Annotated in this window: 93 protein-coding genes and 3 pseudogenes (2 of these 96 only partly in view); 22 read left to right on the top strand and 74 right to left on the bottom strand. The window is 46.6% G+C overall.

Annotated features, from left to right (window positions below; translation table 11 throughout):
* The 3 genes from L6442_RS19355 to L6442_RS19365 form a co-directional block, all read left to right on the top strand.
* Positions 1-180, top strand: partial view of a MarR family winged helix-turn-helix transcriptional regulator gene (locus L6442_RS19355; protein WP_212976696.1) — the end only. The gene continues 243 nt to the left of window position 1, outside the view; the window shows 180 of its 423 coding nt (coding positions 244-423); its start codon lies off the left edge, out of view; its stop codon occupies positions 178-180.
* A gap of 87 nt (positions 181-267) precedes the next feature.
* A complete protein-coding gene (locus L6442_RS19360) occupies positions 268-1,083 on the top strand; it encodes an alpha/beta fold hydrolase (protein WP_212976697.1) in 816 nt (271 codons plus the stop codon).
* A gap of 183 nt (positions 1,084-1,266) precedes the next feature.
* Positions 1,267-1,782 carry an acyl-CoA thioesterase gene (locus L6442_RS19365; RefSeq protein WP_212976698.1) on the top strand — a complete coding sequence of 172 codons (516 nt, stop codon included), beginning with the start codon at positions 1,267-1,269 and terminating at the stop codon, positions 1,780-1,782.
* A gap of 365 nt (positions 1,783-2,147) precedes the next feature.
* Here L6442_RS19365 and L6442_RS19370 read toward each other — a convergent pair whose 3' ends face one another.
* The 11 genes from L6442_RS19370 to L6442_RS19420 all read right to left on the bottom strand — a co-directional run bounded on the left by L6442_RS19370 (position 2,148) and on the right by L6442_RS19420 (position 15,394).
* On the bottom strand, positions 2,148-4,538 hold the full coding sequence (locus L6442_RS19370; RefSeq protein ID WP_237099991.1) for a helix-turn-helix domain-containing protein: 2,391 nt from the start codon (positions 4,536-4,538) through the stop codon (positions 2,148-2,150).
* Between the two features lie 92 nt (positions 4,539-4,630).
* On the bottom strand, positions 4,631-5,509 hold the full coding sequence (locus L6442_RS19375; RefSeq protein ID WP_212976699.1) for a carbohydrate ABC transporter permease: 879 nt from the start codon (positions 5,507-5,509) through the stop codon (positions 4,631-4,633).
* 13 nt (positions 5,510-5,522) lie between these two features.
* Positions 5,523-6,440: an ABC transporter permease gene (locus L6442_RS19380; protein WP_373871781.1), complete on the bottom strand. Its 918-nt coding sequence runs from the start codon at positions 6,438-6,440 to the stop codon at positions 5,523-5,525.
* A 146-nt stretch (positions 6,441-6,586) separates the two neighbouring features.
* Positions 6,587-8,212 (bottom strand): extracellular solute-binding protein, encoded by a 1,626-nt coding sequence (locus L6442_RS19385; RefSeq protein WP_212976700.1) that lies wholly within the window; start codon positions 8,210-8,212, stop codon positions 6,587-6,589.
* A 249-nt stretch (positions 8,213-8,461) separates the two neighbouring features.
* Entirely contained in the window at positions 8,462-10,243 is a 1,782-nt protein-coding gene (locus L6442_RS19390; RefSeq protein WP_212976701.1) for an alpha-L-fucosidase, read from the bottom strand.
* A gap of 15 nt (positions 10,244-10,258) precedes the next feature.
* Positions 10,259-11,446, bottom strand: a complete 1,188-nt coding sequence (locus L6442_RS19395) for a glycoside hydrolase family 88 protein (protein WP_212976702.1) — start codon at positions 11,444-11,446, stop codon at positions 10,259-10,261.
* A 241-nt stretch (positions 11,447-11,687) separates the two neighbouring features.
* Positions 11,688-12,488 carry a sulfite exporter TauE/SafE family protein gene (locus L6442_RS19400; protein ID WP_212976703.1) on the bottom strand — a complete coding sequence of 267 codons (801 nt, stop codon included), beginning with the start codon at positions 12,486-12,488 and terminating at the stop codon, positions 11,688-11,690.
* Between the two features lie 347 nt (positions 12,489-12,835).
* The gene (locus L6442_RS19405; protein WP_373871782.1) at positions 12,836-13,957 is read right to left on the bottom strand and encodes an MBL fold metallo-hydrolase; all 1,122 of its coding nucleotides are present in this window, start codon (positions 13,955-13,957) and stop codon (positions 12,836-12,838) included.
* Between the two features lie 57 nt (positions 13,958-14,014).
* Positions 14,015-14,410 carry a DsrE/DsrF/DrsH-like family protein gene (locus L6442_RS19410; protein WP_194231271.1) on the bottom strand — a complete coding sequence of 132 codons (396 nt, stop codon included), beginning with the start codon at positions 14,408-14,410 and terminating at the stop codon, positions 14,015-14,017.
* Between the two features lie 12 nt (positions 14,411-14,422).
* On the bottom strand, positions 14,423-14,992 hold the full coding sequence (locus L6442_RS19415) for a sulfurtransferase TusA family protein (protein WP_212976705.1): 570 nt from the start codon (positions 14,990-14,992) through the stop codon (positions 14,423-14,425).
* A gap of 78 nt (positions 14,993-15,070) precedes the next feature.
* Entirely contained in the window at positions 15,071-15,394 is a 324-nt protein-coding gene (locus tag L6442_RS19420) for a rhodanese-like domain-containing protein (RefSeq protein WP_212976706.1), read from the bottom strand.
* Between the two features lie 650 nt (positions 15,395-16,044).
* Here L6442_RS19420 and L6442_RS19425 point away from each other — a divergent pair.
* Entirely contained in the window at positions 16,045-16,881 is an 837-nt protein-coding gene (locus tag L6442_RS19425; RefSeq protein ID WP_212976707.1) for a sulfurtransferase, read from the top strand.
* Positions 16,882-17,333: 452 nt separating this feature from the next.
* Positions 17,334-18,905 (top strand): hypothetical protein, encoded by a 1,572-nt coding sequence (locus L6442_RS19430; protein ID WP_212976708.1) that lies wholly within the window; start codon positions 17,334-17,336, stop codon positions 18,903-18,905.
* A gap of 213 nt (positions 18,906-19,118) precedes the next feature.
* Here the strand turns inward: L6442_RS19430 and L6442_RS19435 are convergent, their stop codons facing one another.
* The 18 genes from L6442_RS19435 to L6442_RS19520 form a co-directional block, all read right to left on the bottom strand.
* A complete protein-coding gene (locus L6442_RS19435) occupies positions 19,119-19,424 on the bottom strand; it encodes a transposase (protein WP_212976709.1) in 306 nt (101 codons plus the stop codon).
* Positions 19,425-21,003: 1,579 nt separating this feature from the next.
* On the bottom strand, positions 21,004-23,148 hold the full coding sequence (locus L6442_RS19440; RefSeq protein WP_212976710.1) for an AAA family ATPase: 2,145 nt from the start codon (positions 23,146-23,148) through the stop codon (positions 21,004-21,006).
* Between the two features lie 409 nt (positions 23,149-23,557).
* A complete protein-coding gene (locus tag L6442_RS19445) occupies positions 23,558-24,337 on the bottom strand; it encodes a reverse transcriptase domain-containing protein (RefSeq protein WP_212976711.1) in 780 nt (259 codons plus the stop codon).
* Positions 24,338-24,398: 61 nt separating this feature from the next.
* Positions 24,399-24,656 carry a hypothetical protein gene (locus tag L6442_RS19450; RefSeq protein WP_212976712.1) on the bottom strand — a complete coding sequence of 86 codons (258 nt, stop codon included), beginning with the start codon at positions 24,654-24,656 and terminating at the stop codon, positions 24,399-24,401.
* A gap of 954 nt (positions 24,657-25,610) precedes the next feature.
* Complete coding sequence (locus tag L6442_RS19455; protein WP_237099992.1) at positions 25,611-26,888, bottom strand: MFS transporter; 1,278 nt, start codon at positions 26,886-26,888, stop codon at positions 25,611-25,613.
* Complete coding sequence (locus tag L6442_RS19460; RefSeq protein WP_212976714.1) at positions 26,878-27,564, bottom strand: TetR/AcrR family transcriptional regulator; 687 nt, start codon at positions 27,562-27,564, stop codon at positions 26,878-26,880. Before L6442_RS19460 ends, L6442_RS19455 begins: the two co-directional genes overlap by 11 nt.
* 472 nt (positions 27,565-28,036) lie before the next feature.
* Positions 28,037-28,420: a hypothetical protein gene (locus tag L6442_RS19465; RefSeq protein ID WP_212976715.1), complete on the bottom strand. Its 384-nt coding sequence runs from the start codon at positions 28,418-28,420 to the stop codon at positions 28,037-28,039.
* A gap of 276 nt (positions 28,421-28,696) precedes the next feature.
* On the bottom strand, positions 28,697-30,199 hold the full coding sequence (locus L6442_RS19470) for an alpha/beta hydrolase family protein (RefSeq protein ID WP_212976716.1): 1,503 nt from the start codon (positions 30,197-30,199) through the stop codon (positions 28,697-28,699).
* A gap of 595 nt (positions 30,200-30,794) precedes the next feature.
* Complete coding sequence (locus L6442_RS19475) at positions 30,795-32,216, bottom strand: sensor histidine kinase (protein WP_212976717.1); 1,422 nt, start codon at positions 32,214-32,216, stop codon at positions 30,795-30,797.
* Positions 32,213-32,890 carry a response regulator transcription factor gene (locus L6442_RS19480; RefSeq protein ID WP_212976718.1) on the bottom strand — a complete coding sequence of 226 codons (678 nt, stop codon included), beginning with the start codon at positions 32,888-32,890 and terminating at the stop codon, positions 32,213-32,215. The genes L6442_RS19475 and L6442_RS19480 overlap by 4 nt, the downstream gene beginning before the upstream one ends.
* Positions 32,891-33,680: 790 nt before the next feature.
* A complete protein-coding gene (locus tag L6442_RS19485) occupies positions 33,681-34,130 on the bottom strand; it encodes a GtrA family protein (RefSeq protein ID WP_212976719.1) in 450 nt (149 codons plus the stop codon).
* Positions 34,131-34,151: 21 nt separating this feature from the next.
* Entirely contained in the window at positions 34,152-35,009 is an 858-nt protein-coding gene (locus L6442_RS19490) for a diguanylate cyclase domain-containing protein (protein WP_237099994.1), read from the bottom strand.
* Positions 35,006-37,087 carry a cellulose biosynthesis cyclic di-GMP-binding regulatory protein BcsB gene (locus L6442_RS19495; protein WP_212976720.1) on the bottom strand — a complete coding sequence of 694 codons (2,082 nt, stop codon included), beginning with the start codon at positions 37,085-37,087 and terminating at the stop codon, positions 35,006-35,008. Before L6442_RS19495 ends, L6442_RS19490 begins: the two co-directional genes overlap by 4 nt.
* A gap of 16 nt (positions 37,088-37,103) precedes the next feature.
* On the bottom strand, positions 37,104-38,354 hold the full coding sequence (locus L6442_RS19500) for a glycosyltransferase family 2 protein (protein WP_212976721.1): 1,251 nt from the start codon (positions 38,352-38,354) through the stop codon (positions 37,104-37,106).
* 10 nt (positions 38,355-38,364) lie between these two features.
* Positions 38,365-39,912, bottom strand: a complete 1,548-nt coding sequence (locus L6442_RS19505; protein ID WP_212976722.1) for a hypothetical protein — start codon at positions 39,910-39,912, stop codon at positions 38,365-38,367.
* Positions 39,913-39,936: 24 nt separating this feature from the next.
* Complete coding sequence (gene wsfD, locus L6442_RS19510; RefSeq protein WP_237099995.1) at positions 39,937-41,448, bottom strand: glycan biosynthesis hexose transferase WsfD; 1,512 nt, start codon at positions 41,446-41,448, stop codon at positions 39,937-39,939.
* A 38-nt stretch (positions 41,449-41,486) separates the two neighbouring features.
* Entirely contained in the window at positions 41,487-42,644 is a 1,158-nt protein-coding gene (locus L6442_RS19515) for a hypothetical protein (protein WP_237099996.1), read from the bottom strand.
* A 37-nt stretch (positions 42,645-42,681) separates the two neighbouring features.
* A complete protein-coding gene (locus L6442_RS19520) occupies positions 42,682-43,686 on the bottom strand; it encodes a glycosyltransferase (RefSeq protein ID WP_212976723.1) in 1,005 nt (334 codons plus the stop codon).
* A 378-nt stretch (positions 43,687-44,064) separates the two neighbouring features.
* Here L6442_RS19520 and L6442_RS19525 point away from each other — a divergent pair.
* Positions 44,065-44,733 (top strand): annotated as a pseudogene (locus L6442_RS19525) (alpha/beta fold hydrolase); the annotation flags it as partial.
* Between the two features lie 23 nt (positions 44,734-44,756).
* Complete coding sequence (locus L6442_RS19530) at positions 44,757-45,326, top strand: GNAT family N-acetyltransferase (RefSeq protein WP_212976724.1); 570 nt, start codon at positions 44,757-44,759, stop codon at positions 45,324-45,326.
* A gap of 132 nt (positions 45,327-45,458) precedes the next feature.
* On the opposite strand, the pseudogene L6442_RS33150 reads toward L6442_RS19530, so the two are convergent.
* The 3 genes and pseudogenes from L6442_RS33150 to L6442_RS19550 form a co-directional block, all read right to left on the bottom strand.
* A pseudogene (locus L6442_RS33150) lies at positions 45,459-46,156 on the bottom strand (zinc-binding dehydrogenase).
* A 1,349-nt stretch (positions 46,157-47,505) separates the two neighbouring features.
* Complete coding sequence (locus L6442_RS19545) at positions 47,506-52,494, bottom strand: DUF4132 domain-containing protein (RefSeq protein ID WP_212976727.1); 4,989 nt, start codon at positions 52,492-52,494, stop codon at positions 47,506-47,508.
* Positions 52,495-52,510: 16 nt separating this feature from the next.
* Positions 52,511-52,999: a hypothetical protein gene (locus L6442_RS19550; RefSeq protein WP_237099998.1), complete on the bottom strand. Its 489-nt coding sequence runs from the start codon at positions 52,997-52,999 to the stop codon at positions 52,511-52,513.
* 507 nt (positions 53,000-53,506) lie between these two features.
* On the opposite strand from L6442_RS19550, the gene L6442_RS19555 reads away from it, so the two are divergent.
* Positions 53,507-53,740 carry a hypothetical protein gene (locus tag L6442_RS19555; RefSeq protein WP_212976728.1) on the top strand — a complete coding sequence of 78 codons (234 nt, stop codon included), beginning with the start codon at positions 53,507-53,509 and terminating at the stop codon, positions 53,738-53,740.
* A 73-nt stretch (positions 53,741-53,813) separates the two neighbouring features.
* Here L6442_RS19555 and L6442_RS19560 read toward each other — a convergent pair whose 3' ends face one another.
* Entirely contained in the window at positions 53,814-54,287 is a 474-nt protein-coding gene (locus L6442_RS19560) for a hypothetical protein (RefSeq protein WP_212976729.1), read from the bottom strand.
* Positions 54,288-54,384: 97 nt separating this feature from the next.
* Between L6442_RS19560 and L6442_RS19565 the strand changes: the two genes are divergently transcribed.
* Positions 54,385-55,068, top strand: coding sequence for a hypothetical protein (locus tag L6442_RS19565; protein WP_212976730.1), 684 nt, complete (start codon positions 54,385-54,387; stop codon positions 55,066-55,068).
* 202 nt (positions 55,069-55,270) lie between these two features.
* Complete coding sequence (locus L6442_RS19570) at positions 55,271-56,002, top strand: MORN repeat-containing protein (RefSeq protein WP_212976731.1); 732 nt, start codon at positions 55,271-55,273, stop codon at positions 56,000-56,002.
* Positions 56,003-56,314: 312 nt separating this feature from the next.
* On the opposite strand, the gene L6442_RS19575 is transcribed toward L6442_RS19570, so the two are convergent.
* The 14 genes and pseudogenes from L6442_RS19575 to L6442_RS19640 form a co-directional block, all read right to left on the bottom strand.
* On the bottom strand, positions 56,315-56,761 hold the full coding sequence (locus L6442_RS19575) for a hypothetical protein (RefSeq protein WP_237099999.1): 447 nt from the start codon (positions 56,759-56,761) through the stop codon (positions 56,315-56,317).
* 132 nt (positions 56,762-56,893) lie between these two features.
* The gene (locus tag L6442_RS19580; RefSeq protein WP_212976733.1) at positions 56,894-57,754 is read right to left on the bottom strand and encodes a hypothetical protein; all 861 of its coding nucleotides are present in this window, start codon (positions 57,752-57,754) and stop codon (positions 56,894-56,896) included.
* 25 nt (positions 57,755-57,779) lie between these two features.
* Positions 57,780-58,170 (bottom strand): annotated as a pseudogene (locus L6442_RS19585) (hypothetical protein).
* A 99-nt stretch (positions 58,171-58,269) separates the two neighbouring features.
* Positions 58,270-59,568 carry a YwqG family protein gene (locus L6442_RS19590; RefSeq protein ID WP_212976734.1) on the bottom strand — a complete coding sequence of 433 codons (1,299 nt, stop codon included), beginning with the start codon at positions 59,566-59,568 and terminating at the stop codon, positions 58,270-58,272.
* 610 nt (positions 59,569-60,178) lie between these two features.
* A complete protein-coding gene (locus L6442_RS19595) occupies positions 60,179-60,835 on the bottom strand; it encodes a DUF2625 family protein (protein WP_212976735.1) in 657 nt (218 codons plus the stop codon).
* Between the two features lie 335 nt (positions 60,836-61,170).
* Entirely contained in the window at positions 61,171-62,844 is a 1,674-nt protein-coding gene (locus L6442_RS19600; RefSeq protein WP_212976736.1) for a DUF6138 family protein, read from the bottom strand.
* A gap of 19 nt (positions 62,845-62,863) precedes the next feature.
* Positions 62,864-63,925 (bottom strand): suppressor of fused domain protein, encoded by a 1,062-nt coding sequence (locus L6442_RS19605; protein ID WP_212976737.1) that lies wholly within the window; start codon positions 63,923-63,925, stop codon positions 62,864-62,866.
* Positions 63,926-63,994: 69 nt separating this feature from the next.
* On the bottom strand, positions 63,995-64,795 hold the full coding sequence (locus tag L6442_RS19610) for a hypothetical protein (protein WP_212976738.1): 801 nt from the start codon (positions 64,793-64,795) through the stop codon (positions 63,995-63,997).
* A gap of 307 nt (positions 64,796-65,102) precedes the next feature.
* Entirely contained in the window at positions 65,103-65,747 is a 645-nt protein-coding gene (locus L6442_RS19615; protein WP_212976739.1) for an RNA ligase family protein, read from the bottom strand.
* A gap of 39 nt (positions 65,748-65,786) precedes the next feature.
* Positions 65,787-66,746 (bottom strand): AAA family ATPase, encoded by a 960-nt coding sequence (locus L6442_RS19620; protein ID WP_212976740.1) that lies wholly within the window; start codon positions 66,744-66,746, stop codon positions 65,787-65,789.
* 164 nt (positions 66,747-66,910) lie between these two features.
* Complete coding sequence (locus L6442_RS19625) at positions 66,911-67,204, bottom strand: hypothetical protein (RefSeq protein WP_212976741.1); 294 nt, start codon at positions 67,202-67,204, stop codon at positions 66,911-66,913.
* 238 nt (positions 67,205-67,442) lie between these two features.
* Positions 67,443-68,267 carry a phosphoenolpyruvate hydrolase family protein gene (locus tag L6442_RS19630; RefSeq protein WP_212976742.1) on the bottom strand — a complete coding sequence of 275 codons (825 nt, stop codon included), beginning with the start codon at positions 68,265-68,267 and terminating at the stop codon, positions 67,443-67,445.
* A 53-nt stretch (positions 68,268-68,320) separates the two neighbouring features.
* The gene (locus tag L6442_RS19635; RefSeq protein ID WP_212976743.1) at positions 68,321-69,526 is read right to left on the bottom strand and encodes a Tm-1-like ATP-binding domain-containing protein; all 1,206 of its coding nucleotides are present in this window, start codon (positions 69,524-69,526) and stop codon (positions 68,321-68,323) included.
* Positions 69,527-69,665: 139 nt separating this feature from the next.
* Entirely contained in the window at positions 69,666-70,865 is a 1,200-nt protein-coding gene (locus L6442_RS19640; protein ID WP_212976744.1) for a phosphoenolpyruvate hydrolase family protein, read from the bottom strand.
* Between the two features lie 206 nt (positions 70,866-71,071).
* Between L6442_RS19640 and L6442_RS19645 the strand changes: the two genes are divergently transcribed.
* Positions 71,072-72,151 (top strand): hypothetical protein, encoded by a 1,080-nt coding sequence (locus tag L6442_RS19645; protein ID WP_212976745.1) that lies wholly within the window; start codon positions 71,072-71,074, stop codon positions 72,149-72,151.
* 173 nt (positions 72,152-72,324) lie between these two features.
* On the opposite strand, the gene dapA is transcribed toward L6442_RS19645, so the two are convergent.
* Positions 72,325-73,218 carry a 4-hydroxy-tetrahydrodipicolinate synthase gene (gene dapA / locus L6442_RS19650; protein ID WP_212976746.1) on the bottom strand — a complete coding sequence of 298 codons (894 nt, stop codon included), beginning with the start codon at positions 73,216-73,218 and terminating at the stop codon, positions 72,325-72,327.
* A 111-nt stretch (positions 73,219-73,329) separates the two neighbouring features.
* On the opposite strand from dapA, the gene L6442_RS19655 reads away from it, so the two are divergent.
* Positions 73,330-74,214: a LysR family transcriptional regulator gene (locus L6442_RS19655; RefSeq protein ID WP_212976747.1), complete on the top strand. Its 885-nt coding sequence runs from the start codon at positions 73,330-73,332 to the stop codon at positions 74,212-74,214.
* 130 nt (positions 74,215-74,344) lie between these two features.
* Here the strand turns inward: L6442_RS19655 and L6442_RS19660 are convergent, their stop codons facing one another.
* The 3 genes from L6442_RS19660 to tnpA all read right to left on the bottom strand — a co-directional run bounded on the left by L6442_RS19660 (position 74,345) and on the right by tnpA (position 76,243).
* Positions 74,345-74,557 (bottom strand): hypothetical protein, encoded by a 213-nt coding sequence (locus tag L6442_RS19660; protein ID WP_212976748.1) that lies wholly within the window; start codon positions 74,555-74,557, stop codon positions 74,345-74,347.
* Positions 74,558-74,761: 204 nt separating this feature from the next.
* Positions 74,762-75,838 carry an RNA-guided endonuclease InsQ/TnpB family protein gene (locus tag L6442_RS19665; RefSeq protein ID WP_212976749.1) on the bottom strand — a complete coding sequence of 359 codons (1,077 nt, stop codon included), beginning with the start codon at positions 75,836-75,838 and terminating at the stop codon, positions 74,762-74,764.
* A gap of 6 nt (positions 75,839-75,844) precedes the next feature.
* A complete protein-coding gene (gene tnpA / locus L6442_RS19670; RefSeq protein ID WP_212976872.1) occupies positions 75,845-76,243 on the bottom strand; it encodes an IS200/IS605 family transposase in 399 nt (132 codons plus the stop codon).
* A gap of 219 nt (positions 76,244-76,462) precedes the next feature.
* On the opposite strand from tnpA, the gene L6442_RS33155 reads away from it, so the two are divergent.
* Positions 76,463-76,540, top strand: a complete 78-nt coding sequence (locus L6442_RS33155) for a VOC family protein (RefSeq protein WP_373871783.1) — start codon at positions 76,463-76,465, stop codon at positions 76,538-76,540.
* Positions 76,541-76,629: 89 nt separating this feature from the next.
* On the opposite strand, the gene L6442_RS19675 is transcribed toward L6442_RS33155, so the two are convergent.
* Both L6442_RS19675 and L6442_RS19680 read right to left on the bottom strand, forming a co-directional pair.
* On the bottom strand, positions 76,630-77,415 hold the full coding sequence (locus L6442_RS19675) for a hypothetical protein (protein WP_237100000.1): 786 nt from the start codon (positions 77,413-77,415) through the stop codon (positions 76,630-76,632).
* 208 nt (positions 77,416-77,623) lie between these two features.
* Positions 77,624-78,970: an amino acid permease gene (locus L6442_RS19680; protein WP_212976751.1), complete on the bottom strand. Its 1,347-nt coding sequence runs from the start codon at positions 78,968-78,970 to the stop codon at positions 77,624-77,626.
* 217 nt (positions 78,971-79,187) lie between these two features.
* On the opposite strand from L6442_RS19680, the gene L6442_RS19685 reads away from it, so the two are divergent.
* Positions 79,188-80,300, top strand: coding sequence for a VanZ family protein (locus L6442_RS19685; RefSeq protein WP_212976752.1), 1,113 nt, complete (start codon positions 79,188-79,190; stop codon positions 80,298-80,300).
* Between the two features lie 210 nt (positions 80,301-80,510).
* Here L6442_RS19685 and L6442_RS19690 read toward each other — a convergent pair whose 3' ends face one another.
* The 10 genes from L6442_RS19690 to fba all read right to left on the bottom strand — a co-directional run bounded on the left by L6442_RS19690 (position 80,511) and on the right by fba (position 92,562).
* Entirely contained in the window at positions 80,511-81,530 is a 1,020-nt protein-coding gene (locus L6442_RS19690; protein WP_212976753.1) for a Gfo/Idh/MocA family oxidoreductase, read from the bottom strand.
* Positions 81,531-81,562: 32 nt separating this feature from the next.
* Positions 81,563-82,981: a sugar porter family MFS transporter gene (locus tag L6442_RS19695; protein ID WP_212976754.1), complete on the bottom strand. Its 1,419-nt coding sequence runs from the start codon at positions 82,979-82,981 to the stop codon at positions 81,563-81,565.
* Positions 82,982-83,142: 161 nt separating this feature from the next.
* Positions 83,143-84,141 (bottom strand): inositol 2-dehydrogenase, encoded by a 999-nt coding sequence (gene iolG, locus L6442_RS19700; RefSeq protein ID WP_237100001.1) that lies wholly within the window; start codon positions 84,139-84,141, stop codon positions 83,143-83,145.
* Between the two features lie 95 nt (positions 84,142-84,236).
* Positions 84,237-86,153, bottom strand: coding sequence for a 3D-(3,5/4)-trihydroxycyclohexane-1,2-dione acylhydrolase (decyclizing) (gene iolD, locus L6442_RS19705; protein ID WP_212976755.1), 1,917 nt, complete (start codon positions 86,151-86,153; stop codon positions 84,237-84,239).
* Between the two features lie 272 nt (positions 86,154-86,425).
* Positions 86,426-87,310, bottom strand: a complete 885-nt coding sequence (gene iolE / locus L6442_RS19710) for a myo-inosose-2 dehydratase (RefSeq protein ID WP_212976756.1) — start codon at positions 87,308-87,310, stop codon at positions 86,426-86,428.
* Positions 87,311-87,346: 36 nt separating this feature from the next.
* On the bottom strand, positions 87,347-88,321 hold the full coding sequence (gene iolC / locus L6442_RS19715) for a 5-dehydro-2-deoxygluconokinase (protein ID WP_212976757.1): 975 nt from the start codon (positions 88,319-88,321) through the stop codon (positions 87,347-87,349).
* A 15-nt stretch (positions 88,322-88,336) separates the two neighbouring features.
* Positions 88,337-89,158, bottom strand: coding sequence for a 5-deoxy-glucuronate isomerase (gene iolB / locus L6442_RS19720; RefSeq protein WP_212976758.1), 822 nt, complete (start codon positions 89,156-89,158; stop codon positions 88,337-88,339).
* Positions 89,159-89,519: 361 nt separating this feature from the next.
* On the bottom strand, positions 89,520-90,974 hold the full coding sequence (locus tag L6442_RS19725; RefSeq protein WP_212976759.1) for a CoA-acylating methylmalonate-semialdehyde dehydrogenase: 1,455 nt from the start codon (positions 90,972-90,974) through the stop codon (positions 89,520-89,522).
* A gap of 303 nt (positions 90,975-91,277) precedes the next feature.
* A complete protein-coding gene (locus L6442_RS19730; RefSeq protein WP_212976760.1) occupies positions 91,278-91,667 on the bottom strand; it encodes a tautomerase family protein in 390 nt (129 codons plus the stop codon).
* A 25-nt stretch (positions 91,668-91,692) separates the two neighbouring features.
* Positions 91,693-92,562 carry a class II fructose-1,6-bisphosphate aldolase gene (fba, locus tag L6442_RS19735; RefSeq protein WP_212976761.1) on the bottom strand — a complete coding sequence of 290 codons (870 nt, stop codon included), beginning with the start codon at positions 92,560-92,562 and terminating at the stop codon, positions 91,693-91,695.
* A 351-nt stretch (positions 92,563-92,913) separates the two neighbouring features.
* Between fba and L6442_RS19740 the strand changes: the two genes are divergently transcribed.
* The gene (locus L6442_RS19740; RefSeq protein ID WP_212976762.1) at positions 92,914-93,669 is read left to right on the top strand and encodes a DeoR/GlpR family DNA-binding transcription regulator; all 756 of its coding nucleotides are present in this window, start codon (positions 92,914-92,916) and stop codon (positions 93,667-93,669) included.
* A gap of 124 nt (positions 93,670-93,793) precedes the next feature.
* On the opposite strand, the gene L6442_RS19745 is transcribed toward L6442_RS19740, so the two are convergent.
* The 3 genes from L6442_RS19745 to L6442_RS19755 form a co-directional block, all read right to left on the bottom strand.
* Positions 93,794-93,937, bottom strand: a complete 144-nt coding sequence (locus L6442_RS19745; RefSeq protein ID WP_272880270.1) for an ABC transporter permease — start codon at positions 93,935-93,937, stop codon at positions 93,794-93,796.
* A 430-nt stretch (positions 93,938-94,367) separates the two neighbouring features.
* Positions 94,368-94,793 carry a hypothetical protein gene (locus L6442_RS19750; protein WP_212976763.1) on the bottom strand — a complete coding sequence of 142 codons (426 nt, stop codon included), beginning with the start codon at positions 94,791-94,793 and terminating at the stop codon, positions 94,368-94,370.
* 308 nt (positions 94,794-95,101) lie between these two features.
* Positions 95,102-96,535, bottom strand: a complete 1,434-nt coding sequence (locus tag L6442_RS19755; RefSeq protein WP_212976764.1) for a serine hydrolase domain-containing protein — start codon at positions 96,533-96,535, stop codon at positions 95,102-95,104.
* A gap of 295 nt (positions 96,536-96,830) precedes the next feature.
* Between L6442_RS19755 and L6442_RS19760 the strand changes: the two genes are divergently transcribed.
* On the top strand, positions 96,831-98,072 hold the full coding sequence (locus tag L6442_RS19760) for an aminopeptidase (RefSeq protein ID WP_212976765.1): 1,242 nt from the start codon (positions 96,831-96,833) through the stop codon (positions 98,070-98,072).
* A gap of 188 nt (positions 98,073-98,260) precedes the next feature.
* Here the strand turns inward: L6442_RS19760 and L6442_RS19765 are convergent, their stop codons facing one another.
* The gene (locus tag L6442_RS19765; protein WP_212976766.1) at positions 98,261-99,046 is read right to left on the bottom strand and encodes an exodeoxyribonuclease III; all 786 of its coding nucleotides are present in this window, start codon (positions 99,044-99,046) and stop codon (positions 98,261-98,263) included.
* A 267-nt stretch (positions 99,047-99,313) separates the two neighbouring features.
* Between L6442_RS19765 and L6442_RS19770 the strand changes: the two genes are divergently transcribed.
* Positions 99,314-100,471: an MFS transporter gene (locus L6442_RS19770; protein WP_212976767.1), complete on the top strand. Its 1,158-nt coding sequence runs from the start codon at positions 99,314-99,316 to the stop codon at positions 100,469-100,471.
* 170 nt (positions 100,472-100,641) lie between these two features.
* Here L6442_RS19770 and L6442_RS19775 read toward each other — a convergent pair whose 3' ends face one another.
* Positions 100,642-101,604 (bottom strand): phosphotransferase family protein, encoded by a 963-nt coding sequence (locus L6442_RS19775; RefSeq protein WP_212976768.1) that lies wholly within the window; start codon positions 101,602-101,604, stop codon positions 100,642-100,644.
* Between the two features lie 414 nt (positions 101,605-102,018).
* The gene (locus L6442_RS19780; protein ID WP_194231210.1) at positions 102,019-102,348 is read right to left on the bottom strand and encodes an antibiotic biosynthesis monooxygenase; all 330 of its coding nucleotides are present in this window, start codon (positions 102,346-102,348) and stop codon (positions 102,019-102,021) included.
* 218 nt (positions 102,349-102,566) lie between these two features.
* On the opposite strand from L6442_RS19780, the gene fabV reads away from it, so the two are divergent.
* The 5 genes from fabV to L6442_RS19805 all read left to right on the top strand — a co-directional run bounded on the left by fabV (position 102,567) and on the right by L6442_RS19805 (position 110,161).
* On the top strand, positions 102,567-103,757 hold the full coding sequence (gene fabV / locus L6442_RS19785; RefSeq protein ID WP_212976875.1) for an enoyl-ACP reductase FabV: 1,191 nt from the start codon (positions 102,567-102,569) through the stop codon (positions 103,755-103,757).
* A 774-nt stretch (positions 103,758-104,531) separates the two neighbouring features.
* Complete coding sequence (gene aspA / locus L6442_RS19790) at positions 104,532-105,941, top strand: aspartate ammonia-lyase (RefSeq protein WP_212976769.1); 1,410 nt, start codon at positions 104,532-104,534, stop codon at positions 105,939-105,941.
* Between the two features lie 502 nt (positions 105,942-106,443).
* The gene (locus L6442_RS19795; protein WP_212976770.1) at positions 106,444-107,535 is read left to right on the top strand and encodes an endospore germination permease; all 1,092 of its coding nucleotides are present in this window, start codon (positions 106,444-106,446) and stop codon (positions 107,533-107,535) included.
* The gene (locus L6442_RS19800; RefSeq protein ID WP_212976771.1) at positions 107,532-109,019 is read left to right on the top strand and encodes a spore germination protein; all 1,488 of its coding nucleotides are present in this window, start codon (positions 107,532-107,534) and stop codon (positions 109,017-109,019) included. Before L6442_RS19795 ends, L6442_RS19800 begins: the two co-directional genes overlap by 4 nt.
* On the top strand, positions 109,016-110,161 hold the full coding sequence (locus L6442_RS19805; RefSeq protein ID WP_212976772.1) for a Ger(x)C family spore germination protein: 1,146 nt from the start codon (positions 109,016-109,018) through the stop codon (positions 110,159-110,161). The genes L6442_RS19800 and L6442_RS19805 overlap by 4 nt, the downstream gene beginning before the upstream one ends.
* 117 nt (positions 110,162-110,278) lie before the next feature.
* Here the strand turns inward: L6442_RS19805 and map are convergent, their stop codons facing one another.
* The 5 genes from map to L6442_RS19830 form a co-directional block, all read right to left on the bottom strand.
* Entirely contained in the window at positions 110,279-111,025 is a 747-nt protein-coding gene (gene map, locus L6442_RS19810) for a type I methionyl aminopeptidase (RefSeq protein ID WP_194231204.1), read from the bottom strand.
* 89 nt (positions 111,026-111,114) lie between these two features.
* Positions 111,115-113,391, bottom strand: coding sequence for a YhgE/Pip domain-containing protein (locus tag L6442_RS19815; protein ID WP_212976773.1), 2,277 nt, complete (start codon positions 113,389-113,391; stop codon positions 111,115-111,117).
* A gap of 241 nt (positions 113,392-113,632) precedes the next feature.
* Positions 113,633-114,211: a TetR/AcrR family transcriptional regulator gene (locus L6442_RS19820; protein WP_194231301.1), complete on the bottom strand. Its 579-nt coding sequence runs from the start codon at positions 114,209-114,211 to the stop codon at positions 113,633-113,635.
* 122 nt (positions 114,212-114,333) lie between these two features.
* Entirely contained in the window at positions 114,334-114,672 is a 339-nt protein-coding gene (gene ymzB / locus L6442_RS19825; protein WP_212976774.1) for a protein YmzB, read from the bottom strand.
* A 167-nt stretch (positions 114,673-114,839) separates the two neighbouring features.
* Positions 114,840-115,343: the final stretch of a thiol-activated cytolysin family protein gene (locus tag L6442_RS19830; protein ID WP_212976775.1), read on the bottom strand. It continues 999 nt past the right edge of the window; only the last 504 of its 1,503 coding nucleotides appear in the window; the start codon falls outside the window, past its right edge; the stop codon is at positions 114,840-114,842.

Here is a 115,343-nt window from a genome sequence, read left to right on the forward strand (position 1 = left end):
ATGAAAAGTCATGAGGACAATAGGATTACGCTTGTATCCTTAACCGAAAAAGGAAAGCAGCTAGAACCTGTATTTCATGAGGTTTCCAACCGGCTGAATGAGGCCGTTTATGGGGGACTGACGGACAGCGAGCAGATGCAATTGGAATCAATGCTGGAGAAGATCTTTTCCCGGCTTTGATTTTTTCGACTAATACATAGACATCTATGTAAATTTCGAGTACGATAATTACATAGATGTCTATGGAATTATCGAGGAGGGGTGATTATGAAGTGCGAATTGGATTCGGTGACGGTTCATTATGAGGTATTCGGATCAGGACAGCCCATTTTGATGCTGCATGGTTTTTCATGTGATCATAGATTAATGACAGGATGTATGGAACCTATATTTACTCATCGTCCGCATTGGAAACGGGTATATATGGATTTACCCGGAATGGGCAGGACAAATGGAATAGATGATATCCTTAGTTCGAATGAAATGCTTGAGATCGTCGACGCTTTTGTAGAAAAGGTATTTCAGCAAGAACCCTTTTTGTTGGCCGGGGAATCCTACGGAGGATATTTATCAAGAGGCTTGTTAAAAAAACGTTTCAAACAGGTTCAGGGACTGTTGCTAATTTGTCCGACAGCCGGGCAAGCCAGACATGATGCGCCGGAATTTACGATCATTGCCCAAGACAAAAATTTTATTGAACGGCTACAGAACAGAGACAAGGAGAAATTCACAAGTATGCATGTCGTTCAGGATCATTACAACTGGAACCGCTTTGAACGGGAAATCCTTTCAGGCATAAGAGCAGCGGATACAACCTTTTTGGATCGGATCAGTCTTCGGTATGATCTTTCTCCGGAACTTGAGGTATTAGATACTCCTTACGATAGACCGGTCCTTATTATGGCCGGACGACAGGACCACGTGGTCGGATACCGGAACCAATGGAATTTTGCATGCGAGTACCCTAGAGCCAGCTTTGTGATGCTGGACCGAGCGGGTCATAATCTTCAAATTGAACAGAGCCGGATATTTAGCGTTTCCGTTGAGGAATGGCTTGATCGGGTCACTGAAAGCCAAGGTTAAAAAGACCAAAATGCTTATTCTTTTAAGAAAGAAGACTTCGTTTTCGGGGCCTTCTTTCTTTGGATTCATTGTTTATCCTGCTTGTATAAATCTTCGATATTACTTAGATGTGATTCATCCAATACATAAAGTGATTTTAGTTTATAATAAGGAATGAAATGGTAAATGATGGAGGTTTTATAGATGACGGATAAATATTGCAAAGAATCAAGAACCGTATTTTCAAATTATGTCCTTCCGCCGGACACCAATAATCATGGAACGCTTTTCGGCGGCAAACTCGTGGCGTATATCGATGACGTGGCCGCAAGGGCGGCCATGAAGCACTCCCGGCGCACCTGTGTAACAGCCTCCATGGATTCCATCGATTTTATTGCCCCGGTCAAAGCAAATGATGAAGTCGTTCTGGAAGCATTCGTAACTTGGACTCACCACACATCGATGGAGGTATTCGTCAAAGTTATCGACGAGAATCTACTCACTGGTGAACGTGAAGTTTGCGTGACGGCTTTTCTGACATTCGTGGCTTTGGACGATCTGGACCGTCCTACGCCCGTTCCGGGAGTCATTCCGGAGAGCCCCGAAGAAATCGAACTCAACCAATCGGCTTCAAAACGTGCCGAGACGAGAAGACTTCGGCGAACGGAAAGCAAACGCATCGCCGCCAGATTCGGCGTCGGGTTCCCTTGGGAACGATAAAACCCCGCCGTTTTTGCAATCCAACTTTTGTGTTCACACACTTAACGGACACCACGGACGCTATTTCGCAAAAAACAATGATTTTCACATTCTAACGGTCACCACAGCACTTAATGGCTGTAAACTATCGCCAAAAGGGACATTTTTAGCTAGTTAACGGCCGCTGTGTCCGTTAAAAAGCAAAACGCATGAATTTGAGCTCAATAGCGGCAACTGTGTCCGTTAGCGATCCTCTCACCGGCGAAAGATGAATTCAGGATAATCGGGGTGGGCAGCGATTGGAGGAATACTTCGTCCCACTCCTTTATAACAGACAAAGGGACCACCCTGGGTCAAGCGGCTTTGGGGCGGTCCCTTGCAGGTCGTTATCCGGCATCATCTGAAGCATAAGACAGCATGTTCTCGCGGTATCTGCCCGGCGTCACTCCTTCAAGTTTTTTAAAGGCGCGAATAAACACGACATCGCTTGTATACCCGACAAGCTGCGCAATTTGGGCATTCGTAAGATCCTTCTCGCACATATGCCGTTTGGCAAGTTCAATTCTTTTTCTGACGATATAATCGCTCAAATTCATGCCGCTTTGTTTCTTATAAAAAGTCGATACATATTGGGGCGTCATCTCAAAACGATCGGCCATCATCCCGAGTCCCATATTCGGGTCCGTGACATTTTCCTCCAAAAATTGCTCCATCTCCTGCAGAAGCTGAACGCTATGATCGGTTCGATCCGTGACAAGCGATTCCGTCAGCAATGCATACAGCTTTTTGATTCTTTGATGCATGCCTTCCGCAGTTTCATACGAAAAAATATCCTTCACGGGATCAATATCCCGCCCCAAAATATCATGCTGGTTTATCCCGGTCGCGTTTATGATCTTGAGGAATGTGCTGGTGATGTTAAAGAACAGGCATCTGCCGAATTCCGGCGTGATGCTGCCCGACTCAAAATTCATCATATAAATCGTGTCCAGCAGTTTCAGCACATTTTCCGTATCCCCGCTGCGGACGAAATTGATGAGCTGCACCTCGATATCGATCGGATAATAGTAGTGCGAGTGGACGTTCTTAATGTCCTGAAAATAAATGATGGTCCCTCCGCCTTTAACGATGCGATATTCAAGCGCCGCCGTCGCTTCCGCGTAACTTTCGCCAATGCTTTTTGCCCCGGCATGAGGCAGGCCGACAGCCACGGTAATATCGATTTTGAAACGCTGCTCGATCAGGTTTTTCAGCGACTCGGCCATCTCTTTGATCACCTGGTCCGCTTCCTCCGGCTGTTCCGCCGAAAAGTTGCTCAGCAGAGCCACCCGGTCACGATCCAGCTCAACAGCAAAAGATTTATGCGGCTCCTGTATGATATCCATTCCGATGTTGGAGACGATAAATCTGGCGAGCGCCCACTTCTCCTCGCTTTGCTCCTCATTAAACCTTAAAATGCTGTCAAGTTGAACAACGATCACCGCAAAGTAATCGCTTACAAATGAAATATCCATAAATTTCAGCGCTTGCCCGCCCTTCTCCGAAGTATCCACGTCCATTTGCCCCCGGATCAGGCGCGAAAGATAATTGGAACGAATGACGGGAGTTTGCCGGGCTAGCATGCTGCGCAATGTTTTTTCTTCATGAAGTGAACCTTCAATGGTTTGCAAAATAAAGTCGTATTCGTTTACCGAAGGTTTGCTGCTCCAATCTTTCCCCCTAAGAATGGCGTTCACCGCTCTTCGCAGCGGGCTGTAATTTCGGTATGTAAAAGTAAAAGCGGCCGACAAACCAATGGCAAGACATAAGGAAAACAAAATGATCGTCCAGTTTTTAATCAAAATCACTTGCTGCATAAATACGCTTCTTGGCGTGACCAACACGTATTTCCAGCCTTCCTTTTGGGAAGGGGTATACGAAATGACCTTCGGGTCCCCGTTCAAGGTTTGGTTGAACAAACCTCCATTCCCGCCGATCCGTGACAAAAGCTGCGAGGGAAGCGTGTCCTTATCCGACGCCATGATGGTTCTTCCATCGCCGTCAACGATATAAATCGAACTGTCGCTTGCGGATTCAATCTGGGCAAACATCTCTTTGATTTGGCTTTCATCGATCAAAATGACAAAACTGCCGGTAATGTCCCTCCGGTCTCGTCCGGGCAGGGATTGCGTAAACGTAATCACGTTCAACGGCGTTTTTTCGATGCTTTGCATGGGATCATATTCCGCGCGCCGCAGCAGTGTAGCGGAGGGCAGGTACGCCATCGTATGAAAAGAGGTGAGCATCCCTTCCCGCCACTGCTCGTAAGACATGCCCCGGTAGCTATAATACATATCGTAAAATTTGCGTGAGTCTGTTAGAAGACCGGACTTAAGTACCAGGTCGCTATTGCGGAAATACACGTAATAATCCAATACAAAATTGGTGATATTGCCCGGCCGGGACATCGTGTCCCGCATAAATTCAACAAATTTATAACGGTCCGGGCTGTTTTGGTCCTCATTCAGCTTTAATAAATATTCAAGCTTTGGATCAAAAATAATTTGCTGGGCAAGTTTTTCCACTTCGTTCAGTTTGCTGTCCAAAGACAGCTTGAGCTGCTCCAACATCGCTTGATTGGAACGGTTTGCCCCATTTTGCAGGCTTGCTTCAACTTTGGTATACAAGAAAGCCCCCATAGACAAAGGGATCAGCAGCAGAACCAGGTTGGAGATTAGCATCGTCATCCATACACTTCTCAAATTTTGAAATCCAAGCGGACGAAGCAGCCGTTTCAACAAGAATACCCCCTACCAATTTTATGCATTTAACGAATGAAAGCGCATCCATAACTTCATTATAATGCAATGGTCAGGGCTTAGTCACCATTTTATTCCTTGATGGCCCCGATCAATACCCCTTTGACGAAGTATTTTTGCAGGAATGGATACAAGCAAATGATCGGAAGCGTGGACACGATAATCGTAGCATATTTGATCGTTTCACCGATTGCGTATTTGTCGTCCGCAGCCACGCCCGTTGACATCGAATCCGTCGAATTGGCGATCAGAATTTCGCGCAAAACCAGCTGCAGCGGATACATGGTGCGGTCGCGCAAATAGACCAGCGCCGAAAAGTAAGAGTTCCAGTGGCCAACCGCGTACCATAAAATCATGACCGCAATTACCGGCATGGATAATGGGATAATGATGCGAAACAAAATCGTAAACTCGCCGGCACCATCGATTCTTGCCGATTCCTCCAGTGATACCGGAACCCCCTGAAAAGCGGTTCTCATAATGATCAGATTAAACGTCGAGATCGCACCCGGAATCAGCAGCGCCCACGGCGTGTTCATCATCCCCAGTTTGTTGATCAAAATATAATTCGGAATCAAACCGCCGCTGAATACCATAGTGAGTACGATCCCGAACATCATCACGTTTTTGAAATACAAGTTACGGCGGGAAAGTACATACGCCCCGAGTGCCGTCATAAACAGATTGATCGTCGTTCCGGCCGCAACGTAGAGAAGCGTGTTCCTGTAACCGCTCGTGATCATCGGATTTTCAAACACCGCTTTGTAAGCTTCCAGGTTGAATCCGAGCGGCCTCAGCAGCATGCCCCGATGCTGGATAAAACTTGATGCCTCGCTTAGGGAGGCAAACAGAACATACAAAAACGGGTACAACGTAACAAAGCAAAGCAGCAGCATCAATATGGTATTGATGACGTTGAATATTTTTTCACCTGTTGTTTGTGCGCCCATCGCTTTAGCCTCCTTACCACAATTTATTTTCGGACACGCGTTTGCTGATGGCATTCGCCGACACGATCAGAATCAGGCTGATGACGGAATTAAACAAACCGACCGCCGCCGTAAAGCTGTAGCTTGCCTCCAAAATACCTTTGCGGTACACATAGGTGGAAATAACGTCTGCCGTTTCATAGGTGAGCGGATTGTATAACAAAAGAACCTTTTCGCTGCCGACTGACAGCAGATTGCCCATGTTCAGAATAAACATGATCACGATCGTAGGCATGATGCCGGGAATCGTAATATGGAAAATTTGTTTCCAACGGTTGGCGCCATCGATTTTGGCCGCTTCATACAACGTCGGATCGATATTGGCTATCGCAGCCAAATAAATGATGGAGCCCCAGCCTACGCCCTGCCAAATACCGGAGGATACGAAAATAAATCGGAACCATCCGGCCTCTTTAAGGAAGTCGATCGGTTCAACCCCGAAAAAACCAATCAGTTGGTTGATCAAGCCGTCGCGGCTTAAGAAATCGAACAGCATGCCTGCCACAACCACGATCGAAATGAAATGCGGCAAATAAGATATCGTTTGAACCACGCGTTTGAACATCATTCTCCGGACTTCGTTCAGCAAAATAGCCAAAATGATCGCTGACGGGAATCCGAAAATCAGGTCATAGACATTGATCAGCACCGTATTCCGGATCAGTCTCCAGAAATAGATGCCGTTAAAAAAACTGTCGAAATGCTTAAAGCCGACCCATGGACTTCCCCAAATGCCGCCGGCCGGGCTGTAATCTTTAAATGCGATTTGCAGGCCGTACATCGGACCGTAATGAAAAATTATATAGTAGGCAATGACAGGCAGCGCCATCAGGTAAATGATCCAGTTCCGACGCAGATCCTTCCGTATGATTTGCCCTTTGGAAAGATCCATGCTGCTTTTCGCCGGCTTGTTCATCATCTTTTTATTCGATATCTGCCACATTCGTCTCCCTGCCTTTCCATGTCGTAATTCTCGATTTGTGAAAAGCCGGGAGATGAGCGTTCATCCCCCGGGCTTCAAAAACGCTGTCTTGATGATTAACGCTTATTGAACCGGTCAAGGGCTGCCTGTTGAATCTTGATTGCGTCTTCAATGCCCATAGCCTCGATTTTCTTCACGTATTTATCGAAGTTTTCAAGCGGCTCGGCGCCCATGATAAACTTCAGGAACATTTCATCGCGGTAAGTATTAATATCCGTCATGAGCGAGGCATATTGCGAGCTTTCATCTTTGGTTGGCGTCACGAGCGGCATTCTGCGTTCACCCGTCGGCTGGGACCAAACCTCCAGCGCTTCCCGCTGGTTCGGCAGAGCCAAATATTGCATTTGGAAATCGTCGCTCAGAACAAACGGCGCGCTCCATGTGGAACGGTTATGCTTGGCAAACGACTGCTGCAAACTGACTCCGCTTGGCGGATTCAGCACTTCCGGCAAAAAGACCGGCTTGCCGTTTTCCATTTTGTAGGCTTCGCCTTCCTTGCCGTAGTTGAACAGCAGATCTCCTTTTTCGCCATATGCATAGTCAAGCCATTTTACCGTTTCGATCGGGTTCGAATTGCTTGTCGAGATGGCAGCCCCTACGCCATTAGTGGCAAAATCCTTTTGTCCCCAAATCGCCTTATCTCCTTTTTTCAGCACCGGATACGGGGCAGCCACCAGATTGAAGTTCGGGTCTTTGTCTTTCATCAGATTGGCATATTTGCCGATCCCGCCGCCATTGTATGTCGGGGCCGCTCCCAGTTGGTTGCCCGTCATTTTGGCGTCGAACAGTTTATCGTTAGGTGCCGCAAAATCTTTATCAAGCAAACCTTCCTTATACCACTGGTTCAACGTGGTCAGGAACTCTTTATATTCCGGCTGGATCGGGCCGTATTTCACTTGATTGTCCATTTGGTAAAAGCCATAATTGATACCCCAGGCACCCAGGAAAGGAGCGCCGACACTCACGTCTTCCTTGGTGAGATAAAGCGGGATTTCATCAGCCTTGCCGTTGCCGTTCGGATCTTTTTCTTTAAAAGCCTTCAGCACTTCATGCCATTCATCAATCGTTGTCGGGACTTCCAGTCCAAGCTTATCCAACCAGTCTTTGCGGATCGAAGGTCCGTAGAATACCCGGACTTTTTCGCCGCCGCGGAAAAACGGAAACATATACAAGCTCCCGTCATCCGTCGTCACCTGCTTTTTCCAATCCGGATGCTCTTCCAGCAGCTTTTTCAAATTCGGGGCGTATTGGTCGATCAGATCATTTAATTTAATGATTTTATTGTCTTGAATTGCTTTCTCGGGTCCCCCCGGGTATCCAATCCATGAGGTTTCAATGACATCCGGCAGCTTTTCGGAAACCATCATCAGGTTAAACTGCTCTTGCGCTTGGGCCGAATCTGTCGGCGGATGCTGGAATTCCACTTTCACGCCGGTAATGTTCTCAAGTTCTTTGTACATCCCCATTTCGGCATAGGTTTTCATTTGTGCCGCTGCCGCGGAATGCATGCTAACCCAATAAGTGAGATTCGTCAGCTTTTGCGCCTCTCCCGCCTGTTTTTCCGACGCGGATGTTTCCCCTTTGGTTTCGCCATTCCCGGAACCGTTTCCGCATGCTGCAAGTGATAAAACCAAAGTAGCTGCTAATAACATGGTTCCTAATTTTTTGCCTTTCCCCTTCATGTAAGCGCCTCCTTTTTGATTGTTGCTAAATCGCCGGACTTTGGTTTTATTTCGATCAAGCCGGTATCCAAAGTATAGGAAACAGTCTGCTTCGCAAGAAACAGCGAACTTTTCATCAGCCTTGTATTTTCGTAAGATTTCGGGACTGACGATTTTTCGTTTTTCTATCTTTTTTTAAGATCGTTCATGTTCATTCAGGCGAAAAAGCCTGTCGTGACGCGGTTTTTCCGCACTTCCTTTCATCAGCCTTTAACTGCCGCCATAACCCCTCTCATCCTCTATACGCACAAGCCGAACGGCCCGAAGCTTAACCGGATCGGCATGCCAGATTTCCGTAAACCGGGGTGAGGGGTCCTTAATCTTGGATGAACCGATCACAAGCGTCTGCATCCCCGCTTCATTCCAGGTAACGCGTCCGATCCGGGACAAAACGGCGGTATACGGATGCTGGCAGGACGGTGAATGCTCATCCGCCGCGTCTTCCATCAAATCTTTGACGATATTTTGCCCGGCCGTTTCAACCAGGAGGGGTTCAGGATATAAATCGGACCATTGTTGATCATACCGTTTGAAGCTGACCAGCATCAATTCATACGTTCCCGGCTCAATCAGCTTAAAGGTCCATCCCGCGCTCCGCAGCGCCGGAAGCCCTTGTTCTTCGTCGGCTTCCCGGAGAATATGGATTGCGGCATGCGGCATATCCAGCTGAAAAATGCCGTCCGGCATTTGGGTCAGCATACGGTCGAAGTCATTTTCCGCTTCAAGTTCCAGCACAATGACCGATACATGCTGGTCCGTCGGCTGCGGCGGCAAATGAAGTGTTAATGTATGCAGGTCCAGGTTCCCGTCATAGCTCTGCAGGGCTGCAATACCCGCTTGGTTTGGGTCAGCCAATGGATAGGCGCGCAATATTTTATTCCGGATGCCGCACAGCCGCAAACCGTCCGCCGGCCATTTGGTGTTGTGGATATGAAGATACAACCTGCCCGGTTTGGCCGTGATCGCACCCCAATCCGGCTCGCAAGGGAAAGGGCTTCCCTCCGTGCCGTATATCGCTTCCGCATTGCGCCGGATCCACGCTCCCACTTCCCGCAGCCGTTCCACCGAAAGTTCCGGGATGGTCCCTTGCGGAGTCGGCCCGACATTCAGCAGCAGATTGCCGCCTTTTCCGATGACATTCACCAGCTTTTGGATTAATGCATCCGCCGTTTTCCAGATTTGATCCCGGGTTGTATACCCCCATGACTGGTTCAGCGTCATCGGCGTTTCCCAAGGCCTCGTATCTTCGCCGCTCATTCCAATTTCATTGTCGCCTTTGGACACGTAATCACCCATGCCCATATAATGCGAAACCCGGGAATTGATCAGGCAGTCCGGCTGGAGACTCCGCACATGCTGCACGATTGCCTTGCTGTCCTCTTCGGACAACCCCCCGGCCGTATCGAACCATAATAAACCGACCCGGCCGTATTCCGTCAAAAGCTCCTTCAATTGCGGTTTCGCTTTGCCTTCCCAGTATTCAGAGAAACGCTTTTCCTCCAGCTTGTAATCCCATGTATTGTTATGCTCTTTATGGACGGCATGCGGATGGTGCCAGTCGATCACATGTGAATAATAGAAACATAGGACCATGCCCGCTTCCCGGCACGCCTCGGCCAGCTCTTTCAGCGGATCGCGCCGGAAAGGCGTCCTGTCCACGATATTAAAAGGATCTGCTTTCGAGTGATACATCGCGAAGCCGTCATGATGTTTGGCCGTAATGACGATATACCGCATCCCCGCTTCCTTTGCCAGGGACACCCATGCTTTGGCATCAAATTCCGTCGGATTGAATTGCTGCGCCAGCTTTTCATATTCATGCACCGGTATTTTCTGTCCATACATGATCCACTCGCCTTGCGCCGGAATCGCATATAACCCCCAGTGGATGAACATGCCGAATCTGGACTCTGTCCACCATGCCGTGCGCCGATCTCTTACATTAGTCCCCGCAGCATGGGCTGCATTCGGTACACTGTTTGCTTCTTCCATCGCCCCTGCTCCCTCCTACCAGTATGGCTTCCAGTCTTTGGCGGCCCGGACGAGAGCTTCATACATGAAATAATCGCCCCAAATGCAGCATTCATCCACGCCGGTATTTCCCGGCTTACTGTACACCGCATGCAGTAAAATGCCGTTGGATTCCGGCGTATCGCATGTCATATAGTTATCGATCAGAGATTCCAAAATCAGCAGGGCCGCGTTTTCATATATCCGTTTATGAGGATCGGTCAGCGGCAGATGTTTGGCGGTTTCCAACAGGCCGCAAACCGCAATGGCAGCGGCGGAACTGTCCCTCTCTTCTTCGCCGTCCGTAAAAATCAAATCCCAATAGCTGACATAGTCCTGCGGCAGCCGGTTAAGGAAATAATTCGTAATTTTCTTCGTCAATTCAATCAACTCAAAATCATCCGTGTAACGGTAAGACAGCGGAAAACCGTATATTCCCCAAGCTTGTCCGCGCGACCAGCAGGAATCATCCGCGTATCCTTGGGCGGTGGAGCCATATTTCGGCTCACCCGTTTCGGTATCCATATAAAAGGTATGGAAGCTGGATGCATCCTCCCGAATTAAATATTGTGCGGCCATCCGGACATGGGAAGCTGCGGCATCATCGTATTTGCGGTCCCCGGACACTTCGCTCGCCCAATATAACAGCGGCAGATTCATCAAGCAGTCGATAATCATGCGGCCCTGCTGCCTCGGATCGCTTAAATTCCCCCAAGCCTGAATGATTCCCGCTTTATCCAAATAGCGGATGTAAAGAAGCTCGGCAGCTGCCAGGGCAAATTCTTTGGCCTCTTCGTTGCCGGTCAGTTTGTAAGCTGAAACGCATGACAACGTATAAAGAAAACCCAAATCATGCGTATCTGTGTAACGCCGTTCTTCCACCCGCTGCTTGTAGCTGCCCAGCTGCTGTTCGGCTGCGAGACGGTATTTCTCATCACCTGTCGTCTCATAGGCAAGCCACAACATCCCTGTCCAAAAGGCCGGCGTCCATTCCGTATTGCCCACCTGCCTGTAAACATTGTTTGTGCTGGCTTCGGAAGGAAACGTGCCTTTGAATGTTTCAAGATTACGGTCTATCTGCTTCAAAATAAAAGCCATCGCTTCTTCACAGCGTTTTTGGGTCAGCTGCGGTTCACGATTATACCTGCCGGCATCCTGAATACCTTCGTCTTTAACCTGCTTCATGTTTGCATTCCCCCCTGGTAATGGATTGGTCTTGCGTGATTGAATTGTACCCAGAGAAGGATCAAGACGACAATCGTTATCTTTTCGTATGGACTGCCGTTTTTACTTCACATGCCCATGGTTGAAAAAAAGTTTATACGGTTGAATAATCGTTGGTATCGGAAAATTCTGCTTTAGTCCTCATACGAAAATACCGCAAGGACGAGCACCTGATGCTTTAAGGTGTCTATCCTTACGGTATTTACGGCAGGATGATTCCCCACCAGATCTTGACAGCCGTGGCCGCAATCAAAACAGCAAGGGCGATCCGCAAGTAGTTCACATTCAAATGCCGGCTCACCCGCGTGCCTATAGGCGCACCCAAGATACTGCCGATCACCGTAAAAAGCGTCGGTAGAAAAGGTACGCCTCCGCCGATCAGTTTCCCGGTAACTCCGCCGATAGCCGAGATAAACACAATAGCCAGTGAAGATGCCACCGTAATACGGATGGGAATCTGCAGCAGCGTCAGCATGATCGGAATAAGGATAAAAGAACCGCCCGCTCCGACAATACCGGATACAACCCCAACCAAAAGCGCCGCAACTGACGCGACAACCGGATTAAAAGCTAAAGACTCCAAAGCCTCTTCTTCCCTGCTTCCCCGGTTGGGCACCATCATTAAAATAACAGCTATGACGGCCAATACACCGTATACGATATTAATCGTATCGCTATGAAGATATCTCGAACCGACGCTTCCTAACAGGCTGCCGATCAGAATGCTGATCCCCATATTGGCAACCAGCCCCTTATGGATGAGCATCTTTTCTTTGCTGCTCTGCTTTCTGTAAGCAAGAACACCGGCAAGCGAGGCAAAGAAAACCTGAAACATGCTGATCGAGGCAACTTCTTTGGCAGAAAAACCGCCCGCATGAAACAGCCCCGGAACATACAGCAGCAGCGGGTAGTTAATAATCGCTCCGCCGATTCCCAGCAAACCCGAGAGAAAAGAACCTATCAGGCCAATTAAAAACATGATGATATATCCGAATACATCCATTTAAGAAGCACCTCCTCTGCCAAGCTCATCAATTTGAAAAACAATTTTCGAAAAATTCTACACATGATCAATAAGAGGAGTTATAATATATACATAATACCCAGTAATTCAATAGGATTAGGATGGTGAGTGGGATTGCTAACCAAAATCAAACATTTGTTTCAGGACCGCTGCCCTAAATGTTCGGAACCTCTCATTGCCGAATCGGATCATCTCCGCTGCATCAAGAGCTGTCCGAATCAGCATTACACGGAGGAAACATACAGCCATCTTAACGTCAGAATCATTTATCCCAGTTAATTATTATAACTGCAAACACTCCGATGGCCGGAGTGTTTGCTTGACTTTTAGTTATCATGTACGGCACAGCGGTTTGGACCTGTCTCCATCTCGCGCCGCTGTTCTTCATCCGGATTTATTTTCCCCATGTTGGTCTGGCGGATTTCCTGATATGAATTGGGCTGCGGAGGCAGATTTTCCGTTACCGTTTTTCTGAATTCCGCTTCGTCCGCAATGTTTAGGCCCGGATTCTGATGAAATAAATCGCCGAGTTTTGCGGAAACTGTTCCTTTTTGATCCAGCTCCGTGATTTTACCGAAGTGGGCGGGGAGAACAATCAGTTGTTCCGGCATCCCCCCGAATATTCCGTACAAGGAGTTCCGCAGATCACTAACCCAATCTTCCGCCTTGCCGGCAAGATCCGGACGACCGATGGAAGCAACAAACAAAATGTCGCCTGTCAAAAGGTACTCTTCATCGACCAAAAAGGACGTGCTGCCAATGGTATGGCCTGGCGTGTAAATCGGATGGATATTTACTTTGCCGTTTCCGATCCGAATATCACGATTTTCAACCAGCTCGTTATATGGGTACGTCACTTCGTCGGCATCTTTCGGCGGCAGCCAATAAGAAGCCCCTGTGGCTTGGGAAAGTTCATGTCCACCTGAGATATGGTCTGCATGCAGATGAGTATCCATCACATGTTTGATTTGTACGCCATGCTTTTGGGCAAAATCGACAAAGGGCTGAATGGTGCGGACAGCGTCGACCACAACCGCCTCGTCCCCCGACAAAATCATATACGAGAGACAACCCTTTCCGATTCTGACAAATTGGTAAACTTCACCACCATTCTTCAAGTCCCCCACTTTCACGGGTTCCAAGTGTTCGCTCCACAGCTTCATGCCTCCTTCAAGATAATATACGTTTTCGCGTCCGGATTCCACCAATTGTTCCGCTATGAACTTGGATGAGCCTTCCTTGGCGCACACAACAAGCAGCCGCTTTTCGGCAGGAATACGATCGAGCGCCGGTTCCACATCATCCAGCAGATCGAAGTATGGGATATTGATGATTTCAATCTTCTCGCCTTCGATTTTCCAGTCGTTAAATTCCGCCCAATTGCGTACATCCAAAATAAACAGCTCTTCCCGGCCGGCGATAATTTGCGATAGTTCGTGCGCCGTCATTTTTGCGAGTGATGTTTGTGTTGTCTTTTCAGTCATCGTTTCTCCTCCTCATTGGTATTAGAACGATAAGCTAATGTTGGCATCCTTGGCAAAATCGATAAAGGTCGCTGCGCCTCCCACTTCAATTCCGTTCATAAAATCTTCTTCTTTCAAGCTCATGACATCCATCGTCATCTGGCAGGCGATCATTTTCACGCCCAATTCTTGCGCCATAGCCGCAAGTTCAGGAACGGAAGGCACATTGGCATTCTTAAAGCCTTCGGCAAAATGCTCGGCTCCAGCCGGCATCGGCAGCTGTTTTACAGCCTGCTTATGAATCAAGTTCAATCCTTCAAAAGTAAAAAAGATGCCTACTTCAGCGTCGCTTGCTGCTGCCGCGGTTGCGATATTGAAAACCTTGTATGCGTCAAACATTCCACCGTTCGCTGCGATAATCGCTACTTTCATTGCCATTTTATTTTCCTCCTAATCGCGTTCTACAGGTCCTGTCCACTGGGACATGCCTGGAACGACATTTTTAATATGTTTGAATCCTTGTTCACTTAAAAAATGGGCCGCCAGGCTGCTGCGATAGCCTGTCCGGCAAATGATGCAGATGTCATCCCCGGGATTCAACTCGCCCATGCGCTGTTCCAGGTCTCCCAGAGGTAAATTTATGGAGCCTTTCAATCGGCCGAATGCATATTCGGCAGGCTCGCGGACATCCAACACAAGAATGTCACCATTTTCCTCCAGCAGCTCCTCAAGCTCCTCATTCCGGATGGCATGCGAAAACGTAATTTCTTCCTTGATGTCATCCGGCTCCGACTTGCGGACATAATGACGGTAGATGTTATCTTCTATCTGCGTCCCTAAAAATTGGTGGCCTGTCGATTGGGACCAAGCCTGAATATCGGCTACAGAGCCTTTATCGGTAGCCTGGATTTCAAGCACCTGACCGGCGTTTAACTCGTTAATGGCTTTTTTGGTGCGGACAATCGGCATTGGGCAAGCCAATCCTTTGGCATCCACAACCCGGTCAACTTTGATATTCATTACCTTCACCTCTTCAATATTGTATAGATGCTGCAAAAAGCAATGGTTCATGTTGTATCGAAAACGAAAAGCCACTGATTAATCTATTACCGTTTCACTCTGCCAGGCCAGCATTCCACCGGACATATTGTAAAGCTTGCGGTACCCGTAAGATGATAGAAATTCACAGGCTTGACGGCTGCGGCCTCCGCTTCTGCAGATCACAACGGTTTCTTTCTTGCGGTCGATTTCATCATAACGAACCTCAAGTTGGCTCAGCGGAATCAGCTTGACTCCCTTGATATGCCCCTCCCGGTACTCGGCCAGTTCGCGCACATCAATGAATTGCACATCCCGGCGTGGATTGCGGAGCCAATTTTCCACTTCCTCAGGCATGATATCGATCCAACTTTGTTTTGACATGTTGACAGCCTCCTCTTTGTTTTATACCCCATAGGGTATTATTGGGCCCATAAAAAAAACGTCTATCGACGAACTTTCTAAGAAGCGAGGGCCGCATGTAGCGGATGTTTTTCAAGACGGGCAACCATCCCGTTTCTTCACTCTCATAAATACCCCCGTGGGTATTACTTTAAATTGATTTTAGCATTATGTCAAGTCAAATTATGATCTTAGCCGTATGACCAATATTTACCTAGCACTCAAACATAGCAGACGATGTGTTCTTTAGAGTTTGCGAGCTAACCCTTTGGCCCTTCAAGCAGAAAACAAAGTCCGAAATTCGATCATGCTAAACTTAACGGACACCATGGACGCTAATTCGTAAAAAACAGCCATTTTCAAATTTTAACGGTCACTACAGCGCTTAATTGCTGTGAATCGACCCCAAAAGGGACAATTTTCACTAAATAGCTGCAGCTATGTCCGTTAAAAATCATATTAGTTAAAATTGCGCTCTATAGCGTCCGCTGTGTCCGTTAGAGTTGAGTGAGTCTAAATATTCTTCCCGCCAGCGTCTGAATCGAATTTTACGATACCCTGATATATAATGAGGATATTCATTTGTTTATCGATTTCGCTTAATACCAATTATGCTAAGGCGGTGTGTTTGAATGAATGCAATAGTAAGCAAACCTTGGGTGCTCGCCCGCATGTATGAACCGGATGTAACAATTGTAGACTGCCGGTTCGAGCTGGGGCAGCCGGAAGCGGGAAGAGAGGCTTTTGAGGAGGAGCATATTCCCAGAGCCGTATATCTGGACTTGGAAAAAGATCTCTCTTCCCCTGTCCGCGAACATGGCGGACGCCATCCGCTGCCCGATCCGGAGCAGCTCAGCCGTACCCTCGCCCAAAAAGGAATTACTCCCGAAACGCGGGTGATCGCGTATGATGATCAAGGCGGCATGTATGCTTCCCGCTTGTATTGGCTGCTCAAATATCTCGGACATGGACCGGCCTATGTCATGGACGAAGGCTTCAGCGCTTGGAAGGCCGCCGGATACCCGGTATCCGCGGATCAACCGATCCGCGTACCGGCAAGCTACAGCTATACCCTTCATCCCGAACTGCTTGCAAGCATGGAGGATGTACGGGAAGCAGCGGGCAGAGATGATGTCATCGTGATCGATTCACGTGACCCCCGCCGCTATCAAGGACTTGAAGAAACAATGGACAAAGCCGCCGGCCATATCCCGGGCGCCAAAAACAAGTTTTGGAAGCTGCTGCTGGATGAGAACGGAAAATGGATGGCGGCGGACCAGCTGCAGGAGCATTATCAAGAGTTCCCTCAGGATAAAGAAATCATTGTATACTGCGGCTCAGGCGTTTCCGCCTGCCCGAACTTCATTGGACTAAAAGAAGCGGGATACGAAAATGTAAAGCTGTATTCGGGAAGCTGGAGCGACTGGATTTCGTACAGCGAGAATCCGATCGCGACCGGGGAAGAATAAAAGCTGGAAAATTAACGCCAAGTAACTACTTTCCTACTTTATAAAACTAAGAATCTCATAATAAGAGACTTTAGAGCATCTTCTTGCAACATGTAAAGAAGATGCTCTTTTGTTTACATTAGAATTGATCTTTTCAGATTTCCCATAGCCCACCGATATGTATGCGAATACCATTTCAACGTGATCACTACATATGAATTTCCCACATTCTCTCCGAATATAACCAGCTTATATAAAATGCTCTTGAATTTTCGTTAATAACGATTCTGATATAGAAATAAATTATTAGTAGCTGATGTATCAAGAAATGTTTTTAAATCTCATTCTCTGGAATGTATCAGTACTAAAGATCTATACAGCAAGACTATAGTCATGGTATATTGATAATTGGATTATAGTTCCATCAATATAAAGGGTTTCAATAAATGAAAATTTTCTAGGGGGTATAGAATGTGGACAATCAACAAGAAGTAAAGATAGTTTTTATAGGAGAATCAGGTTGTGGTAAAAGCACACTTATCCGCCATCTGGCAGAATCCCCAAACGAGCTTAAGTATGCTTCATCTAAGGATGGACATGCTGGTACTACAAAAGTAACTATAGAATATCTTTTTGGAGATTATAAATACATAACGGTTAATTCAGTTTTTTGTAACATTAAATATTCTAAAGATTCTGATCTAGTTTTTTTGGGGGATCCCGAATTTGAAGCATTTCTGAGCAATATTGAAGTTATGCAAACTTTGGATAGATCAAGTGATAACTATGAACAACTCATCAATGACTATGCTAAAGAGTATCTTAACGGTAAATCTCTTAAAGAAGTTTTCGACATAATAAACAATCCAAATACATTCTTTAATCGTATAACAATGCAAGTGCCTGCAAATAAAGAATTATATACTCAAATGAAGGTAAACGATATTGATGAATTAAGAATTGTTGATACTAGAGGGCTTGGAGATCAAGATGACATTGAGAGAGTCATCCCATTTGCGGGTGCAGACGCTATCATAATAGTAGGGAAAAATGAAACACCATCTCCAGTAATACTACAAGGCCTAATCAAAGTCTGTCAAGATTACAAACACTTACCCGTGTTATTCATAGGAAAACATGCAATCAATGAAGACGAGGTAAACATAACTTCCATCGATTCAGTGGAAGATTACTTATCGAGGCTGATCAAATTTAATAAAAATCCAGATTGTTCGATTAGACGCTTATATGCAGATGTGTGTGAAGAACATTTAGAACTAATTAAACCTGTTCAGGATGTTATGAAAGAATGTCGCATTAATAATGTTCCCTATATCAATTCTTTAGCATTTTCAACAGCTAAAGAATCTAACTATTACAAGTTTTACGTCCCCGCTTGTATTCAGATTTTTAGTAATTGTATCAAAACAATTAGTTCTTACCAGGTTGCTCAAAAGGATGTGTCTAATCAATTACGTAATAGTAAGGCTAATCTTTTTCATAGTATGTTTACTAAAGATGTTTTAGATAGTGTTATTAATTATCTATCAATTGAACCAAAGAATTATAATCGGTATGTAGACTTTCTCTCTGTTGCAAAAGGTTTGTCTGAAAGACATGGGTCTCCTCTTGAGTACTCATATAATTGTGTAGCTGCAACTATGCATGCCATGCTGAAAACCGCAATTGACCGCGCTATAATAAGTGTTGACAATACTATTAGCAATGATATTCTTCTTTTCTTCTTCAACCGGGTATTGCAACACAATTCGTATAACTGGTATTGGGGTTATGACAATGGTTACTACTACACCATCATTAATTTCAGTTATAGAGTAGTTCAAGATTGTAAGAAGAAACTTCAAGAACGAAATCTTAAATTAGATCAAGTAGTATGCACACGATTTGGAAAGCAGTATGATCAGTATGATTCAATAAAAATTCTACTTTTTGAAGAAAGCCTGAATATGCTAATAAACAAGATGGATAGTGACATCGATGTGAATAATTATTTCTCCAGTATCCTTGACGCCGATCCAGTATGAACATGTCATAATCAGTACTGAGTTTCTTTAAAATTATCATTAATAGAGACAATCAATAAGTTACTGTACATGCCAATAAACACTTCAAGAAATTGTAAATCCAAAAAAGCTGATAGTATCCCTAAACAGCTCTAAGCTGTGTTTGAATTTGAGCGAGAGCTACTCCGAATAGAGCTTGTTTATAAACATATTCAATCCAATGTTGCTTTTTTCTCATCGATATTGGTGCAACCCATCCAAAAGATTGCCTTGCCCGCTGTAAATACAGCACATTGAAGCAAAAGAGAGTAGCGCCCAGTAGCGATCGATCGCTTTCGTAGATCGAACCTGATATCGATCCAAGCCGAGGTGGACCTTCGCCGCTCGAAAATACGTTTCAATCGACCATCGCTTGCTGTAATAGCTCAGAATTTGCTTGTTGGTTAGAGAAACATCTGTACTTAGAAAAGCTTTTACTTGCTTTGGGTTCAGTTCTTCTCCTTCTTTCCAGCAGAAAAGAACGACTCCATTATCCAGCAAATTGAGCTTTCCTTCGTATCGATAAACGAGGGTAAGAGTCTACTCCGATGGTCACGAGATCGGTATCAGACTCGGAAATAAACGAAGCAAATTCTTTAATGGATTGACGAATCCCTTGGGGGTAAATGATGCGATTGGTCTTCAGACCACTAATGACTTGGAACCCTTGCTCGCTACTCACCTGAAGAACAGAGGCTGAAGGATACCACGAATCCATTAATACGTAAGTTCGGTGATGAGACTTGGGCACTTGCTGGATCATGTCACAAGCCAGATCAATCTTACTCTTGCTATTGGATTCATAACGTTCTGCTGCAAAGCACCACCCGCCCGAAGCATCGCTTCCACTACAGCATGACCATAGACCTTCTTGCCCTTGAGATGAGAGTGGTGAAAGGCTGAACGCTGGATCGAGTCAACCGCCCGTGACGAAGGTTTGGTTTTATCACACACACCGTATCATCTACGAGGACAAAAATCGGACTGTTATTGTGTTTGGCGCTGAATTTGACTTGCTGATAGGCGATATTACGTACGACTTGCTTCAGGAACTGTTCATCCCACTTCCCATGGGATAAAAAATGACTTAAGCTTCTGCGATCCCGATGGTGCAAGCTTTCACGATGTATATCTGTTAAGGTACCTGTAAATGTGTACCTCACGTTTGCGTCCGTATTTATAGAAATATGAAGTGACGGTTTGGATTAGTTGCTATCTTGCTACTCGGTGTAGGTCCTTGGCCACATAGGCAAAGGGCGCTCTCTCTTTCACGGACCAATGCGGGGTTACGTTTTCAGGTTGGTTTCTTCTCCTCTAGGCATACCTAAACAAGGATCGCCACTACATACACCTGCTACTAGATGCCAGTTCATTTGCTCTATCATTATCTTGTGTTCTTATTGTGAGTGCCTTTTCTTGAATTGAAGTAACGTGAGCAAAGACTAACGGAGGACCAGAGGGGCGTCGAATAAACACAAGACAATAAGACAACTTCACCGTTGAAGCTCGTGCACAGTGTTAGGTGTACTACAAAGCCACTTCTACCTGTATTTGAAGCCAAAAGCGCATGAACAGTATATCTATTAGTATTGCTAGATTCAGCTCTTGGTTTGGAAGGACCACGGTAAATGTACAAATCCTTTGAAGGTTATGTGCATAAATCTCAAAGGAGGGGCCATCTGAATTACCTGCGGAGTAATGCTTCAGCTGTAGGTACCTTAGTTACTAAAATCGGTTACAGCGATAACTCAAACCGATATCTCTAATCGATCATCCATGTCCCATCGTGATAATTATAATGACAGCGCTTCTATGAAGAGCTTTTTTCTTGAATCTATCAGAAGTTCTCTCTATCCTTTCAACTTACTTTTTGCACCGTTTTTTCACTCTAAATCATCAAATGTAGTTGTCAGATAATGTGAAGCTACCTTGTATTTCTATTCCTATTAACTTCAATTCCCCCTTAAAACTAGAAACTTGAAAAAGAAAAAGAGCCAACCTGTGGCTCCTAATTCTTAATTGTTTCAAATCTAGAAATCGAATTCAACATAAAATGCAGTAATAAGACATAACTTGTGTTTCAAATCACATCAAAAAACTGTTCTATTCTTCGAAACAAAGATGGCATCTTATGCCCTCTCTTCATAGCATTTTTAACATATAACTCTGAAATCAAATATTTGTTCCTATAATCATCAATAAATTGATAAATAAATTCCTTATGCTCTATTGCTTCAATTGAACTAGGTGCTAATATAGATTGTTCACCTTTTATCTTTGAGTTTTTCATATCCTGCTTAAAGGAAAACATTGCTATTGAATCTCTTTGAACACTATCTCCATATTTAGAAATACATTGAACGAGAGAATCATACAGGAGCTCTGGATCAAGACAATCCTCTATCTCAGTCGGTGTATAAATCCCACCAGATGAAAGTTTAGATAGCAATACATCATCGTCACTCATTTGTATCCTTGCAATCTTAAGTTTTTCTCCCTTTGTACTACTATTGAAATCAATGATATTTAAGTGCTCATCAGTATCTACTAGACATAGTAGTTTACTATTAATGGCTCTATTTTCTTCTCGTTCGCAAAAAGGTAGATATAAATAATTATACATTTTAACTACATTAGCACATCCGCCAACTGCAAAGACTTGAAGGTTAGGAACATTACGAAGATAATATTCAAGATATATTTTATCGTCAGTACCTTCACATATAATCCAATTCTTCTCTTCCGATCTCATCGAACTTAATATTGAGGAAGATAATTCAAAATAGCTTTTAATAATAATATCATCTGGTAGCTTCCCGCGTTTCTCAAAATAATTGTTTAATTTAAATGAATGCATTTCAACTTTCTTATCACTAATTAATTCAATGTAATGTAAATCCCCAGTATCAGTAACTGGTAGAGAACCATACCAGTGAGTGGTGATTAGAATCTGATTTTTAGTAGAAAGATTCCTCAGTCTTTCAAATTGGCTAAACGCCCTAGATATATGTAATGAATTTTCAGGTTCATCAACAGCTAATATTACATTTTTATGAGCACTTGAACTTTCTATTAGAAAAGCTGTTGCCACATCAAGTAGTGCTGTTCTCTGTTCTCCAGAGCTAAGCTCACTAACCTCTTTTCTATCTTTTTTGAGCGTTCGAATAGAAAAATACGCTTCTAATATTTTCTTTCTCACATCTGAGGATTTAAGATTTTTCTTATACATCCCCTCAACCTTATAAGCGTATCGCTCATCGATTTTACTTATAATATCATTTATAGAATCCATATATGTGTTTAAAGAATTATTTAAAAATTCTATCACACTATAGTGACCCCGACTCCCATTTTTAATATTTTTTTGATTTAATATATTATCGATTTCGTTTAAAATGTCTCTGTTCATTAATTCTTGCATTTCTCGATTTTCTATCTTGAGAATATCACTTGGGCTCGCTTCAATCGGAATATATACATAAGTATAATACTCTTTTACAAGATCAAGAATTTTTTGATATTTATAATCCTTTAAATCAAGAGGAACTTTCTTCAAAAGGCTATCATTAAATGTGATAAAATAAGCATCATTCTTGTTGTTAAATGCTATACCAACAAGAAACAAAAAATATTCTTCTTTATCATACTTATTCTTTAAAATATCTCTATATTGATAGAATTTTTTAAATTCATCTGTAGAAAAATTTGATCCTAGTTCAGTGTTAGATGACCAGAAATAGTCGCTTAAAAATTCAAAATACAATATATCTTCATCACCTAATTCTAATGTATTAATAAATTCTTCTTTTCTCACTAAAAATATAGGAGCAATAAAAGCGTCATCCTTTTTACCATCTTTATTTCTGTTCCAATTAGCACCATTGAAAAATGTATTTAATGACTCTAATATTGAACTCTTACCCGCCCCGTTGTTACCAATATACACAGAATATTTATTATTATAATCTGAATTAATAGGAATGAAGTATAGCCCTCGATAAATTTTATAGTGCCTTAGAAATACTCCAATTAACATTTGCGTATCCTCCAATATCTTTTTTACTACTGATATTATATTACAAAATTCTACAAATGCTATCATTTCAGCTTTGACAACACTATCTTGAGCGCCCTTAAGTATAAATATCCTACTTCTTGGGATAGTTGTAATGACCAGTGCTAATAAACATATGGTTAGAAAAATAAAGTAGGGAAACACTCTCATGGCTCCCCCTTATCGAACCGCAGGTGCCTTACTTAGGCATACAGCTCACCAACGTGATTCAACTAGAAATCAATAAGTAGTTGCTAAACGTTGTGCATATTGTATTTTACGGACACGTTCAGGCGTGTAATAGGCCTCTCCGCGTTCGCTAGCTTTCCGTTTTCTTTGGACTTGTTTCGTTTTCTGCTTGTTCTTCATGAAATCCATGTAATCATCGAGGGTGTATCCGTACTGCGCGTTGTAATATACCCAGAACGCAGGTACCAGCCTTATTCGAGCAAAGAATTCGTTGTTCCATTTCGTTTTCATTGCGTGTCCTATTCTTTGGCTTGGATACTTGTGTATCATGGCGACTCGCAGTCGTTGTCTCACATACCCGTCCATATCAAAGAGCTGGTTTTTGAATCCATTAAAGAAACAACGACTTTCCTGTCCATATCGCTTGTTTTCCTCTACGGCTTTGTACAGGTTCAGGAAATAGTTTACCTTCCCTTGAATAATTGGATTGACACGTTCCAGCCATGCTTTCTTGTTCAACGTTAGGGTTTTCCGTGTCTTGGCCTTCACTTTCTGCTTGAAACCTTTCCACGTGGAATCCTTGGGTTTCGCGATGAAATACGGGCCTGCCATCCTTCTTCCGCTCCCGCCAGTGTTCAAACGTGAATCCCAGAAAGTCGAAGTCATCTTTCTTGAAGTTTACCATCTTGGTTTTCTCCATGGCGACTTCCAATCCTAGCTCTGCTAATGTTTCTCGGGTGACTTCAGCCGCTTTTCGGATTTCTTCCTCCGTTTTCGCGAATAAAAGAAAATCGTCAGCGTAGCGCACGAAGCGGATACCGTGCTCCTCTAACTTCCAATCCAACTCATTTAGATATAGGTTGGCTAGTATAGGCGAGATGACACCACCTTGCGGCGTTCCGGCATCTACTTCGTGGTATTTGCCTTCTTCCATATACCCTGCTTTTAACCACTTCCAGATCATATCCAGTACCGTTCCATCCGCGATGTACTTCGTCAGGATCCCCATCAGTTTCTTGTGGGGAATGTTATCGAAGAAGCCGCGAATGTCACAGTCATAAATAAAATTATGCTCTGTCTCAATGTTCCACAGGATAATCTGGACGACGAGTTTTGCCCCATAATTTGGGCGATATCCGCACGACCAACGATGGAAAATCCTTTCCTTCACTTTGGCTGTAACACGTTTACAACGGCTTGTTGCACAATCCGGTCATCAATGTTAGGTATGCCTAGCGGTCGCATCTTCCCGTTTTTTTTGGGATATATTGTTTGCGTACGGGGGATGAAACATAGGCTTTGTCTCGGAGTTTCTGCAAGAGTCCGCTTAGATTTTCATCCAACTTCTTCTCATAGCTCTCCAAGGTTTCGCCGTCGATTCCACCCGCCCCTTTGTTTTCCTTTACCTGTAACCATACTTCATGAAGTTTTCGATCAAACAAAATTTGCCCATAAATACTGTGCCACTTTAACTTCAATTCTTGATTCAAGTCTATCGCCCACCTTTCATTGTGCCCATTCCGTTCGTTCTTACCGCAGTAACGTGATGGTTGTCCGGCACCACATTCAAGTGTTTGTCCACGAGGTCGTTCCCCTTCCGTTCGGCAAACGTTTAGTCACCTGCCTACTTCCGTACTATGAGAACGTCTGAGTTCTCTACCATGAATACAACTTCGGCGAAGCCTTATATGGAAGCATCCTTTACAGGGAAGTAGAGAACTTCACGGGGTCATCGTATCTTCCTTCTGAACATACCCAGCACCTTCACTTGATAAGCCATCGCCCTCCGTCTGGTTCATTGGACAACGTTTTTTTCCTTAGGCTTCCCGTTATTGCCGCACAGTCGCCGACTTATCCTGCCGCTGCGTGCTTCACGCTTTCGCATTTGGGTCTGCTCATCCGTCTACGGGTCTCTCGATTTTCCGCATCTCCTTCAGACAATTACCTCGCGATGTTGTCCTAGATTAGGCTTCTCAACTCACACCAGAGTGGTTGAGGAGGGACTTTCCCCCTCTGAAAAGCATCCTTCTAAGCTCCCGGTTCGTATTTATGGTAACGTAGCCGCCACTCTTAACAGATGCTCATAGCGTTAACTCTCTAAAGTTACGACTGCCCGTCGCACAGCAAAAACAGCCCGCTTCAAATGCGGGCTTTCAAGTATTGGCAGCAACTCATCAGATCGTGATCGTTTTCTCGATTCAAACACAGATCATAGGGTATTTAGCTTAATCATGTTTTCTTTTATCGCTTTCAACTCGGAAAAATCAAACATTTGCTTTGATTAAGTTTTCTAACCCCATATTCAATAACCAGGAAGCAGCTTTTCTTTCCCTTACTTTTGATCCTTTTTTCCTTATTGAATATCGCCGCTCTTTGCGGCCTCATCAGCGCTCCGGCGTACATCAACAATAAATACTCTCTCCCCTATCCCTTTTCCGGATAAGCTAGTGCTTTTCCAAAGTACGAATAGATTTGACCCGCGGAATCACAAACGCCAGCAGCACCACCAAAATGCCCAATATCATGAACATCATGCCGATGCCGCGTCCCTCGCCGATCCCAATCAATTCGCCAACAGTAGAGGCAAGCGCGCCCCCCTCCCGCAAGAGCGGGTTAAACACATGGTCCGCCAAAAAACCGGAAACGGCATAAGCGGCCACATAACCTAGCTGCGATAAAATGCCGATGATTCCCCAAGCCCGCCCTTGGGCTTCATTCGGAATCGTTTTGCGGATCATGACGTCTGCGCTCGTATTAACAAACGGCAGCGCGGCGAAAAACAGAAATCCCGTGCCTGCGATAAAATACACATTCGTGGTGAGGCCGATCAATGAAAAGAAGACTCCCGCAACACCTAAGCCCGCGGCCAACATATAAATGTATTTGCTGTTGATGCTGAATGTACCGATGAACAGGCTGCCGATCAACATTCCCGCCGCGCTTACCGACAGGACCGTCCCGATCGTTTGAGAATCCGTGATGGGCATCAGCATTGGCGTAAATAAAGTTTGGAGGAATCCCACATAAAAAGTAACGAGGGAAAGAATAACAGTCAACTGCAGCACACCCTTTGCGGCAGCCAAAGTATCCCAGCCTTCTTTTAGCTCTTTGAGAAGCGATTGTCGTTTTTGTGTTTCTTGCTGAGGCGCTTTGAGATTTCTCTTCACGGCAAAAACCGTAAGCATCGTAACCAGAAAGGTCAAGATGTCTATGATCAGAACGCCCCTGATATCCATTATTCCAAGTAAAATTCCTGCGATGACCGGGGAAAGAAGATACTTGGAGGAGGCGGCAAGCTGAACAAGACCGCTGGCTTTGGCAAACTGTTCCTCTGTCAGCAAGTCCGTTATGGTGGCTTTATATGCCGGCTCCAGCAAAGAAACAAAAATCGAGCTGAACGTAACGCCAAGATATATTTTCCAAGGAGAAGGATCGCCAACCAGCATCGATATGAGTATGAATATAAGCCCTATTGCGGAAAACAGGTCGCCAATGATCATCATGAGCCGCCGGTCAAAGCGGTCTGCCAGCACTCCGCCGACGGGGCTCAGCAAAATGGAAGGCAGGAACGCGCAAAGGGTCAATAAAGCGACACTGGTTGCGGTATGCGTCATTTTGTAAATATGAATTCCCAGCGCAAAAGCCGTTAAGCCGCTTCCGATACTGGAGATCCATTCTCCGGTCCATAACACCAAAAACTTTCCGAACGATTTATTGCTCACCTTCCCGGCCCGCCTCCTTTCCCCCATCGCTGTCCGCAAGCTCTGGCTGCGTCTGAATTAATCGGGATACATAGGCGAAACTCCCTTTCTCCGCGCCAAGCATCATCTCCATGTTATAGATAAATGCCTCGATTTTTCGGGCATACTCCTCAGATTCCCAGCTGAATATTCCTTCATCAAACAAAAACTGCGAGGCTGCGAGCAAAATTTCCATCGATTCTTTCGGATATGGATTCCGGAACAGCTTTTCCTTGATCCCCTGTTCGATCACCTCCGTTAAAACGGGAGTGAGCTTATGAATCGTTAATGCTAGGCTGCTCTGGTGAATTTGCGCATTCTCCGGTTGGTGAAACTGTTCTATGAGGCGGCCCTTTCTGCCCGTGTCCGGCTTTTGCGCCATGATGATTTGAAACAGCTTTTCATGAACCGAAAGCCCGTTATTCGAGGCAATTCGTTTCGCGGCCTCTACCCCTGCATCGATATAACGCATTACAACCGCATCCATGACCTCTTCTTTGGATTTAAAATAATAGTAAAAGGTTCCTTTAGCGATACCGATCGCCTGCAAAATATCATTTACCGTCGTTTTGGCATAACCTTTCGTGAAAAAGAGCTGTTCTGCCGCATCCAATATTTCATTTCTGCGCTCTTCCGGTTCTTTTAAAATCCTCGTCATTCGGACCTCCTTTGTATAGACTGACTGTCGGTCTATTATGATTATAGAGGAAGTCCAGATTTTGTCAATCTTAAAAAAATGGGGTGCAATTAAAAAAAAGCGGCTCTTTTACGAGCCGCTTTTGGAATTCATTCGTTGCGGATCATGTCGTGCCTAAAGCGACCGGTACAGGTGCATTTTTTTCTTGATTTGTCTTTAGTACGGTAATTCCCCTTAATTCCCCACGTCATAATTGAAATTGGCAGCAAATGCAGCACGAAGCTCCATAGATTCTGTCCAATGTATATGAGCTGCATAAACCCAGGGACCCCTGAAGGCAGGAATTGCCCAATATGTTGATAAAACGGTGCTAACAATGGGGAAGGAATAATGTTTCCCCCTGTCATTAACATTAGCGGGACAAACAGCAGGTTGAAAAAAGGCACAAAATGGCCAAACAACGCAAGGCCCATCTGCGTGACGCAAATACTCTCTAGAAGACGCAGGATTCGAATAGCCACATTTTCCAAAAAGGCGCAGCGGGTTCAACAAAGAGATGAATGATCGATACAATAATTAATGGGATGAATATAGAAACAAGCAGTAACAGAAGTTGGCGGCTCCAAAATATTTTCCATTTTGCATGTTTTTTCTTCAGCACTAGCGATGAAAGTCTTAAGTGAACATTCATCGTCATCGTAGCAATATATGAAATGAAGCCAAGCAAAATCGGTACCATGGTTATAGCAAAGTTTTCCTGTTGATGGGTTTTGATAATCTCTGCATGCAGAGGCGTGCTTTCTGTATGGCCTCCTATGGCTTTGGATATTCCTTCGGTGATGGAAGTAGCAGCTTTTTTCAGCCGCAGTAGATGCAACTTGCGAGGTTCCCTGGTTAATATAACAGGTCAGCTTCGCTTGACCGGATTTGAGGCCGACCGCGAAGTTCCGGGGAATCACGCCAACCATCGAATAGTCCCCATGCTCCATTTTTTTATTCGCTTCTTCTACGCTGTAGAGAGTCTTCGCTTGAAAAGGAACCGAACTCATGATTTTATTTTGAATGGATTGCCAGCTCTCCCGTCCTAATTGACGATGGCGATATGAAGCTTGTTAATATACTGTGTCGCATTATAGTAACCTGTCATCCAAACTTATGGTCTTTCCTCGGCAAACTTCGAGGTCAGGTATTTCACCTCGGGGTATTCGCCGCTTGGGGCGTCAAGCAAGCTTCCGCCTTTGTGCTTTAAATATTTGTCAAAGAAATCGAGCGTATATGCGTTTACGATAGCGGCCGATCTTGCCGGGCTGATTTTGCCGGTTAATTTGAACTGTTGGAAAAGCGGGGTCAAGAACTGCAAATCTGCTAAATTGTAATGCTCTGTATTCTCGATATATAAAATTTGACCTCCATTTTTAGCCACATGTTCAAGATGTCCAACCTGGGTTTCTGCTCCTTTGATGTCCTTCTCGATCTCTTCTTTTGTGACTCCCTTCTCCTTCAACTCTTCGTCCGTATAGACATAATGTTCTCTGACTTTATTGAAAAGATCGAAACCCATTTCAGAAAACATGAACATAAACGGCTTCGACAAAGGCTTTTTGTCGTAAAGGTAAAGCGAACCGTCCAAATCAATCCCTGCCGTGATTCTAGGATCATAGGCCGCGTCGTATGATGCGGCTCCGCCGAAGGAATGGCCGAACACGCCCACGCGGCCAAGATCGATTTTTCCGTTGAATTCGCTTGGAATTTCTCCGGAATTGATCCGTTCAAGCTGATCCAAGGTGAATGTAATATCGTCCGTCCATACCTTACCGACCTTGTTGCGGTATTGTTTTTCGCCGATCAAATCTTCGTCCGTTTTCATCGTCGTTGTTCGACCATCCGGAAATACGGTAGCTGACGTGCTGTAAGTATGGTCGATGGAGGCAACAATGTAGCCGTGGCTTGCGAGATTTTCCGCCTGGGATGTATGGTATATTTTCGAAGAGCTATATCCATGATTCAGAATGATTAACGGATAAGACGGGCTGAAGCCGGATATCTCGGCATTTTCGTAAGAATGGCTCGAAATGTTTTTCATGTATTCCACAAACATCGTTGGGATTCCAAACGTCTTGGACACCGGTTCTTCCTTTAAAACCTTGTCGGCATCGGAGATAAAAGGCAGCGGCTTCCCCTTCGTATTTTGTGCCGGATACCAAACTTGGACCATCAGCTCCCTTTTGCCTCCTGGCGCATCGCCGAATATTTCTTTCCTGCCTTCATCGACGAAGTGGAAGGTTTGCGTGCCTACTTTAAGGCTGCCTGTCGGCTCCGGCAATTGGAATACCGGAAAAACATACATAAGAGCTCCGGTTAAGAGCAGCGACGCCGTTCCTGCCGAGAAGAGGGTGATAGATAAGAAGCGCGGCATTTTCCAAGCAGCGGTTTTATCGAACAAAGCCAAGACCGAGACGGTCAGAAAAGCGATGGTGATGCAATAAGGGAACAAAAGCTGTATTCTGTAGCCTTCTACTATCAAATGGATGATCAGCAGCAGCGTACCGGTTATGCTGGCAATAAATAACGGCATTCCATTGTTCTTTTTACAGAACATTTTTATAGCTAATAAACCTGCACTGGTTAGAAGAAGTAGAATCTCAAATAGTCTCATCTTGAACTCTCCCGTTATGTTGTAATGTGGATTTCGGAGCTATTATTTCGCCGCGCTATAAGGCCAGACCTTATGGACCTCAAAAGCAAATCCCCGCCGGCTGCAGGAGCGCCTTTCGCAAAGATGCAGCGAATTTCATGGCGGCGGAGGAATCAAAGAATGACCCGTGCTTGTCGCTTTCGCAATATCCCTCCCTCTTTAGCGTAATGGCCTTTACTCTGTGCCCCCGCATTCTCAATGCCCCCATCCTCCTGCCAACGATCATATCTGGCGATTATGAATGGACAGTGAATCGAATATGAACGGAAGATGAACAGGATTAAAAAACGTTTTATTGACCTATGACGACGAAGACAGAGCGCTTTTCGCTGCGGTATTTTGCGTTGATGATGGCCTGACGGTTCCGCCATGCGGGAGTCATCCGGATTCTGGTTCATATGGTTGAAACTTTGCATTAAATGTGTTTTCCCAGGGAATTGACTTTCCCGATATCTAAAAAAGCCCCACAAAGTGGAGCCTATGCTTCGATGCTTATTCCAAATACTTTGCGGGGGCCCCAAAAAACTTATAAATTCTATAATCGTAAAAAAGCCCCTTACGGAAAATTCCGTTCAGAGGCTTTAAGCGTCGATACATTTTGCTTGGCAGAGCTTATAGAATTAGAACTACGCCTGCCGGGAAAAACGACTTTGAGAACGGTATCTGTACCGGGGGAGCTGCGAACGATGAAAATCCGGCCTTCGTGCAGCTCAACGATCTTCCTCACGATCGCAAGGCCAAGCCCGCTGCCCTTGGAAGATCGATTTCGCGACCGGTCCGCTTTGTAGAACCGTTCGAAAATATGGTTGACCTGATCCGGAGAGATGCCTATTCCCGTATCGGCGACCGTCACTTCGATCCCGCTCGTAGTGGAGCGTAAGCCGATACTGACCTTGCCGCCTTCGGGCGTGAATTTAATGGCGTTGCCTAGCAAATTCAACCAAACCTGATTTAATTGATCCGGATCGGCGGTAATATAGACTTCCGGCAGATCGAGTTCGATAGTGATGCGCTTGCCGGACCAATGCGGCTCCAGCGCCACGGCAACTTGGCGGATTTGTTCGTCGAGCGCGAACGTCATCGGCTCGAATGGATGATGCTCTGACTCCAGAGAGGCCAGATGGAGCAAATTGTCGCTAAGCCTTGAAAGCCTTTCGCTTTCGCCCGCAATGATATCCAGGTACCGCTCCCGTTTCTCGCCGGGGATAACGCCATCCCGCAGCGCTTTGGCGAAGCCGGCAATGGAAGTCAGCGGCGACTGCATCTCGTGGGACACGTTGGACACGAAATCTTGACGCATTTGCTCTATTTGCTTAAGCTCCCGCACCATATGATCGAAGCTTCGCGACAGTATCCCAAGCTCGTCCTTTCGGTTCAGGTTCAGCTCGACGCCGAAGTCGCCGCGGGCCATTCGCTCCGTGGCGTCGGTCATGCTGCGAATCGGCCTGACTAGGAAGCGGGAAGCGATCAAAAAGATGAGGCTGCCGACACCGAACATGATCAGCAGGAACGTAATTAAAATCCTTGGCAGCGAAACGTCGTTGTTGTATACCGGCATAACGAACAAGGCATACGTTTCTCTGTTCAGTTCAAAGGGACGGCCGACGATTTCCGTTTCTCCGCCGTCCGATATGACCGTTTCCCCGTTCAATACCTGCGCGGCCTCCTCTGCCGTTACGTGAATCCCGTCCGTCGCATGTACGGCGTTAAGAACGAAGACGTCACCGCTGCGGCCGATGATGCGGATCGAGTAGTTGCGCAGGGCACGCACATTGTTGCGAAGCGATTCCTCGCCTTGATCTGCGGTGTTGGCATAAATATCGACAAGGTCATTTGCGACAGACATTGTCTCTTGATGGACCTCCTTCGCCATCTGTTTCTGAAAGATCGTCCAGGTGAACATAAAGGCGATAGTCATTCCAACGCTAACCGCAAGCAGAAAGATGAGAACCACGCGGACGTACAATGAACGTATCATCCGTTCACCTCAAGGCGGTAACCGATTCCGCGCACCGTCTCGATCCGGAATTGGTCGGCATCGCTCGCGAACCGTTCACGCAGCCGTTTGATATGGACATCGACGGTGCGGTCATCCCCATCGTAACCGAGTCCCCATATTTGTTCGATCAGTTGACCTCTTGTGAAAATTTGCCCTGGATAGCTGGCCAGCTTGTACAACAGCTCGAACTCCTTTAGCGGCAGCGCGAGCGGCTCGTCGCCGCGGAACACTTTATAAGCTTGCCGGTTCAAAAGCAGCTTGCCAAGCCTAATCGTCTGAGTCGACGTAATCCGGTAACGCTTCAGCAGCGCCTTGACCCGCATGACCAACTCCAACGCATCGAACGGCTTGGTCATATAATCGTCGGTTCCAAGCCGAAATCCTTTTACCTTATGCGCGGGTTCCCCTTTGGCGGAAATCATCATGAGCGGTAAATCGGGATATTCCGCGCGCAGCGCACTGCATAATTGCCAGCCGTCCATACCTGGCATCATAATATCGAGAATGACGAGATCGGCCTGCACGCTCTTAACCGCTGCCAGCGCCGCCGCGCCGTCTTCCGCATACGTCACTTCAAATCCTTCACTCTCCAAATAAACACCGATCAACTCACAAATATGCTCGTCGTCATCCGCAACTACAATATGGGCCATTCTTTTCTCTCCTCTTCTCCTTATGTAGCTCCATTATATCGCGGTCGCCTAAAATTTGGATAGCCGCGGGTAATGGATTAGTATGATTTGAAGCATTCGAAGAATTTACATTCATTGTGGAATTTACACTTAATTGGGTAATTTAAGACTAAATAGGATAATTAATTTATAACGGGGCTCAACCTTTAATGAACACAGGAACACAGGGGGCCGCTATTGAGGGGAATTTCGACCATTTCGATTTCTAACGGACACAGCGGACGCTATATGGGCTAATTTCGGTCATTTTGATTTCTAACGGACACAGTTGCAGCTATTTAGTGTAAAATGCCCTTTTTTCGACGGATTGATGCTATTAAGCGCTGTGGTGACCGTTAGAATTTGAAAATGGCTGTTTTGCGCGAATTAGCGTCCATGGTGTCCGTTAGGCGTTGGTATGATCCGGTTAGGCTCCCCGTTCGCCGCTTAAAGAGCGCAAAGGGTGAGCTCACTTTGTCCTGGAGAGAAATAATTTGTTCATCTTAACATAAGTTATGGTGTTCTGCTTCTTCATCCATCTTATCGCACTTTGTCGTGTCTCTCCCTCCTTCATCCGCCCTACCGCACGTTGTTTGTCTCTCCCTCCTTCGTCATCCTACCGCACGCTGCTGTGTCCCCCTCCTTTCTTCATCCTACCGCACTCTGCTGTGTCCCCCCCTTCTTCACCCATCAAATGGGAAACATAAAAAGGGTCGTACCCTTACAGATACTCATCTGCGAAGGAACGACCCTATTTTAATAGCGTTCAATTTCACATCCCGCTACCAGCATGTCTTATAGCTTCATCATTGCCGCGAGTTTCCGCACGAAACACCCACCAGCGGCTTCCGGCAAAGTTAAGCACCACTCCCAAAAGGGTTGCTGTCCCTTTGCTGATCCATAGCGAGATTCCGATCTGTTCGTGTAAAAGCAGCATGCAAGCGGAAGTAATTCCAAGTGTCAGTACATTCAGTAGAAGAAAACGAAGCAGCCCCTTTACAATCGCCCCCTGCTGTTTGAACGTAAATTTGCGGTTCATAAGGAAGCTGTTCAGCACCCCGTAGCCGTAGGCAAACACCTGCGCCACCAGCCAAGGCAGTTGCCACCAGGTTAAAAGCGTAAATACAGCGACGTCTACGCCAGTATTCAAGATCCCTACTAAGCCAAAGATTATAAAGGAGCGAAAGGACTCACGTGTCGCATTAGAATTCATAGACTTCATAGGGACCACAGACCTCACCTTCTATACATCATATTCCATCTTCTGGCGCGCTTTCGCGATAAAATCAAGCGGTTCCTCAATCTCGTCAGGGTTATACTGAATCGCTCCGACCGTAAGTTTCATGTCAAGTTTGTACTTGTTGGAGAATTCGATCGTGTTAAACGATTCGACCTTTTCTTTCAGGCGCTGCACAACCACTTTTGCGCCGTCTTGATCGGTAAACAGCAGCAGGCCCCAGGTCGGATGATCCGCATTCAACATATATAGGGAGTCATTCATACGGATGCTTGTCTCGCTCATCCTCGAAATGTCATAGATCATTTCCGTGACCTGGGCTTCGCTGATCATCCGGCTCATTTCATCCCAATGTTTTACCGTCATCACTAGCAGCGTTAACGGGATCTCATAACGATTGGAAAGCGCCATAAAAATGGTTGCGTCGCTTTGAAAGGAGCGGCTGTTTTTCAAGTTTGTGCGTTCATCCAATGTCGCGAGCGAAGCATTTCTTTTTTGCAGCTGCTCCGCCTCCTGCTGCAAACGCCGGTTGGCAAAGGTCAGAAGCGCAATGACCGCCGTTAAAACAGGCGTCATGATTAACCAGTAATAATGGTAGCTTTGCAGCGGTTCCCCGACAACGACGGTTTGATAAATGGTATAGGTTCCGTAGCCGAATATAAATACGATATTAAGGATAAGCCCGACGGTGATGTTGGTAAAATAAGTGATGACCGCAATCAAAAAAGATACATTAAGCAGGATCATATTGATCATATAGTGATCCGGTTCTCCCGCCGTAAACACAATATGAATAAAACAAATCACAAACAGCAGCAAAAAGGCTGTATCCGACAGCAAACTATTCTGATAGCGCTTCATCATTCCCCACCCGCTCTCTTTCTGTACTTACGAATCAGGAGAACTAGCGATACGATTACCAGAATGCCGGTAAGCCCCAGCGCCACAATGAAGCCCATGACATCCTTTCGTTCGGTAATCTGAGCGATCATGCCATGATCAGCCTGCTCAGCTTGTTTCTTGAAGCGGAAGGCCTTGGTATTGCCATCTGCATCTGTAACAACCCCATCCCCATAGACCTTCCATTTCGCACTATCCGTAGCCAGCAGATTCGAAGCCAAATAGTTGTATTTGGAGCTTGCCCCGGTCACGGCGAGCCAGCCATAACCCTGATTATAGGGAGATTTCATCAGCTGGAGTGTCCCGATCCGCTTGCCATAGTTTTCTTCGATGCTCATTTTCTCGTTGGACAACAGCCTAGTCCCATCAGGACTGTATTGAAAGAAAAGCTTGCCGTTTTGCTTTTGCAACCAGGCATTGTCCTTGTATGAGCCAATCGATATGAGATTGTACTGCTGCAGTTTTGAATCTGCTGGTATTTCCGAAATTTTATAAAAGGTTACTTCACCTGTGTTGGCTTCCGCATACTTGCCGAGCAAATGAAACAGATTTCCGATCGTAAGATAACCATAGGAATCCATCTTCTCAGGCAGCAGCACCGCGATTTTGTTGTAGCTTGCATCTCTTAAAAAAGGGTTAGGATAATTATTGAACAATAAGTCCGTACGGTCTTTGGTATTTAACTGCAGAAGAGAATCCTTTGTAATGTAAGCCCAAGGCATCTGATCCTGAAGTTCGATACAGCCTGCGCTTTTCAGCTCCAGGTCAAAAGCCGCCGTGACAGTGAAACTGCCCGAAACCTCAAGATTTTTCGGAATCGTCAGCGTAAGCCGGTCCTGATTGGACATTTCTTTCGTCAGCTTTTTGCTGCCAATCGGCGTGTCATTAATCAAAATCGTGATGAGAGAGCGATCAAAATCCAGATTGTCCGAATATCGAAAATCAAGATTGATTTTGCTTGAATCGGCAATAAAACGGTTTGCCGGCAGCGACACGAAGTAGCTCTTCTCTTGATGCATCATGCCGGTGAGTTTATCACCTGTCTCCGTAAGCGTGACGTCCCGGCTCACATTGATTGCCGGTGTTTCCACGTCCGTGTCCGCGTCCACCCATTTTTCAGGTCCATCCAGTTGGTCGACCAACATCTGATTGCCGAGCAAACGGCCTGCTTTTTTAAGCATGAGAGGATCCTCTGACGTCACGATAAGCGCAGGTCCTGCTCCTGCATTCGCCACGCGGATCAGCGCTTTGTCATGGACGTCGACTTGTCCCAGTGCTTGCTTCCACTTGTCAGGCAGATGATTGTATAAGGCAACGATCACAACCGTTTCGTGCTGGTCAAGTGCCTTGTCATCGAGAGACAGCATCGGAATCGTATTGTCTTCCGAGCGGTTGCTCTTGGCAAAGCCGGAAAGAGCGTATACAGCTGCTTCAAGCTCCTGGGAGTCGCTGTCGTTTGGAACCGCAAGCGCGCTCCGCTTGTCTTTTAACGTATCCAGACCGACGAACTGCTGATTGAAATTTCGGATGCTATTGCCTATGTCTTGTTTCGTATAATTGATTTGGGCGTATGAAGTTTTGTACAGCTCCAGCCAATTGTCCCGCTTCTCCGTAGGCACACAAAGGCGATCAGGCAGATTCGTCAAAATATAACCTTCGATCGACAGCGTATTGCTCCCTGGAATCAGCAAATCTTTTGGAACCGATACGGTTAAGTTCTGCTTCTTATCCTGGGCGGGGCGGAAGGAATAGAACTTGGTGCCATTCATCTTCAGCGTTACACTGGACTCTTCCTTTCTTGCCAGTTGAGTCGCCTGATAATCCAAATGCAGCGTCAGTTCGCTAACGTTCCAGTAATCCTCCAACCGAATATACATCGAACGCGATGCGGTAACTCCGGATAATGAGACATTAGCATTGGTTAACGATGTCTCGTAGGTTAATCGATTGCTGCCTGCATCGGGCTGGGCGTATACCTGACCGCAGGAAATCACGAATAAAATAAAGCAAAGAATGCCGGAGATCATTGATCTTGGTTTCACGTTTCTCCCCCTTGTCTTAATAACGTTCGGTTTTGTACCATTTGACTTCCCTTTTAAAAATCAAATCCTTAATATAGTTGTATAAACCGTAAGCAGCTACAACCATCCATAACTGACAGTAAGATATGTACATCAGCATGATGATCCACAGATTCGACAGTCGCATTTCTCCTTTTTCCGTAATCAACGTAATAAAGGTACCGGTCACAAATAAAATGACGGCAAGCAGCCATAAAAATGAGCTGAGCCCGGCAATTGTCGTATGGACAAGCCCAAGTGCATATAAAATGAGCAGCACGTCAGACATGATAAGCGAAGTCAGCAATAAGAAATAGATCGATAAGAAATAAAGAAGATCGAAATGTATCCGTTTTGCTGACCGGTCGAACAGCAGCGGCAAATTTTTAACAATAACATAAATATTGCCCTTCGCCCACCTTGTCCGCTGCTTGAACCATACCTTTAACGTTTGCGGCTCCTGCTCCCACGTTACGGACTTGGGCTGGAACTTGATGCGGTAGCCCATCATATAGATGCGAAAGCTGATTTCCGTGTCCTCCGCAATTGCCTTGACGTCCCAGCCCCCGATAGCCTCAATGATCTCCCGGCGCATAATGAAGTTGGTGCCTGGAATGGTACACAGCTTGAAGAGTTTCCATCTTCCTGCCTGAGCCATCCATTGGAAAGACAAAGTCTCAATATTGATAAAGCGGGTCAAAAGGTTCGCAAAACGATTGCGGGTGCGGAACTTCCCGATCACCGCCCCAAGCGTGGGATCATGCGTAATTTCCCCGACAAGATAACGGAGAGCCGTCTTCTCCGGCGTATTGTCGGCGTCGTAGATGGCGATAAATTCTCCCCTGCTTTGCTTAAAACCAATGTTCAGTGCATTCGACTTCCCTTTTCCGCCCGTAACGTGGTCCGTGTTAATCACGATCAATTGGCGCTCTTTGTACTTGGCTTGAAGCCTCGCAAGCAATTCGCTGCTGTTATCGCTCGAATTGTCATTAATCACGATAATCTCATAGCGGTCATGCGGATAATCAAGCGCAAGCAGCGCCTCCACCGTTTGCGTAATGACCTTGCCTTCGTTATGGGCGGGAACCATCAGCGAGACAAAGGGGACGTCCTCAGGAAGCGGCGGCACCTCTCGCTTTTCATTTTCTATATAGTACAGGTAGCCGGAAATAATCAGCACGACATTAACGAGAAGCAACGACCATATACTGATGACGGCAATCAGCATCAAGATGTCTGCAGCGGTCATGACTGCCTCCTTACTTGTAAAATTTCCGTTTGTACATGCGATACCCAATAATCAGGAATCCGCAAAATACGACTAAGGTAATGAAAATAATGACGATAAAAATCTTGTTCTGAACCGTAAACCAGGTCTCAAAACTCTTTTGCCCATGCTGTTTATATACATAGTCGGAACTCGTTTCCACATGGCTTGCCTGAATCCCAAGGTTGACCCCATTAAGAACAAGCGAACCGCGCTCTGATTTCAACTCGTTGGTTTCGGTTTTTACGCTGTGGGCTTCCGTTTTGTAATCTTCAAAGGTGATCCAGCTATTTTTGAGCCCATCAACCAGACTCTCAAGTTCGGACTCTTTCTCTACAAAGTTAAATGTAATCGCAGTATCCATCGGCAGCGGCTTGATCAAACGGTCATCGGCAAGGTAGCGCTTCAGAAACTCCGGATTCACGCTGTAAAGCGAGGACGGGAACGCTTCGGACCGATTTCGTTTCGCTTTATAGATCGGACGCGCGTCCGGAAAAAGAATCACGGAGTCAAAAAACGCCATCCCTTCCGAAACGTAATGTTCGTCATACGACCAATACATCTCGGTTCCCATCCCTAAAGGCACGATTCCATCTTGTGCCAGCACATCGATAAAATGCTCCATCTGATGGTACAAGCTGCGATCCAGGTCCTGAATGGTAGAAGCCACGACAGGCGCTTCAACCAGGACGGTACCATTGCGGGACTGAACATATTTTAAGGTATTCATATAACGCTTCATGGCAGGATAATCGGTATTGTTGAATACCGGGTGTACACTTACGATGAACGGGATGCCCGCCTCAAACAGCTCATCCGACATTCGCTCCAGCAGGCTCAGGTCCGAAAAAGGATATATCTCTTTGAAAACAAGGAAATAGTGACTTTTTTGATCCTCCTGAAGCCAGTCCTTAAGTACGTAGGACACAGCAATCTCGCTTAGAGTGTCCCTCTCCATAAAAGGAACATAAGCATATGCCCCCCTCTGCACCGCGTAGGGATAGCTTGTACCCAATGCTTGTACCTTTAGAGTGCCGTACCGCCTAATCTCAGCTTGTTTCGAATCAAAAAAATATGGGACGCTGATGGATTTCTCTGCAAACGGCCCGATCGAAAGATCCGCCACTTTCTGTACGGCTTGAACCTGAAGTCCTAGCATTTGTGCCAGCTTGTCTCTCGGCCTTTCCCCAATGTAGAGAAAATCTCCTTGATAAGACTGCAGGTCTTTGAAAAATTCACTTTGTTCCTCCAAAAGATCGGAACGGTTGCGCACCTCGATAAGTTTGGAATAGTTGTTAAGCGACCCGGCAGTATAGGAATCGACGGATTCGGCCGTCACCTGAACCCTAAATGATGCAAGCAGGCGCTTTAAAGCCTCCACGTTGCCTTCATGCTTCGTTCCCATCCCCAGGCTGTCATACACGATAAGAACCGAAGGAAGAGACGGATGATCAGCCGCTTGTACCGGTACTGCCGGAAGAACAAGGCTTGATATGAGCAGCACCAGCACCATAACATTCCAAGAATGTTTTCGTCTCAATGAATCGCCCCCCTTTCTTCCGATTTAATTCTGCACCGCTACTGATTTTTCTTGAGCCGCCGGCTTGTTCTGCCACAGATTCCGGCACAATGCATCTGCGACTGCGGTGAACGTTACCAAATCAAAAGCAGCCGTAAATAAAAATTCATGCTTCGACAAGTCCGCATCCCCTGCGCCAATGATCGAAACAAAGATTCCAGACAGCCCCATGAACATCAGCATGAGTATCAAAGGCAAGCGAACCATGCTTCGTACATCTCTGGCCTTCATCGCAGCGACGAAATGAGGGGCATACATCCCCGTAACGACCAGCATCCAGATGACAATGAAGCCGAATGTTTTGGGAGCAAGCGCTTTTTTCAGCTCACTATATCCGGAAAAAAACTTCGTCTGCGCCCCAAAGGGTTTTCCTGCAGACTTCTCATAGTTTCCCATCGCCGGCGGGCGGATGGTGAACGCGTTTTTAGCGGCAAGGTCCATCATTTTTCCTGCTTGATCAGGATGGGTTATATAATAAGCAAGAATGGATACGAAGCCATAGTGATTGTAAAAATTGTCCTCGAGAATTTTGGAATTCACATCCACCGTCGTGTATGGCTCGTAATAGATGCTTTCATTGAGAACGGCATATTGCTTGTTAATCCCAAAAGATTTCAGCGTTGCTTCAGGGTCTTCGGATTGCATCAGCACGCCGCGTGTCATGGCATGGTATTGGTTGATGTTGACGAACTCCTTTGGAATCAGCACATAAGTAGCAATGCCCGCAAGCATTAGAAAAGCGAGCGAAGACGCCACCATGGCCCGATAACCTCGCTGCTTCCGCACAAAAATAAAAATGATTCCCATCACGGCGATAATGATGCCGACAGGCGCATTTTGCTGTTTGCTTGTTGTAAGGAAGAGGCCGCTTATAAAAAAGATAATCATCATCGCATAATCAGAGTATCTTTTGCGGAACAGCAATAAACCGGAGGCGAATAAATAAATGAGCATAATCCAAACCATACTCTCGCTGAAGAACGAGTTGAAGAAAGCCGTATAGGCGGTATCCGCAAATAAAAACACAGCCAAAACGGCTACCAAATAACCGTATTTCGGTTTCATTTTCCAGGTTAATGCCTCAACGAACAAATAGACGGCCACCGTATACAATATCGTCAATAGCGCCGCTTGAACCCGGATGTCAAATACCTGCTGATTAAATAATTGATTGATCCAAACCGATAAACGTATTAGAAGGGATTGCGAGGACGTTAAGGTAGCTCCATTTTCGTTGAAATATTGGAATATTCCGAATTGCTTATTAAAATGGCCCAGATACAAACTATCATAGTCGGGGTTGTTGAAATACAGCCCATTGCTGTACAAAACACGGAAATAGTCCCCGTTGTCAGCCATCCCGATGTAAGGCGGCACGAACAGTGCGATAACCGTGATGATCAGCACCAGCGACGCTGCCAGCAGAGACGGAGAAATATAGCGGCTGAGGACAGTCATCCTGTAACCGAGCTTTTTTAACCAAAGAGCCTTTGCCAATGCTATACACCTGCTTTCATTTCCGCAAACGCCCGGCTCTAGTGGGCATATGCGAGCAATGCCATCAAATTGTCAAATGAAAAAGCTTGTTTCGTCGCCGGATCCCCGTAGCCGCCGTACAGCGGGCTTGTCTTATCGGTCACCCGGTACTTCTCCATCTGCTGTATGCTGTCCTTATACAAATCAACGTCACCCAGCACAGAACCAATCATAGCCGTTATGGCATAGATCGCGGTTGACTGGATCTGATTCTGCGGGATGCCGTTTTTGTCATATTGGCCGTACAATGTTCCGTTCTTCACATGTTCTTTCAAGTAAGCGATGCTTTCGGGATGCTCAAGACCGGCCTCGGATAACGTAAGGATCGTTAGCACCGACTCAACTGTGTTAATCCCTTCCGAACGGTATGTATCCGTACCATAATGATATCTCGTCTCGTAAAAGGGAAAGGCGTCCGACAAATATCCGTTTTGGATGATTTTCTGCATATTTTCGATCAAAGCGGTTTGCTGCTTTGCAGGGATGGCCAGCCGTTTCAATGTCGTTAGATCAATATAACATAACGTCACAAAATCATTTGTAACCTTATAGGTTTCGTCGTAAAAATCGTAAAGCTTGTCGTCCTTGACGTTAAAGTTATAGAACCGTTTGCCGTAGGCGTCAGCCAATTCGACATAATCCTTGGAATGAAACTGATCCCCTGCATCATACAAGGCTCTAATGATCCGAAGGTCGTCGACGGCGGCATTGATCGTGTATTTCTTATCCTGCTTGGGACTGAAACGGTAGCTAAAACCTGAAGGAAGATCAAATATTTGCTTTGCGCGCTCCCATTCGGCTTGAAAAGCATCCTTCTGATTCGTTAGCACATCATAACGCATCAACAGGCCTGCGGATTCGCTCAAAATCTCGTGACCTGTGGCAGCCGTATCCGACTCGCTGCTATCCTCAAAATTCGTATAGGCTCCATATGGCCCGTACATTTTGCTCATGACAAAACGTTCAGTGTCCTCGCGATGATGCTGCAATTTCAACTGATCACTAAAATGCGTATTATGGGCAGCAGTCGGATTTTCTGGACCTGTAGGCTTTTCCGAATTTTTCGGCTGTCCATTTTGGATCGTGGGACTGTCGCAGGCCGTAAGAACATTTAGTGCCAAAATGACGCTCATCCCGCATGTCCAAAAATTTTTCACCGTCCTACCTCCTGCTTTAGGCACGTTTTTCCGGGTATTATTTGGAAACGAACTCAGACTGTCGGTATTCTCTTGGATACGTCTCATGTTTATGAATTTCATCATGTGGGTAGTGGAGGGTCTCTCTTATAATATACTGAGGTCTGTTTTTGCTTTCGTCATATATTCGGGCTATATATTCACCCATAATGCCCAGCGACAGCATCTGGACACCGCTAAACAAAGTAATGGCGGTCATAATAGACGTCCAACCCCGCTCTACTGCAGGAAGATCAAACAGCTTCGCGCACAAGGAGTATACCAGCACCACAAAAGCAAGCACGACCGTCAACATCCCCATCCGGGTGATCAGTTTTAGCGGTTTGGACGAAAAAGAAAAAATTCCGTCAGAAGCAAAAGCGATCATCTTGCGCAGCGGATATTTCGTTTCACCCGCGGCCCGCTCATCCCGGTCATATTCCACGAAGGTCTGGTTAAATCCAATCCAACTGATGATCCCGCGAATAAATTTGTTTCGCTCCGTCATTCGGTTAAATACATGCACGACCTTGCGGTCGATCAAACGAAAATCCCCCGTATCCCGCGGGATATGGGTATCTGACATACGCTGAAGAAAGCGATAGAACAAAGAAGCCGACGCAAGCTTGAACAGCGTTTCGCCTTTACGTTTTCTTCGTTTTCCGTATACGACGTCGTATCCTTCCTTCCACTTCTCCAGCATGTCATGAATCACTTCGGGAGGGTCCTGCAAATCCGCATCGATAATGACGACACAGTCGCCTCTTGATTGGTTGATGCCCGCCGTAACCGCTGCCTGATGACCAAAATTTCTGGCAAAGTTTATAACCCGAACGTGGTCATCCTCCCTTGCCAGCTCATCCAAAATGCTCATCGTGCGGTCCTTGCTCCCATCGTTTACAAAGAGAAGCTCGTATGCATAACTTGTGTCGATCATTACGTCCGTTAATGCGCTGTAGCACTGCCGGATGACCTCTTCCTCATTGTAAGCGGGGACAACAACCGATATGCATTTATCGTCCATCCATCCCACTCCTTATGACCTTATGAACTTATATCATCACTAGGCCTGGATGCCTAATGAATAAATATCTTTGAAAGAATAAATTTAATATTATTCAAATTATTAAACTCTAACACCTACAATATAACACATGAAATTGCCGCAGCTATCGACAAATTTTAGAATTTCTTGCCTTTAACCCCTCCTTTTCGCCGAATATCTAAGTTTTTTTCATAGTTTTCATTCTTTTTCATGAATTTTTACTCGATCTAAGAGCATGCATCAATCGTACTATCGCTTCAAACTGTACTATCAGCTATATTTCCATTCTATTGATTCCGCTTACATCAATGCGCATCCCTAGCATTTTCGTTAATTTAAAAAGGTTTACGAAATAAGCATCACAAAGAGAAGATTTTCATTCTGGGGCATTCATGGGGTTCGGTGCTTGGCAGCCTGTTCATTAAAAAATATCCGGAGCTCGTACAGGCTTATATCGGCGTTGGGCAGGTTGTCAATATGAGGGACAATGAACGCGTCGGTTATGAAAAAGTACTGGAAACGGCGAAAAAGGCAGGAAATGACCATCATTATCAAGCACTACTTCGTTTGGAACCTTACCCTACGCCTGCATTCGGTGACGAAATGATCCGGAAGCTTAAACAGGTACGGAAATTTCAAAGAAAATATAAGCTATCGGCTGGTCCAACACCAGAGCTTGTCATGAATGCGTTATGTTCGCCCTTTTATACTCTTAAAGATACGAGATATTTTTTTATCTCCGGGGCAGCTGACGGAAGGCAGGATCACATCTGGAAATATTTAATGGAATCATACGATCTTTCGACTATCGGGACTGACTATAAAATACCTGTCTTTTATATCCATGGCGATCGGGATTGGCAAACCCCTTATCCGCTGGCGCAGGAATTCTTCTTGAGCATACAAGCGCCGCTTAAGCTGTTTTATTTCATTCCGGATGCGGGCCATATCCCCATGCTTGAGCAAAAAACGAAATTCAACGAAGCGTTATTTGATATTTTCAAACGAACAAATGATATGATATAGGCAAATACAGGGAGAGGAGCAGCATGATGGAACAAATAGAAGGGCTGCAGATCGAAGGAAAAGGCATTATTTTACGTATGGCGAAAGAGACCGATTTAGAGGCATATTACTCGTTTTTGCAGGATGCCGAATCGAAAAAGCTAACAGGCTCAAATCAAGAATTTACCCGCGAGGTCATTGCCGATTGGCTGCGAAAGATCGCAGAACCGAATCCGGATCGCGTTGATTTCATGATCATATCGAAGGAAACGAAAGAATTGCTGGGTGAGGTCGTTTTGAACGAAATCGATTCTGCGAACCGCAGCGCGAATATTCGAATCGGCATTCAAGGCTCATCCAATCGCGGCAAAGGTCACGGTACGGAAGCGATGATTCTCACGCTCCGCCACGGCTTCGAAACATTAAAACTGCACCGGATCCATCTGGGCGTTTATCCTTTTAACCCGAGAGCTATTCATGTATATAAGAAAATCGGTTTTCAACAAGAAGGAATACAGCGGGACGCCATATACCAGGACGGAAAATTCCATGACATGATTGAAATGTCGCTGCTTGAAGATGAATTCCGGGCTTTGCATGGAGAAAATGAGTAGCCGGGAATAAATTGCAATCCAGTGCTGTGGTCGCAAGGCAGGAATGATTCAGAGCAGGTTATTGAAACAACGATTAAAAAGCCATAGAGCCCCATCTTAAACAATGGGACGCCCTATGGCTTGTTTTATATTCTAGTTATTCGCTTGCGCCGTAACCAAAATTTTGATTTCGTTTTTATTTTTCAGGATCGCTTCAAAGCCTTTTTCCGTGATATCATCCAGTTTAATTTTGTTTGTAATGAGCTTTTCGGACTGGAGTCTTCCGTCGGCCATCATATCGATCACCGCAGGGAAAATGTCGCGATAGCAAATGGTGCCTTTGATATCGATTTCTTTGAAAACGAGTGAATTCAATGCGATGGAAGGGTTTTTCTCCCACAGGCTGACGATCATCACTTGATCATTTTGTTTGACGCAATCCACGGCACTTACGAGCGATGGTTCCACACCCGCCACTTCAAAGCAGACATCTGCTCCTTTTCCGGTCAATGCACGTACGACTTTAGTCACATTTTCCTTCAAAGGATCTACGGATAGGTTGCGCCCAAACTCAAAGCTTTTTCTCTACGTTCATGCGTAATATCAACAGCTACGACTTTTGCCGCGCCGGATGCTTTGAGGCATTGAATGACAGCCAGACCGATTGAACCCAGGCCAAATACGACGCAGGTATCGCCGGATTTCAGCTTGCTTTGACGTACGGCATGAAGGGCTACTGCTACCGGTTCTACCAAGGCGCCTTGCTCATAACTCACTTGATCAGGAAGTTTATGTACCATGTGCTCTTTAACTACTGTCATTTCGGAGGATCCGCCGCCGTTGCCTGACATCCATGCAAACCAATTTTCTCACAGAGGGTATTTAATCCTTTACAGCAAGGATCGCATGTTCCCCCATTTATAATCGGTATAATATTTTCCTTATTTTTCTCTGTGACATTTCTCATAACCTATTATGCCAAAAGTCTGCTGTTTGCCCCGAAAACAGAATTCTATCTTCTTGAAAAATCAAACGGATCTTATGACGTCAGCCCTAACATTGACTTGCCAATCATGCAACGAGAAAACCTGATGGAAGGCCGTTGGTAATCATTTTGTCATCTGCCCTTTTCATAAAACCGTACCGAAATCCACGCAGGCCACAAACAATCTTTTAGAGTATCAGCTCCCTGGAAAGTGCCAAACCCACTACGTGATCGAAGACTACGGTTGCTGGAAATGAGACCTTTGCAACTATCGAGTGGAAACATGTGACTGCAATATCGCTTACGAAACCTGCTATCGTTATTTCAGTGAAATATATCATCTGGCCCTCTTGATCAGAAAGTGGCAAGCAACAAGAGACAATGCAATGCTCTAACGAAACCTGGAATCGTTATTTGGGTAAAATATGCCCCCTTAAAAATTCTAACGAAATTGGGTATCGTTATTTAGCTAAATATGAGCTGATTCGGCCGTATTTCACTCTAATAACGATATGGAGTTTCGTAAGATTTAAAATGACCTCTTTTTTGCAGCAATAGCGTGTCCCAGTTTCGTTAGCCTCTAAAGTCGCGATTGTTCGAAATTAGCGATATTCGGGTCGCGACTGGTTCGACGTTAGCAGTGTCAGCGTCACACTAAGTATATATAGTAGTGTTTGAGTCACAGCGATTGCGTAACTAGGGATTTAGTGTTGCTCTAGGATTCGTAGGTTTGCGATATCTGGATCGAGTTTTGTCCATAATTAGTGGTGTAGAGTCGCGTCAAGCGTCATTCTTTGTATGCTCTTCTCGGCTCATTTCATCTTTATCCCTATCCGATCGCTTTGATCGGCTCATGTTGGAATGAACGCGCCTGACGATTGCTCTGTCGCTTTGTGCACTTACAGTATTTGATGCCTCCTCGTCCCGCATAACCCTCCCTCTCTTTTGTGCACTAATCCCCATCCCACCTGTCTCATACAAACGCCCCGCTTCATCATCGAAGCGGAGCGTTTTCGCTAATGCCTTTTATGGAAAATACATAGGATGCTCAATGATTCACATATATTAACGCGAATCAATTATGATTGATTCTACGAATATTTGAAGCTGGAAATATCAATCTATATCCCATTCTGTTCATCCGTTAAACCTGCATTCAAGCACGAAATCCAGCCTGAGTTCAAGCAGCCAACCCATAGCGCATGATGCAGTGGACTATAACTGCACCAAAATTTGCGGATCCTTGATTTTGTTGTCTTCGGCCAGCAGCACCACTTTGGACAGCACTTCGGCCGTTCTCGGATCCTCGTCCAGAAACGGCAAGAACAGCCGCCCGCGATGCTGGGAATGCACCGGAATAATGTTTAATGCACCGGTACCTTGTTTATATGCCACTCCGCTGCCAAGATGCACCGCATATTCTCCAAGCTTGCCCTCAATCCGGGCAAAATTGCCATCCAATTTCACATTGTCCAGCTTAAGAAGACGCAAGGACTCTTCCACGATGACTTTCCGCAGTTCGATCGTCGTCAGGCTTGCCTCCGGATCGACGCCCCCCACATGCGCCGTGCTCACGACAAGATCAATATCCCGCATCGTTTCAGAGAACAAAATCGGCGGAATCTGATCCACAGGAATCGTCTTGTACGTTTTCCGGTCCAGGAATTCCACCGTTTCCAAGGTCGGAGCCTCACTGTCCGCAGGCGAAAACCAATCCGCCATCGCATAGATCGTGGCGATGATATTTTCCTGATAATGCACCTTCTGCAGGCCAGATTCGTAACTTACCGTCCAGCCGCGTCCGCGCAGCAGGGCTACCGTCTTGCTCGGCTGCACCTGATGCCCGGCATAACGCCGCGATCCGGCTTTGCCTGCACGCTCATCCTCGTTCACGAGATACAGCTCCCGGAACACCTGCTTAAATGGCTGCCGGATTCCGCGTTCGAATAAATCCCGCTGATAATCGCTCCAATCGCCGCTTTCATACAAATCCAGCGGATGCGCAATCGTCAGCCCGTCTTTGCCGGCAAGCACCCAAGCTTCGCCGCCCGGCTCTACGAGCCGTAACGTGCCGTCCACCGCTGACGTGAAATATCCGAGTTGCTGATCCGCTTTAAATACCAGCGTACTTACCAGCGGCCGAAGGACCGGACTCGCCGCCAATGCCGCCAATTCACTCGCACGGAAACGGCTTTGCTCCTCCATTGAACGCTCCAGCTCCCGCTTTGCGCGGCGGAACTGGTCGGTCAGTTCTGATTTGGCTTGCTTCAGCTGTTCAATATAACCATTTTTCTTGAATCTTGCAGGCACCGATTTTAACAGCTTGCCTTTGCTGGTCACTTCAAGCTCGGTTTTGCCTTCTTCATCAACCGTCAGGCGCACATTCGTATCCTCATCCAAAGCGTATGGCTCAAACAGGCTGCCCAACTGTTCAAGCATGCGCGCTTCCATGTCCCAGGTTAACCGGATCACATCGGCATATCCTGCGCTGCGTGCCAGATTGCCTAGCGCAATCTGCCCAACCGTACCTTCGCTGGCCCGGCGCTGCGCGCCAAATCCCCTGCTTTGCTTCAGAAACAATTGAATGAAATCATATCTCTCCCGCAGATCCTTCTCTTGATCGGCTGCCAATGGAATCAAACTATATGCCAGCAGATGTTCTTTATTCCGCTTATCCATGACGGACCGCTTCATGTCATCGAGACGCAAGCGGCCGAGAACCGCATCGGCAAACAGCTGCGAGCGGCGGTGATTGGACCCGGCAGAGATATATTTGGCGCAGTCGTACAGCAAACGGAAACGTTCTTCACCTATGGTGCCGTAAGCTTCCTCGAACCATTTTACGTCGAATGCCCCATCGTTGAATTCCTGCGGCGTAATCGGCGAATAATGAGCAACGATCGTTTCTTTTTCCGCCGAAAAGCTTTCATTAATATGAGCATGGAAATACCATGCGGCACTGCGCAGCCCTTTCCAGCCCAAATGCTTGGATATAATTTCAATCCATTGGGGCGCATACATGGCAGCTTCAAGCAGAAGCTTCTCCGAGATCTCCGTTCCCTTCAGCATTTTTTTGAGCTTCTCTTCATCCTCTCCATCACGCGGGTAACAGATCTTCAAGAGATGGCTGAGCGATTCTTTTTTGGTGGTCTGACCGCTATAGCCGTAAATATAACCACGGACAAACGTTTCGCCGCCAAGGCTCGTCAGAATGCGGATAAATGGTTCCATTCCGTAAATCCGTTGAAATGACATCGTATAAATGCTTGCATCTGTCTTCAAATCTCCCCGTGCAAGCTCGATATCCAGAAGACGCGAAACGATGCGCTCTCGCAATTCAATCAGCTTATCATTTCGGTTTACCATCGTATCCCCGGACGATGTCAGTACGCGCATGTGATTACGGGCATCCCGGCCAAACAATTCCTTGCACAGCTCGTTCTCCCCGATCAACCCCAACGTAAATGCCCTGAAATATTGGTTCACATTGATGCTCGAATAGCAGTCTTTATCGATTTCCCGTCTCAGCAAATCATATTGATAGGCCGTGCGGAAGAAGGAGCGGAAAGACTCCACATCATAAACCCGGCTCCGCAAAATCATAAACAATGGGGCTGCCGCCACAAACCATACCGGTTTATCCTGTTCAGCCAATTTGCTCACGTCGCTTGCCATAATCTTAACCATGGCGGATTCAGCCATATCAAACGTATCGCTTCGCTCACTGTCTGTAAAATAAGCAGACACAAGCGTCTTAACCTGCTCGCCGTAACGCAGCCCGTCCAATATTTCCTGCACTTTCAATATGCCCGCAAGCGGGAGCATTTGCTCCAAAAATTGCTTCCGCCCGCCCTCAAGCAATTGGGTTCTCCTCATCGCATCGAAATCTACGACATTGGAAAAATAACTGTAGAATGGGTACAATGTCCCCGATATATCCTTCAACAAAATAGCATAATAAAGCCCCATCAACTCTTGTGCATTCCATCCGCTTTCCTCGCAATAACGCTGCCACTTTTCTGCAAGGGGATATTGATGCAATTCATTTTCTCTTTCAAAATGATCATGATCCAGCGTATCCTGACGGGACTTATACGACAATTGCCTTAACTTGGCTCCAATTAGATTGGCTTCTTTTGCTCCGTTGTAATATTCAACCTCGTATTCGGTATCCCGCCATTCATGCACAAGCTCATCAAGCCCGTGCAGAAATTGGCTTGCGCGTTCTTCTGTAATCATAAAAATCCGTCCCAGGTTTACCTCGGATACGTCGCGCCGCTCAAGCAGCCAATCTTCGGTTTGCTGCGGATCGTAAAGGCCAAAGCCGTTTTCGGCGGTAAAGCCGGTGTCCTGCTTCAATTTAGCGAGAAGCTGTTTTTCCTTGGGTGTCGGACTAGCGATACGATCCGCCCATGGCCGCAGCTTCTCGAATTGATCCGCGCGGTCTTGATCCTCTTTGAGCTCGGTCAACAGCTCCAGCCCGGCAAGCCGCTGCAATTCGCCTTTGGCCGTGAGCAGACGCTGCATACTCGAAGGCAGCATTTCCTCAGGCTGATGTAAAAGGATATCGATCGCGCTCTGCCGTAGAGAGCCTGTCTTCAACTTTAGCAAACCTTCAACCTGCTGCAGTTCTGCTTCATTTAAAGTTAACTTCTTCACCTGGCGAAGCGCATGCTCGCGGTTGGTCATGCTTTTATCGGATAGAGAAGCAAAAATAAAGGCGCGCTGCTCCTCCGACCCGGAATCACCTGTAAAATAGTTAATCAAATCGCCCCGCAAATCCGGATTCATTTGCGCCGCCAATCCAATTAGTTCGGCGATCCACTCCTCGTCCATATCATAAGCGGTCAAATACATCATTTTGCGCAGAACCAAGTCGGAAGAATAACGGAATTCCGTAAAATCAAGCACGCCGGATACGCCGGTTTTCTCTTTCACTGGAACCTCTTCGAGAATCGCTTTGAAACGCCCGTATTCGAACCGTCTTGTTTCTTTATTTTCAAGAGCCGGCGTGCGGTTGATTTTCAGCACTCGGTCTTCGATTCCGCCAACGCGCCATTCATATTCATAATCAAAGCTATAGTTCTGCAAAATCCAATACAGCAGCTCCGGATCGTTCTCCTCCAAACTATTCCGGGCGATTTCGAATTTGACCGTTTTGTTTTGGCTGTTGGCCAGTACGTATTGGGCCACGATTTTCTGGTAACGTTCCCCATTCTCCATCAGAAACCTTATTTTTTCCGGCAAATCCCCTTCCTCATGCACGGCCGAAGCCCACAGGCTGATGTAAACCTGGTTCGCATTGGCAGAAGTGAGCCATTCCTTACGCTGTTTTTCATCGGTAAGCGCAAGATAGGCCTGCTGTAAAAGCTGGCCGGCCACACGCTGATTCGCCGCTTCCAGGCCCATGCCGGTCCAAGTTCCAAGCGCGCGTACAATAGAGGTGTACCGGAACAGATCATGGTCCAAAATGATTTTCAGCAAATACAAATTCGCCTCAAGCGTACCGGCATCCATTTGCTCGGCGATCGATTGTCGTAATCCTTCCTGCAGCCGTGCCGCTATGAGAAGCTCGCCAACCATGGCGTATAATTCCTTGCGGTGGCTTAGCATAATCCCCTTAATCATCTCCGGTTTTAAAAGCGCGGTCTGGTTATCTCCGTAGATGATCTCCTTCAGCGCCTCTTCCACCCAACCATCGCCCTGGTCCAGTTCGAACGCGATCAGATCCGGAATCACGCGTTGAAGCCAATACATGCGGTCAATTGTATAATCCGGTTTGGTCAAATAATCCCGTAGCGAAAACTGAAGGGATTCGGCAGTGAGCAACTCCTTAATTTTATTCAGCACCATGCTAAAATGAACTTCTAACCGCCGGGTCCGAAACGGTCTCCGGTAATAACCGGCCGCATAAGGAAATTCGCTCACGTGCTCAATAATATACCGGACGATTTCTGCTGTTTTCCCGCCAACGAGAGCAAACACGGTTTCCGCAAGAGGAACATACAAACTTTCCGGCCGTTTGGCACTCAACTTCTTTAATTCTTCATACAGAGCTTTGTATTCATCGCTATCGGAATCGACATAAGGTTCGCGCATCAGATTGTAAAATTTCCGTACTAACGTATCCCCGCCAGCTTCGGCCTCTTTAACTCTTGGTTCGATCACAAACCAATACTGTTCTTCCTGATTCAAATTGTCCATTTTCTCCCCTCCATGTTCACCACATGCCTCCAGCCAGCATCGTAAACCGCATAAAAACGATATGGTCCCCCTCTTGGGCTACCAGCGGAGCATCCAAATCCTCTATTTCCGTTTCATTGATAAAAACCCGGTACAGCCCGTCCCCGAAAGCCGTCAAAGCCGCCTCCACCGCCTGGCTTTCATCAGGCTGCCGGTCGTCGTAAACCGCCCCAAAACCAACCTTGCCCAATTCGGCGCTCTCTTCAATCTGGGTTTCCGTTAAGTAGGGAATCACGCTTTTTTCAGACTGCCGCTCCGTAAAGCTCCGCACCCCATTTTCCACAACGCCAATGATCAGTTCACGAAGGGTATGCGGGGCAGTTGGCAGTTCAAGTTCTTGCGCTGCGAGTTCTTTGCGTTTTCCCGGCTTTTTTACCTTCACGGTTAGCTTCATCCGCTTCTCCTTGTCATTATGTATTTCAGCCCTATCGTCCATAAGCAGTTCTACTGCTTGCACCTTGCTCATGGAAGCTTTTCTCTTTTGCGATCATTTCGGGAACATCCCTCATTCATGACAAAAGAATTAAGAAGGGCCCGCATCCTATTTAGAATCAGTATAAGGCTTGGTAAGTTCTGCAATCAATTTCTATCATTTCCGGGGGTTTCAAACGATTCTTTGGGCCTATGCCGCTTAGTTTGATTTTCCTACCTTCTAATCCCGGGCAGTTATCACAAATAATCGGAACTGCCTATTTTGCGTTCGTTTTGAACCTTGGATATTTTCGTTGCTAAGAGCATGAAGTATACTTGACATGTTCACCGGTCCATCCTATTGCTTCGGTTAAGAACGGATTTAAGAAAGATTGGCTTTTGAAACTCCGCAACAAAGGAATCTCGCAATAGTCGGTCGCAAGAGGTTTAATGAACATGATGGAGGTAAGCTGATGACATCGATCAACAGTTGGCTTACAAATACGCTTCGGCCCTTTTTCGGGCTGCATCTAGTAGAGGAGCACTGGATATATTTTCCGAGTTGAGATCGATCTGTTCACAAACGGTTACGTCTTTCAAGACCGCAAGCCGCTTCTCCAATGATAGCGTCTACGCCGGTGTCGGTGCTGATTGGTTCGATCCTGCCGGTGAGCAAACCTCGTCCGATTCGCTGGACCATCCACTATCCCGAAAGGAACGCAAACAGGCGCTGGCGGAATTCGGTTTCCCGGAGGAAATTACTCACGATGAGTTTAATCGTCAAACCGGGGATTGACCCAGGCGGAATATTTGGAGTATATCGTAAAGACATACCGCTCTCGCAAATGACGAAGATATGACCGTTTGATTCACAATAAGTACCTTTTAATTTGCTGCTCATACACCGTATTATAGTAAAATTTGCGCGGATATCGTTCTTCCTTCAGCACCTGATAGAGTACGGATTGTCCTTCCTCGTAACGGACGGCATCGTCGCAATCGTCATACAGCCGCCGTGACAACTGCCGAAGCTGACGGACGCTGCTGTCATCAGAGCTCAGCCTCCATCCAAACTGAATCATATCGAGCTGATCCAACGGATCGCGGTAGGTGTCCAGAACAATGCATGTATCCGGCTGCTGTTTATTCGCAAAAACCAAAACATCGCCGTTATGCACAGGCTGATCAAAATAATGTTCGTAGATTTCCTTAATCGGTACTGGGATGCCGAGGGCATCCATAATTGCCTGGAAATTCGGATGCGGCACGTATTCATCACGCTGCTCATCCGGGTAATCAACCAACTCTGTAATCGATGCCATGATCCAAAATTCATATTTCAAATTCAAATCGCTCCTTTTGCATTTTCAGATATTTAGGAACCTTTAACCTTCTCGCTTTTATTGTGATATACATTTTAAAAAGAAACGGTGATTTTTGATGAACAAGAACAGTATTGCATTTCCATGTCCGGCATGTAAAAAGATACCCGAGAAAATGACGATGGACAACCAAAATTTCGAGATCGCCGCATTTGAAACCGGAATGGAGTGGTCCGATTTTCAGGCAGATAACCTTCCCTCCCTGGATGAAAAAATATGGATGAGGTCCAGCGAACCTCCTCTTCCGGGAAGCAGCCGGATCGTGTTAGTCTACTATCCTTTTCAAATGACGGCAGGAGAAAGCTTCTGGATGCTGTTTATGCCCGCCCTTTCCAGCTTTAACGGCTGGGATGAACATCCCGGCGAAATAGATTCTTCGGCGTTTGTGCGGTGCGTCTTTGAACAGATTCTCTTACAGGATGAAAATCGCGCATGGATTCAAATCAAAATTCAGAATGTCATTTTATTGAAAGACGCTTGTGCTGTATGGCCTGAGTCCGACGGGAGCGGCTGCTTGGACTCTTTTCAGATATTCAGGGACAACGATGTCCTTCGATACAACGGATGGATGCTGCTTAGCGCGAGTACTGAAGGAGATTTAGGAACATGGGCTCTCATCAAAAAGAAAAATGAACGGCATCATCTTGTCGCGCTTGGCGATTGGGGTTTTCATTATGACATCGTGTACGGCGGAAATAAGATCATCCCTGAGGAAGAGCTGAACAAGCTGCTGATAAAATAGATCCCCGGCATCGAAACGACAGACGATACGATGGTACAAAATAAACAAAAAAATTAGAATTTTCACGTTTTTTCAGAAACTTTCCTGAGTACATTTGCGTCTAAGAACATGAGATATCCGGAAAGCAACACTCCGACCCCGTGGCGGATTTCCTCATCTCTTCTTCAATTACATAACCTCATACTTGAAAGGATGTACTATCATGAAAAAATGGACTGCTTTATCCCTATCCGTAGCTCTTTGCGCTTCTTTAGCCGCTGTGTCTATCGTCCCGGCTCATTCGACAGCCCATGCTGCGGCAGCCAAAGAATCGGTTAAGATTTCGGAAAATGCCCAATATTTCGGGGAAGTCAAAAACGGAGTGCCAAACGGGCGCGGCACGATCCATTGGGGAGACAGCAAACAATACTCCGGGGATTTCGTTAACGGCAAACGCGAAGGCAGCGGCAAATACATCAATGAATATACCCAGGACGGCGAAAAACATATAGTCGTATATAGCGGCGCCTGGAAGCAAGACAAAATGGAAGGTAAAGGAACTCTGACCCATAAAGTAATCATGGATGGCGGCGAGGTCAGATCGAATGAAATCCAAACCGGTACATTTAAAAACGGAGTGCTTCAGAACGGTTACGATGTGATTCACGCCCTGGCAGATCCGGATTACAGCTTCACCTACAAAAACGGAAGCGAAACTCTGGAAATGTTGGGATCGAATCAAGGCATCAAAACCTCGCTTAAAACGGGGCAGATATTCAGCATCAAATATCGCAATGGTTCCATCAACAAATACTACACTCTATTTCCGGCAGACACCAAAGCGGAACAGCGTAAATTAGACGCAGATTTGAAATATTTGCAAAGCATCCAAAAGAAGCTGATTCCCGTTTTCGCTGAATTCGAACGATTGTCCAAACAGCTGCCGCTGAAATAATGAGAACATCGTCAACAACTCATGACTGAAGTCACGAGTCCATTACGCAAAGCAGAAGTTTATCTAAAAAGCTGCGCCAAGTGCGCAGCTTTTATTAAGATTATAGAATTTATAAATTTTCTTGCTACGCTGAACAATTCTATAATCGCAAGAAAAACTATCTCTAAGCGCGGTCTGTCTTCTATGAAAATACGTCGATAGACGTTTTTCTTATAGTATCCGACTGTCACGATCATTGCGATGAAGCACAAAAGTAAAATGCCGATTCTTATCAGTAGCTGCAATAGCTAGAGCTCTTCGATACATGACATTTTATTGCGAAAGGCTGGCAATTTCTTGTTCGAATCTATGAATAAGAAATTCCAAATTGGATTTCCATTCCGTCCAACTTTCGGAATCACGCCGTAATTCAACGATTTCTCTCATACCATCCGCATCCGGAACTTCATCCCTGATATCTGTCAAACATCTTAATATGAACTTCAAAGATTCTTCATCCGCGGTAAATGAATTCACTTTGCCAAATTCGTCTTCAGCATCATATAACTTCCCATTATCAAGATACATGACATAGAGCTCTGCAAGCGCCATTGCACTGTTGTCGAAGAAAAAATCGATATCATCAAAGTTCTCTCCAAAAAAACCGCGATCTTTCATCACAGTCACGATTTCAGGCAGCTTTAAATGATTAGAGTGCAAATGATTTTGGATATAGTCCTGTAGAAAATCGACCACATCCAAACCTTCATCGCTTTCCAATGCTTTGTATCCCCATGATCCCATTGTGAATACTCCCCTCACTATTAGAATGGCACATCCATATCTCATACTTCTAATGAAACTACGGAGCGTTATTGCTTCAAAAAAATGGGCAATTTTAATCTAACGCCTCTAATCTAACGCCGCAGCCGTGAAGATAAAAGCCCGGCCATCCGCATTTAAAATCTGCAGACCGTCATCCAGTTCAGCGAGTGGCATATCCCAATGAATGTGACCACAGCAGACCATAAGTTTGGAAGCGCCCTGCAGTTCCTTCCAAATGCCCGGATTGCCTGGCAGACCTTGCGGTTTAACCTCCGGACTTTCATGAAGCAGCAGGATGTCGGGACTTTGCCTTAAGAGCTGCCGCAGCCGCTTCATATAATCGGCTTCCGCCATCCGATTGGGTTTATCGGCTCTGCCTATGATCCCTCCAAGTCCTGCCACGGCCAGCCCGCCGCACATCATCATCCCCGCTTCAGAGAAGAAATGGATGCCTTCAGCAGAGCCTAATTCTGCTTCTCCATCATTCGTCAATAGATCATGATTTCCGCTTATGCCTGTCACGAACCCGAAATTCCGCTGAAAGGCCCTCCATACCGGCAGCGGATCACCGCTGGATCCCCTTTTGGCAGGATCAGTGTACAAGTCCCCGCATAAGCATACCATTACCTTGGCCGGGTCCAAATCCGATAAATGAATTTGAAACAGCAGCACCAACGTTTCCGCAAGCTCCTCGCCCAGCAGCCTTTGTGGACCTTTCACAACTCCCTCGGCTCCTACGTTTTCATGCCCCGCGATGCCTTGCAAATCAGAAGCAATAATCAACGCATCAAGTTCCCCCGGCAGCCCAAGCATCTCGCCCCAATATACGGGAAGCCATTCGTAAGATATTCCTGCGCCTTTTGAAGCAGCGGTAATGTACGGTATTTTCTCTAAAGGTTCCCGGGCAATATCTACGATTTTTAACGGTTTTTGGGGATGTTTCTTCATCGGAGTATCTCCTCTCTAAGCCCTTTTACAGATAGGGGCCGAAGTAGTACTCCATCTTTTCTTGCGAATATCCATCTTCACCTCTCCAGGTCCCATTGACATAAAATCGGTACTGCGCCCGCGCTCCTTACGGTAATCATCCTTGGATTCCAGTATGCCCGCATATCCCCAAATCTCCATCACCACGTCACGGCAGTTAACCAGCTAGTTTAACCGAACGCCGCCCCACTTCACCCGCTCGAAACTCAGAACGTTGAGGCCCTCATCATGCGAGATGGTAAGCGGGTTAAACATCAGTCCCTGGCTTTTAGCATACTGGAATTTTCCATCTGTATATGTATATCCCCCTCTTCTCCAACCCCTGAATGCCAAAATGTCTTGAACAGGATTTTCTTTGCTTTTGGATCTACAAATATCCCCCTTCCAAATCAAATCATTATTTTAAGCTCATCATTTGGCCTGCTGCAAAATTCGATTCAAAAAAATCTCCTCTACTGCGGGTGTCAAGGCCCGAATCAGCTTTGCTGATACGTTGTTGCCGTCAACCGGTCCCTGGGACAAACAAACATATAGTAGATGCCCTCTCCATACTTTTCTATGTCCGACCAATCCAATTGTCCGATAAAAAACATGCTCTGTCCGCAGCATGGACATGCCGGATATTCGGCATCCTGGACCCAGCTTGGGTGTCCGCCCAATTGGGAGCCGTGCTGGGATAATTCCCATATCGCAGCGTAAAAAGCAGAGCGGGGGTTGTTTGATATCGTCAACTCTAGACCAACCCGCAAATATTCATCGCTGTATTCCTCCATATCCACAACCGGCATATGATCCGGTTTTCGGTTATATCCGCTCCAGCTTGGTACGCCATCTGCATCTAGTTCCATATAAATCACGTCATAGCAGCCGCAAATCACACAGGTATCCACCTGCAGCCGGTCCAAAGACAGGTTCAACTTGGCCAACACTGAATGGGCGGTATCCACCTCGATCAGCGTTGTCAGTTTCCCGCTGCACCATGGACAATCCGAAGTCCCCTGCCTTAAAAGCTTGACAGCAGCCTCATGAGCGCCGGGTACGCGGTGCCCTTCCATGCTCTCAACGGCATAACTATGCTCATGAACCAGGTCTTGGCGTCCTCCGGAATCCAACAGCTTCCAGCCCGCCTCTTGGGCGTACAATTCTGGTGCGACATACAATTGCCCAGCCCATTGCGGCGGGTTCATGCGCCACTCATGGAACCGGTGTATGACCTGCTCATCCCCGATCCAAGCTAATGCAACCAGAATATGATTCCGGTTGTCATCATCCCATTCCGCCTGCTCCAGCAGCCGATCCCGAATGTCGGGCGCTGCGTCTTTATACAAAATTCCGGGATAATACACCCCGTTCTCCATGAGGATAGGCAGACATCCGGCTATAGAATCATTCCTGTAACATACAAGAGAAGACAGGATTTCTTGGCTCGTCTCCTCATCCCCTGACGCCAATAAATGCATCGCATAGTCCTTCAGGCTTGCCGCTTCCCCTGGAGACAAGGAAACATATATCTGCTCCTTACTCAAAGGATACGGGATGTATTCAATAAGCGGATCATATCGACGGGGCGCGTGCATTATTTTCAGAATTTCCACCGGGTCGTTTAACCCTTCATACAGATCCACCGTTTTGCGGTGCTTTTTAATATAGGCCTGCCGCTTCCGACGTTCCTGTTCCTGATGGCATGGCATGCAGTATCCGCCCGTCTTGGCTGCCGTCCTCGGCAAAATCGTAGCGGCGCAGCCTTCGCTTTTGCATGGAATTCTTTGCGTCATTCTGCTGCTCCTCCTCTATTACTTTCAAGCAAGAAATTCTTGTAATCAGAGTCTATTTCATCATTCTAATTGTAGTCTCGCAGCTATGAATACAAACGACGCAAACTCTAACGGACACCACGGCCGCTATATGGGTCAAAATCGAACATGATGATTTCTAACGGACACAGATGCTGCTATTTGCTGTAAATACCTACAAAAGCCGCGATTCGGAGCAAATTAAGTGCTGCTGTGACCGTTACAATTTGAAAACGGCTGATTTACGCCTATTAGCGTCCGTGATGTCCGTTAAACGTTTAGGCACTTTTATGATCGCGTTTAGACACTTTTGTGCATTAAGCAGTTAGACACTTTTGCGCTCGAATTTAGACACTTTAGTGCATCAAGCGGCTAGGCACTTTTGTGATCGCGTTTAGACACTTTAGTGCATCAAGCGGCTAGACACTTTTGTGCCCGCGTTTAGACACTTTAGTCCATTAAGCGACTAGGCACTTTTGTGCTCGCGTTTAGACACTTTAGTGCATCAAGCGGCTAGGCACTTTTGTGCTCCATTTAGACACTTTTGTGCACTATTCGCTTTTAGCAATCTTATAATCTTTATTTACCCGCATTATCCCCGCTCCATCGCCGCAAGCCATGCTTCCTTAATCGGGATCGGCGTTTTACTGCTGCTCTCCCCGCTTCCTTCCTCCGACCACAGCGGCGGGTAATAAGCAAATACCTGACCCGCTTCAAGCTGCCGGACCTTCTCCTGCCAGTCTTCCCAGCGAAAGGTTTGGTAGAAAAGCCCCAAATCCCCATCTGCCAGCCATGCGATAAAATCGGAATAAGCCAGCTCGGTCGACTCCCATTCAAGCGTGTCCGGAGCATAATAATAGATATATCCCATACATCCAAACCGGCCTGTATCCATAGCAAAAAAACCGCCTGCGGCATCATAAGCCACAACCAGCATCCCTTCCAAGGGCGAAACCTCGGCGTTCTCCTGAAGTCCGTTCCAAGAAGTCAAACTGCCGTATATTCCGGCTCCGCCTGCTCCGAGCAAAGTAACCCATCCGTGATCAAACACGACCCCTCCGGTCCGATAAGCGACACTGCCCAAATAGGATTTTGTACTCACCTGCAAACGGTATAGTGTGCCTTCTCCCGCGTTTTCCTCGTTCGGCACAAGGGTGTATGAATTTTTGCCCTTTTCAAGCATTTCTTTAAATTCCATCCAAGAATCGTTTTCAGTATCTACCAGCTCCTCGATGGGTCTAACGTGCATGATTTCACTCCTTTCTATATAAGTTGAACCAATGATTTGCACGGATGTAGGCAGCCGGGTGAAATGTTCTTTCGATCGCTGTTGCTCCCGGATTTCTTTGATTTATACTAAATTCATGGTTGAAATCCGATCACAAAGGCGAACGCTTCGCTTCTCCGTAAATCTTTCTCCCTTTTGCCTATCCCCTATGCTTTTCTTTAGTTCAACTTATATAGTACTGATCCTTTCGCCTATTGTGCTAGCTCTTCTCCTTTTCAGACAAAAATCAAGCTTGGAGCTTAATGAAAATGAATCTTCAAACTACGATCCGGAAAAACATATGAATTTACACGTTCTTACCTCATCCACGCCAGCAGCTTCTCAAGGTTGTCCTTTAGCGGGGGTTCTTCTTTTTTGACGCGCTGTGCAAGTTTGCTGCGGCTTCCGAAGATACGATAAAGAACATATTCGCGTTGATAGTCCTCTTTTGCTTCAAGCTCCTGGAAAAGCGCATCCGCTAGTTCAGAACAGTTGATCTCCATGCTTTTGACCGGTTTGGCCGACTGGTTTCCTCCAAGCAAAATAGAGACAACCGCAGGCATCAGGTCCGCCGACAGCCCATGAGCTTCCATAAAAGCTTCCGCATACCCGTCCTGTACCGATTGATGTTCCGTATCGACCAGCTCCATATACCGACATACTAGCGGGAAATACGCATCGCTGTACAGTCCCAACCCAAACACCGCATAGGTTCCAGGCATGGCCGATTTCTCGTCAGGCTCCACATCCATGTACCAGGCAAATTCCTCCATAGCCGCTTCCGCATATTCCGCCAGCCGCGGGAAAAGGGCCGGATATTGAAGGCTATTCGCAAAAAATTGATGCAACTGCGATTTCGCCAGCTTTTTAATTGGCAAATAGTTTTTGGCTTTGCTTTTTAGCGTAAGCTTGTAGCCTTTCGGGAAACCCTCCTGCAAAAGCCCGGTGATATAATCGAGCGCCTCGCGGTAAGCCGTCTCCTCTTCCGCGCTAATCCGGATATCGATCGTTCCCAAAATATCATTGGCCTTGCCTTGGAATAAGCTGCTTTGCCGCATGCTTTCATAGCGGCCGCTGCCCTGCCGCAAATAACCGTCTGCCCGCTCCGATCCAAGCTGTTTTGCGAGTTCAAGGTATTCCTTGCGGGTGGCCGGTTCTTTATGACCGATCTGCAGTGCGACATATAGAAAGAAATCCATATCTTTTTGTTCCGGTTTGAGAAGCGCGGCATCTTCTTTTCGCACCCATTGCTCTCCAAAGTTCCCTTTCCGGTCAAAATACCGCTTTAAAAAATGATCTTCCGCCCACCCTCTGAAAGCATTGGTGTAGTGGTAAGCCCACTGGTCCAAACGGTTCCGGTTCGCGCGATGTTTTTCGTTAAGCCTGCGGATCAGTGGATCGATTTTATCCGGTTCCTGCTCAAAAAACAGCGAATTCACCAAATGCCGGGCAAAGAAAAACTCGTCGTTTTCACTGGGCCGTACCGGCAGCTCCGCCATCACTTTCGTTTGGATAAACGTATCCAGCGCCTTTTTCAGCCCTTGAAGTTTATTGTCGTTGATAAGCAGCTCTTGCCGGCGCAGCATGGAATCTCCCCGCTGAATTTCAAGGATCAGCTCAAACCGGTAATCGAAAAAGCCAGGGCCATACTGATCGGATTGAAAAACCGCATCCACCTGCAAACGCAAAGCAGAAAAAAGCTCATCCAGCAGCGCTTCATCCGTTAAATCCATTAAATCTTCGATATAAGCGCCCGCTTCCACAGTATAGGAGCTGTCACTCCAATCAAAAGGTTCATCCAGATCGATATAAATCATTCCATACGCGCCGCTTTGTTTTCCTTGCTTCCACGATACCCTCAAATAGTCTTTGATTCCCGCTTGAAGGCGGCTTCGGTTCTTTAGTGCACCGATTCTTTCGCTTTCTTTTTCATAAATCGGGGTGACCTGGCTCCATACATCATCAAGAAAAGCTTTCACATTCCGGTTCAAAGTGTTCTTTTCCTCCTTGTCATCCGATCGTTTCGACGACGTTTCCTTCCTGATCTTTAATGTGGGTTTTCACGATTTGGAACTTAAGTCCCGGTAAAGAGAACAGCTCAAATGCGCTTTCCTGCGGTACCAAGCTTTGGCTGAGCTCGGCGGCGGCTGCCTCATTCAAAGTGATGGTGACTTCATGATCCTCGGTGCTGCACCCGGCGTTCTCGCCCGGCTCAAATACAACCCGGATCTCTTGGCCAACCAGGATGAGGCTTTTCCCTTTCAAAATCCGTCCGCGCAGCAGCTTACCGATAACTCCCGCTTGCTTCGCACCGAGTTTGACCATGTCCGGATTTTTGCTGAACCACCCTTTTTTCCCCGGCTCCCAGGCCAGCTGATCAACATATAAAATGCCGGTATTGGAGCCTTCTTGCTCCATTCCTTTTTCTATCGCCTCTGCAACCGATGGAATCTGCAAAAGAGAATCGCGTGATAAATCCGTGACATAACCCGGAAACTGCCCCAAGCCTGCTTTCAGCACCCCTAACGTATTCCAGGTCTGCATCGCCTCAAGCTCATCCCCCGTAATACCTACCATTTGAATAAACTCCATCCGTCCATTGGGCGTATCGATCGCAGGCAGCTCGGGGTCCAACGTAAAAGCAAGTGCGGTTAAAAGCGTATCCGCGCCCAAGCAAATCGGCCCATTGGCATCCAAATAATCGCCTGATCTGAAAACATTGCCGCTATTAAAGACGTATCTTCCCATATTTTGCAGCAGATTCAACGCCCAAGCCGGCGGCTCCTCCTCTTCTTCGCTCCGTGCAAGCCGAAACGTCAATTCGAATCCATACCCGCTGTACTCGGCATTTTCCGATTCTTTTTCATACAATTCGGAAAATCCATACGTTACAAAATGCCAGTGCGGAACGGGCGTGTCGCTTTTGTATGCGCTGAGACCGTCGAGCGGATCTTGCCCTCCCAGCGAATACGGAAGGATGGTTCCATAATGTTTTGGCTCCTGGTCCCCGTAAATTCTGGATAATTCCTGATCAATCGCATCCCAGCCGGATGTGTTTGCTTCTTCGCTCATCGTACAGCGCCTCCAATGTATTGTTTTGATCTCATCATTCAAATAACATAGCTGTTCTTATCTTTAAATCTAAGGCAATTTCCGGACCCGTTTCTTGGGTCTTTCAGGCCGCCATGCCACCAATATTCCCGCCTCGCCGCAAACCTGATTGACAGCGACAAGATGCTTGTCCATCACTTCCCATACCCAGCCATCTTTGGCGATCGGGCGAAGCGTACCGCGCTCGCCGCTTTCATGAATCCAATCCCTCAAGGTTTGATCCGCTATTTTGATTTGCATATGCTTTTCATTAAGCAGATTGTACGGATACACCATTCTCAGCATGCTTTCCGTGTACCTGCCCTGTCCCCCATATCGTCCCGGCGCTTCGTGAATAAAAGCGAAGCAGTCCTCAAACGGGAACATGAAAACGCAGCTCTCGCCTGCCGCATAATGCAGCGCATCCGGGATATCGTCTGCCGTATAAAAAATTCCGTATGGAACGTCAAACCGCTCTGCAGCTTCTCCAAGCCAATCCGTCAGCGCTCCGTAAACCTCCTCGGGCTTTATGTCGCAATGAGCTCCCATATGCGCAAAATTTCCAAATTCGCCTGTCTGATAGGTAAAAGCGGCATCCCAGGGCTTCCCCCCACGCAGATCGCTATATATCCAAAAAGAAGAAGTTTTTCCGCTCAAAATTCTCTCTTGCAATTCATCTATAGATACCTCGAAAATATCATGATCCCCTTCATGGTCCCCATCGCTTAGATGCTCATAGTAGGTGGCCCCGGTAATCGGAATGCCAATGGCTTCAAAAAAAGACTTCCCAGTCTGGAAAGCATCCAACGGACGAATATGACCGGTGTCGTAAAGTGCAACCCCTGTGCACAAAATGATCACCTCCTTTTTAGACTGAAAACAGAAATATTCCTCGGTATGATGCGAGTTGACCGCTGCGATGCCGGATCGTTCTTCCGAACGCCGTCGCTTTCGTCCAGCTTTAAAACATAGTCCTACAAATTAATTTTCCTTCTCGTTATGTATGGTTTAGCTTCTATTCTGCTTGTATCTTGTAAAGAGATATTTGCAACTTATAGGGTTTTTCTGCTCGGAATTACATGATCAACGCCTCTTTCTATTCTTATTTGTTCATTTGGATATCGCTGCTGCTTGCAGACGCATGTTTTTTTACATTCGATTATTCCACCGCTGTTCCGGCAAGCCCGTTGGGTTCAATCGGTTTACTTAACCAATGATCATCGGTTTGGACATGGTTTTTGCGGACGAATTTGGCCACGGATCGTTTAAAATCCTCATACGGAAAAGCGGATGCCAGCCTTACAACATAACCTTCTTGCTCTCCACCGCAGCGGGACCGTCTGGTATAACATGCTTTGGCCGCTTCCTCGCTCCAGATTCCCCGGTACAGCACCGGAACGGGAGCCAAATGCAGGCGTGATGCCCATTCCATCGTTTCATCCCAGGAAAGGCAAATATTCTGCTCATTCCATACGGAAAACAACATGAAATAACTTGGCAGGTCCGAATAGTACAGCGAATGCTTTGCGAACACGTTCTCCCCGCATAACCGGTATCCTTCCGGAATCAAGTATTTGATGCCGCCATGCAGCGTCTTGACGTAATGCCTGGATGGATGGTCCTTGCTGTCAAGCGATCTGGCATGGATGAAATCTGGGTACATCGTCGTGTTTTCGCCGTCCATTTTTTCGGTAATGACCACTTCCCGTCCCTTAAAATGATCGGTATTCCGCAGAATTTTGTCATCGTCGGTATACCCCCGCGACCATGGCAGATGCATCGTTTTCGGATATTTCATTTTCATCGTGAATCACCTCTTTTCTTTCAGCATTTTTCAAAATACTCATTTGGCAAAAGCGTCGGCCTCAGCAAAAAAATACAGCTCCGCCAGCAAATGTTCGCCAAGCAAATGATAAATACGGGACGCTCCCGCATCCCCTCCATGCAAAATCTCCATATGGAAACTGACCATATTCACGACATGCAGGATAAATTCGTCTTCATACCCAAGCTCTTTCAGCACATGGCAGGCGATTGCCGCAGACACATGTTCATGCCCGTAATACGAATAATACCCGCGCGCCTCCTTCCATACTTTGCAAAACGGTTTGCCCGCATCGTGGAATAAAGCCGCCAACTGCATGCCGAGCAGATTTTCGCCTTCGTAGAAGACATTGATATAATCCAGTACGGCAAAGGTATGCTCGGATAAGGTTTTGGAATGATGCGGATTCTCCTGATCATATCCCAACATGACCTGAAAATGGGGAGAGCCTGCCAAATAAGCAAAAAGCTCGTCATGCCCCGGCTGCTCCGCAAGAAGCTGCTCCAGCCTGTTTCTCTCTAAACCAGTCTCTGTTGAAGCATGAACCAGATGCAAATCATGAAATCCTTCGCCAAGAACGGGGAATTCAAAATTTTTGGCAAACTTGGTCAGCACCGTATCGTCGATCCGGCGTTTTCTTCCCAGGATTCGTTCCTTCGAAAGCTCGTATGGGGTATCGAACACATGGCATTCGACCGTCGCGTCATTAAACCGTTTCAGAAACTTGAGCCTGCGGTCCCGGCTGACATTCGTTGCATCGAATACAACATTCCGGCCCGATCCAAGCGCCTGTTCAATCTCCGCAAAGGCTTCGTCAAAAACCTTGTACGTGTTTTTCTGCTTCGACTCGCTCCCGAACAATCTTTCCCGGATGGAATCCGTCGCCACAAGATAGGCTCTTTCCCGCCTGCATAACTCTTTGGCGTAATGGCTTTTACCGCTGCCCGGAATGCCGACCAGCATGTGAATTACACTCATCGTTATCACCTCCTTTCAAGTACATGGCTGCGTACTTCTTGTTATACGCGCTTCGGAGGGCGACCGTTTCGTTCGGCTTCGGCTCTTCTTATCCACTCATATAGCGTTTAAGTATTTTTCTCCCGCTTTTGATTTCGTTCCGGCATTCCTCAGCCTCCTTAGGTTCACCTCGGCATTCGCATAATCATTGCTTTCAATGCCTTTATCCCGTCGTCATTGTTCAAATAGTCCGATGGTTTGTCTGACCCGAGCGCAGGGACGCTTTTTTCAATCCAGGTGAACAGGTAATCTCCCATTTCAGGCAAAAGCACCATACAGATATCTTCCGGAATGCGGCTTTTCCCAGCTTTCTCCCGCAGTTCCGCGTTCACAAGCAAATACTCATTCCGGTACAATTCCACGAATTCCATCCAATGCTGAGCATTGTATTCTTTCAAGTAGAGATCTTTGTACAGCATGCTCCTAAACAAACTCCTTTCAGCGATAGCACCCCTATGACCAGTATAATGGATGATTTTCACGAAACACACGGGACCATCGATGCATCCGGCAGCGGGCCTTTTCACCCGTTTATCCTTCCGCCAGGCCTTTTCACCTACAAAACATGGAAAAGCGTTAGCCTCCGGCTTTGGCTCGGACAGGCTAACGCTTATTTAAATGGCAACAATGTATCCTATGCAAGAAACTGCTTCTGCATTACTTTAAAATGTTCTTGAAAGCTTCCGTTTGTTGCTTGATGCCAACCTCAGTCGCAAAACGTTCGATGCTGGATGCCCCGAAGAAACCTTCAACGCCTTTCGTTTTCGACAACACGTATTCCGCATCTTCCGGATCGGCAATCGGACCGCCATGGCACAGCACCATAATGTCCGGATTTACCGCTTTGCCCGCATCGCAAATTGCCTGGATCTTATCTACGCAGTCATCAAGAGTAAGGGCCGTTTTCGCGCCGATGGTCCCTTTTATCGTTAGGCCCATATGCGCTACCAGAATATCCGCGCCTGCTTCAGCCATCTTCTTCGCTTGCTCTACGTCGAATACATAAGGCGTCGTCAACAGATTAAGCTCATGCGCTTTCCGAATCATTTCAACTTCCAAATCATATCCCATGCCGGTTTCTTCGAGGTTTGCTCTGAACACGCCGTCGATCAGCCCCACCGTTGGAAAGTTCTGTACACCGGCGAAACCTTGTTCCTTAAGCTGCTTCAGGAAAATATCCATGATGCGGAACGGGTCGGTGCCGCAGACGCCAGCCAGCACCGGCGTATTTTTCACGACAGGCAGCACTTCATTGCCCATATCGACCACGATTTGGTTAGCGTCCCCGTAAGCCATCAAACCGGCAAGCGAACCGCGTCCAGCCATGCGATAACGGCCCGAGTTATAGATGATAATCAGATCGACTCCGCCCGCTTCGGCGCTTTTGGCAGAAATGCCGGTACCTGCGCCTGCGCCCAATAATACGTTGCCTGCTGCTACCTCCGCTTTAAGCTGCGCCAAAATCTCTTGTCTTGTTTTCATCGTATATTTTCCTCCTCTAATTGAATAGTTCATGATGTGTTCGCCCAGCGCTTCTACTTCATCAGCTCGATCAATTTCTTGGCGGCCGCGACGGCAAAAACCTGGTTATTAATGTCTGTGTCCATTTCAATCAGTTCGACCTTTTGGCGGTTAATGTTTTGTTTCAATGTAGCAAACAGCACCGCGTCTTCTTCGGCTCCGTAGAATGGCTGCCCTTCTACATCAAGCATGGAAACTCCCTTCAGCGGAAGCATCAATGCCGTCTTGCCCTGCGCCTGATTCAATTTATCCGCGAGAATTTCGCCTAGCTTTTGGTTCTCAGCGAGCGTCGTCCGCATTAAAGTCACCGAAGGATTATGCTTATACAGATTCCGGCCTTTGAATGCTTCCGGTACAGATTCATACGGTCCGAAATTGACCATGTCCAGCGCCCCGGTCGAAACTACCTGCGGAACTTTGCAGCGTCCGGCTGCTTCAAGCCGGTGCGGTCCGGCAGCCAATATTCCGCCGACCAGCTCATCGCACCATTCGGTTGTCGTGAGATCCAGCACCCCGTCGATAAATCCGCCGTCAATCAGGGCTTCCATTGTTTTGCCGCCCGTGCCCGTCGCATGGAATACAAGCACCTCGTATCCCTGCTCCTCCAAGTATTCTCTTGCATAATTTACGCATGGCGTCGTTACGCCAAACATCGTTGCCGCGATTAACGGTTTTTTATCCTGCGGCGGCGCCGACTCGAATTGAACCATACCCGCCATGGCGTGGGCGGCATTGGTGAAAATTTTCGTCGAAAACGAGTTGAGACCCGACACATCCACGATCGACGGAAACATGATGATGTCGCTTGTTCCCACGTATGGTTCGGTGTTGCCTGATGCCACGGTAGAAACCATCAATTTCGGAACTCCGATCGGCAGCTTCCGCATGCCGGCGGTAACAATCGATGTGCCGCCTGTACCGCCGAAAGACAAAATACCGTCGAATTTCCCTTCGGCATACAATTTCGGAACGATCTTCTCCATGCCTCTCGCCAAAACTTCCGTCCCGGCAGAACGGTCTTTGCGGGCGGCAATCTCCTGGATATCGGCATTTGCGGCCTTTCCTACTTCGATGTGGGAAACATCCGGCTTAAACATCGGTTCGAATACGCCGCAGTGAATCGTAAATGTGTGAAGTCCAAGGCTTTCAATGACGGATTTAACATATAAAAACTCCGCACCTTTTGAATCGAATGTTCCTGCAATAGCTATCGTTTTCACCCGTACAACCTCCTTATTTTCTATGGTTGTCTCAGCCGCCCCTTAAGGGCTGTTCATGTTTTCTCTTTACAGTCCATATGATACAGCGCTTTCACAAAAAAAGGATCGTATCCTTGTACGATCTTTATGTATATTTGTCTTATGTTTTGTATATTTGTTGGCGGTAGGCTTGCGGAGTTATCCCGGCATATTTTTTGAAGGTTTTGCTGAAATGGACGTAATCGGGATATCCAACCATTTCCGCGATCCGCGACAATGGCAGCTTGGTATGCTTCATGACGTCCTGTGCTTTATGAATGCGGTATTTCGCAATATATTCCGGGAAGCTGCAGCCCACCTCTTTATTGAACAAAGCGCTCAGATGCGTGCGGGAAATATGAATCCGCTCTGCGAGTTCGGTAAACGAGATGTTGTTCATATAGTTTTCCGCAATGTATTCTTTGACAAACGCCACATAATCATAAGGTTCATCCGCCTGGGCCAGTTTGTCCATCAGCAGCTTGTCCTGCTCCAACTGACCGGTAAGCTTGAAACGATGGGTCGTCTCCACAATCGCTTCTTCAGTCGGAATCCGTTCAAAGCTGGAACCGCCGACGTATCCCATGGCCGATGTATTGTCATACATATACTGCACGTCAATCGGGCTGTGAACCGGTCCTCCATATACAAGCTTGATCGGCTGTTTGCCGGATGCATCGCATACCGCAAATATTTGCCGGGCGATGTCCGCCCCCTTCTCCAGGGACAGCACTTTTTTCGTTCCCATCAAGCCGCCTGCAGTAACACCCAGGTGAGCGCAAATGACATCGGCACCCGCTTCCAGCATCAGCCCCGCCTGTTCAGCGTTAAAGACGAAAGCCATCGTAAACAAATCCAACTCATGCGCAAGCCGGACGGCTTCCACCTCCTGCAGATAGGACATCCCCTCTTCTTCCAGCGCTTCGCGAAACTGCCCGTCGATGAGCCCAAGCGTCGGATAATTGATAATGCCCGCGAAACCGCTGCTTCGAACGCGGTTCAAATAAAAGGGGAGTTCAAGGCCGGGATCGGTTCCGCATAATCCAAAAATGACAGGCGTATCCCCGACCACGGACAAAATTTCCCGCGAACCGAATTCCATCACCATATCATTATTGTTGGCAAAAGGCATGAATCCGGCAATCGAACCTAGCCCCATCTGTCTGAATCTGCCCGAGTTCAGCGCCAATATAAGGTCTGCTCCGCCCTTCACTGCATATTTGGCCGAAATCCCCGCTCCGGCCGCCACGCCGATAATATGCTCTCCCGCCCGGACCTGCCCCTGCAGCCGGTCTAAAATCCGCTCTCTTTGAGTTCTCAAAACGATAATCTCCTTCGCTTCGATCAACCGCTCACCCGATTAAATCAAGCTGTGTTTATCCTATATTATAAGGGATTGCAATCCGATTAGGTAACGATAACGCCGCTAGTAGGTAAAATGGCCTGTATCCTTCCTGATTTAATCCCTATACAATTGAAGAAAATATTAAATTTCAGTTCAGTGAGGTAATGATGAAGCGAATATTTTTGAATCCAGACAGTCGTAAAACCTGGGAAATCGAATGCGACGGGGAACGTGTTGCCATGTCCAATAACGGGGGGAAACAGCGGGAGAAACGATTTGACAGTCCGGAACAAGCCTCCAAATACGCTGAAAAGGAAATGTGGAGCAGGTTAAAAAAGGGATTCATTTATAGCTGCACTGAAGCGGAACCGGGAAATCCGCTGTTTCATCTATACATCGGCGATGGTTACACGGGTTCCATGCCGCTCGCTGCCATTCCGGAAACCAATCAGTTTTATGCCGGGTATGTGGTGGGCCAATTTGAAAAGGAAGAAATTTATCTTATTGACGAGCACGGACAGAAACAGCTCGCTTCGGTATTAGAAGGGAATCATTTGATTTATGACATGTTTTATTGCCCGGAAACCGGTGAGCTTCTGATCAATGACAGCCATCAAATTTCGAGACTGGCAGCGGACGGAAGCATTCGCTGCTGCACTCGGGCTGTATACGAAAGCACACTTTCCTTGTCCGGAAGCCGGGCACTATGGTATGACGCCCCTCACCTGGTTGTTACGGACTTGTTGACTCAGGAAATCATATATCAGACCCGGGTTGCTCCGGAAAAGGTTAACGGGCACAGCTTGCAGCTATGCGGCGGACTGTCGCGCAGCGGACAGGTTTTCGCTTATTGCACACAGCCTGGCGAAATTGTCATTTGCGATCTGGAAACGCATATGGAGCATTCGATTGCCAAAGATATCAGCGCCTTGACGGTAGCTATGGGTTTTTCGTCGGATGATCGTTATTTGTTCACCCAGGAGCAATACGGGTCATGGGAGCTTAAATGTTACGATTTGGGTACATCAACCTTAGCCCCGGAGTGGAAAACCGATCACGTCAAAAGCTTTGCCGTGCATCCGAGCAAACCGCTGCTGGCGATGTACAGCTATGGACAGGTGCATCTTTATCATACACACACGTTACGGCATATCCTCGAATTCAAACCTGAACATGTGGTGAAAACTTGTAACCTGACCTTTACGAAAGATTATTTGGCGCTGTATTCCGATTACGGCTGCGTCAGCCTTTACGCTATTTAAACGCAAGCGGCCGAAAATACGGGGCTATCTCATAGGCTCATGACTTTATTCGCTATCTGTTCTCATTCAAACAGGCCTCAGCTTCTGAATACGAATTTATACTGATATATCAAATATATTTTTCCCGTCAAGAGATCACTGTCCTTATCCCAACCGCTCCGCCCACGCCAATTTTAATTTACACTCAAATGAGGCAACAAATGCTCCAGTTCATCTTCAAGTTCCTTGGAAACCGGCGCCATGGGGAGGCGAAGCTGATCTGAGGCGATAATCCCCTTTCTTGCCAGAATCCATTTTAATGGTGCGGGATTGGATTCCTGAAACAGCTTACGGATCAATGGAATCTGTTGATCGAAGAAATGCTTTGCCGAGAGATCGTCACCGCTTTGTACCAGACGGTAAACATCAATAAATGTTTGAGTGTTGACATTGGCGGACGCCAATATTCCACCGGCCGCCCCTTGTTTCAGCATGGCATAATAGTTGATATCATCGCCGCATAATACCGGTCCTGCTCCATGCCTGTTCAGTTCCGATAGCAGCGCAAGGCTGTCTGAACTGTCTTTTAATCCGACAACTCCATTCAGGGCCATGATTCTTCTTGCTGTTTCCATCGTTAGCCGAACGCCGGTACGGGATGGAATTTCATAAGCAATAACCGGAACTCCCACTTCCGCAACCTTTTGAAAATGCTTAATAATTCCCTCCTGCGACGGTTTGCTGTAATAAGGAACCACCACCAGCACGGCATCGGCGCCAATTTCTGCGGCGCTTTCCGTTCGCCTTACCGTTGATACCGTATCATTTGTTCCGGTGCCTATAATAACCGGCATACGTTGTTTCTTGCCCCCAATGAGCTGTTTTGTGGCCTGGACAAGCTGCAGGACTTCTTCCCAAGCCACCGTCGGCGCTTCTCCAGTCGTCCCATTGATAACCAATCCTTGAATATCGTGCTGAATCAGCCCACCTAAATAACTCCGATAGGATTCCAAATCCAGCTCCCCGCTTTGCAAAAAGGGCGTAATCACAGGTACAAAAACACCATTCATATCTCGTCTATCCAACATTTGGATGACCTCCTGTTCGTTATGGTGAGATTAATGTAACATAGAATTAGTTATCAGAGTTATCTATAATAGTTGATGATCATTATCAATATTATTGATGGAGTGAACGATATGGATCTAACTTATCTGCACACCTTTCGGGAGGTTGCCCTTCGCCAGAGCTTCACCCGGGCGGCTGAGGAACTAGGATACGCGCAATCCAGCGTAACCACGCAGATTCAAAAACTGGAGAAGGCCTATGGCGTACAGTTGTTTGAACGTTTTGGAAAAGGGATGCGGCTTACTTCAGCGGGAGAAGAACTGCTTCAAATCACGGTTCAAATACTTGGCTTATACCAGGAATCCGTCGAAAGGCTGAGCAGGCAAGAAGGAGGCTCCCTCTCGATCGGAACCATGGACTCGCTTGCCTCTTACTTTCTGCCGCCTGTTTTGCAGCAGCTTCGGCACCAGTTTCCCGCTCTCACAATTCGGCTGCATACAGACCGGGAAGATCATATTGTGCAAAAGGTTAAAGAAGGCGATCTGGACCTCGGTCTGCTTCTGGAAAATAAATCCACCGATGCCTCTCTGAACTGGCAAGCAGTCAAGGAAGAACCGCTTATTCTGATTGCCGGACCGGATCATCCATTATCACGATTGAACAAAATCGAACTGAACCATCTCGCGCATGCGGAGTGGATTATGCCTGAGGATAGCTGTAATTATCGAATCATGTTGGAAAAGGTTCTAAAACGGAATCATATCCCTTATATCATTGGTCTTGAGCTCGGCAACCCGGAAGCGATCAAAAGATGCGTCATGTCCGGTTCAGGAATTTCCCTTCTGCCCGAAATGGCTGCCATTGACGAGATTCGCAGAGGGAAGCTGACGATGCTGCCGTTTGCCCATCCGGATATACGTTTACACCTACAGCTTGTGACACATCCGAAGAAATGGATATCTAAAGCGCTGAGGTCATTCATCGAATTGAATCATACACATGCCACGATGCCGTGAAGTAACTTGAATTAGAGCGTTTAATCCCGCCATCCCAGGTATTTTCACGAAAAACGCATGGAAGATCGCTTTGACGGCCATCCTCCATGCGTTTGATTCTTTTTCTGAATTATGGCGCTATTCCCGAGCCTCACTTGCGCAGCTCATAAAATTGACATTCCCGGCGCGAGTGATATGTTACGTCGCTGACATCCGATTGGGTAATAATCGTAGTATCCGTAAACCGGATGATATAAGTAGCGGAATCGATCAAAAGATCGTCGCGAAATACTCGGATCGGAAGCTTCCTGCGCTCGGCTTCTTCGAAATCAGCATCTGACAGAAGCTCTCTTATGGTAGCCATTAGACGGCGGTTCCCCCTTTTTATTGATGTGCATAAATAACAAAAGGACTTTGACACTCCCACGCCTAAAGGCGCAAGCCTCATTCCTACTGGCATGAGGTGGGATTCTTAGGTACTAAACTGTACGCAGTCCATTTCTGTTTTGTACTAGCCCTAAGCTAAGGGTATGCCATTACCCCATCCTAGACCAGACCGTATAGGTGTCTAGGCTGATTGACTGTTACCATCAATCACAGGTGCAAAAATAATATTCCATGCACCGACTAAATCGCGGTGTTCTCTAGCACCGCAGTTCGAACAAGTATACCTACGATCTAGCGCATGATTGTGGTGTCCGCATTGTGGGCATCGTTGACTCGTGTATGCTGGGTTTACATGTTCCACTTTAATACCCGCTACATTTGCTTTGTACTTGATGTATTGTGCTAAACGATAGAAAGACCAGTTACTTAGAGAATGATTGTTTTTACGACTTTTTCTTGTCTGTTGCCGAATGCCCGACAACTGTTCAAGTCGGATCACACCGACATTGTGTTTCATTGCGAAATCAATGATTTCACGGCTGATTTTATGGTCTTGGTCTTTCATCCATCGTTGCTCTTTATCACGAGACTTTTCAATCGCATTTTGCTTTTTGGCTTTACCTAACTCTTTGCGACGAGCATTATGGTATCGGCGAACGTACTTGTTCATGCGTCCATTTCCAACAAACTTCACTTCTTTCTCATCGGTGACACAGACAGCAGGAACTTTGATACCTAAGTCTACACCCATGACTTTCGTTGAAGGGGTGAGTTCGGTTGGAACTTCCAGCGCAATTTGAGCTATCCATTTGTTGCCTTTGCATGTGATTCTCAGCGTACCGATTTTGGTTGCGATGGCTAACAGATTAAGGTCTCGTTGTTCAATGAGTGCTTTCATACTTAACTTCTTCGAGCGTCCGTCAATCACAAAAGGCATACAGATACTTGTTGGCGTGACCGTGAAATTTTGGTTATTCCAAATGATCACTGGCTTTTTCAAGACGGGTACGATTTGAAATTTTGTTTTCTTTGCTCTTTTGAACACACTCTTGGCATCACGGATCGCTTGATTCTTCACCGCACTATTCAGTGAAACTGCAACGTCTTTAGACGTTTTCTTGGTTGTCTTTTGTTCGGCAACCATTTCAGAAACGAGAAAATTCACGGTTTCAATATAGCGCAAAGACGAACTTTTCAAAAGCTCAGTTTCTTTCTTTGTCGGAAGTAGCTTGATCTTGATTGTCAAGGATTGCGCCATGAGTTCTCACCTCGTTCTCTGATTTTCAACATATCGTTTTATGGTTTGTGAAGATACATTTCCAGCGGTGGATACGAAATAACTACGAGTCCATAAACTTGGTAAAGCGCTTAGAAAGTCGAATTCATCACGTAGTATTCTTGACGTGCCTCCTTTCACTTTCGCCATGATGTCCGCAGGACTGTAGGTTGGAGGGACATTTAAGAATAAGTAGCAGTGGTCTTTGTCAGTTTCCATTGCAACAATCTTAAAGTCGTGTTCCTTACAGATTTGACGGACTAGCTCTTTAAAGCGTTCGTCAACGGCTTGATTGCGGAATATCTTCCTACGGTATCTAGGACAAAACACAAAATGATAGTTGAGTAGACTTACAGTTGTTTTGGTTCTTCTATATTCTTCCATGATTTCAGTATAACACATTTATTGTATGTATGGTATTAAAACATACGCAAACAAACAAAAAAGAAAAGGAGCTAGATAGAGTCGTACATGTACGTACCTAAAGGTACGCCCCAGTCCGAAGTCGCTATCATCCCACCCCTTAAGGAGTGGGCTTTCTCGCACCTGAAATCTGTAATTGTAACCGAATTAGAAGTTGATTGAAAACCCAGCCTGCATGATAAATTGGGTAACTATCCTTTTGCTACTAAATTGGGATGGGTTCAAGACAGGTTCGGCGTCTCTTGGCAATTGAGCTTCTGATTTTCGGGAAACAAAAAAACCCGTCGGATTTCCTAAATCAGAAATTTGACGGGTTTACTTATATAAGCACCTTCAATCAGTAATCCCGATTAAACAGGAATTTTCGCTTCCGCAGAACGCAGCGCTTTTGCGATGTTCCCTTCCCATTCCAATATCTTACGTTGGGAAACCTGAACCCGGTTTAACGCCTCAACCATCCCCTTTAATTCTGCCGCAGCACTCACCGCGTCTCCCTGCTTCACGGCTGTTTTATAACGTTTATTCGCCTCCTGCTTTGATTTGTTCAGCTCCGCGATTTTAGCATTTTCCACAGTGATTTGTTTCTTGAATGCTTGTACCGGCAACAATTCCGCCTTCACCGCTTTAGCCTTCGCGTTCGCCTGTTTCTTAGCGGCCGCCAGAGCCTCTTTTTTTGCTTTGATCTCCTGTTTTGCCGCTAATGCGGAAGCTTTGATCCGATTCCGTTTCAAATCAAACAATAATGCCGATTTCGAGTCCTTTCGTTTCCTTGCTTCCGCCGCTTTGCGCCCCAGCTCGGCATACTCCGCAAGCATGGGGGCATATTTCCGCTTGGCTTGCTCCGCTTCCGATTTCAGCCTTTCGACCAAAACCTTATCAATAAGCTGCACCTTCCTGTTTATCTCCTGCAGCCTGTCATTATTTTGCTTCCGTAAAGCTGTGATCTGCTGCTTGTCAGTTGTAATCGCCGACTCCAATGCGGTAAAACGATCATGCAGCTGTTCAATGTTCGAGAATGCGGCGTCCCAGCCGGAAGCAGCGGCATGTAAAGGTCCGCTTATGATCAGCAAAAATACTACCATAAAAACGACTATATTTATGCTCCGTCTTCTGTTGCGATTCAGCCCGTCGATCAATTCAATCATCTCCTTATTCCATCATCATTCGGACCGGAAGCACAAAAAAGCACCCGCAAGAAAGGCATTTAGCCTAACCTGCGAGGTGCTTCACCCGCACATCCGTTCGTTTGTTATGAATATACATCCAAATGGAAAAAATGTCAATGTTTCCAGAAACATTCGTTCCCATATTGACGAATTTCCACATACTAATTCCGCATTTTCTTTATGCTCTCCGCTGCCCTCGGAACCTGATAAAGGACCAGACGATAAGCACCAGCAGTACAGCCAGGCAAATCCCGATACTCAAACGGTTCTGCTGGTCAAACAGGAACATTACCGCAATAACGGACAGACACAAGATAACGGCACCCGTTACATAGGGATATCCCCATACCTTGAAAGCCGGTTTGACCGGATACTTCCCGCGCAGCTTCAATTGGGATAAAGCGATGCAAATCCAAACCAGCATCACGACGAACCCCGGTACAGCCATCAACACCCGGAATAGCTGGTCCTGCGCAAAAAATCCAAGCAGGGCGCCTGCAAGCAAAATCACTGCGCATAAATACAAGGTATACACCGGACTGCCCTTCCGGTTTGTCTTAGCTAAAGCTTGAGGCGCTTCCCCTGCCGCAGCCATCGAGAACAACATGCGCGATGCGCCGTAAATTCCCGAGTTTGCAGCCGATAGCACGGCCGTAACGAGGATGAAATTCATGATGTGAGCCGCGCCCGAAAGCCCCGTAGACGATAGCACCTGCACAAACGGACTGCTTTCCGGCCCTACTTCGTTCCAAGGAATCAGTCCGCAAATCACGAGAATCGGCAGCGTAAAAAACAAAATGATTCTTAAAATAAAATTGCCAACCACCTTGGGCAAAATGCGCTCCGCATTTTCCGTTTCGGTCAGCGTGAGCCCGATCAACTCCGAGCCCCCATAAGAAAACATAACGACCAGCATCGCCGAAAAAACGGATGTCCAGCCATTCGGCAAAAAGCCTCCCGATTTCGTGAAGTTCTCCAGATAAGGCGTATGTTCGCTCGGTATAATGCCAAAGATCAGGCCAGCCCCAAGCGCGATAAAAATGATGATCATGGCAATCTTGATCCCGGCCAGCCAAAATTCAAACTCGCCAAATGTGCCCACGCTGAGCAAATTAATAAGAATAATAAAAGCCGCGCTGGCCAAACTTAGCGCCCATAACGGAACTGCCGGAAACCAGTATTGCAGGAAGCTGCCAGCCGCAATAATCTCTATGATGCACACAGACAGCCACATGAAGCAATACATCCAGCCCATCACAAAGGAAACCTTCTCCCCGAATGCTTCACGCACAAAATCCTTCATATTCCGGTTCGGATAAACCGTCGCCATTTCCGCCATGGCGGCCATCACGACCAAGAGCAGCAATCCGGCAATAATATAGGAAATAACGACGCCCGGTCCGGCAAGACCAATCGTTTCCGCGCTGCCTTTAAAAATCCCTGTCCCAATAACGCCGCCCATAGCCATAAAACTAATGTGTCTGGGCTTTAATTTTTTTTGCAACTTTCCCTCTGCTTGTCCCATCCATGTCCCCCTGATGCGAAAATCTTGTCTAATGACTGAGTAAATGGTTGATGCTTGTACAGTATAACCTATTATGCCGATACGTGAATATAAAGCATGCCTTTCTGAAGAAAAATTTAAGAATAATTTAAACCAGATTATACCCTGTTTGTGTTATGATCATATTCGACTGCCATAGACAGCCAAACAACAATGATTACAAGGATGCGATAACCTGATGCTTCATTCCTATCTTTTCCCCATTTCCTACGCCTTTATGGCTTTTCCTTTTGCGGCGTTTCTATTCACGCTGCCTTTTATGATCATTCAATATCGCAAATATGGATACATCAATAAAGTCCGGGCCTTTATGCTGTACCTGTTTCTATTGTATGTGATGAATGCATTTTTCCTCGTCATTTTGCCTTTGCCGTCATCAAGACATAACGCCGCTTTGGCGTCGGGGGCCTTGCAGCTTATTCCACTGAATTTTGTTAATGATATTCTAAGAGAAACCTCCGTGGTCCCATCCCAGCCGTCAACTTACTTGCACCTGCTGAAAGAACGTGCTTTTCTCCAGGTTATTTTTAACATTCTGCTGACGGTTCCTTTCGGGATGATGCTCCGTTATTATTTCCGAACGGGCTGGGCGCGTGTCTTCGCTTTTTCGTTCCTGCTGTCCCTCTTTTTTGAGGTAACGCAGCTTACCGGCATTTACGGACTGTATGACCACCCTTACCGCGTATTTGACGTTGATGATTTGATCATGAACACGCTCGGAGGCATTTGCGGGTATTTGGCAGCCGAATGGTTGGCCAGATTTTTGCCCCGGATTGAAAAGCTTGACGAGCATGTCGATCTTACCACCAAAAGGGTCACCTACACCCGCAGAGCTATCGCATTTTTGATCGATTCCATCATCTGGCCCATTCTCGCCTCAATATGCCACTACCTGCATATCCCGGCTTCGTTTTGGGTCGCTACAGGCATATACTTTATGCTGATCCCCTGGTTGACAGATGGCGTGACGCCGGGAAAATGGATGGTGCGCATCCGTTTGACGAAAATGGGCGAAAGGATCTCGATAGCGGCTCTGTTCAAACGTTATGCTTTGCTTTACTGGGTCTTTTTCGGTTTGAATAGCCTTCTCGGCGCTTCGCTTGACAATCTTCCGGATATCTCGCGCGCTTTTCTGGGCATCGTGGTTTTCTTCCTGAATGCGTGGTTTTTCGTACATGTCGTGATCCGTATGTTCAGAAAAGATATTTTGTTTTATGAGAAATTAAGTAAAACCCATCATGTGATTTTGTGGAAAAACCCAACCGAGCAGGCAAAAAAAGAGTCTGAATAACTCTTTGGCAGCTACCATGATTTCACTAAAAAAGCACTTCCCCAATCATACTAAGGGCAGTGCTTTTTATGTGATTGCATTTTTTTATGGTTTGCAAAATCATACGTTACGCTACCCTGCTGCTTGGTCTTAACACGGTGGATGAAGTCTTTCAGTTCCTCTACGAAAGTGGTTTGCTTGTCCTTTCCTTTAGTTCAACTTATTTATTATTTAAATGTTAACTAGCTTACCTGTAGCTGCGGATTCTTTGCAAGCATCAGCAATAACCAATGCTCTAATACCATCTTCCATCGTGATGCTTCCTTGCTTCTTCTCCTGTACACGCTTAATGAAGTCCTTCTTCTCATCGAGGAAAGCTTGCATAAAACGCTCAGGGAAACCTTGCATACAAGGACGAACAACGCCTGCATCCGTAAATAATGTTACGAAGTTTTTCTCTGGCTCTTGAGCTACACGAATCCAACCATGAGAACCCATAATTTCTAATTCTACGTGGCTACCATGTGCTGCATGACGACCACCGATCAATGTCGCTACCATACCGTTAGCAAAACGTAACGTTGCTACACCCGTTTCGAATTCACCGATCCTCTCCAGATGCGGTGCAGCAATAGTATTGCCTAGAGACCATGTTTCAACAGGTTCCAAACCTGTAAACCAACGGATCAAGTCGATATCGTGGATACACATATCAACGAATACGCCGCCGCTGTCGTTATCTGTTGCAAACTTAGTGAAGCTTTCCATGCCGGAAATTGGGTCGATACCGTAAGCACGGATATAAATGATATCACCAATTTTACCTGCTTGCACAAGCTCTTTGGCCTGCTTATAGGAAGCATCATAACGCCTCATAAAACCTAGTTGGAATGTTAATTCAGGATGATCATTAACCGCCCGCTCCATCTCGCGTACACCTTCATCCAGACGCAAGCCTACAGGCTTTTCACAGAATACATGCTTACCTGCGTTCAAAGCATATACAGTCATTTCAGGGTGAAGTCCTGTTGGTGTAACGATAAATACAGCATCAATATCTTCGTTGTCAATCAACGCTTTATAGTCAGTGTATGTAGCTACACCGAAGTTTTGTTTAACATAGTCTAGTTGTGCTTGATCAAGCGCAAATACTGCCTTTACATCGGCTTCACCAATTTGCGTCACTAAGTGTTCCATATGCACCATGCCAAGACGGCCAAGACCAATGACGCCAACTTTTACTTTTTCCATTGTCAGTAGTCACTCCTTTTGCTTGCATTCATTTATATTGTTGTAACTTTCGCAACTGTCTCATCTTGTTTTGTTTCGCCGGAGAAGAAGGATTCAATTTCATCCAGCGTTTTTCCTTTCGTTTCTGGCAGCAACGTATTAACGATAATTAAACCAGCAACAGCACAGCCAGCAAAAATATAGAAAATCGCGTTGATTCCAATCGCTTCAAGCATTGGTGGGAACAAAAATCCTACAAGGAAATTCGCTGTCCATAATACAAAGGTGGCAATTCCCATAAAAGTACCGCGATGCTTGGCAGGGAAAATCTCAGAAATTAACAGCCATGTACAAGGTCCAACCGCACCTTGAAAGGCGAAAATATAGACAAAAATCAGCGCCAGTAACAAATACGGAGTAAAGCTCATACCTGCTAACAAATTCGATAAAATTCCGACAAGCACTAAAGAAGCAGCGCAAACGCTAAGCCCGATGCTATCCAGTTTCTTACGTCCCATCTTATCGACCACAATCATTCCAATCATCGCAGCGCCAACACAAATGACACCATTTAATACGTTAAACATTAGTGCTGACTGCTTGGAAAATCCGAAAGTCTCCATAATATTTGTGCTATAGTACATCATTGCGTTAATGCCGACGAATTGCTGAATAATCCCGAGCAGACATCCAATAAAAGCTACACGTATTGCCCAAGCAGGAATTTTGCTGCGTGTCTTGACCTCTTTACCTTGCTGTTGATTCATCTGCAATTCATGCAGTTCAGCAATTTGCGCTTTTCGATCCTCATCCTGCGAATAGATTGATTTAATAACTTCAACAGCTTTTTGCAGCTTGCCCTGCTTGACTAACCATTTCGGTGATTCGAACACTTTCGTCATACCGATAATCATCACTAGTGCTGGAAAAATAGCTACCCCCATCATAAGACGCCATGCATCACTATATTCGATCACACCATCTGCGCTAATGAACATACGCCCGAGTAACCAGTTAAGCAAAAAGGCTAAAAACTGACCGCTTACAATCATAACCTGATTGATAGAAACAACCCTTCCACGATGAGCAGAGGTTGAAATTTCCGCCAAATAGATGGGTACGATAGCCGATGCCGAACCAACTGCAAGACCTAAGAAGAATCTTGCACCAACTAAGAACCATGCACTAGGTGCTAATGCGCATCCGACAGCACCGATTAGAAATATCCAAGAGATGATGCGTAGTGTTTTCTTGCGCCCAATCTTATCACTAATGCCACCACCGAAGAGGGCACCGATTGCCGCACTTAATTCTAGTGCAGATGAGATAAGACCTTGCATCCATGAGTTAATATTCCAGCTATCCACCAAAAAACTCAGGCTTCCATTTACAACAGCCGTATTATGTCCAAATAACAATCCACCAAGCGTCACGATTAAGGCGATCAGCAGCACTTTGCTTTTACTCGCCATCGGTTCCTCCCCCCCCCGCAAAAAGCAACTTTGCAACATATGAATCTCTCATTGGACGAATCACTTCGCTCCTAAATAGCGGCAGCAGCAAGCTCAATAGATTGCATGTACACGCTGCTGACCGCCTAATACAAACACTTCCATATACTTATTACAGACAATTAGTCTGTCATCTTTTCTACTTTAACCGGCTTTCCGGAGACTAACGATTGCTGTGCTGCTTTCGCAACTTTAACTGCCATAATCGCATCGACGATTGTGCATACCACTTCTGCTCCATGTTGAATCGAATCAGCAAAGAAATTAGCTTCTGTCTCGTACGATTTCATATAGCGCTGCAAGAAGAAGTACTGCGGCTTCTCCGACTGAACTCCGTTATTCGACGTAAATACAGTGTTGTGGTCACAATGGTTCGCATTCTGAAGCATTCCTTCTGAGCCAAACACTTCTAGACGTTGATCATAACCATAAGCAGCCTGACGACTGTTATCAATTACCCCGATGGCACCGTTAGCGAATTTCAAAGTAGTAATTGCTGTGTCAATATCTCCGTATTCCGCATAGTCCGGATTAATGAGTCTAGCCCCATTTACATACACTTCTTCTATTTCACCAAACATGTTACGTGCCATATCGAAGTCATGAATTGCCATGTCCATAAATAATCCACCAGAATTTTTCACATAGTCCAGCCCAGGAGCTTCAGGGTCACGAGAGGTAATTTTTAGCACATGCGGTACGCCAATTTTATCAATTTGCCTTTTAATACTTAAAAAATCTTCATCAAAGCGACGATTAAAACCAAGCTGGAATATGATATTTCGCTTTTTCACTTCAGCATAGGCTTCCATAATTTTATCCAAGTCCGACCCAATTGGTTTTTCACACAAAATGTGCTTATTTGCCTGTGCAGCTTCCTTAATCATTTCTGGTTGTAACGACGCTGGCATACAGATAAGAACTGCATCCACCTCTTCATCACACAACACTTTTCGATAATCCTGAACATATTTAATGTTCGGATACTGCTGCTCAAAGTCTTCCGCTGGTCTGATGTCACAGACGTGCTTGATGGAATATCGTTTATTTTCAAGCAAATGTTTCAAATGGACTCGACCAATTCTGCCAAAACCAATCAATGATATTACAATTTTATTCATCAGTTACCTCTCCCCTTGTTAAAAACATGGAAAAAACGGCTTAACAGCGACTAGCATTCTATATTATCGCTTTCATTTTAATCTTGGGCGGCCAATTAATACTTTCTTGCTGTTTTACGCTTCTCTTGCTTCGCCGCATAAGCTTGCAAGACTTCGTTCCGTTTTGAGACAGAGGATACCCCGACATTCCACCAGCTACCCTCACAGTCTGCAGACATCGTTTTAGGCAGAACTTTGACATGGATCAGGGTCGATATGTTTTGCTTTTTCGCATCGGCTACGGCCGCTTCGAATTCTTCCATCGTATGTACTTCATACGATTTAGCCCCGTATGCTGCACCGACTGCGGCATAATTGATATTCATGATTTGCCCGTCGCTATCACGGAATTCTGTACCGAAATTATCGCAGCCATGGGCCAACTGCAAATTGTTAATACAGCCAAAACCGGCATTGTCGAACAAGACAATGTTAATCTTCTGTCTATATTGCAGCGACGTGACCAGTTCGGTATGGAGCATCAGGAAGCTTCCGTCGCCAAGCACCGCATATACCTCCTGATCCGGCGCCGCCAGTTTCACTCCAAGACTGCCGGCAATCTCGTAACCCATGCAGGAATAACCATATTCTAAATGATAGGTGTTTGGTTTCTTGACGTTCCACAACCGCTGCATATCGCCTGGGAGAGAACCGGCAGAGCCAACAATAATCGCATCGTCGTCAGCCAGATCGTTAAGCTTGATGAACACCTCAGTCTGGGACAGTTCCGTACCTAGCACCTCTGCATATTCATTCATCCGGGCTTGCGTGTAATGTCCTGCGATTTCAGGCGCAAAGTCCTGGCGGTTGAACCGAGTGGCTGCCAAGCGTTCCCTTTCCTTAAGCCACTCTTGCTTCGATGCCGCGATTTCCATGCCAAACGAAGACTTGTAACCTTTAAGTTCCGGCATCAGTTGCTCAATAACCTGTTTAGGATCAGCTACCACCTGAAGCGCATCCATTTTATATGCCTGACGGCGGTTGATATTGATATTGATAAACTTCGTTTGTTCAAAATTGAATAAAGTCTTTGAAGCGGTCGTAAAATCATCGTATTTCGTGCCCACCCCGATGATCAAATCTGCCGACTGCACAGCCTTATTGCCTGCGCTTGTACCATGCACGCCCAGACTCCCCAAGTCGTTCTCAAAATCATGTGTAATGGTTGATTTGCCGGAATGCGTGCTTACAAGCGGAATATTGCACTGCAAAGACCATTGCTCAAGCATAGGACCCGCTTCGGAGTATTTAGCGCCGTCGCCTATAATGATGACGGGACGTTTACTATCTTTTATCAGCGCCGCTGCCGCACCTATTTCCCGGGGAGTTGCGGGGCGGCGATCGAAATAATGCACGCGTTTATTAAAGAATTCCTCAGGATAGTCATAGGCCTCCGCTTCCGTATCCTGCGAGATGGAAATCGCAACCGGACCGGCAGCAGCCGGGTTCGTGAGCACTTCAAAAGCGCGGATCAGCGCACTCATAAGCTGCTCCGGGCGCTGCACTCGATCCCAATAACGAGTAACGGCGCGGAATGCATCGTTGGTGGTTAGGGCCTGACTCTGCTCATGCTCTATTTGTTGCAATACCGGATCCGGCTGACGGCTGGCAAAAGTATCCGCAGGCAGGAACAAAACCGGAATATTGTTAGCAAATGCCGTCGCCGATGCTACCAACATATTTGCCGATCCAGGTCCGGAGGAAGCCGTAACTGCATAAATTTTCTTGCGCAAGTTTTGCTTGGCGAAAGCGATTGCGGAATGAGCCATCCCCTGCTCGTTTTTCCCCTGAAAATTGCGCAAATGGCCGGGCTCCTCAGCTAAAGCTTGCCCGATACCCAGGACATTGCCGTGGCCGAAAATATGAAATACGCCTTCAACAAATGGCGTTTCTTCCCCATCCACGCTCACATATTGCGCATTTAAAAATTTGACCAATGCCTGCGCCGTCGTTAATCGGATTGTTTTGCTCATTCCCCACACTCCTAAACTTAATTTCATGTAACCGTATTCATATTTCAGAATCCACAATTCATAATTATGAACCACCGCTGAAGATGAATGAAGGTTTGAGCTCTATGGCTCAAGTGAGAAATTGGGCATTTCAACTATGAATAAAATGCCTTATGCGATACATATAGAATTTATAGGTTATCTAGCTGCGCTGATAAAATTCTATATCGCAAGAAAACTAACTTTTGAGTCGCCGTCGATCATCCTTGAAAGCATCGTTAGAGGTTTTCTTATTATAAATTCGTTACTTCACGAATATAGTTGCGCGCTTTTTGAGCATACAGGAATGGATTCGCTTTGGCGGGATCCTGCTCTGCTTCGACTACAATCCAGCCTTCATAACCGCTGGCATCGATCAGCTCCCAGATCGGACGGAAATCAATCATACCGTCGCCCGGCACAGTGAAGACCCCGTTTTTCACACCCTGCAAGAAACTCTGTTTCTCTACTTTAACTTGTTTTAAAACATCTTCACGGATATCCTTGAAGTGAATATGGAAAATGCGGTCTTGATATTTTTTGAAAAGCGCCACCGGATCTTCGCCGGAGAATACCAAATGTCCCGTGTCAAACAAAAGCGATACTTTTTCCGGATCCGTGTTTTGCATCAGGCGGTCAATTTCGGCCGTGGTTTGGACACCCGTGCCCATATGATGGTGATAAACGATACGCATGTCTTTCTCACGCGCCAGCGCGCCGAGTTTCTCCAAGCCTTCAGCGAGTCTGTTCCATTCTTCATCCGTAAAAACAGGTTTCTTGTCAATGACAGGTGTGTCCATCTGACCCTGAACGCTCTGGCCTTGTTCCGATACGACAATGACTTTGGCGCCCATTGCGTGTAAAAAATCACGATGCTTCATAAAAGCGGCCTCTGTCTCAGCATAAGGTTTCGTTGTCAAGAGCGCGCTGAACCAGGCACTGGCAACACATAGGCCTCGCGGCTCCAAATAGCTCTTCAGCACTTGCGGTTCACGGGGATACTTGTTACCAATTTCTGTGCCAGTAAAACCGGACAAAGCCATCTCACTGATACATTGCTCGAAAGAGTTCTCCGCACCAAGCTCCGGCATATCGTCATTTGTCCAAGCGATTGGTGCAATACCAAGTGTGATACTCATTGTGCGTACCTCCAAGTGTTGTTTGTAAAGGATGTATTAGCTGCCATAGGTTGCTGCTTGCTCGCTCATTATTTGTTCAATCGCCTCGATCGTTGGCATCGCTTCCGATGAGCTGTGTTTGCTGACAACAATCGCAGCGGCTGCGCTGCCATACTTCAGTGCATCTTCGACGCCTTTTCCAGCATGAAGCGCCGTAATAAAGGCCGCCGCATAGGAATCTCCGGCGCCAAACGTTTTTAGAACATTGGACTTATAAGCATATCCACGGGTCACTTTACCGTCTCGTTCGTAAGCGTAAGAACCTTCTACACCGTGCTTAATAACAATCAACTGAGGCGAATATTTAAACAGCTCGGCTACTGTCGCGTTATTGTCTCCACCTTGACGGTTTTCCAGCATATCGAATTCATCGCGGGTGCCAATAATAATATCAGCCTGACGCGCTGCAAGAGAATAGTAGATAGACACTTCTTCAGCGTTCGTCCACGTATATGGACGATAATCCAGTTCAAAAATCACACGGACTTCATTCGCTTTGGCGATGGCAATTGCCTTAAGTACAGCCTCCCGTGAAGGGCTTTTCGATAATGCCGTGCCGGAGACAACAAGATTGGTAGCTTGTTTGATATATTCAGCCGATACTTCTTCCGGACGCAAATACAGGTCGGCAACCTCGTCGCGATACATCAATATGCTGCATTCCTCTGGACTTTTGATTTCTGTAAACGTCAATCCGGATTTATGGCCTTCCTGGTCAATTACCATTCCGTCTGTATCCACACCGGCATCAGCCATATATCGCTTGATAAAATTTCCGTGCTGATCGTCCGGAATTTTGCCAATAAAACCGACGGACAACCCCAGCTTTGCCGCACCAATAACAATATTGGCTGGCGAACCGCCTACATATTTCGAAAATGTCATCGTTTCTTCCATCGGCCGGTTGTATTCAACTGCGTTTAAATCAATGCATGCCCGCCCAATTGCGATTACATCATATTTTTTTGCCATTTTATTCTTCTCCCCCTATGGACGCTCCGCGATCCATTCATGGTCTTTATCGTTGGTAAATTTCCAGACCTTTTTTGGTCCGGCCATAATGTTCAAATAATACGATTCATAACCGTCCGGCACACCCACAGGGTGGTAACCTTTAGGAACAATAACCATCTCTTCATCATATACGGCCATCGTTTCGTCAAGCAGGCGATCATCTGTATATACACGCTGCATAACATACCCTTGACGCGGATTGATTTCATGATAATAGGTTTCTTCAAGCATAGATTCATTCGGCAAATGATCCTGATCATGCTTATGGGGCGGATAGCTGGACCAATTAGCGCTATCGGTGAACACTTCGACTACAAGCAGCTTATCAGATATTGGGCTTTGATCATCTAATATGTTGTGTACAAGCCGCTGGTTATGATGTTTCCCACGTGCTTCAATGCGATTATCACCTGCGGGGATCAGCGTCGTTTGGCGGGTCCGATCTTCCGAAGGGGCATATGCCAGCAGCACTTTTCCTTTTTGTTCACATGTAATACTTACCTTTTTGCCTACAGGTACATATACACTATCCGTCGGCACTTTCTCGAATACGCTTCTTCTCGTTCCCACATGGAAAAATTCCAGTTCGCCGTCAGTAATCGAATGCTTGCCTGTCAGCGCCACCATACATAGCTCATGAGAGTTTAGTTCCAGCTCAATCTTCGCGCCTTCCGCCAGCGCGTACATCTGGGCCTCAATAAACTTAAGCGGCGCATTTTCTTTGGTAATGTGATGGAGCAAAGTTACTCCAACACTTACCTGATAACGAATTGGCGATCTTTTGAGTTGTACCATATTTGTCGCACGCTTCCTTTATTAATGAAATAGAAGGCTCAATACTGAAATTAGTTCTTGACATTATTTCGATATAGCCGCTTCGGTTACGGATCGTTCTTCCGATCGCTGCCCGCCTCCAAATTTCTTGATTTTGTTTTTTTTAAAAGGTAGATATTCGGAGACAGCGTATGCTTCCGATGCTAGCTTTCCTTCGGAAAGCTTTTAGGCGAACGCTGCCGCTTCGTAAGAATCGATTCCGTTCCCTCCGCTACTTTCGCTTTTTTTGTTAAGCATTACTCATAATGTTAATCCAAATAGACCATATAATTTGCGATATGAAGCAATCGTGTAGAATATTCTTCTTTTTTTGTTCAAGATGCTAGATGTTGTTTTCTCCGTAACGCGCCGTTACAACTTTTCTTCTAGTGTAGAACTCTACGCTATCTTTGCCGTTGCAGTGCAGATCCCCGTAGAAGGAATCCTTGTATCCCGAGAAAGCGAAAAATGCCATAGGTGCCGGAACGCCGAGATTAACACCAAGCATACCTGCATCGATATGTTCACGGAAGTAGCGAATTGCACTTGCATTGTTCGTGAATAGACATGCTCCGTTGGCAAACGGAGATTTATTCGCAAGTTCTACTCCCTCCTTCACATCTTGGATGCGAATGACAGACAACACCGGAGCGAAAAGCTCTTCTTTCCACAATATCATCTCAGTCGTTACATTTTCGAAGATTGTCGGGCCGACAAAGTAACCTTTTTCCGGAATGCCTGTACGTCCATCTAATGTCAACTTGGCGCCTTCGGCAACACCTTGCTCAATATAGCGGAATGTTCTGTCTTTGTTTTCTTGACGAATTACTGGACCCAGGAATGTTTCTTGATCAAGTCCGTTGCCGATCTTAATCTCTTTAGCCGCTTTGACCAGCTTAGCCATAAACTCGTCATAGATCGCATCTTCTACCGTCAATACCGCACAGGCCATGCAGCGCTCGCCCGCCGAACCAAAGGCAGCCCCAATAATGTTTTGAACCGCTTCCTCCTGGTTCGCATCCCTCAATACGATGGTATGGTTCTTCGCGCCTGTAAGGGACTGCACACGTTTCAGGTTCTTCGTGCCTTCTCGGTACACATACTCGCCTACCGGCTTCGAGCCGACGAAGGAAATCGCTTTGACTTTCTTATGCTGAAGCAGTCCATTCACGACATCGTGAGCGCCGTAAACAATATTCAATACGCCTGCAGGCAATCCGGCTTCCGCAAACAGCTCCACGATTTTCTGCGCAAGCAGCGGGGTTTTCTCCGAAGGCTTCAGTACAAAGGTGTTTCCAAGCGCAATAGCCATCGGGAACATCCAGCACGGTACCATCATCGGGAAGTTGAAAGGAGCGATGCCTCCGATGACCCCGATCGGATATTTATAATTCGTTGCTTCAACGTCAGTGGCAATCGACGAAAGCGAATCTCCCATCATCAGACTCGGTGCTCCTGCCGCGAACTCCACATTCTCGATTCCGCGCTGCACTTCGCCAAGCGCTTCGAACAGAGCCTTGCCGTTTTCCTTCGTAATCAGCTCCGCCAGTTCTTGCTTATGCTGAATCAACAACTGTTGATATTTGAACAATATACGTGCACGGCGCGGAACAGCGACTTTACTCCAAGTCTGGAACGCTGCATCTGCTGCAAGCACCGCTTGCTCAAGATCTTCTTTCGTGGACAAAGGGACTTCGCATAACACTTCTTCTGTTGCTGGGTTGTAAGCGTATTCATATTGGGAAGTCGTGCTTTCAACCCATTGACCGTTAATGTAATTTTTCATTTTTCTACTCATCAATGGTATCCTCCTCTTTGTTAACCCTCTATCAACATACTACCCTCAGTTGATCATAAGGTCAACATCATTCGCAAATTTTATTGTTAACTTTATGTAAGATAACAATTATACACCCATTTAATAACCATAATATAATCAATATATTTAAATTTAGATATAAACTTACCCAACAACGCAATTGCACTATGCATCTCAATCGATAGGTACCACCCTTCGACCGGATTTTGGACATATTCTAATCGTAATTGCACCATCAATAGCAATCCATAAAATATTCGACAAAAAGGGGCCGGGTGACATCTACAGCTTGCCTGTAATAAATTGCGCTTCTCCCCGCCCAAAGCTCCAGTCGGCATTGGTATTCTCCGTGATCGTTACCATCAGATCGTCAGAGGATATACCGCATCGCTCCTTTAACCTTTCAGCAAGCAGCCTATACAACCTCTCCTTCTGCTGCTGCGTCTTCTGCTTTGTCGTCACGCTAAGGACGACCAACTGATCGGAACGCTTGAATCCGAGTCCCGTATCTTCAATTACAAATTCCCCCGGGGGGTGCTGATGGACGATTTGATAGCGGTCATTCTCTGGTACACCGAACGCTTCTACCATCGCTTCATGCGCTGTATCAAGCAGCTTCATGAGGCCGGCCTGATCACGTCCTTGAATTAAATCAAATCTCAGTAATGGCATCTTTTATCTTCCTTTCTTTAGGCAATTAGCGGTTACCGCAAAAAGCCTTGCCTGCGGAACCGAATTCGCGGATTTTACCGCGAACAGTTTCCTTAATTGCCGCCGTTCCAGGTGTCAGGATCGAGCGGGGATCGTAAAGTGCTGGGTTGGCCTCCAGCGTACGCCGTACTGCGGCAGTCCATGCCTGTATACATTCTGTATTGATATTGATTTTGGCATGGCCAAGCTTGATGGAGCGTTGGAGCTGGTCATATGGAATGCCTGAAGCGCCATGCAGCACAAGCGGAATCCCGACAAGCTTCGAGATTTGCTCCATTTCGGCAAACCCGAGCACCGGTTCCCCTTGGTAAGGTCCATGGACAGAACCTAGAGCCGCAGCCAGGGCATCAACACCCGTTTCCTTCACAAGAGCAGCACATTCCTCGGGATCCGCATAACGAATTCCACCAATCAAGCCATCTTCCATCCCCCCAACCGTCCCAACTTCTGCTTCCACAGACACGCCATAGGCGTGTGCATAAGCTGTCACTTCGCTCGTCATGGCTATATTTTCGGCAATCGGATGGTGGGAGCCATCGATCATAACGGAACTGAACCCCGCGTCAATGGCCCTTTTGCAGTTATCCACGCTTTGCCCATGATCAAGGTGAAGCGCAACAGGAACTGTGATTCCCATTTCCTGCACGCTTTCCCGCATCATCGCCGCGATGACAGAATAACCGCCCAAAAATGGTACCAAACGATCGGAGGCTGCCAATATTATCGGGGACTCCTCTTCTTCGGCTGCTTCCAATATCCCTTGCGCCCATTGCAGCCCGTTCAAATTAAACTGTCCGACAGCATAATGCCCATCCATGGCAATTTGCAGCATCTCTTTCATCGATACCAAAATCATCTCTAAACAACTCCTCTTGATAGGTTGCCGTTCGAATGGTCATATTCAACGCAAATCCCTCCTTGCCGGCAATAAACAACAGCAAAAAACTGTTGTATTTTTGAAATGTTATGGATAACTATTGGTTATATTTTAATGCGTGTTTTTGTTATTTTCAAGATAAAATTGTTAACTGTTTAGAACATATATGCAAATATTCACTGCAAAATAGGTTTAAACCTGAATGAAGTTACCCAATTATCAGTATATATGTGGGCAAAGTTTATATATTCATTTAAGTTTGTATATCAGTTTGTGAGTGGTTGTGATAAAATAAATCATTAGATAAGTATAATCGAAGGAGAATTTAGTATGAAGATACAGAGATTAGAAGATATAGAAAAGTTGGTCATGGAACGGGAACATGTGACTATTCAGGATCTATGCTCCATCTTTAAAGTCTCCATTAATACGATACGCCGGGATGTCGATACCTTGGTAAAGCGCGGCTCGATTGAAAAAGTGTACGGGGGAGTGCGCGCAAAGAAAACCTCAACGCTGATTTCATTTGAACAACGGGACACAATGCAACATGAGCAGAAAAAGGCCATCGGAAAGCTGGCAAGCAGCTTAATTGAACCCAATGACATCATTTTTATCGATTCTGGTACGACCACGTCGCAAATCATGCCGTATCTTGATCCGAACATTACATGCACGATCTTTACTAACAACTTTGATGTCATCCATGCTTGCACGCAGATGCCCAATGTTAGGCTCTTTGTCATCGGTTCACTCTACCAGGGCAATACCCGTTCGTTCGTGAATGTGGACGGCGACCCCCACGGTCACCGCTTCAACATTAATAAGGCGTTTATGGCAGCCACAGGCGTAACCACCGCTAGCGGACTAACCAACAGCAATCCGCTTGAATACGAAATTAAACATTCGATCTGCGACAAAGCGCGGGAAATTATTCTGCTCGTAGATGGATCCAAGTTTGGCAAATCCACGTTGCTCACCTACTGGCCTCTAGACGGCGTATCTACGCTCATTACGTCAGATGATGTGCCAGAGGAATATGTAGAATATTGCACGGAACATGATATCAAGCTACTGACAGTATGACAGTATGAAGGCCTCAGCCATCAACATAAAAGCCTGCAATCCATTGGGATTGCAGGCTTTTATGTTGTCTTGCTTCTTTAACTTCATTCCTATCTCATTTAACATTACTCATATCTTAATTAACTTATTCATATCTCAGCGCCTCGATCGGATCCAGCTTGGCTGCTTTCCTGGCTGGAAACACGCCGAAAACGATGCCGATGCAAGCTGAAAAACCAACTGCCAGCAATACGGAATTTAGCGAAATCGCCGTTGTAATGCTCATCATATTGCCCACCAGCTTGGAGCCGCCGAACATAAAGTAAGCGTTTTCACTTTATCATTTAACGAAGAACCGCTTGAACATCCGCTAACCATGAGAATAACAAGCAATAAACATGTGAACATCATCCTGAATTTTATCATCGTTTTCGGCCTCCCATCGCGGCTGTATAGTACTGCAGATTATCACCACTCCTTTTAGACAATAGCTTGTTAAGTACATATGTCTGATTCGATATAAATAATACATATCATTTTTGAGATTTAACGTTTAGTCGCGATGCTTGCAGCTAAAGTCGTGAATTTCGCCGTGATTGATTCCATCCGGTCCGGCAGGTGCCGCAAACCTTCCAGTAACCGCGAAAAGCGGCGGATGGGAAGATGCGGCCTCCCTTCGGTTACGCCGGATTTGAAGTGTCGCATTTCTCCCGTTATCCCTAATGGCTGGAGCCAGCTTTTTTGATGTCGATTAAAACGAGCTGCTTTAATGACACCTCCCCTTCAATCGGTCTTTCCTCATATTTAAATTCAACCTGCTGGTCCGGTTCGATCGCATCCACAGCCTTTTTCAGATTTTCACCGAATTGAAAAGCCTGCGGCTCGCCGTCCACGATAATTTCGACAGTATGCGGGTCGGCAAGTCCGGTAAAGCTGCCTTTTCCTTGTTTGACCGCCACATCCTCTTTCTGAGGAGGGTCTTGCCGTTGCTGCGGTTCTTTCGATTCTTCCGCAGACTGCTCCGGCTGCTGAACAGCAGTCACCTCCTGCCCCTCCGCTTTTGGTTTGGCTCCGCATGCGGCAGTAGACAGCACAAGCAAAACAGCCAGCGCAATCAAGTTCATTTTCCATTGATTCCGATGCATGGCAGAAGTCCACCTCCCTATTGGTCTAACTTTATTCAGCTTGTCTATGTTTCATTCAGGGTAAACAGGAAAAATGCTTAATTATGCTTTACCCATGCGCGTCCATCATGAAAACAAAATAACCCCGCAAAGAGTATCGGAAAGAAGTAAGGGCGCCTCTCGAAGAGGGGCGCTTTTGCGGAGCAAAAGTACTGAGAGACGTGTAGCCTTTGAAGCTTATTCCGATTAATTTGCGGGGACTCCGGAACAAAAAAAAGCCCGCCGGAAGCTTCATCGGCTCCCAGCGGGATTAACCCCATATGATTGGTTCAGTTGGCTTTTCCTTGGATTATAACTGCTTCCGGCATCCCAAAAGACACATTGAATCTATCGTTTATGACGATTGTATCCCCCTTGAATTGGATCTCCATCGTGATGCAGAAAGGAGTTTCAATCCCGCGGATCGTTAATACCAGTTCGTCTTGCGATTTCCAAGTGAAGCTCGAAGCCAGGAGGCTTTCTTTGCCCCCAAACATATGCGATGGTCCTGTAATCCAGCTATGGCGTCCCAGAGTGATCTTTTCCTCCGTATTTCTTTTGAGCACTAGGCAGGCGGATTCTTTATCGAACTGAAGACGCATGCCCTGCAGCGAGTACTGGTTCTCCTCAAGTTCATAGCTTTTTCCATTGATTTGCGTTTCCAGTTCCGAAGCAGGTTCAAATTTAGGCATATCCAAATGCAGCTTGGCAAGACGTTCGTCCAGCTCAGCCGAGTATTCATCCACCTCTATGGGCTCAGGCAGAAACGCATCCAGCAGATGGTCCCACACATCATTGAGGATACCTTGCATATCTCCTGTGCCAGCGGTGATCGCGATAACGGCGTCCTGCTCCGGCATCACGATACAGAACTGGCCGAAAGCCCCGTCCCCGCGGTATACGCCATGGCGGCAGCGCCAAAATTGGTATCCGTAACCTTGCGACCAGTCGCTGTCACCGCCGTCCCCATTGGAAATCTGCTTGTTTGTGGCTTCCTGGATCCATTCTTCTTCAATGAGCCGTACGCCATGCCATACTCCTTTTTGCAAATACAGCTGGCCGAATTTCGCAATATCCTCCGTCTTAATGCTCAGGCCGTAACCACCGGTATTTATGCCGCGCGGGCAGGTTTCCCAAGTTGGACCTTCAATGCCAAGCGGTTCGAACAAACGGGGTTTTAAATAATCAAGCAAACGTTGTCCCGAAGCCTTCTGCAAAATAGCGGACAGCATATATGTAGCTCCGGTATTGTACAGAAAATGAGTGCCTGGTTCATGCGGAACAGGCAGCTGCAAAAAAGCTTTAACCCAATTCCCATCCTCCGCTTCATGAAGGGCATCCGTCGTATCCTTGTCGTGGCCGGTCCCCATCATGAGCAGATGACGGATTTGCATGGCCGCAAGATGATCCGGTACTTCCACAGGCAAGTCTTCCGGAAAAAATGAGATAACCGTGTCATCAAGCGTTAAAATGCCTTCATGTAGAGCCATGCCGATGGCCGTCGAAGTGAAGCTCTTGCTTAGCGAGAAAAGCATATGCGGGAGTTCCGGCCCGTAAGGAGCCCACCAGCCATCCGCCGCCACCTGGCCATGTCGAAGAAGCATAAAGCTGTGCATCTCGATTTGATGCGCTTTCAAATGATCCAGAAATTCGATTACTTTTTGCGATGATATCCCTAATGCTTCCGTATTTTTTCGCGGCAGCGATCTTTCTGTCTGTTGCATGAATTACTTCTCTCCTTTGCGTCAGTATTTCACATCATCACTTTGGACTCATGAACTAAAATAATACGGCCAATCATTACCATTATATATTCTCGGTGAGCAGTATCATATAACAAATAATATGGATGTCATACGGGCATTTCTGATTGACGTCTAGATCAGCAGTCGATCATATTCGGCACATACGTTAATCCATAGGGCGCGATTTGCAATTCCGTGATCAGCAATTCGGAGTATAATAGGAGATGTGCTTTTCAAGAGACAAGATTCGAATCATACTGGAGGATGCAATGCGATGAAGGATTTCAACCACATGCTAGAAAAATACGCCGAGCTTGTCATCAAGATAGGCGTCAACATTCAGCCCGGTCAGGTTCTGCTCGTGCAGGCGCCTTTGGAAACCGTGGATTTCACCCGAAAAGTCGTTGCCAAAGCCTATGAATCCGGAGCCAAATTCGTGCAGGTAGATTGGGATGATGAGAAAGTCACCCGTATCCGCTACGAAAAAGCCGCGGACGACTCGTTCGGCTATTATCCAAAGTGGCAGGCCGACATGATGGAGCAGCTTGCCGAAAGCGGTGGTGCGGTATTACATATCAAAGTGCCTGATCCGGAGCTGTTCCGCGGCATCGACTCTTCCAAAGTATCCACAGCCGTGAAAGCGGCTGCGGTTGCCCGCGAGAAATATCAGGCCTATGTACGCAGCAATAAAGTTACCTGGTCGCTGATCAAAGCCCCGACCAAAGCTTGGGCAGACAAGGTGTTCGCCGACCTGCCGGAGGATGCGCGCGTTCCCGCCATGTGGGAGGCCGTGTTCCAAATGAACCGCGTCACTGCGGACAATGATCCGGTTGCCGCTTGGCAGGATCATATCCGTACGCTAAAGGAAAAACAGGAGTACATGAACAACAAACGTTACAAAGCGCTGCACTACCGCGCCCCGGGAACCGATTTGCATGTCGAAATGCCTGAAGGATACCTGTGGCTTGGGGGCGGAGATCATAATGAAGCAGGAAACTACTTTGTCGCCAACATGCCGACAGAGGAAATCTATACGATGCCGCATCGGACCGGCGTGAACGGAACCGTCGCCAGCACATTCCCGCTCAACTTGAACGGCCGCCTGGTCGAAGGCATCAGGCTGACTTTTAAGGACGGCAAGGTCGTGGAATACGATGCGGATTCAGGCCGCGAGCATTTGACGTCTCTGTTCGAAACGGACGAAGGCGCGTCGTATCTCGGCGAAATGGCCCTTGTGCCATATGACTCGCCGATTTCGAAAATGAAGCGCGTATTTTTCAACACCGGCATCGACGAAAACGCCTCCTGCCATTTCGCTCTCGGCAGCTCCTATCCCGTGAACATCGAAGGCGGTACCAAGCTCAGCAAGGAAGAACTGCTGGCGCGCGGCGCCAACGTCAGCCTGACGCATGTCGATTTCATGGTTGGCTCCGAGGAGCTGGAGATCGACGGCGAACTGCCGGACGGCACGATTGAGCCGGTATTCCGCAACGGAGTTTGGGTAACCCGGGATTAAAGAGCCGCCGGAAAGCCTGGACATTGGCGGCGCCAATTTTCCCCATGACGGCTTTCGCGGTTCGGCGATCCGGCGTTTCTTTCGTTCGTCACGCGCCTAGCTTCAAAAAATAAAAGGCAGCCCAGTCGCATGATGCGTCTGGGTTGCCTTTTTTCATAATCATTGAAGTCAAAAATCCTTCTATTCGATCAGCTTTCACAGCCGATTTGCGCCAGCTTGGCTTCGTCGATCTCCAAAATAACCGGACAGTGGTCGCTGCCCATCACCCCGGCATCGATCCGCGCATCGGTCAGCGCAGGAACAAGCCGCTCCGAGACAAGAAAGTAATCGATCCGCCAGCCGATATTCCGCTCCCTGACCTTCGGCATAAACGACCACCACGTAAACGCGTCGTCACGGTCCGGATAAAAATGCCGGAACGAGTCCACGAAACCGGCATCCAGCAGCTCAGTCATTTTGCCCCGCTCCTCATCCGTGAACCCGGAATTGCCCATGTTCGACTTCCAGTTTTTCAGATCGATTTCCTGATGGGCGACGTTCATGTCCCCGCATATAATGACCGGCTTCTTGGCATCAAGCGATAACACGTAACTGCGGAAACGTTCCTCCCACTCCATCCGCAGCGGCAGCCGCGACAAATCTCTTCTGGCGTTCGGCGTATACACGTTAACGAGATATAAATGCTCGAACTCCAGCGTGACAATCCGCCCTTCCGCTTCTGCGTTTTCCTCCATGCCGTAATAAACGGACAAAGGATTTAATTTAGAGAACACTGCGGTACCGGAATAACCTTTTTTCTCGGCATAATTCCAAAACTGCCCATATTCCTCCCCGTAATCGAGGCAAATTTGCCCTTCTTGCAGCTTCGTTTCCTGCACACAGAAAATATCTGCGTCGGTCTCCTTGAAGTAATCGTTAAACCCTTTATTTACGCAGGCCCGCAGGCCGTTGACGTTCCATGATACTAGCTTCATCCGCGACTCTCCTTACCGCTATCCATCTCGGGATTTTTGCAAAAGCTTAAACTATCAACATTCTTTTGATAGTTTACCATAAAAGGAACAAGTCGTCCTTCTATGCAGGATAGTCAATATAGAAATGGCAGGAACGGGGCAAAACATGGCATTACTCATGGAATTTTATCTGCCCGAGGGCCTTCACTTATGTTAAAATAGCAAGACTGCGGCTTCATAGGAGTATTTTGCAGAAACTTTAAAAATGTAAAGAAGGATAGAACAAAAATGAGATCTTCGTTTACCGTTAAATCGTTTAATTTTCTCTTTTTTGCCCTCTTGTCGATGTTTATTCCCTTTCTGCCTCTTTATTTCAGCGATCAAGGACTGAATGAGACACAAATCGGGACCATCATCGGCATCGGCGGGTTCATCACCCTCATAGCTCAGCCGCTGTGGGGCATGATCAGCGACCGGATGCGGACCATCCGCAAAGTCCTTTTGTTTCTTGTGATATGTTCTACTGCCACGGGCTACCTGCTGTACAGCTCTAACAGCTACGCTCTCATTATGCTGTTCGTCATGCTGACGTACTTCTTTCTGATGCCGGTCGACCCGCTGATTGAGAGTTTGAATTTCCGCGTGGCCGAATCCGAGGGAATCAGTTACGGGTCATTGCGGACGTTTGGCGCATTGGGTTATGCGGTGATGTCGCTGGCTGCTGGCTTTTTGATGACCGAATACGGCTCCCGCAGCTTGGGATATACGTTTGCCGCACTTGGCGTCATCAGCCTGATCGTGACCTTCTTAATGCCTGACGCGCCGGTATCGGGAAAGCCGGTAACGATGCAAAGCCTGAAAAACTTCTTGAGCAATAAAGAAACGCTTCTGTTTCTCGTTCTTGTGTTTATCAGTTCCATTCCGGCAAGAATGAATGACACCTATCTAGGCATTTATATCAAAGATTTGGGAGGAAAACCCGATCTTCTGGGACTCGCATGGTTCCTGGCGGCAGGAAGCGAAATCTTGGTGTTCTCCTTAAGTTTCTGGTGGCTGCGCAAAAATAAAGAGCTGGCTATCATCGCTTTTGCGGGAGCGTTTTATTTTATCCGTTTCTTCATTTCCGCCTGGATCAAAGATCCGAATTGGCTTGCTTATATCCAGCTTCTGCAGCTGTTTACGTTCCCGGTGTTCTATACCGCCGCGATCCAATATCTGTATAGCATCGTGCCTGTGGAATGGAGAGCTACAGGGCAAACCGTGCTTGCGCTGCTTTTCTTCGGGGTATCCGGCATTATTGCTTCCTTCGCAGGCGGCGCGCTGTATCAAGCTTTCGGAGGGCATGTGATGTACCTGTCCATTTCTGTCATGTCGCTCATCGGCGCGCTGTTTGGAGTGCTGCTCTACCGCATGTACGGGCGAAAAAAAGCAGGCGAAGCATCATAAACTCCAATTTCGACGGCAAAAGTATTTATGAAATTCACATCACCCAATGATACCTACTATATCAGAATAACGGCCGCTCCCGGATGTTCCAGTGAGCAGCCGTTTTTTTGCATATTCAAAATGTACTGCCTGTCCGCCATTTTCCAACGCAGCCATGTTCCCCATTCCCGTTAAGACTTGAAACGTGCCCACCCTGCCGCCGCATTTTCATGAGCCCATTTCAAATGATCAGGATTCCCGTATTGGCGCGAATAACATTCGATGACATACAGCAGATCCATATAAAAATTGTATAGCTTCCGGCGCTGCAGTTCATTGGGACTGTCAAACCTCTGGCCGTATCCTTGGTAAAAAGCTTCCGAGTTCTCCATATGGCTAAAATAAAATTCAAACAACGGATCTCCCCAAAACGCCCGCTCCCAATCAATGATGGCATTCACATGCCCTTCCTTGACAAATACATTCCCGTTCCACAGATCCCAATGCAAAAGCCGGGGCTCCAGGGCAACATCGAGACATTGCAGCTGCATATCCACCTCTTCTTCGATCGCTTCGTAAGGAGCCGGAAGAACGACGCCGAGTTCGCGGCCATCCGCCAGCAAATTGGACATCATCGCGGCGAATGCCTCACGCCAAGTATCATATGAATTCCCCCCATCTTCAAAAAAAACGCCGAATCGCCTGCCCTGAATTTCATTGATCTGCCTGTTATAACTCCCCATTTCGTATTCGATCTGCTCCCGTTCCCTCTCGGACATGGCATCCCGGATCAGGTTATACGGCTCTCCTTCCATTTTCTCCATCAAAAAATATTCACTCGGGACCAGATCGAAACTGGCGTTATACGCATACACCTCAGGAACAGGCAAAACACCCTGACTCCGGAGAAACCGCAATATCCCCACTTCGCTTTTCATCGTGTTCTTCTCGCAGGTTAACGTCACGACGCCGGCCTCGGGAGCCACCTTTAAAATGACGTTGTTTCCGCTGCTGAGCGCTAGATCATAAGCCGTATTAAACCAACCGTTATGCAATTCCGTCTGCTGCAGGATAACGGTATCGCTGCCAAAATGCTTGGCAATAATCGCTTGAAGCTGTTTCCCGTTTAATTTCGCTTTCGTTTGGCTTTCCATCACGCACCGCCGTTTTCATTTTATTTGCTCCTTACTCTTTCCTCATTCTTCCACTTGGCGGTTCGTACATCAAGTGTTTTTTGCTGCAGAAACTGGACGGTTAGCAGAAGCGCCACGCTCGTATTGTTAAACAGAACAGGATTTCGAGGTTCTTTCCGCGTATTCCGCGGCATGACCCATTAACACAATCTTGATGATCTCGTTTTCGGGCGCGGTGTCAAATCTGTCATCTCATCAAGCTCCCGGCTGGCGTTAACGCAAATTCGCCGGAACCGCTTGACTGGAGAGCTTCCTGATGGCTTTCGGATCATCTAAGCTTTTCGAATAAAAAAACCTCAAGCCAAATGAGCTTAAAAATCGTACCCGCGCTCATCCGCTTGAGATTTATTTTGTATATTTTGCATATTTGGCAGTTTAACCCTTAAAAGCTTTTCCCTGCGCAACATGGTGTACTTCATACATGCTTACTTTGGTGCTTACGACATAAGCCGGAGGCTCCTGGCCTTTTTTATCCCGGTGTCCTTGGATATGCACATCGCTTTTCTCCCAATTTTTCCAGTCTTCGCGGGATTCCCAGCGAATCATCACCACTACCTCTTCCTCTTCCCTGCCAAGCTTCGTAACCATAACCGTTCTATCTATTAATCCGTCCATGCCGTCGACCGGGCTTTCTTGGCTGAATCTTTCCACTACCTGTTCCGCGTTGCCTGCCGTAACGACGATTTTGCGAAGCTGTATAAACATAACAAACGCCTCCTTATGTAGTTATAAATCTCTTAATCTCATATAGTTTCTATCATATTTGATAATGATTATCATTGTCAAGAAAGTCTTATTATCTTCTATTCCATATGACAAGCAGGTTTGTCGTTTCATAAAAAATTGATACAATAGTATGGTGTATATCTAGAGCAAGTCTTATTTGGGATTATGTATTTTACGGAAGAGAGGAAATGTACAATATGATCATCAAACCGAGAACACGCGGATTTATCTGCACCACCTCGCATCCGGCAGGCTGCGCGGCACAGGTGAAGAAACAAATCGATTATGTCGAGTCCAAACCGGCGATCCAAGGCCCGAAAAATGTCCTCGTCATCGGCGCATCGACCGGATACGGTCTGGCGGCCAGAATTACGGCGGCTTTCGGGGCCCGGGCCAACACAGTTGGCGTATACCGCCCAAGCAGCGGCTCCGAAAAACGTACCGCTTCGGCCGGTTGGTACAATTCCGCCGCGTTTGAACAAGCTGCGCAGGAAGCCGGTCTCAAATCTTTTAGCGTTACAGGCGACGCCTTCGCCAAAGAAACGAAGGAAAAAACTGTCGGGTTGATCCGCAAAGAGCTCGGCAAGGTCGATTTGGTCGTCTACAGCGTGGCTTCCGCACGCAAAACCGATCCGGAAACCGGTGAAGTTTACAACTCCGTACTCAAGCCAATCGGCAAACCTTATTCGAATAAAACCGTCAATTTCCACACCGGAGAAGTGACGGAAATAACCATCGAGCCGGCCACGGACCGAGAAATTCAAGATACGGTAGCCGTCATGGGCGGAGATGATTGGCAGGATTGGATCGAAACGCTGAAGGCCGCAGAGGTGCTGACCGATGACGTTACCACCATCGCGTTCTCCTACATAGGTTCCGAAATCACGCAGGCGATCTACCGCGAAGGATCAATCGGACGTGCCAAGGATCATCTTGAAGCTACCGCGCTTCAAATGAACGAACAGCTGAAATCAGGCGGCGGACGGGCGCATGTGGTCGTTAGCAAAGGCCTTGTGACCCAATCGAGCTCCGCGATTCCGGTCGTTCCTCTTTACATTTCCGCTCTGTACAAAGACATGAAGGAGAAAGGCATTCATGAAGGCTGCATCGAGCAGACCTACCGCCTGTTCAAGGACCGTTTGTACACGGGAGGCGCTGTGCCGGTGGATGAAGCCGGACGGATCCGCATCGACGACTGGGAATTGCGCGAAGATGTGCAGGCCGAAGTCGTGAAAGCGTGGGAGCAGGTCACTACCGACAACATTTATGATCTGACGGATCTTGAAGGTTACCGGCGCGAGTTTTTCCAATTGTTCGGTTTTGAAACCGACGGCGTCGATTATGAGGCCGATGTGAATCCCGACGTGAAGGTCCCTAATTCGATTTAAACTTCTTAAACAGACAAGTCAACCGCATCGGCGAGCAGTGCAAAAGCTACGTTCTTGCAGTAGTAAAGGATCGAAACTGAAAAAAATCACTGGAACGGAAAAAGCAGCTTCATCCTCACGCGGGGATAGGCTGCTTTTGCTCTTTGGGTTTCACCATCCGCTTTACATTTACGTATTCGTATGCGGAAGAGACCACGGTTGATTGTAGAAATCCCAAATCCACCCACAGCATTGATCTTGCGAAGCAGATGATCTTCCGGCACAAGCTGATATAGCTCCGCATGGAATGATGCCGTTAGTTGTCTGTATCGTGCTTCAGCAAAACTCGATATCCTCGAGTATTGAAGCCGAAGTGAAATTGTTGCGTTTGTGCATCCTTTTCAGGCGTTTTGTGGTGTGGGAAGCAGAATTGTTGCGAAAGTGCATCCTTTTGACCATGAATGACCTAATTGCGCTCAGAAAAAGGAAAAAGATTGCACTTTCGCAAGCTTTTTATCTAAAACAAGCCGGTGTGTCGTAAATAGATGTACTTTTGCATCAATTTCGTACCGGCGGGCTTTTTATTCCCCTCTCCACTGTCATGATTGATGATCCGATCGCCTCTGAATGCACACTTGTTTTTCACCGATGGACAAATAGCCCTTTTTTGAACTCTTTGTGACATAGGACTAGCAGTCCCTATCTTTTAACCGTATAATGGTAGCGGGTCCGATAAAATAAAGCGTTCTCATCTGACTCTTATTTCCAGTTCACTAAACTCGGAGGAATGTATCCATGAGATTAGAAAAAGACTTTCTCGGCACCAAAGAAGTACCTGATGAAGCGTATTACGGGATTCAAACCATGCGAGCGGCGGAAAACTTCCCGATTACCGGCCAAAGAATTCATCCGGAACTGATCCGGGCGATGGCTATGGTTAAAAAAGGAGCCGCAATCGCGAATATGGAGATTAAACGGCTGCTCCCTGCCAAAGGAAATGCCATCGTGCAGGCTGCCGATGAAATCATAGGCGGCAAATGGTTCGATCAATTTATCGTTGATCCTATTCAGGGCGGAGCTGGCACGTCTATTAATATGAACACCAATGAGGTCATTGCGAACCGTGCGCTGGAGTTGATTGGCAAAGAAAAAGGCAGCTATGCCGACATCAGCCCGAATAATCACGTCAATATGGCTCAATCGACAAACGATTCATTCCCGACGGCGGTCCATATCGCCACACTGACCATGATCGACAAGCTGCTTGCAACCATGAGCGGGTTGCGGCAAGCATTTCATAATAAAGCCAACGAATTTGATTCGGTAATCAAAATGGGACGCACCCACCTTCAGGATGCGGTTCCGATCCGTCTGGGACAAGAATTCCAGGCTTATGCGCGCGTGCTTGAAAGAGATATCGAGCGCCTGGGCGCGACGAAAAAAAATCTTTTGCATATCAACATGGGTGCGACGGCCGTCGGTACAGGCCTCAATGCGGATATCCGCTATATCGAGCATGTCGCCGAGGTGCTGGCTGAACTGAGCGGATTCCCGATCAAACCGGCAGAACATCTGGTAGATGCCACGCAAAACACGGATGCCTACACCGAAGTATCCGCCGCGCTCAAAATTTGCATGATGAACATGTCCAAAGTCGCCAACGACATCCGCTTGATGGCTTCGGGTCCGAGAGCAGGCCTCGGAGAACTGCTGCTGCCTTCCAGACAGCCGGGCTCTTCCATCATGCCGGGCAAAGTCAATCCGGTTATGTGCGAGGTCATTAACCAAATCGCATTCCAGGTTATCGGTAATGACCACACCATTTGCCTTGCTTCCGAAGCCGGGCAATTAGAACTGAACGTAATGGAACCGGTTCTTGTATACAATCTGCTGCAATCTCTCGAAATTATGAATAACGGTTTTCGTGTATTCCGCGAGCATTGCATAGAGGGCATTCAGGCTAATGTTGAGCGCTGCCGCGAATACGTAGAAAACAGCGTCGGCATCATTACGGCACTGAATCCGCATCTGGGTTATGAAGTGGTGTCGCGGATCGCCCGCGAAGCGATCACGACAGGCAAACCTGTCCGGGAATTATGCCTTCTCTATAATGTATTAACGGAAGAAGAACTCAACGTTATTCTTGACCCGTATCAAATGACCAACCCGGGAATCGCCGGCGAGGAATTGCTGAATAAAGAATAAGCCCGCAATTTCGGACAGCGCTGTGTGCAAACAGTGCTGTCTTTTTTTTGAGATATCAGAAGTATAAACTTCCGGGACTTCCGCAAAGTAATCGGAATAAGCTTCAAAGGCCACACATCTCTCAGTACTTTTGCTCCGCAAAAGCGCCCCTCTTCGAGTGGCGTCGGACTTCTTTCCGATACTCTTTGCGGGGTTATTTTATCTTGACTTTCCGCTTGTTTTGTTGCACTTGTTTTTTCGGTTTAGATTTATGGCTAGGTACGGGTGAATGTATGCTTATCACAAGCGTGGCAAAGTTCTAGTAGTGTTTTTCTATTGTGAATTTTTCATATAATGAAATTATTATATCAGGTTTGTGAAATTGCTTTTTTTGATCTCAGATATTCGATTTTATAAATTGGAAAGGACATCCTGTATATATCACTGGCATATTTTAGGCATCGTTCAGCCAAAATACAATAATGCCAATCATTACTGACCAGAGAGTGGAGCGGATCCTAAAATGACAAAATCGGCCTCTGTAAATATGTTTCAAATATGTATGGTGTTGATGCTGATGAACGGACTGACAAGTCATGTCATGATTAACCCGTTGCTGCTTGACGCCGCTGGCCGCGACTCATGGCTGTCCGTCATTTTCACAACGATTCCGTTTATTCCCTGGATGCTTATGCTTGCCTTTTTCATAAGAAAAACCGGACAAGGAAAGTTCCAGGAAGAGCTCGCGGCAAGAACAAGTCCGGTAATATCATGGATTTTGGTTGCGCCCCTGCTGGTTTATTTGTACCTGATTGGCGGAATAACGCTTTTCCATACATCCAACTGGACGATCAGCAACTATTTGCCTGCCACCCCCAAAATCGTTCTCATTGGAACCTTGGCCTTCCTATGCTATTACATGGCCAAGCTTGGACTCAGATCCATCGCAATCGGTGCGGGTATCCTGCTTCCCATCGTCATTGCACTGGGTTTTTTCGTCGCCATCGCCAACACGCCGCAAAAAAATTTCAATTTGCTGACTCCGATCCTCGAAAACGGAATAATCCCCCCGCTGCATGGAATGATATATGTTGGCGGAGGATTTGTGGAAATTATCGTCATTTTGGCTTTACAGCACCAAATTAAAACCAAAGTGAAACCTTGGCATCTGGTCGTCTTCGGCTTGATTATCGCCTATATCACACTAGGGCCTATCGTTGGCGCAATTTCGGAATTTGGTCCGCAGGAAGCCGCAAAACAAGCGGAATCGCCATATGAACAGTGGAGGCTTGTCAAAATCGGCGAATATATAGAACATGTTGATTTCCTTTCCGTATATCAATGGCTCGCCGGAGCTACCATGCGGATCGCACTTTCACAATATTTGCTTGCCGACATTCTACCCTTCAAAAGCAAGGTGATGGCGCATCGATTTATTTTGGCCATATCGTTCAGCTATGTCATGATTTCCATGTTTCCGATCACTCAAAACACCTTTTACCAAACTTTGTACTTCTATTACTTTCCGATCACTCTAGGAACATTTTTATTGTTTTCCTTGATATGGACCGGCGTGATATTCCTGCCGAAAAAGAAAAAGGAGGAAGCCTCATGACCTCTTCAGCCCCAAAGAGTGAAAATACGGTATGGACCCTAAAAAAAATGAAAGATTTGTTTGCCCAAAGTGTAGATGTCGTCATCAACTCCTACCGGTTGGACAAGGAGGCTGCCGCGTCAGAAGTGATTCTGGCATATGCCAGCGGATTGGCCGATTCATCGCAAATCAGTCTCGTGGTGCTCCCTGAGCTTAAGAAACTGTTTCAGGAAACCGGTTTGAATATAACGCAGGACAACGAGATCTGCGGCATCCTGCCGCTCGTTGAACTACAGGAGCCAGTATCTGCACAGGAAATTGAAGATATGGTTTTTATGGGGGGACTGGTGCTGCTAATCCCTCTAACCAATAAGCTGTTTTTCATGGATATCGGAAGTGCTCCGAAACGTTCACCTGAAGAGTCGACGGTTGAAATATCGATAAAAGGTCCCAAAGACGGTTTTACGGAGGATTTAATTACGAACGTGGCTTTGATCCGGAAACGGATCCGCAGCAATTCCCTTTGCTGCGAACAGCTTATACTCGGACGACGAACCAGAACAAGAGTCGCTCTGATGTATTTTAATGATATCATTTCTCCCAAAATACTGCAGGAAGTCAAAAAGCGCCTGAACAATATCGATGTTGACGGCCTTTATACAATCAATCAGTTAGAGGAGATGCTGTCGGATTCGAAGTACTCTTTGCTCCCGCTGGTTGATTTTACGGGCCGTCCCGATTACGCCGTGGCCTGCCTGCTGAACGGACGTTTTATTATCGTCGTGGACGGCAACCCGATGGTATTGATTGGTCCGGGTGCATTGTCATTGCTGATGAAATCCCCTGAAGACGTCCATTTCAACTATATTTATATTTCTTTTGTCAGAATCATCCGCGGCATTAGCTTGCTCATATCGACTATATTGCCTTCGTTCTGGGTAGCGCTGGTTGCCTTCCATCAGGATCAAATTCCTTTCCGGCTCATGGCGACCATTTCCGTCACCCGGCTAGGTCTGCCTTTATCTGCCCAAATGGAGCTTTTTCTGCTGCTCATCCTGCTTGAAATCTTCCGGGAGGCGGGGATCAGGCTTCCAAGCTCCATCGGTCAAACATTAACGGTCATCGGGGGACTTATTATCGGCGATGCGGCCATTCGCGCCGGACTCGTCTCTCCTTCCTCCGTCGTTGTCGGAGCAATCACCGCCGTGGCCGGAGCTACGCTGGTAAACCAAACTTTAAGCTCCGTCATAAGCGTGGTCCGGTTGGCCCTATTTTTCTTGTCCTCCGTCCTCGGCATGTACGGCATGATCCTGGGGATTATTCTGCTGTTGATCTATATGTCAAAACTGCGGACCTTTGGAGTTCCATATCTCTCCCCCCTGTCACCTCTTGTGGCCAAAGATATTCTGAAATCCATCATGCGCGCTCCCTGGAAGCTGCTGCGCAAAAAACCGTCGGTACTGAGTACCGTTGATTCGGATCATCAAGGGGAGAATCCAATATGAGAAAAATGGGGCAAATCGGCATATGCCTTATCGTCTTGCTGTTCATCCCCGGCTGTTGGAACTCCAAGGATATTCAAAATTTGGCTTATGTCACGGCATTAGGCATTGATTTTGAGGATGGAAAATACAAAAGTTATGTTCAAATCTTGAATTTTTCAAACATTGCAAAAAATGAAACCAGCTCCTTATCAAAACCGATTCCTATATGGTTAGGGACCGGTGAAGGAAGAACCTTGGCCGAATCAATGATGACCTTGTATTCCACTTCACAGCTCAGAGTATTTTGGGGCCATCTGAAATCGGTTATCTTGTCCGAAAAAGCCATGAAGCATGGGATGATGGAAATCTATGATATGCTCAATCGTTATCGTGAAGTAAGATACAACATACTGATGTACGGTACCGACCGACCCATCCATGAAATCATGATACAAAAGTCAATCTTGAATCTTTCGCCGCTGGATACCGTTATGAATACCCCCTTTGAGCTTTATGCGGAAAGATCGTTTATCCTGCCTGAATATGGATTCAAGATCATCGCGCAAATCAACGAGCCCAGCGGTTTGGCTATGATCCCCTGCCTTACGATTGACGAAGACGACTGGTACGAGGATAAAAACAAGCGTCCGATGTTCCGGATCAACGGAGCCTATTTTTTTCAAAACAAGGAATTTCGGGGACATCTGACGGAAGATGAGCTTAAGGGTACGCGCTGGGTTCAACGGGAGCTTGTGCGGTCTCCCATCAATATACCGGCTTCAGGACAGCCCGCTGCCACATTGGTCCTTGAGAAACCCCATTTGTATATCAAACCCGTCCTCGAAAAAGATAAAGCCCGCTTCCATCTTCAAGTATCCGTAGATGCTTATATCGATGAGCTTGCCAAAGATATACCTCATAAAAAGATGGAACAAATGGCCGGTGAAGTCCTCAAAGATGAAATCCGGATGAGCTATAACAAAGGTCTTCAGCGCAAAGCGGATGTATTTATGCTCGATGAACAGCTGTATCGCAAGTATCCAAAAAAATGGCATCAATTACATCGATTGAAGCCATTTATTCTGGATGAAGACTCCTTAAAATCCATAAAGATCCGAGTCAGCATCGAAAGCTCGGGAAAATACAAGGAACGTGTGAAATAATCTACGCCCCACAAAGTGAAGCCTGCTTCGATGCTTATTTCAAATACTTTGCGGGGACCCCAAAATCTAAAAACAAAACAGGAGCCGGAAAGGCTCCTGTCTTAACACTAATGCTCATTATTGTGCCGTCAAAATTTCCGGGCCATCGGCCGTAATCGCGAGGGTATGCTCATATTGGGCAGACAAGCCGCCATCCATGGTTCTTGCGGTCCAACCGTCGCTGTCCATTTTACTGCGGTAAGTTCCCGTGTTCAGCATCGGTTCGATCGTAATCACCATGCCTTCTTTCAAGCGCGGGCCGACATTAGGCGGACCATAATGGGGAACCTGCGGCTCTTCATGCATATCTTTGCCGATACCGTGTCCGATAAATTCGCGCACGACCGAGAACCCTTCCGATTCCGCATATACCTGAATGGCATGCGAGATATCCCCGATTCGATTGCCGATCACAGCCTTTTCGATACCTTTGTATAGAGATTCTTTCGTCACATCCAGCAAACGCTGTGCTTGTTCGGAAACATTGCCGACCGTATAGGACCAGGCGGAATCGGCAAGCCAGCCGTTTAAATTCACGACCATGTCCACGGTGACGATATCTCCGTCCTTCAGAGCGTATTTTCCCGGAAATCCATGGCAAATAACATCATTAACGGATGTGCAGGTAGCATACGGGAATCCGTTGTATCCTTTCTGCTCCGGCGTGGCGCCTGCCTTGCGGATAAATTTCTCGGCGAAACGGTCGATTTCTATTGTGGTGATTCCCGGCTCGATCAGCTTTTTGATTTCCCGGTGGCATGCTGCAAGTATGGCACCGGCTTCTTTCATCTGTGCGATTTGCGATTTTGTCTTAATGGTAATCATTTAATCCCTCATTCCTGTCTGATCTCTCTATTATACCCCGATATCCGGAAAAAGTCCTGATCCGATCAGGACCAGGACTGTATTTCTTTTTAGACTGCTTCCGCTTCCAGCGGCTGCTGATCCGTCGGCTGCTGCTTATGACGGCCCCGCCATAGGAAGTAAATAAGCGTAAATGCCAGGAAAATCAGGGCGTCGATTCCGAGAATTCCGGCTTGCTTCCACATCAAATCAAAATTCCCGCTTGAAATAACCGCTTTGTATCCAAGCACGCTATGCGACATCGGTAGCCATGGATTGAGCGGCTTCAGCCAATCCGGAATCAGTTCCAGCGGGAAGGTGCCCGCACTTGTCGTCAGCTGCAAAATCAGCAGTATGATAATGAGGAACCGTCCCGGCATATCAAACCAGGTTACGACAGCCTGCACGATAAACATAAACGCCAAGCTTGTGACGAAGGTGAAGAGGAAAAACAATGGAACGCTCCGAACCTGAAGTCCAAGCCCGTACAATATGATCGTTGCGGCTACTACCGATTGGAACAAGCTCATTCCCGTAAAAGAAAGGGAACGGCTGACGAAACGGCTGAAGCCGGATGCGTCCGCTACCGCCGATCCTTTGAGTGAGATGACAAGCGTCGATATGAGCGCGCCTACGAACAAGCCCAAAGACATGAAATACGGCGTCAGTCCCGTACCATAGTTCGGAACTTTGCGGGATTCATTCTCTTTGGAATCCACCGGCTTGGCAAACATATCCACCAAAGCATCGGTCTTTTTCAGTTCGGAAGTTTTATCCGAAGCATCATTAAGCTTCGTTGCAAGTTCCTTGGAACCGTCATCCAGTTTCTTGATTCCTTCGGTAAGATCTCCTGCGCCATCATTCAATTTCTTCGATCCGTCCGCAAGTGTATTCAAACCGCCCGTCAGCTTGCTGACCCCGCCCTTCAAATCGGTAGTGCCTGCCAAAAGCTGCTGCGTTCCGGTTACAAGCGCTTTGCTGCCCCCGTCAGCTTCGTTTAGCTTCTGAGTGAACGTCGTCAGACCTGCAGTCAATTCAGTCTGGCCTTTATTCAGCGCAGCTGCGCCTTGGACCAGCTGCTGCTGTCCTTGAACCATCTGGCCGCTGCCTTCCAGCAGCTGCTTCTGCCCGCTGTGAAGATCGGTTGCTCCGCCTAGCAGTTGCTTCTGAGCGGTGTGCAAGGATTCCGCTCCCTCGGAGAGCTGCTGCTGTCCGGCCGCTACTTTGGCGCTGCCTTCAGCGACAGCCTGGCTTGCTGCCAGCAGCTTCTGAAATTGCGGGTTCTGCGCAAGCTCAGGGCTGGATGAAGCGAGCTGCTGAAGTCCGGCCGCCAAGCTTTTCGCGCCTTCCGACACTTGATTGGTTCCGTCCAGGGAAGACTTCAAACCGGAAGCCAAATTCGCGCTGCCTTGTTCAGCGGACTTCAGCCCTGTTTCGAGCTTGCCTGCGCCTGCTTCAGAACTTTGGATGCCGGCATTCAATTTTTTGGCGCCGTCCAGTGAGCTTTCAAGCCCGGTTTGCAGCTGGTGTCCGCCCTGCTGTGCCTTGGCGGCACCGCCAAGCAGTTGGCTTCCTGCTGCTGAGAGCTGATCGAGGCCGCTGGCCAGCTTGCTGGTACCTTCATTCAGCTGGCCTGCGCCTTTGTTCAGAGCCATCGCGCCTTTAGCAAGCGGCTCCGTACCGTTCTTCGCTTCCAAGGTGCCGTCCGCTAGCTTCTTCAGGTTTGCCTTCAGCTTGTTTGCGCCCTTATCGAGATCACCGCTGCCGTCATGAAGTTTCCCTGCGCCTTCACCCGCTTCCGCAAGTCCGTCCGAAACTTCCGTAAAATTGTCCAGCAGGTTTTCCGTATAAGATTCCGTTACTTTGGCGGACACCTGGGCTTTAATATCTTTAACCGCCGTATTGCCGATCTGGGAAGCGATAAAATTGTAATCCCCGTTTGGTTCATACAAAATCGTTGCCGGCTGCGGATGATCATCCATCAAGGTCGTTGCCTGACTGGAGAAATTTTCAGGGATCGTAATTTTCATGTAATAACGGTTTTCCTTGATTCCCTGCACTGCTTCCTTTTCACTGACAAATTTCCAGTCAAAATCTTTTTCTTTCTTGAGTTCATCCACCAAATCCGAACCGATGTGCAGTTCCTTGCCTTTAAACTCGGCACCGCTATCTTTATTGACCACAGCAACGGGCAGACGGTCCAGATGGCCATAAGGATCCCAAAAGGCTGCCAGATAAACACCGCTGTACATTATCGGAATGAACATAACGGCGATCACGGGGATCAGCACTTTCGGGTTTCTCAACGCTGCAGCTAAATCTTTGAAAAACACGGATAATGATTTCATGTAAGTGGTAGTCCCCCTTCTCCAAGTAAAATATCGCCTTTGAATGTTTGACTGAATTCTTCATCCGGTCATACATGCGCAAACAAAATCAAGCTCCGTCAATGCAAGCTCGAAGCCGTTTCGCATGTAAGTATTTTGCAATAATCCGACTTATGGGTCGTCGGACTTTTGCAAAATACTCATGTATGTGTCCTTGGTTTAGTGGTCCTACCAATGTAGTTGTGAATGCCGTACCGAATGATTAATGCACGGCGAGCCCATCCTCCAAAAAAAGCCGGATATGCTCCTTAATTTGATTTTTAGTCAGGGGTTCATGATTTTTATTCCATTCTGACGTTAAAGCAACGTACATCTTCACCATGAGAAAAGAAACGATGCCGGGGTCGCATTCACGCAGCTCATGCCGCGTAATCGCATGCCGAATTTCCTTTTCCATGTAGTTCAGAATCACGCTTTCGATCCGGGCCATTGCTTCCTGAGATTGAGGTGTACCTACGTCCCGAACTTCCTGGGACAGCTTCATGAGGAGTTCGTGCTCACTGCGAAATTCCAGAAGAGAATCCAATACGCGGAACAAATTTTCAAAAAAGTTTTTATCATGGTCCACTTCACGTAAAATGATCTTTTTCATCTCGGAAATGACTTCATGCAGAATCTCATCAAAAAGCTGCTCCTTGGTGTCAAAAAACGTATAGATAGTTCCTTTCCCCACATTAGCGATTTTCGCCACCTGTTCCATTGTCGTAGCTTTATAACCAAACAACGCAAAGGATCTTGAAGCTGCTTCAAGTACCTGCTTTTTTCGATCCACCGTTCCTATGTTCTTCCCCTCCCATCAGACACCATGCGCCGCACGCATGACTATAAAACAAATTCAGTCAAAAGGTCAATAACTACTTTATCACGTTTTTTTTGATATGGCAAAATTTTAATATAAAAAAATTATGGTAATTTGAAAATGAGATATTTTGCCCGGTCTGTTGTTAAGTTTATACGGCTTTCATCCGTTTCGGTTTCATGCAACCCGTCCACATAGATCTGGAACGTGTTCCGCGGCAGCGGAATGTCCCCCTTTTCATTTATAACATGTCCCGGGCCGTGAAGTATCAAAGAGCTTCCCTCCGCATATTCGTCCCTCGCCGGCACATGCTCGCTATATTCCACGGCTTCCAGCTGCACTCGCGTTTCGTCCAGATCGCCCTGCTCCTCTTTGCGGATCAAAATCGTTTGTCCAACCTGATTTTCCAGCCATTGATTCACAGCGTTTAATTCGTTGTTCACTATACCCCTTCTTTCTGACGTCGTATTTCAAAACATCGCCCATCATAGTTTATCCATTACGAGCCAAGGCAAAACATAAATTGCTTTTCCAAGATCATTTCCGTTAACTATTCAAATTTACCCAAAAGAAAATCTCCCCAATTGAATGGGAAGATTCTCAGGAATGACTAATAAGTTATGGAAGCGTACGGATATAACGTTGTTCCCCAAATCGAAACGTTAATATTGTTAGTCAATGGTACGTTATATTCATCAATTATGGTTCTCCACCAATCCCAGGCAAGGCCTGTGCATTCTCTTGCAAATACTCTTATGTTCTTGGCATTTGGCGGAAGGGGAATCTCGGTCGAGAAATGGGCTGTTTTATCTTGCCAATTTCCTCCCCAAGCTTTATGGGTAATGAGTTCTTGGCCATTTGCGTCATATGTAACTTCGTCCCAGGACACTTCAAACTGAGCTACATATGCGCCGCTATGATCAAGTGTTATTTTACCTTTAGTATATTCTGTCGTTTTAGTCTCAATATATTCCGTGTTGTTGCGAACAGCGGCAATGGAATTATCTTTCAAAAAGACGCTGGTATAAGAAATCGGGTAAGCCGGATTTTTAATGCTAAATGTTGCATTGTCTTTAATTACATTTTGGATGACACTAAAGTCTTTCGATACAAC

It is taken from the genome of Paenibacillus azoreducens (assembly GCF_021654775.1).
In the GTDB taxonomy this organism is placed as follows: domain Bacteria; phylum Bacillota; class Bacilli; order Paenibacillales; family Paenibacillaceae; genus Paenibacillus_AQ; species Paenibacillus_AQ azoreducens.

Coding starts and splice junctions, on each gene's coding strand:
- L6442_RS19360 (WP_212976697.1), top strand. CDS start 268: ATGAAGTGCGAATTGGATTCGGTGACGGTTCATTATGAGGTATTCGGA.
- L6442_RS19365 (WP_212976698.1), top strand. CDS start 1,267: ATGACGGATAAATATTGCAAAGAATCAAGAACCGTATTTTCAAATTAT.
- L6442_RS19375 (WP_212976699.1), bottom strand. CDS start 5,509: ATGGGCGCACAAACAACAGGTGAAAAAATATTCAACGTCATCAATACC.
- L6442_RS19380 (WP_373871781.1), bottom strand. CDS start 6,440: ATGGATCTTTCCAAAGGGCAAATCATACGGAAGGATCTGCGTCGGAAC.
- L6442_RS19385 (WP_212976700.1), bottom strand. CDS start 8,212: ATGAAGGGGAAAGGCAAAAAATTAGGAACCATGTTATTAGCAGCTACT.
- L6442_RS19390 (WP_212976701.1), bottom strand. CDS start 10,243: ATGGAAGAAGCAAACAGTGTACCGAATGCAGCCCATGCTGCGGGGACT.
- L6442_RS19395 (WP_212976702.1), bottom strand. CDS start 11,446: ATGAAGCAGGTTAAAGACGAAGGTATTCAGGATGCCGGCAGGTATAAT.
- L6442_RS19400 (WP_212976703.1), bottom strand. CDS start 12,488: ATGGATGTATTCGGATATATCATCATGTTTTTAATTGGCCTGATAGGT.
- L6442_RS19405 (WP_373871782.1), bottom strand. CDS start 13,957: ATGACGGCGCACGAACTATCGCAAATTATCGCCGGCCGGGAAGAGCTG.
- L6442_RS19410 (WP_194231271.1), bottom strand. CDS start 14,410: ATGGCAATGAAAGTAGCGATTATCGCAGCGAACGGTGGAATGTTTGAC.
- L6442_RS19415 (WP_212976705.1), bottom strand. CDS start 14,992: ATGAATATCAAAGTTGACCGGGTTGTGGATGCCAAAGGATTGGCTTGC.
- L6442_RS19420 (WP_212976706.1), bottom strand. CDS start 15,394: ATGTCAAAACAAAGTTGGATCGATATCATGCCTGAGGAAGTGGAAAAT.
- L6442_RS19425 (WP_212976707.1), top strand. CDS start 16,045: ATGAATGCAATAGTAAGCAAACCTTGGGTGCTCGCCCGCATGTATGAA.
- L6442_RS19440 (WP_212976710.1), bottom strand. CDS start 23,148: ATGAGAGTGTTTCCCTACTTTATTTTTCTAACCATATGTTTATTAGCA.
- L6442_RS19460 (WP_212976714.1), bottom strand. CDS start 27,564: ATGACGAGGATTTTAAAAGAACCGGAAGAGCGCAGAAATGAAATATTG.
- L6442_RS19470 (WP_212976716.1), bottom strand. CDS start 30,199: ATGAGACTATTTGAGATTCTACTTCTTCTAACCAGTGCAGGTTTATTA.
- L6442_RS19475 (WP_212976717.1), bottom strand. CDS start 32,216: ATGATACGTTCATTGTACGTCCGCGTGGTTCTCATCTTTCTGCTTGCG.
- L6442_RS19480 (WP_212976718.1), bottom strand. CDS start 32,890: ATGGCCCATATTGTAGTTGCGGATGACGACGAGCATATTTGTGAGTTG.
- L6442_RS19485 (WP_212976719.1), bottom strand. CDS start 34,130: ATGAAGTCTATGAATTCTAATGCGACACGTGAGTCCTTTCGCTCCTTT.
- L6442_RS19490 (WP_237099994.1), bottom strand. CDS start 35,009: ATGATGAAGCGCTATCAGAATAGTTTGCTGTCGGATACAGCCTTTTTG.
- L6442_RS19500 (WP_212976721.1), bottom strand. CDS start 38,354: ATGACCGCTGCAGACATCTTGATGCTGATTGCCGTCATCAGTATATGG.
- L6442_RS19520 (WP_212976723.1), bottom strand. CDS start 43,686: ATGGACGATAAATGCATATCGGTTGTTGTCCCCGCTTACAATGAGGAA.
- L6442_RS19530 (WP_212976724.1), top strand. CDS start 44,757: ATGATGGAACAAATAGAAGGGCTGCAGATCGAAGGAAAAGGCATTATT.
- L6442_RS19545 (WP_212976727.1), bottom strand. CDS start 52,494: ATGGACAATTTGAATCAGGAAGAACAGTATTGGTTTGTGATCGAACCA.
- L6442_RS19550 (WP_237099998.1), bottom strand. CDS start 52,999: ATGAGCAAGGTGCAAGCAGTAGAACTGCTTATGGACGATAGGGCTGAA.
- L6442_RS19565 (WP_212976730.1), top strand. CDS start 54,385: ATGAACAAGAACAGTATTGCATTTCCATGTCCGGCATGTAAAAAGATA.
- L6442_RS19570 (WP_212976731.1), top strand. CDS start 55,271: ATGAAAAAATGGACTGCTTTATCCCTATCCGTAGCTCTTTGCGCTTCT.
- L6442_RS19580 (WP_212976733.1), bottom strand. CDS start 57,754: ATGAAGAAACATCCCCAAAAACCGTTAAAAATCGTAGATATTGCCCGG.
- L6442_RS19590 (WP_212976734.1), bottom strand. CDS start 59,568: ATGACGCAAAGAATTCCATGCAAAAGCGAAGGCTGCGCCGCTACGATT.
- L6442_RS19595 (WP_212976735.1), bottom strand. CDS start 60,835: ATGCACGTTAGACCCATCGAGGAGCTGGTAGATACTGAAAACGATTCT.
- L6442_RS19605 (WP_212976737.1), bottom strand. CDS start 63,925: ATGAGCGAAGAAGCAAACACATCCGGCTGGGATGCGATTGATCAGGAA.
- L6442_RS19615 (WP_212976739.1), bottom strand. CDS start 65,747: ATGAAAATGAAATATCCGAAAACGATGCATCTGCCATGGTCGCGGGGG.
- L6442_RS19620 (WP_212976740.1), bottom strand. CDS start 66,746: ATGAGTGTAATTCACATGCTGGTCGGCATTCCGGGCAGCGGTAAAAGC.
- L6442_RS19625 (WP_212976741.1), bottom strand. CDS start 67,204: ATGCTGTACAAAGATCTCTACTTGAAAGAATACAATGCTCAGCATTGG.
- L6442_RS19630 (WP_212976742.1), bottom strand. CDS start 68,267: ATGAAAACAAGACAAGAGATTTTGGCGCAGCTTAAAGCGGAGGTAGCA.
- dapA (WP_212976746.1), bottom strand. CDS start 73,218: ATGTTGGATAGACGAGATATGAATGGTGTTTTTGTACCTGTGATTACG.
- L6442_RS19655 (WP_212976747.1), top strand. CDS start 73,330: ATGGATCTAACTTATCTGCACACCTTTCGGGAGGTTGCCCTTCGCCAG.
- L6442_RS19660 (WP_212976748.1), bottom strand. CDS start 74,557: ATGGCTACCATAAGAGAGCTTCTGTCAGATGCTGATTTCGAAGAAGCC.
- L6442_RS19665 (WP_212976749.1), bottom strand. CDS start 75,838: ATGGCGCAATCCTTGACAATCAAGATCAAGCTACTTCCGACAAAGAAA.
- L6442_RS19680 (WP_212976751.1), bottom strand. CDS start 78,970: ATGGGACAAGCAGAGGGAAAGTTGCAAAAAAAATTAAAGCCCAGACAC.
- L6442_RS19685 (WP_212976752.1), top strand. CDS start 79,188: ATGCTTCATTCCTATCTTTTCCCCATTTCCTACGCCTTTATGGCTTTT.
- L6442_RS19690 (WP_212976753.1), bottom strand. CDS start 81,530: ATGGAAAAAGTAAAAGTTGGCGTCATTGGTCTTGGCCGTCTTGGCATG.
- L6442_RS19695 (WP_212976754.1), bottom strand. CDS start 82,981: ATGGCGAGTAAAAGCAAAGTGCTGCTGATCGCCTTAATCGTGACGCTT.
- iolG (WP_237100001.1), bottom strand. CDS start 84,141: ATGAATAAAATTGTAATATCATTGATTGGTTTTGGCAGAATTGGTCGA.
- iolD (WP_212976755.1), bottom strand. CDS start 86,153: ATGAGCAAAACAATCCGATTAACGACGGCGCAGGCATTGGTCAAATTT.
- iolE (WP_212976756.1), bottom strand. CDS start 87,310: ATGAGTATCACACTTGGTATTGCACCAATCGCTTGGACAAATGACGAT.
- iolC (WP_212976757.1), bottom strand. CDS start 88,321: ATGGCAAAAAAATATGATGTAATCGCAATTGGGCGGGCATGCATTGAT.
- iolB (WP_212976758.1), bottom strand. CDS start 89,158: ATGGTACAACTCAAAAGATCGCCAATTCGTTATCAGGTAAGTGTTGGA.
- L6442_RS19725 (WP_212976759.1), bottom strand. CDS start 90,974: ATGAGTAGAAAAATGAAAAATTACATTAACGGTCAATGGGTTGAAAGC.
- L6442_RS19730 (WP_212976760.1), bottom strand. CDS start 91,667: ATGCCATTACTGAGATTTGATTTAATTCAAGGACGTGATCAGGCCGGC.
- fba (WP_212976761.1), bottom strand. CDS start 92,562: ATGATTTTGGTATCGATGAAAGAGATGCTGCAAATTGCCATGGATGGG.
- L6442_RS19740 (WP_212976762.1), top strand. CDS start 92,914: ATGAAGATACAGAGATTAGAAGATATAGAAAAGTTGGTCATGGAACGG.
- L6442_RS19745 (WP_272880270.1), bottom strand. CDS start 93,937: ATGATGAGCATTACAACGGCGATTTCGCTAAATTCCGTATTGCTGGCA.
- L6442_RS19750 (WP_212976763.1), bottom strand. CDS start 94,793: ATGCATCGGAATCAATGGAAAATGAACTTGATTGCGCTGGCTGTTTTG.
- L6442_RS19755 (WP_212976764.1), bottom strand. CDS start 96,535: ATGCAACAGACAGAAAGATCGCTGCCGCGAAAAAATACGGAAGCATTA.
- L6442_RS19760 (WP_212976765.1), top strand. CDS start 96,831: ATGAAGGATTTCAACCACATGCTAGAAAAATACGCCGAGCTTGTCATC.
- L6442_RS19765 (WP_212976766.1), bottom strand. CDS start 99,046: ATGAAGCTAGTATCATGGAACGTCAACGGCCTGCGGGCCTGCGTAAAT.
- L6442_RS19770 (WP_212976767.1), top strand. CDS start 99,314: ATGAGATCTTCGTTTACCGTTAAATCGTTTAATTTTCTCTTTTTTGCC.
- L6442_RS19775 (WP_212976768.1), bottom strand. CDS start 101,604: ATGGAAAGCCAAACGAAAGCGAAATTAAACGGGAAACAGCTTCAAGCG.
- L6442_RS19780 (WP_194231210.1), bottom strand. CDS start 102,348: ATGTTTATACAGCTTCGCAAAATCGTCGTTACGGCAGGCAACGCGGAA.
- fabV (WP_212976875.1), top strand. CDS start 102,567: ATGATCATCAAACCGAGAACACGCGGATTTATCTGCACCACCTCGCAT.
- aspA (WP_212976769.1), top strand. CDS start 104,532: ATGAGATTAGAAAAAGACTTTCTCGGCACCAAAGAAGTACCTGATGAA.
- L6442_RS19795 (WP_212976770.1), top strand. CDS start 106,444: ATGACAAAATCGGCCTCTGTAAATATGTTTCAAATATGTATGGTGTTG.
- L6442_RS19800 (WP_212976771.1), top strand. CDS start 107,532: ATGACCTCTTCAGCCCCAAAGAGTGAAAATACGGTATGGACCCTAAAA.
- L6442_RS19805 (WP_212976772.1), top strand. CDS start 109,016: ATGAGAAAAATGGGGCAAATCGGCATATGCCTTATCGTCTTGCTGTTC.
- map (WP_194231204.1), bottom strand. CDS start 111,025: ATGATTACCATTAAGACAAAATCGCAAATCGCACAGATGAAAGAAGCC.
- L6442_RS19815 (WP_212976773.1), bottom strand. CDS start 113,391: ATGAAATCATTATCCGTGTTTTTCAAAGATTTAGCTGCAGCGTTGAGA.